Source organism: Arthrobacter sp. DNA4 (assembly GCF_024362385.1).
Classification (GTDB): Bacteria; Actinomycetota; Actinomycetes; order Actinomycetales; family Micrococcaceae; genus Arthrobacter.
Map to the genome: position 1 here is coordinate 3,703,105 of NZ_CP101466.1, position 114,915 is coordinate 3,818,019.

General features: G+C 66.8%; 96 protein-coding genes and 4 pseudogenes (2 of these 100 cut by a window edge). 38 read left to right on the forward strand and 62 right to left on the reverse strand.

The window, feature by feature from the left end:
• The 5 genes from NMQ03_RS17155 to NMQ03_RS17175 all read left to right on the forward strand — a co-directional run.
• Nucleotides 1-710: the 3' portion of a CPBP family intramembrane glutamic endopeptidase gene (locus NMQ03_RS17155; protein WP_255173189.1), read on the forward strand. It extends 52 nt beyond the left edge of the window; the window shows 710 of its 762 coding nt (coding positions 53-762); its start codon lies off the left edge, out of view; its stop codon occupies nt 708-710.
• Nucleotides 711-761: 51 nt separating this feature from the next.
• Nucleotides 762-1,202 carry a VOC family protein gene (locus NMQ03_RS17160; protein WP_255173190.1) on the forward strand — a complete coding sequence of 147 codons (441 nt, stop codon included), beginning with the start codon at nt 762-764 and terminating at the stop codon, nt 1,200-1,202.
• A gap of 22 nt (nt 1,203-1,224) precedes the next feature.
• A complete protein-coding gene (locus NMQ03_RS17165; RefSeq protein ID WP_255173191.1) occupies nt 1,225-2,178 on the forward strand; it encodes a 1,4-dihydroxy-2-naphthoyl-CoA synthase in 954 nt (317 codons plus the stop codon).
• A 12-nt stretch (nt 2,179-2,190) separates the two neighbouring features.
• Nucleotides 2,191-3,414 carry an AMP-binding protein gene (locus NMQ03_RS17170; RefSeq protein ID WP_255173192.1) on the forward strand — a complete coding sequence of 408 codons (1,224 nt, stop codon included), beginning with the start codon at nt 2,191-2,193 and terminating at the stop codon, nt 3,412-3,414.
• Between the two features lie 75 nt (nt 3,415-3,489).
• Nucleotides 3,490-4,371, forward strand: coding sequence for a 1,4-dihydroxy-2-naphthoate polyprenyltransferase (locus NMQ03_RS17175; RefSeq protein ID WP_255173193.1), 882 nt, complete (start codon nt 3,490-3,492; stop codon nt 4,369-4,371).
• Here NMQ03_RS17175 and NMQ03_RS17180 read toward each other — a convergent pair.
• A complete protein-coding gene (locus tag NMQ03_RS17180; protein WP_224026972.1) occupies nt 4,368-4,679 on the reverse strand; it encodes a DUF4229 domain-containing protein in 312 nt (103 codons plus the stop codon). The two genes, NMQ03_RS17175 and NMQ03_RS17180, sit on opposite strands and share 4 nt — an antisense overlap.
• A gap of 61 nt (nt 4,680-4,740) precedes the next feature.
• On the opposite strand from NMQ03_RS17180, the gene NMQ03_RS17185 reads away from it, so the two are divergent.
• Together NMQ03_RS17185 and NMQ03_RS17190 are read left to right on the forward strand one after the other, a co-directional pair.
• Nucleotides 4,741-5,130 (forward strand): PLD nuclease N-terminal domain-containing protein, encoded by a 390-nt coding sequence (locus NMQ03_RS17185; protein ID WP_255173194.1) that lies wholly within the window; start codon nt 4,741-4,743, stop codon nt 5,128-5,130.
• Between the two features lie 5 nt (nt 5,131-5,135).
• On the forward strand, nt 5,136-5,720 hold the full coding sequence (locus NMQ03_RS17190; protein ID WP_255173195.1) for a hypothetical protein: 585 nt from the start codon (nt 5,136-5,138) through the stop codon (nt 5,718-5,720).
• A 14-nt stretch (nt 5,721-5,734) separates the two neighbouring features.
• Here NMQ03_RS17190 and NMQ03_RS17195 read toward each other — a convergent pair.
• From NMQ03_RS17195 to NMQ03_RS17240, 10 genes and pseudogenes are all read right to left on the reverse strand, one after another.
• A pseudogene (locus tag NMQ03_RS17195) lies at nt 5,735-7,226 on the reverse strand (dynamin family protein).
• Nucleotides 7,223-9,103: a dynamin family protein gene (locus NMQ03_RS17200; RefSeq protein WP_255175649.1), complete on the reverse strand. Its 1,881-nt coding sequence runs from the start codon at nt 9,101-9,103 to the stop codon at nt 7,223-7,225. Before NMQ03_RS17200 ends, NMQ03_RS17195 begins: the two are co-directional and overlap by 4 nt.
• Nucleotides 9,104-9,220: 117 nt before the next feature.
• On the reverse strand, nt 9,221-10,321 hold the full coding sequence (locus NMQ03_RS17205; protein WP_255173196.1) for an IniB N-terminal domain-containing protein: 1,101 nt from the start codon (nt 10,319-10,321) through the stop codon (nt 9,221-9,223).
• Nucleotides 10,322-10,485: 164 nt separating this feature from the next.
• Entirely contained in the window at nt 10,486-12,567 is a 2,082-nt protein-coding gene (locus NMQ03_RS17210; protein ID WP_255173197.1) for a LuxR C-terminal-related transcriptional regulator, read from the reverse strand.
• A 507-nt stretch (nt 12,568-13,074) separates the two neighbouring features.
• Complete coding sequence (locus NMQ03_RS17215; protein WP_369693190.1) at nt 13,075-14,583, reverse strand: Hsp70 family protein; 1,509 nt, start codon at nt 14,581-14,583, stop codon at nt 13,075-13,077.
• 302 nt (nt 14,584-14,885) lie between these two features.
• Nucleotides 14,886-15,974: a c-type cytochrome biogenesis protein CcsB gene (ccsB, locus tag NMQ03_RS17220; RefSeq protein ID WP_255173198.1), complete on the reverse strand. Its 1,089-nt coding sequence runs from the start codon at nt 15,972-15,974 to the stop codon at nt 14,886-14,888.
• A complete protein-coding gene (locus NMQ03_RS17225; RefSeq protein ID WP_255173199.1) occupies nt 15,974-17,752 on the reverse strand; it encodes a cytochrome c biogenesis protein ResB in 1,779 nt (592 codons plus the stop codon). Before NMQ03_RS17225 ends, ccsB begins: the two co-directional genes overlap by 1 nt.
• Nucleotides 17,752-18,507: a cytochrome c biogenesis CcdA family protein gene (locus NMQ03_RS17230; protein ID WP_159630838.1), complete on the reverse strand. Its 756-nt coding sequence runs from the start codon at nt 18,505-18,507 to the stop codon at nt 17,752-17,754. Before NMQ03_RS17230 ends, NMQ03_RS17225 begins: the two co-directional genes overlap by 1 nt.
• 15 nt (nt 18,508-18,522) lie before the next feature.
• Entirely contained in the window at nt 18,523-19,101 is a 579-nt protein-coding gene (locus tag NMQ03_RS17235) for a TlpA disulfide reductase family protein (RefSeq protein WP_255175650.1), read from the reverse strand.
• 35 nt (nt 19,102-19,136) lie between these two features.
• Entirely contained in the window at nt 19,137-19,817 is a 681-nt protein-coding gene (locus NMQ03_RS17240; RefSeq protein WP_255173200.1) for a histidine phosphatase family protein, read from the reverse strand.
• Between the two features lie 214 nt (nt 19,818-20,031).
• Here NMQ03_RS17240 and NMQ03_RS17245 point away from each other — a divergent pair, with 214 nt between their 5' ends.
• On the forward strand, nt 20,032-20,580 hold the full coding sequence (locus NMQ03_RS17245) for a YceI family protein (RefSeq protein ID WP_255173201.1): 549 nt from the start codon (nt 20,032-20,034) through the stop codon (nt 20,578-20,580).
• A 233-nt stretch (nt 20,581-20,813) separates the two neighbouring features.
• The gene (locus NMQ03_RS17250; protein ID WP_255173202.1) at nt 20,814-21,641 is read left to right on the forward strand and encodes a hypothetical protein; all 828 of its coding nucleotides are present in this window, start codon (nt 20,814-20,816) and stop codon (nt 21,639-21,641) included.
• Nucleotides 21,642-21,711: 70 nt separating this feature from the next.
• Here NMQ03_RS17250 and NMQ03_RS17255 read toward each other — a convergent pair whose 3' ends face one another.
• Together NMQ03_RS17255 and NMQ03_RS17260 are read right to left on the reverse strand one after the other, a co-directional pair.
• The gene (locus NMQ03_RS17255) at nt 21,712-22,416 is read right to left on the reverse strand and encodes a redox-sensing transcriptional repressor Rex (RefSeq protein WP_159630830.1); all 705 of its coding nucleotides are present in this window, start codon (nt 22,414-22,416) and stop codon (nt 21,712-21,714) included.
• A 10-nt stretch (nt 22,417-22,426) separates the two neighbouring features.
• Nucleotides 22,427-22,681 carry a glutaredoxin family protein gene (locus NMQ03_RS17260; protein WP_255173203.1) on the reverse strand — a complete coding sequence of 85 codons (255 nt, stop codon included), beginning with the start codon at nt 22,679-22,681 and terminating at the stop codon, nt 22,427-22,429.
• A gap of 78 nt (nt 22,682-22,759) precedes the next feature.
• On the opposite strand from NMQ03_RS17260, the gene NMQ03_RS17265 reads away from it, so the two are divergent.
• Nucleotides 22,760-23,578 (forward strand): HAD family phosphatase, encoded by an 819-nt coding sequence (locus tag NMQ03_RS17265; RefSeq protein ID WP_255173204.1) that lies wholly within the window; start codon nt 22,760-22,762, stop codon nt 23,576-23,578.
• A 106-nt stretch (nt 23,579-23,684) separates the two neighbouring features.
• Here the strand turns inward: NMQ03_RS17265 and NMQ03_RS17270 are convergent, their stop codons facing one another.
• The 8 genes from NMQ03_RS17270 to NMQ03_RS17305 form a co-directional block, all read right to left on the reverse strand.
• Nucleotides 23,685-23,783 carry a 30S ribosomal protein bS22 gene (locus NMQ03_RS17270; RefSeq protein WP_003792170.1) on the reverse strand — a complete coding sequence of 33 codons (99 nt, stop codon included), beginning with the start codon at nt 23,781-23,783 and terminating at the stop codon, nt 23,685-23,687.
• Between the two features lie 150 nt (nt 23,784-23,933).
• Complete coding sequence (locus tag NMQ03_RS17275; protein ID WP_043452394.1) at nt 23,934-24,146, reverse strand: helix-turn-helix domain-containing protein; 213 nt, start codon at nt 24,144-24,146, stop codon at nt 23,934-23,936.
• A gap of 155 nt (nt 24,147-24,301) precedes the next feature.
• Nucleotides 24,302-25,417 carry a 3-deoxy-7-phosphoheptulonate synthase gene (locus NMQ03_RS17280; protein WP_255173205.1) on the reverse strand — a complete coding sequence of 372 codons (1,116 nt, stop codon included), beginning with the start codon at nt 25,415-25,417 and terminating at the stop codon, nt 24,302-24,304.
• A 302-nt stretch (nt 25,418-25,719) separates the two neighbouring features.
• The gene (locus tag NMQ03_RS17285) at nt 25,720-26,739 is read right to left on the reverse strand and encodes an acetylxylan esterase (protein WP_255173206.1); all 1,020 of its coding nucleotides are present in this window, start codon (nt 26,737-26,739) and stop codon (nt 25,720-25,722) included.
• Between the two features lie 55 nt (nt 26,740-26,794).
• Entirely contained in the window at nt 26,795-28,273 is a 1,479-nt protein-coding gene (locus NMQ03_RS17290; RefSeq protein ID WP_255173207.1) for a rhamnulokinase family protein, read from the reverse strand.
• Nucleotides 28,270-30,306, reverse strand: a complete 2,037-nt coding sequence (locus NMQ03_RS17295; protein WP_255173208.1) for a bifunctional aldolase/short-chain dehydrogenase — start codon at nt 30,304-30,306, stop codon at nt 28,270-28,272. The genes NMQ03_RS17290 and NMQ03_RS17295 overlap by 4 nt, the downstream gene beginning before the upstream one ends.
• 7 nt (nt 30,307-30,313) lie before the next feature.
• Nucleotides 30,314-31,480 (reverse strand): L-rhamnose isomerase, encoded by a 1,167-nt coding sequence (gene rhaI, locus NMQ03_RS17300; RefSeq protein WP_255173209.1) that lies wholly within the window; start codon nt 31,478-31,480, stop codon nt 30,314-30,316.
• Between the two features lie 132 nt (nt 31,481-31,612).
• A complete protein-coding gene (locus NMQ03_RS17305; RefSeq protein WP_255173210.1) occupies nt 31,613-31,957 on the reverse strand; it encodes an L-rhamnose mutarotase in 345 nt (114 codons plus the stop codon).
• A 152-nt stretch (nt 31,958-32,109) separates the two neighbouring features.
• Between NMQ03_RS17305 and NMQ03_RS17310 the strand changes: the two genes are divergently transcribed.
• Nucleotides 32,110-33,132 carry a LacI family DNA-binding transcriptional regulator gene (locus NMQ03_RS17310; protein ID WP_255173211.1) on the forward strand — a complete coding sequence of 341 codons (1,023 nt, stop codon included), beginning with the start codon at nt 32,110-32,112 and terminating at the stop codon, nt 33,130-33,132.
• 13 nt (nt 33,133-33,145) lie between these two features.
• Here NMQ03_RS17310 and NMQ03_RS17315 read toward each other — a convergent pair whose 3' ends face one another.
• Nucleotides 33,146-33,523 (reverse strand): STAS/SEC14 domain-containing protein, encoded by a 378-nt coding sequence (locus tag NMQ03_RS17315; protein ID WP_159630810.1) that lies wholly within the window; start codon nt 33,521-33,523, stop codon nt 33,146-33,148.
• A gap of 316 nt (nt 33,524-33,839) precedes the next feature.
• Between NMQ03_RS17315 and NMQ03_RS17320 the strand changes: the two genes are divergently transcribed.
• Nucleotides 33,840-34,406, forward strand: a complete 567-nt coding sequence (locus NMQ03_RS17320) for an ABC transporter substrate-binding protein (protein ID WP_255173212.1) — start codon at nt 33,840-33,842, stop codon at nt 34,404-34,406.
• Between the two features lie 12 nt (nt 34,407-34,418).
• On the opposite strand, the gene NMQ03_RS21245 is transcribed toward NMQ03_RS17320, so the two are convergent.
• The 5 genes from NMQ03_RS21245 to NMQ03_RS17350 all read right to left on the reverse strand — a co-directional run bounded on the left by NMQ03_RS21245 (nt 34,419) and on the right by NMQ03_RS17350 (nt 40,087).
• Nucleotides 34,419-35,882, reverse strand: a complete 1,464-nt coding sequence (locus NMQ03_RS21245; RefSeq protein ID WP_369693191.1) for a DUF1961 family protein — start codon at nt 35,880-35,882, stop codon at nt 34,419-34,421.
• Nucleotides 35,883-35,916: 34 nt separating this feature from the next.
• Nucleotides 35,917-36,789, reverse strand: a complete 873-nt coding sequence (locus tag NMQ03_RS17335; RefSeq protein WP_224026988.1) for a carbohydrate ABC transporter permease — start codon at nt 36,787-36,789, stop codon at nt 35,917-35,919.
• Nucleotides 36,790-36,791: 2 nt separating this feature from the next.
• The gene (locus tag NMQ03_RS17340; protein ID WP_255173213.1) at nt 36,792-37,766 is read right to left on the reverse strand and encodes a sugar ABC transporter permease; all 975 of its coding nucleotides are present in this window, start codon (nt 37,764-37,766) and stop codon (nt 36,792-36,794) included.
• The gene (locus NMQ03_RS17345; protein ID WP_255173214.1) at nt 37,767-39,296 is read right to left on the reverse strand and encodes an extracellular solute-binding protein; all 1,530 of its coding nucleotides are present in this window, start codon (nt 39,294-39,296) and stop codon (nt 37,767-37,769) included.
• A 122-nt stretch (nt 39,297-39,418) separates the two neighbouring features.
• Entirely contained in the window at nt 39,419-40,087 is a 669-nt protein-coding gene (locus NMQ03_RS17350; protein WP_255173215.1) for a YesL family protein, read from the reverse strand.
• A gap of 255 nt (nt 40,088-40,342) precedes the next feature.
• On the opposite strand from NMQ03_RS17350, the gene NMQ03_RS17355 reads away from it, so the two are divergent.
• Complete coding sequence (locus tag NMQ03_RS17355; protein WP_255173216.1) at nt 40,343-41,548, forward strand: Gfo/Idh/MocA family protein; 1,206 nt, start codon at nt 40,343-40,345, stop codon at nt 41,546-41,548.
• 41 nt (nt 41,549-41,589) lie between these two features.
• Here the strand turns inward: NMQ03_RS17355 and NMQ03_RS17360 are convergent, their stop codons facing one another.
• From NMQ03_RS17360 to NMQ03_RS17380, 5 genes are read right to left on the reverse strand one after another with little or no spacing between them, the layout of a single operon-like run.
• Nucleotides 41,590-42,861: an MFS transporter gene (locus NMQ03_RS17360; protein ID WP_255173217.1), complete on the reverse strand. Its 1,272-nt coding sequence runs from the start codon at nt 42,859-42,861 to the stop codon at nt 41,590-41,592.
• Nucleotides 42,862-42,863: 2 nt separating this feature from the next.
• The gene (locus NMQ03_RS17365; RefSeq protein WP_255173218.1) at nt 42,864-43,496 is read right to left on the reverse strand and encodes a Poxvirus protein I5; all 633 of its coding nucleotides are present in this window, start codon (nt 43,494-43,496) and stop codon (nt 42,864-42,866) included.
• Nucleotides 43,497-43,506: 10 nt separating this feature from the next.
• Nucleotides 43,507-44,424 carry a carbohydrate ABC transporter permease gene (locus NMQ03_RS17370; protein ID WP_255173219.1) on the reverse strand — a complete coding sequence of 306 codons (918 nt, stop codon included), beginning with the start codon at nt 44,422-44,424 and terminating at the stop codon, nt 43,507-43,509.
• Nucleotides 44,421-45,374 carry a carbohydrate ABC transporter permease gene (locus NMQ03_RS17375; protein WP_159630789.1) on the reverse strand — a complete coding sequence of 318 codons (954 nt, stop codon included), beginning with the start codon at nt 45,372-45,374 and terminating at the stop codon, nt 44,421-44,423. Before NMQ03_RS17375 ends, NMQ03_RS17370 begins: the two co-directional genes overlap by 4 nt.
• A 50-nt stretch (nt 45,375-45,424) precedes the next feature.
• Nucleotides 45,425-46,714, reverse strand: a complete 1,290-nt coding sequence (locus tag NMQ03_RS17380; RefSeq protein WP_255173220.1) for an ABC transporter substrate-binding protein — start codon at nt 46,712-46,714, stop codon at nt 45,425-45,427.
• Between the two features lie 176 nt (nt 46,715-46,890).
• On the opposite strand from NMQ03_RS17380, the gene NMQ03_RS17385 reads away from it, so the two are divergent.
• Both NMQ03_RS17385 and NMQ03_RS17390 read left to right on the forward strand, forming a co-directional pair.
• Nucleotides 46,891-48,906: a beta-galactosidase gene (locus tag NMQ03_RS17385; protein ID WP_255173221.1), complete on the forward strand. Its 2,016-nt coding sequence runs from the start codon at nt 46,891-46,893 to the stop codon at nt 48,904-48,906.
• Nucleotides 48,907-49,112: 206 nt separating this feature from the next.
• On the forward strand, nt 49,113-50,486 hold the full coding sequence (locus NMQ03_RS17390; RefSeq protein ID WP_255175652.1) for an HNH endonuclease signature motif containing protein: 1,374 nt from the start codon (nt 49,113-49,115) through the stop codon (nt 50,484-50,486).
• Nucleotides 50,487-50,676: 190 nt separating this feature from the next.
• Here the strand turns inward: NMQ03_RS17390 and NMQ03_RS17395 are convergent, their stop codons facing one another.
• The 3 genes from NMQ03_RS17395 to NMQ03_RS17405 all read right to left on the reverse strand — a co-directional run bounded on the left by NMQ03_RS17395 (nt 50,677) and on the right by NMQ03_RS17405 (nt 54,196).
• On the reverse strand, nt 50,677-51,918 hold the full coding sequence (locus NMQ03_RS17395; RefSeq protein ID WP_255175653.1) for an ABC transporter substrate-binding protein: 1,242 nt from the start codon (nt 51,916-51,918) through the stop codon (nt 50,677-50,679).
• A 399-nt stretch (nt 51,919-52,317) separates the two neighbouring features.
• The gene (locus tag NMQ03_RS17400; RefSeq protein ID WP_255173222.1) at nt 52,318-53,262 is read right to left on the reverse strand and encodes a carbohydrate ABC transporter permease; all 945 of its coding nucleotides are present in this window, start codon (nt 53,260-53,262) and stop codon (nt 52,318-52,320) included.
• Nucleotides 53,252-54,196, reverse strand: a complete 945-nt coding sequence (locus NMQ03_RS17405) for a carbohydrate ABC transporter permease (protein WP_255173223.1) — start codon at nt 54,194-54,196, stop codon at nt 53,252-53,254. Before NMQ03_RS17405 ends, NMQ03_RS17400 begins: the two co-directional genes overlap by 11 nt.
• Before the next feature lie 365 nt (nt 54,197-54,561).
• Between NMQ03_RS17405 and NMQ03_RS17410 the strand changes: the two genes are divergently transcribed.
• The 4 genes and pseudogenes from NMQ03_RS17410 to NMQ03_RS17425 all read left to right on the forward strand — a co-directional run bounded on the left by NMQ03_RS17410 (nt 54,562) and on the right by NMQ03_RS17425 (nt 60,190).
• A complete protein-coding gene (locus NMQ03_RS17410) occupies nt 54,562-55,830 on the forward strand; it encodes an ABC transporter substrate-binding protein (RefSeq protein WP_255173224.1) in 1,269 nt (422 codons plus the stop codon).
• 109 nt (nt 55,831-55,939) lie between these two features.
• Entirely contained in the window at nt 55,940-57,037 is a 1,098-nt protein-coding gene (locus NMQ03_RS17415; RefSeq protein WP_255173225.1) for an acetylxylan esterase, read from the forward strand.
• Nucleotides 57,034-59,078: pseudogene (locus tag NMQ03_RS17420) on the forward strand (DUF6807 family protein). The gene NMQ03_RS17415 and the pseudogene NMQ03_RS17420 overlap by 4 nt, the downstream one beginning before the upstream one ends.
• Nucleotides 59,075-60,190 (forward strand): Xaa-Pro peptidase family protein, encoded by a 1,116-nt coding sequence (locus NMQ03_RS17425; protein ID WP_255173226.1) that lies wholly within the window; start codon nt 59,075-59,077, stop codon nt 60,188-60,190. Before NMQ03_RS17420 ends, NMQ03_RS17425 begins: the two are co-directional and overlap by 4 nt.
• A 64-nt stretch (nt 60,191-60,254) precedes the next feature.
• Here the strand turns inward: NMQ03_RS17425 and NMQ03_RS17430 are convergent, their stop codons facing one another.
• Genes NMQ03_RS17430 through NMQ03_RS17450 form a run of 5 tightly spaced genes read right to left on the reverse strand, consistent with a single transcriptional unit; the run spans nt 60,255 to nt 66,173 of the window.
• A complete protein-coding gene (locus tag NMQ03_RS17430) occupies nt 60,255-61,706 on the reverse strand; it encodes an aldehyde dehydrogenase (NADP(+)) (protein ID WP_255173227.1) in 1,452 nt (483 codons plus the stop codon).
• A gap of 37 nt (nt 61,707-61,743) precedes the next feature.
• The gene (locus NMQ03_RS17435) at nt 61,744-62,847 is read right to left on the reverse strand and encodes a mandelate racemase/muconate lactonizing enzyme family protein (protein ID WP_255173228.1); all 1,104 of its coding nucleotides are present in this window, start codon (nt 62,845-62,847) and stop codon (nt 61,744-61,746) included.
• Entirely contained in the window at nt 62,847-63,752 is a 906-nt protein-coding gene (locus NMQ03_RS17440; RefSeq protein WP_255173229.1) for a 5-dehydro-4-deoxyglucarate dehydratase, read from the reverse strand. Before NMQ03_RS17440 ends, NMQ03_RS17435 begins: the two co-directional genes overlap by 1 nt.
• Nucleotides 63,749-64,705 carry an NAD(P)-dependent oxidoreductase gene (locus NMQ03_RS17445; protein WP_255173230.1) on the reverse strand — a complete coding sequence of 319 codons (957 nt, stop codon included), beginning with the start codon at nt 64,703-64,705 and terminating at the stop codon, nt 63,749-63,751. The genes NMQ03_RS17440 and NMQ03_RS17445 overlap by 4 nt, the downstream gene beginning before the upstream one ends.
• Nucleotides 64,706-64,715: 10 nt before the next feature.
• Entirely contained in the window at nt 64,716-66,173 is a 1,458-nt protein-coding gene (locus NMQ03_RS17450; protein WP_255173231.1) for a Gfo/Idh/MocA family protein, read from the reverse strand.
• A 354-nt stretch (nt 66,174-66,527) separates the two neighbouring features.
• Here NMQ03_RS17450 and NMQ03_RS17455 point away from each other — a divergent pair, with 354 nt between their 5' ends.
• Complete coding sequence (locus NMQ03_RS17455; protein WP_255173232.1) at nt 66,528-67,562, forward strand: LacI family DNA-binding transcriptional regulator; 1,035 nt, start codon at nt 66,528-66,530, stop codon at nt 67,560-67,562.
• A 3-nt stretch (nt 67,563-67,565) separates the two neighbouring features.
• Here NMQ03_RS17455 and NMQ03_RS17460 read toward each other — a convergent pair whose 3' ends face one another.
• Entirely contained in the window at nt 67,566-68,156 is a 591-nt protein-coding gene (locus tag NMQ03_RS17460) for a TetR/AcrR family transcriptional regulator (protein WP_255173233.1), read from the reverse strand.
• A gap of 109 nt (nt 68,157-68,265) precedes the next feature.
• On the opposite strand from NMQ03_RS17460, the gene NMQ03_RS17465 reads away from it, so the two are divergent.
• Together NMQ03_RS17465 and NMQ03_RS17470 are read left to right on the forward strand one after the other, a co-directional pair.
• Complete coding sequence (locus tag NMQ03_RS17465; RefSeq protein ID WP_255173234.1) at nt 68,266-69,567, forward strand: MFS transporter; 1,302 nt, start codon at nt 68,266-68,268, stop codon at nt 69,565-69,567.
• Complete coding sequence (locus tag NMQ03_RS17470) at nt 69,568-72,066, forward strand: beta-glucosidase (RefSeq protein ID WP_255173235.1); 2,499 nt, start codon at nt 69,568-69,570, stop codon at nt 72,064-72,066.
• Here NMQ03_RS17470 and NMQ03_RS17475 read toward each other — a convergent pair.
• Nucleotides 72,063-72,782 carry a FadR/GntR family transcriptional regulator gene (locus tag NMQ03_RS17475; protein WP_255173236.1) on the reverse strand — a complete coding sequence of 240 codons (720 nt, stop codon included), beginning with the start codon at nt 72,780-72,782 and terminating at the stop codon, nt 72,063-72,065. The two genes, NMQ03_RS17470 and NMQ03_RS17475, sit on opposite strands and share 4 nt — an antisense overlap.
• 66 nt (nt 72,783-72,848) lie before the next feature.
• Between NMQ03_RS17475 and NMQ03_RS17480 the strand changes: the two genes are divergently transcribed.
• Nucleotides 72,849-74,186, forward strand: coding sequence for an alpha-hydroxy acid oxidase (locus NMQ03_RS17480; protein WP_303693901.1), 1,338 nt, complete (start codon nt 72,849-72,851; stop codon nt 74,184-74,186).
• Nucleotides 74,187-74,209: 23 nt separating this feature from the next.
• On the opposite strand, the gene NMQ03_RS17485 is transcribed toward NMQ03_RS17480, so the two are convergent.
• Together NMQ03_RS17485 and NMQ03_RS17490 are read right to left on the reverse strand one after the other, a co-directional pair.
• On the reverse strand, nt 74,210-74,872 hold the full coding sequence (locus tag NMQ03_RS17485) for a helix-turn-helix transcriptional regulator (RefSeq protein ID WP_255173237.1): 663 nt from the start codon (nt 74,870-74,872) through the stop codon (nt 74,210-74,212).
• Nucleotides 74,873-74,940: 68 nt separating this feature from the next.
• On the reverse strand, nt 74,941-76,152 hold the full coding sequence (locus tag NMQ03_RS17490; RefSeq protein ID WP_255173238.1) for an acetoin utilization protein AcuC: 1,212 nt from the start codon (nt 76,150-76,152) through the stop codon (nt 74,941-74,943).
• Nucleotides 76,153-76,256: 104 nt separating this feature from the next.
• On the opposite strand from NMQ03_RS17490, the gene NMQ03_RS17495 reads away from it, so the two are divergent.
• Together NMQ03_RS17495 and NMQ03_RS17500 are read left to right on the forward strand one after the other, a co-directional pair.
• Nucleotides 76,257-77,690, forward strand: a complete 1,434-nt coding sequence (locus NMQ03_RS17495) for a TrkH family potassium uptake protein (protein WP_255173239.1) — start codon at nt 76,257-76,259, stop codon at nt 77,688-77,690.
• Complete coding sequence (locus NMQ03_RS17500) at nt 77,683-78,369, forward strand: TrkA family potassium uptake protein (RefSeq protein WP_026265713.1); 687 nt, start codon at nt 77,683-77,685, stop codon at nt 78,367-78,369. Before NMQ03_RS17495 ends, NMQ03_RS17500 begins: the two co-directional genes overlap by 8 nt.
• A 72-nt stretch (nt 78,370-78,441) precedes the next feature.
• Here NMQ03_RS17500 and proC read toward each other — a convergent pair whose 3' ends face one another.
• The 5 genes from proC to NMQ03_RS17525 form a co-directional block, all read right to left on the reverse strand.
• On the reverse strand, nt 78,442-79,275 hold the full coding sequence (gene proC, locus NMQ03_RS17505) for a pyrroline-5-carboxylate reductase (protein ID WP_255173240.1): 834 nt from the start codon (nt 79,273-79,275) through the stop codon (nt 78,442-78,444).
• Between the two features lie 242 nt (nt 79,276-79,517).
• Nucleotides 79,518-80,507, reverse strand: a complete 990-nt coding sequence (locus tag NMQ03_RS17510) for a Ppx/GppA phosphatase family protein (protein WP_255173241.1) — start codon at nt 80,505-80,507, stop codon at nt 79,518-79,520.
• Nucleotides 80,508-80,514: 7 nt separating this feature from the next.
• Nucleotides 80,515-80,934: an SseB family protein gene (locus NMQ03_RS17515; protein ID WP_255173242.1), complete on the reverse strand. Its 420-nt coding sequence runs from the start codon at nt 80,932-80,934 to the stop codon at nt 80,515-80,517.
• A 48-nt stretch (nt 80,935-80,982) separates the two neighbouring features.
• A complete protein-coding gene (gene topA, locus NMQ03_RS17520; RefSeq protein WP_255173243.1) occupies nt 80,983-83,709 on the reverse strand; it encodes a type I DNA topoisomerase in 2,727 nt (908 codons plus the stop codon).
• 123 nt (nt 83,710-83,832) lie between these two features.
• A complete protein-coding gene (locus tag NMQ03_RS17525) occupies nt 83,833-85,482 on the reverse strand; it encodes a methyltransferase (protein ID WP_255173244.1) in 1,650 nt (549 codons plus the stop codon).
• 561 nt (nt 85,483-86,043) lie between these two features.
• Between NMQ03_RS17525 and NMQ03_RS17535 the strand changes: the two genes are divergently transcribed.
• Entirely contained in the window at nt 86,044-86,607 is a 564-nt protein-coding gene (locus NMQ03_RS17535) for a hypothetical protein (RefSeq protein ID WP_255173245.1), read from the forward strand.
• 55 nt (nt 86,608-86,662) lie between these two features.
• Here the strand turns inward: NMQ03_RS17535 and NMQ03_RS17540 are convergent, their stop codons facing one another.
• On the reverse strand, nt 86,663-87,559 hold the full coding sequence (locus NMQ03_RS17540; RefSeq protein ID WP_255173246.1) for a rhodanese-related sulfurtransferase: 897 nt from the start codon (nt 87,557-87,559) through the stop codon (nt 86,663-86,665).
• Between the two features lie 169 nt (nt 87,560-87,728).
• On the opposite strand from NMQ03_RS17540, the gene NMQ03_RS17545 reads away from it, so the two are divergent.
• Both NMQ03_RS17545 and NMQ03_RS17550 read left to right on the forward strand, forming a co-directional pair.
• Nucleotides 87,729-88,421 (forward strand): GNAT family N-acetyltransferase, encoded by a 693-nt coding sequence (locus tag NMQ03_RS17545; protein ID WP_255173247.1) that lies wholly within the window; start codon nt 87,729-87,731, stop codon nt 88,419-88,421.
• Between the two features lie 83 nt (nt 88,422-88,504).
• The gene (locus NMQ03_RS17550) at nt 88,505-90,880 is read left to right on the forward strand and encodes a DEAD/DEAH box helicase (protein WP_255173248.1); all 2,376 of its coding nucleotides are present in this window, start codon (nt 88,505-88,507) and stop codon (nt 90,878-90,880) included.
• 54 nt (nt 90,881-90,934) lie between these two features.
• Here NMQ03_RS17550 and NMQ03_RS17555 read toward each other — a convergent pair whose 3' ends face one another.
• From NMQ03_RS17555 to ssd, 7 genes are all read right to left on the reverse strand, one after another.
• Complete coding sequence (locus tag NMQ03_RS17555; RefSeq protein WP_255173249.1) at nt 90,935-91,219, reverse strand: Rv3654c family TadE-like protein; 285 nt, start codon at nt 91,217-91,219, stop codon at nt 90,935-90,937.
• 278 nt (nt 91,220-91,497) lie between these two features.
• On the reverse strand, nt 91,498-91,989 hold the full coding sequence (locus tag NMQ03_RS17560; RefSeq protein ID WP_255173250.1) for a TadE family type IV pilus minor pilin: 492 nt from the start codon (nt 91,987-91,989) through the stop codon (nt 91,498-91,500).
• Nucleotides 91,986-92,444: a DUF4244 domain-containing protein gene (locus NMQ03_RS17565; RefSeq protein WP_255173251.1), complete on the reverse strand. Its 459-nt coding sequence runs from the start codon at nt 92,442-92,444 to the stop codon at nt 91,986-91,988. Before NMQ03_RS17565 ends, NMQ03_RS17560 begins: the two co-directional genes overlap by 4 nt.
• Nucleotides 92,445-92,687: 243 nt before the next feature.
• The gene (locus NMQ03_RS17570) at nt 92,688-93,296 is read right to left on the reverse strand and encodes a type II secretion system F family protein (RefSeq protein WP_255175655.1); all 609 of its coding nucleotides are present in this window, start codon (nt 93,294-93,296) and stop codon (nt 92,688-92,690) included.
• A 5-nt stretch (nt 93,297-93,301) separates the two neighbouring features.
• Entirely contained in the window at nt 93,302-94,090 is a 789-nt protein-coding gene (locus NMQ03_RS17575; protein ID WP_255173252.1) for a type II secretion system F family protein, read from the reverse strand.
• A 44-nt stretch (nt 94,091-94,134) separates the two neighbouring features.
• A complete protein-coding gene (locus tag NMQ03_RS17580; protein WP_255173253.1) occupies nt 94,135-95,322 on the reverse strand; it encodes a TadA family conjugal transfer-associated ATPase in 1,188 nt (395 codons plus the stop codon).
• Nucleotides 95,323-95,393: 71 nt separating this feature from the next.
• Nucleotides 95,394-96,434, reverse strand: a complete 1,041-nt coding sequence (ssd, locus tag NMQ03_RS17585; RefSeq protein ID WP_255175656.1) for a septum site-determining protein Ssd — start codon at nt 96,432-96,434, stop codon at nt 95,394-95,396.
• A gap of 334 nt (nt 96,435-96,768) precedes the next feature.
• Between ssd and NMQ03_RS17590 the strand changes: the two are divergent.
• Nucleotides 96,769-98,500: pseudogene (locus tag NMQ03_RS17590) on the forward strand (bifunctional 3'-5' exonuclease/DNA polymerase).
• 160 nt (nt 98,501-98,660) lie between these two features.
• Entirely contained in the window at nt 98,661-98,849 is a 189-nt protein-coding gene (locus NMQ03_RS17595) for a DUF1508 domain-containing protein (RefSeq protein ID WP_255173254.1), read from the forward strand.
• A 3-nt stretch (nt 98,850-98,852) separates the two neighbouring features.
• On the opposite strand, the gene NMQ03_RS17600 is transcribed toward NMQ03_RS17595, so the two are convergent.
• The 3 genes from NMQ03_RS17600 to NMQ03_RS17610 form a co-directional block, all read right to left on the reverse strand.
• Entirely contained in the window at nt 98,853-99,530 is a 678-nt protein-coding gene (locus NMQ03_RS17600; protein ID WP_255173255.1) for a CoA pyrophosphatase, read from the reverse strand.
• A complete protein-coding gene (gene nth, locus NMQ03_RS17605; protein WP_255175657.1) occupies nt 99,527-100,321 on the reverse strand; it encodes an endonuclease III in 795 nt (264 codons plus the stop codon). The genes NMQ03_RS17600 and nth overlap by 4 nt, the downstream gene beginning before the upstream one ends.
• A gap of 160 nt (nt 100,322-100,481) precedes the next feature.
• On the reverse strand, nt 100,482-101,831 hold the full coding sequence (locus NMQ03_RS17610; RefSeq protein ID WP_255173256.1) for an NADH-quinone oxidoreductase subunit J: 1,350 nt from the start codon (nt 101,829-101,831) through the stop codon (nt 100,482-100,484).
• A 504-nt stretch (nt 101,832-102,335) separates the two neighbouring features.
• Between NMQ03_RS17610 and acs the strand changes: the two genes are divergently transcribed.
• Entirely contained in the window at nt 102,336-104,273 is a 1,938-nt protein-coding gene (gene acs / locus NMQ03_RS17615; RefSeq protein ID WP_255175658.1) for an acetate--CoA ligase, read from the forward strand.
• 94 nt (nt 104,274-104,367) lie between these two features.
• Nucleotides 104,368-105,129, forward strand: a complete 762-nt coding sequence (locus tag NMQ03_RS17620; protein WP_255173257.1) for a DeoR/GlpR family DNA-binding transcription regulator — start codon at nt 104,368-104,370, stop codon at nt 105,127-105,129.
• Nucleotides 105,130-105,135: 6 nt separating this feature from the next.
• On the opposite strand, the gene NMQ03_RS17625 is transcribed toward NMQ03_RS17620, so the two are convergent.
• Nucleotides 105,136-106,152 (reverse strand): LacI family DNA-binding transcriptional regulator, encoded by a 1,017-nt coding sequence (locus NMQ03_RS17625; protein WP_255173258.1) that lies wholly within the window; start codon nt 106,150-106,152, stop codon nt 105,136-105,138.
• Nucleotides 106,153-106,364: 212 nt separating this feature from the next.
• On the opposite strand from NMQ03_RS17625, the gene NMQ03_RS17630 reads away from it, so the two are divergent.
• The 6 genes and pseudogenes from NMQ03_RS17630 to aroQ all read left to right on the forward strand — a co-directional run bounded on the left by NMQ03_RS17630 (nt 106,365) and on the right by aroQ (nt 114,523).
• On the forward strand, nt 106,365-108,428 hold the full coding sequence (locus tag NMQ03_RS17630) for a beta-galactosidase (protein ID WP_255173259.1): 2,064 nt from the start codon (nt 106,365-106,367) through the stop codon (nt 108,426-108,428).
• 19 nt (nt 108,429-108,447) lie between these two features.
• Complete coding sequence (locus NMQ03_RS17635) at nt 108,448-109,350, forward strand: carbohydrate ABC transporter permease (protein WP_236560973.1); 903 nt, start codon at nt 108,448-108,450, stop codon at nt 109,348-109,350.
• Between the two features lie 77 nt (nt 109,351-109,427).
• Nucleotides 109,428-110,261, forward strand: a complete 834-nt coding sequence (locus NMQ03_RS17640; RefSeq protein WP_255175659.1) for a carbohydrate ABC transporter permease — start codon at nt 109,428-109,430, stop codon at nt 110,259-110,261.
• 76 nt (nt 110,262-110,337) lie between these two features.
• Nucleotides 110,338-111,666: an ABC transporter substrate-binding protein gene (locus tag NMQ03_RS17645; protein WP_255173260.1), complete on the forward strand. Its 1,329-nt coding sequence runs from the start codon at nt 110,338-110,340 to the stop codon at nt 111,664-111,666.
• A gap of 122 nt (nt 111,667-111,788) precedes the next feature.
• Nucleotides 111,789-114,018: pseudogene (locus NMQ03_RS17650) on the forward strand (alpha-galactosidase).
• Between the two features lie 40 nt (nt 114,019-114,058).
• The gene (gene aroQ / locus NMQ03_RS17655; protein WP_255173261.1) at nt 114,059-114,523 is read left to right on the forward strand and encodes a type II 3-dehydroquinate dehydratase; all 465 of its coding nucleotides are present in this window, start codon (nt 114,059-114,061) and stop codon (nt 114,521-114,523) included.
• Nucleotides 114,524-114,562: 39 nt separating this feature from the next.
• Here the strand turns inward: aroQ and NMQ03_RS17660 are convergent, their stop codons facing one another.
• Nucleotides 114,563-114,915, reverse strand: partial view of a MarP family serine protease gene (locus tag NMQ03_RS17660; protein ID WP_255173262.1) — the 3' end only. The gene runs 832 nt beyond the window's last position; the window shows 353 of its 1,185 coding nt (coding positions 833-1,185); its start codon lies beyond the right edge, outside the window; the stop codon is at nt 114,563-114,565.

The window sequence follows — 114,915 nt, forward strand, 5'->3', positions numbered from 1 at the left end:
TCTCCCCCCTGGACCTGGCGACGCTGTGCCTCTACGTTGCCATTGCGGGGTTCTTCGCGGTGGCCGGAAATGTGCTGGCCCCGCTGCTCCGGCTGGTGGCCCCGTCCCCGGCAGCAGCCTCCTATGCCGTGAACCTGCTGTTCTATGCCTCGGTCGGAATACTCGCCCTCCTGGCCGCCCGCCGGGTGGTGGCGCGGGATCTCAAAGTGCTGGCGACCCGGCCCTGGTTCACCCTGCTGATGGTGCCGGCAGCCGTGATCGCGATGATGATCCTGACCGCCGTCGTGGTGGCCGCGAACGGGCAGGTTGAAACCTCCGCCAACCAGGCCGGACTGCAGGCGCTGATGCAGCAGGTCCCGGCGTGGCTCATGGTGCCTTTGCTGGTGGTGGTGGGTCCGTTCGTGGAGGAGTACATCTTCCGCCACCTGCTCATCGGCAAGATGTCCAGGCGCGTGAACGTCTGGATCTGCTGCGCCCTGTCCGTGGTGCTGTTCGCCGCGCTGCACATCGTGGGGCAGGAGGCGCTGACCCTGACTGCCCTGCTCCCCTACCTGGCCATGGGTGCCACCCTGGTGTCCGTCTACATGTGGACCGGGAAGAACCTCATGTTTTCCTACTTCGTGCACGCCGCCAAGAACCTGCTGGCCGTGATCCTTGTTTACGCCATCCCGCCGGAACTGTTTGACCAGATGCAGAACGTCCAGGCCTAGGCGCGCGCACAGGACCTTCCGCAACGCCCCGGCCGCCCTTACCGTGGACGGATGGGACTGAACATCCAGATTGTTGTCGATTCCGCCCGCCCGCATGAGCTTGCCGATTGGTGGGCCGAAACCCTCCAGTGGGCGGTCGAACCCCAGGACGCCGGGTTCATCCGCTCCATGATCGAGCAGGGCTATGCCACCGAAAACCAGTCCATGACCCACCGCGGCAACCTGGTGTGGAAGGACGGCGCCGCCATCCGCCCGCCGGAGGAGATTGGCTCGCCGGATCCCGAACGGCGCATCCTGTTCCAGACGGCGCCCGAGGGAAAAACGGTGAAGAACCGGGTGCACTGGGACGTCCGGCTGGACGGCAGGGACAAGGATGAGGTGCGGCGCGAACTAGAGGCACGCGGGGCTTCCTTCCTCTGGTCCGCTCGGCAGGGACCGCATTCCTGGCACACCATGGCGGACCCCGAGGGCAACGAGTTCTGCATCGGCTAAGCACGATTACTAGACTTGGACGGTGAGCAACCAGATCCCCGCCCCGGTGTCCGACGTCTTCGATCCCACGCGCTGGCGGGTGGTCTCCGGCTTCGAGGACTTCCAGGACATGACCTACCACCGGCAGGTCGAGCGGGATTCCAGTGGCGTGTGGGTACGTGACCTGCCCACGGTCCGGATCGCGTTCAACCGCCCGGAGGTCCGCAACGCGTTCCGGCCCGGCACCGTGGACGAGCTCTACCGCGCCATGGACCACGCCCGGATGACGCCAGACGTCGCCACCGTCCTGCTGACCGGCAACGGTCCCTCCCCCAAGGACGGCGGCCACTCTTTCTGCTCCGGCGGCGACCAGCGGATCCGGGGCCGGGACGGTTACCGGTACGCCGACGGCGAGACCCAGGAAACCATCGACCCCGCCCGGGCCGGCAGGCTGCACATCCTGGAAGTCCAGCGCCTCATGCGCACCATGCCCAAGGTGGTCATCGCCGTCGTCAACGGCTGGGCGGCCGGCGGCGGACACTCGCTGCACGTGGTCTCAGACCTCACCATCGCGTCCCGGCAGCACGGAAAGTTCAAGCAGACGGACGCCACGGTGGGAAGCTTCGACGCCGGCTACGGCTCGGCGCTCCTGGCCCGGCAGGTGGGCCAAAAGACCGCCCGCGAGATTTTCTTCCTGGCCCGCGAATATTCCGCAGAAGACATGGTTCGCATGGGCGCGGTCAACGAGGCCGTGGACCACGAACGCCTGGAGGAGGTGGCGCTCGAGTACGCCGCCGACATCGCCCGGCAGTCCCCGCAGGCCATCCGCATGCTGAAGTTCGCGTTCAACCTGGCCGACGACGGCCTGGCCGGTCAGCAGGTGTTCGCCGGTGAAGCCACCCGGCTGGCCTACATGACGGATGAGGCTGTGGAGGGCAAGGAGGCCTTCCTGCAAAAACGCGACCCCGACTGGTCACGCTTCCCGCACTACTTCTAAGGCAGGACGGCAATGAACAGCGAAGCCTCACCCAGCACTGCCCACGGCGGCCCGCTCAACATCGAACCGGCCCTGAAGGCCCTCGCGGCCGCCCTCCACGGCGAGGGTCCCGCCGTCGAACTGTCCGTTGGACCGGACGGCGGACTGGTGGTGGGCCACGTGGAGACCCCCGGCTGCGACGACGCCGTGGCCGTGGTCCGCACCTCCGGTTCCACTGGCACGCCCAAGGCGACCCTGCTGACCGTGGAGTCCCTGGCGGCGTCCTCGATGGCCACCGCACTGCGGCTCAAGGGCGAGGGCCAGTGGCTGCTGGCGCTGCCCGTGCAGTTCGTGGCCGGCATCCAGGTGCTGGTGCGGTCCCTCTTTGCCGGCACCCGGCCGTGGGTCATGGACATGTCCGGCGGCTTCACCCCGGAGGCCTTCACGTCGGCCGCGCTGGAACTCACGGACAAGATCCGCTTCACTTCCCTGGTTCCCACGCAGCTCCAGCGGCTCCTGGACGATCCTTCGCCGGACACGCTCGCCGTGCTCCGCCGTTTCAACGCCATCCTGCTGGGCGGCGCCCCTGCGTCCCCGGCCCTGCTGGATGCCGCCCGCGACGCAGGAGTACGGGTGGTCACCACGTACGGTTCCGCGGAAACCTCCGGCGGCTGCGTGTACGACGGCTACCCCCTGGAGGGCGTCTCGGTCCGGGTGGGGGAGGACGGCCGGATCCTGCTGGGCGGGGACACCGTGGCTGCCGGGTACATCGAGGCCCCGGATGAGGAAACCCGAACATTCTTCGAGGAGGACGGGGTTCGCTGGTACCGCACCAGCGACCTCGGCACGATTGACGACGACGGCCGTCTCACCGTGCTGGGCCGGGCGGACGACGTCATCATCACCGGCGGCGTCAAGGTCTCGGCCGGTCACGTGCAGGAGCAGCTGGAAAAGTCCGACGCCGTCGCAGCGGCTTTCGTGGCCGGCGTCCCTTCCGCGGAATGGGGCCAGGCCGTGGCGGCCTACGTGGCGCTGGCACCTGAAGGTGCCGCCGGCAACAGTACGGCCGGTGAAGGCGGACCCGGGCAGGAAGCCGGTGACCCCGGCGTCGTGCTTCAACAGCACTGGCAACGGCAGCTGGGCGTGCTGGCACCCAAAACGGTCCTCACCGCACCTGCCCTGCGGATGCTGCCCAACGGAAAACCGGACCGGCTCGCCATGGCCGCCGAACTCAGCACCCGGCACGGGGGAAAGTAGAGTGGACCTGCACCACCGCGGCCGGTGCACACGTTCCATCCAGCCGTCTTACCGAAACAACACGAGGTACTAACCGTGGCAACAGCCGCCCAATGGATCCAAGGCGCCCGACTCCGGACGCTGCCGGCAGCGATCGCGCCGGTGCTGATCGGCACTGCCGCCGCCTACGAAATGGACTCGTTCCTCCTGCCCAATGCGATCCTCGCGGCGCTGGTGGCGCTCCTGCTCCAGGTGGGCGTGAACTTCGCCAACGACTACTCGGACGGCATCCGCGGGACGGACGATGACCGGGTGGGTCCGCTGCGGCTGGTGGGCTCCGGTGCCGCCAAGCCAGAACACGTCAAATGGGCGGCGTTCGGCGCCTTCGCCCTGGCCATGGTGTTCGGCCTGGTCCTGGTGGTCCTCACCCAGGCATGGTGGCTGATCCTGGTGGGCCTGGGCTGCGTCATGGCCGCGTGGGGTTATACCGGCGGCAAGAACCCCTACGGCTACATGGGCCTGGGCGACCTGTTCGTGTTCGTCTTCTTCGGCCTGGTGGCCACCCTGGGCACCACCTACACGCAGGCCGGACACATCAGCCTGTCCTCTGTCATCGGCGCCATCGGCACCGGGCTGATCGCCACCGCGCTGCTCATGGCCAACAACGTCCGGGATATTCCCACCGACATGCAGGCCGGCAAGAAAACCCTGGCCGTGCGGCTTGGTGACAAGCATGCGCGCGAAAGCTACGTCCTGATGCTTGCCGTGGCCATCCTGCTGGTGGTGATCCTGGCGCCGGGACGGCCGTGGATCCTGATCGTGCTGCTGCTCATTCCGGCCTGCCTGATGCCGGCCTGGCTGATGATCAACGGCCGCAAGCGCAAGAGCCTGATCCCGGTCCTGAAGCAGACCGGCCTGATCAACCTCGGCTACAGCGTGCTGTTCTCACTGGGGCTGGTCCTCAGCCACGGGTTCTAGCTCTTCTTGCCGCTGCCCTTGGCGTTGTTGATGGTGATGTCCGGGTTGGCGTCCAGCAGGGCGTCCTCGGCGTTGGCGTCCTGGACCTCACCGGCCGAACGCATCGGCTTGGCCTTCCCGGAGAAGCGGTGCTGCAGGGCTGCCGAAGCGGCGTCGCGTTGCTTCTGGAAGAACAGGTAGCTGATGGCAAACGCAATGAGTGCGGCGCAGATCACCGCCATCAGCGCCCCGACCTGCAGGAGCGCGAACAGGACAAACAGGGGCACGAAGATTGCCAGGCGGATCAGGGAATATTTCAAAAAGGCCACTATTCAAGTTTAGCCGCCCCGGCCAGCGGCCCCTGCGCGTCCTGACGATAGACTTAATGGCATGCTCTTCCGTGTGGCTTTGGCCGTCGCAGTCCTCGTCATCTTTGTGTATGGCCTGGTGGACGTGATCCGCACTGAAGGCCGCCTGACCCGGGGCATTTCGAAACCCGCGTGGATAATCGTGCAGATCGTCCTCCCCGTCCTCGGTGCCGTCCTGTGGCTGCTGATCGGCCGGTCGCGCGGCACTGCGCAGCCGCGGCCCAGCTACCCGCACCCCACCGCCCCGGATGACGACCCGGACTTCCTCCGCAACCTGGAGGCGCGCCGCCGCAGCCAGGCCGAGGCCGAGCGGCTCAAGAAGCTGCGTGACGAGCTGGAGTCCAAGGCCAAGGAGGACGGCGGGAAGCACCCGCGCGGCACGGACGAACACGATACCGACGGACTGAAATAAGGCCCATGGCGTCCCCGTTTGGAGGAGAAGAGCGGCGGTTGTCCGCTCCCCCACCGAGGCCCGGTCTGTCCTACTCAGCGCCACCGCCCATCCCAGTCACTCTCCCTGCGCCGCGGACCGTCCGCACTGCCCGCTCGCTGTGGCTGTTCAGCTTCGCCGCCGGGCTGGCAGTCCTGCTGGGCTCCTTCGTGGCCCGTGACTCCAATCTGCAGCGGCTTCGCGGGGTGGTGGCGGACATGGCCTCGGGAAGCGATGCGGGATCGGTGGGAACCGCAGCGAACATCGTGTTCTGGGGCAGCATCGGCGCCCTGCTCCTGGTCACCGTGCTGGAGGCCGCTGTGCTTTCCGCAGTAATGGGCCGCCGGACCTGGGGCCGCTGGGCCCTGGTGCTGCTGCTGGCCGGTCATCTGCCCATCATGGTCCTTGCGTCCGCGTTCTTGGTCCCCAGTGGCGCCGCGGGCAGTTACGTGGTGATGCTGTGGGGCGCCGAATTTCTCCTGGCCTTCGCCGGGCTGGTGCTCCTGTTCCTGCCGCCCGCGGGAGCATGGCTGAAGCGTCAGCGTCCGCGGATTGAGCCGCGCGCGTCCTGACCTTGCCGGCCGCACTATGCCGATAGCGGCTGCCGCGTCCTGCCCGTGCAATCGGCCAGCACGCCCTCGCAGCTGCGGATCACCACCCGGCAGGCTTCCACGGCTGACCGTGCAGTCAGCGGGCTTTCAGCGACCGCGCGCCAGCGGCCCAGCACCTGGCGGGCCTGGGCCGCCAGCACCTCGGGAGCCGAACCGGCCGCCACCCCCAGCCGCTGGGATGCCGTGGCGCCCTGGCCGCCGATGAGCCGTTCAGCTTCGGCCGCCAGTTCCGGGGTCAGTTCCACCCCCGTGGTCCGCAACGCCGCCAGCAGCCGGAGCTCACGGAAATCGTGCGCGCCGGCCTGCAGGCGCTCCAGGGATGCCGCCACCCGCTCCGTTCCCGGCCGGGGCCGGCTGGCCAGGAGGTCTTCCACCGCGGCCAGCGCGGTCCTGGCCTTCAGCGCCCCGGCCCTCGCCTGGAACTGCCGGTCCAGCAGCTCCAGCAGTGGGTCCAGGCCGCTGCGCCGGGCGAGTTCATGGGCCAGGGCTGTTGGCTCCCCGAATCCGTTGCGGACCAGGACCATGGCGAGCCGGATGCCGAAGAGCCCATAGCGCTCCAGCAGTGATGCCCGGGCCTCTTCCGTCAGTCCCTCCGGTTCGGCGGAGCGGCGGAACCTGTCGGCCGAAAGCAGCATCCGTTCGCGTGCGGCGCGGTCCAGGGTGGCAAGCAACTGGAGGGCCTCGAAGTCCGCCTGGCGCAGGGTGCGGGCGCTTTGGGCCAGGAGCCCTGCCACCGGGACAACGCCCAGCGCCAGCTTCCGAAGGTTGGGGTCCCGGCTGTACCGTTCCGCGATGGTGCCGCGGACAGCAGGGAATCGATGCGGTAGCTCCCACCTCGTCGGCCCGGGACAGCACGGCGATGGCGTTGACGGTGCCCGAGCGTCCCGCCCTGATGTCACGGAAGGACTCCAGGAACCGGATATCGGATTCGTGCAGGTGCCGCATCAGGTAGATCACGGCATCAGCCTCCGACGGCGTATCCTCCGGGGTCAGGAACCGGAGGGACCGTGCCGACACATCCTGGGAAAGGGAAGCGATGCCGGGGGTGTCGATCAGCGTCATGGCCTTCAGCGCCGGCGACGGCCATTCGACGTCGAGGCGCTCCACGTCCTCCGCCCGCACGCCGTCCAGGACGAAGACCAGGCGCCCGTCCACGCGCTTCAGCGGGAGGTTCCGGGGCACGCCGTCCGTGGGGTGCACGGTAATGCGGGGTGTGCGTCCGTGCCGGTACCACGTCACAATCCGGGTGCATTCGCCGGTGTCCGTGGGCGCGATCTCCTCGCCGATGATGGCGTTCAGGAGGGTGGATTTCCCTGCTTTCACCATGCCGGCAACGGCAATCCTCAGGGGCTCGGCCAACCGCTGCGCGTAGCCCTGCAGCGCCTGGACGGCATCCGGGTCATCCGCATAGGCCTCCAGCGCTTCGCGGATCAGTGCCGGGGCTCCGGCTGTGGTGGACGCCGTCATCCCACCCCTGCCGCGGTACGGGTCCCGGCCGCGGCAACCTCCGCTGCCACCGCTTCAGCCGCGCGGTGCAGCGCGTCCACCCGCTTGAGCTCGGCCCTGATGTCCCGGATGCGGCCTTCCTTCTCCTGGGCATACGAGTTGGCTGCCTTTTGGGCTGCTGCCACCGAGTCCGACAACGACCGGTGGTATTCATCGGCGATATCGGTGAAGTGGTCCCTGATGGTCCGCTGAACCAGGCGCAGCCTGTCCTTCAGCTGCTTGCCCACCTGGAAGGTGACATCGTCCAGCTGGCGCCTGACCAGCGCTTTCGCTTCGCCCTGGCGGCGCTTCAGCCGCGTTTCCTTGTCCTCCCGGTAGGCCTTGCGTCCCAGCAGCAGCCCTGCACCCACGGAGAGCGGATTGATCAGGGCCATCCCGAAAATCCCCGTCAGGAGTCCAAACATCAGGACGCCGCCATAGGATCCCCGCATGCCGATGAGGACTTTTTGGATCGGGTTCACGCGGCCGGGATCCAGCCCGGGCATCTGGTCTACCGGGTCCAGGGCGTCCCCGGAGTCGGACACGTGCAGGACGGGCAGTGACACCTCCTCTGCGGCGAAGTGCTCAGCCACCTGCGCGGCCAGCCATTGCGACCGCTCGCTGGTCCAGACAAAGGTGTCCGAGACCGCCGCGGCGACACACTCTTCGAGCCACGCGGAAAATTGCGTCCAGACAGGACCGGGATCGCCCTGGTCGATGGCGTTCTCGGCTTCCCGTTGGATCCGGCGCAGGCGGTCGCGGAGGTCGTATTCCATGTCGGCGATGAGATCGTTGATGCCGTCGCTGAGCGTCAACTGCCAGCGCGCGGACCTCTTTCGCAACTCGTCCGCCTCCGTTTTGGCCTGCTCCAGGGCTGCGAGCATCTGCGGCGTGCCGTCGGGGTTTTCCAACGCGTCCAGCTCGGACTGCAGGGACAGGCGCAGGTTTTCGGTGACGGAGAGGAGGTCCTGGCTGACGGAGCGACGCTGGATGCGCTGCGCCTTGCCCACGATGTCGTTTCGCAGGTGTGACACCAGGGCTGGGAAGCCGGATTCGGCGTTGAGCTCGGCGTCCTGGAGGCGTGAGGCCTCGAGGCGGAGGTCTGCGGACAACGGGAACAACGGGATGTCCGGCGCCACCTGGTCCAGGTGGTTCCTGTCCAGCTCTTCAACCCGGCGCCAGTCCGGGTACAGGTCCGTCTTGGAGAGGACGGCGGCAACGCTGGGGGTGATCCGCATGGCCTGGCGCAGGAACCGCAGTTCCGGTTCCGTGTATTCCTGGGAGGCATCCGAGACCAGCAGCATGGCGTCCGCGGTGGGAAGGGCGGTGAGGGTGGTCAGCGTGTGGGTGGAGCCCATGCCGCCCACCCCCGGGGAGTCGATGATGGTCAGTCCCCCGGTGAGGACGCGGCGGGGCAGGCAAACTTCCGCGGCCGCGAGCTTCCGGCTGTTTCCAGGGTTGCCCTGCTCGGAGACGAGTGCCGGCAGCTCTGACAGCTCGATGGGCCGGCGCTCGATGCTGCCGTCCCCGCCGTCGCCCGCAGAGTCGGCCGCCTGGTTGCCGGACTGGTTGTCCGCCGTGGGGACCAGGACGGCGGCCGAGGCCGGTTCGCCGTAGCGGACGATGGTGGGCAGCGAGGTGGCAATATCGTCATCCACCGGGCACACCGGGGCGTTCACCAGGGCGTTGATGAGCTTGCTCTTCCCCTGTTTGAACTCCCCCACCACAATGACCCTGATGCTGGGGTCCTGCAGCCGGACCATGGCCTGGCCCAGCCTCCTGCGCAGGTCCTCGCGGTCCCCGGCACCCACCAGCTGCAGGCCCTGCTCCACGAGCTTGGCCAGCTGTCCGGCCGTCATGGGCCCCGCCGGCCGTGCCGGTCCTGCATCTGCCACAGCCTGTCCCCCTGCCCCAGTGCCAAAAAGATCTGTTCCCGTGAGGCGGATCCGGGTGGTTCGCCTCACGGGAATAGCGTGTTACAGCACGGTGGAGTCGTCAACCACCGAATCGTCGATGGTGGTGTGGTTGTCGAGGTCAACATCCGTGTGCGTGGAGTTGTCCTCAGTGAAATCGAGCTGGTTGTCCGCCACCACCAGGTTGTCTTCAACGATGCTGGTGGCTGGGTTTTCCTGGAACGAGTCGTCCACGTGGACATCCACCGCGGCAGTGGTGGAGCTGTCCTGGTTGAAGGAATCCTCAACCAGGGTGGAGCTGTCCTGGTTGTAGGAGTCGTCAACCGCCACGGAGTTGTGGGTGGAGTTGTCGGACTTGTCGTTGAATGAGTCCCGGACATCCACGTCCACGTCGGTGCTGGTGGAATGGTCCGAGTAATCCGCGTGGTGGGAATTGTCGGAGTTGTCGTTAAAGGAATCGTCCACGTCCAGGCCGAGATCGGTGTTGAAGGAGTCGGAGATGTCCGTCTGCTCGTTGCCGATGCTGACGTCACTGCCGGCATGGATGGAGTTGTCCGTGGAGTTATCGGTCGAATGGTCGGTGTTGTAGGAGTCCCTGACGTTGTTGGAGTCCCGGACGGCGGCGTCGTGACCTGCGGCCACGGCCTGGTCGCCGGAGGCCACCACGGCATCGTTGTCGAACCACTGCTCCACGTCCCCGTGCGCCCAAATGTTTTGGTTGACGGACTGGTCGGTAATGGTGACGCGGTCATCCAGCATGGTGGTGTTGGTGGTGTAGGAGAAGTGGTTCACCACGTGGTGGAGCTGCTGGACCGCATGGGCGTGGTCGTCCTGGTCGTAGCCGGCGCCCCCCTGCCCGGCAACGGCCCCTCCGCCATGGAGGGCGGAGGGGCCTGCGCCGTGACCGGCCGGCGTCCCTGTCTGTCCGGCCCACACACTGTTGCCGCCGGTTGTGTGCTCCCGGGCGAAGGAGGTGGCGTTGACGGTGATGGGAGCGTAGTCGAGGACCACCGGCATGGCGGCGTCAACGTCAGCCGAGCACACGTTGGCCAGGCCGTGTTCCTGCAGTGCCCGCTCGGGGTCATCCAGGAACTCCTGGATTGCCTCCCGGTTGCCGAAGAGCTGCATCAGGAACTGAACAAGGTCGTTTGCGAGTGTTGGCATATGCGTGGTCCTCACATCTTCGTGGAGTTGTGGATCATCCGGTGTACGTATCCGGTTGCTCCAAACCTAAATTCGCCGCCGGGGACGGTGCATCGGGCGCTTTCCCCCTACCCCCGGACGCTGTTCCGGGGCACTGGCACCCCCGTGTCTAGGGGGATTAGGGGTTATTCCTGCTGCGGATTCAGCGGCTGGGAATGTTCCACGCCAAGGGCCAGGCGCAGACGGGCCAGCAGGTCGGAACGGTTTTCCGCTCCCAGCCGGCGCCGGATCCTGGCAATGTGGTGCTCGGCGGTCCTGGGCGAAATGTAGATTGCCTCGCCGATCTCCCGGTAGGTCTTGCCCTCAAGCACCAGCCTGGCCACTTCCTTTTCGCGCTCGCTCAAGCCGGAGGCGTCGGGCTGCCCCGCCTTGGCGTCGGTACCGGTTCCTGCCTGTACCTCCGCCGCCCCTGATGCTCCGGCGGCAGGACTGCCTTGGGGGTGTAGGTCCCGTGCACAGGAGAGCAGGCGCATCATGTCCCGGCGCTCGTCGGCCCGGGCGGCGGCGTGCCCGGCCAGCCGTGCACCCTCCCAGGGCATTCCCACCGCACCCAGGAGCCGGGCAGCACTCTCCACATCGGCGGTTCGGAACCGGCCGGCGAGCACCGAGACCCAGGCTTTGCCCGCCGTGGCGAGCACTGCGGCAAGCTGGCTGTGGGTGGAGGCCCGCGCCAGCGCCGTTGCGTGGGGAGCAAGATCGGCAGGGCTTTCATTCAGCAGCGCAGCCTGGACGGCCGACCAGTGCAGGGGAACGGACCACAGCGCAGGACCACCCAGGCGGCCCAGCAGCTTCCAGGCGTCCTCCAGGTATTGCGCCACCCGGCGCGTCTCGCGCAGCCGGGCCGCGGCGATCAGCAGTTCGCCCCACGGCAGCAGGTTGTAGAGGTCCACCGAGGTGTGGAGCATGGCTTCGCGTGCCCGTTCCCATGCCCGGAGCAGCTCCGGTACGTCGCCGTTCCGGCGTGCAAGCCCCACCTCCAGGGCAGCGCACATGAACTCGTCGCGCGGGACCAGAGGCCAATGGTTGGCTTTGGCCGCTTCCGTGGCTGCCAGGCGGGCGTCCTCGAGTTTGTCCTGCATCATCGCCGCCCAAGCCTGGAGCAGCAGGAGCCTTGGCTGGGCGGCATTGCCTCCCTGTCCGGCTGCGGCTGCCGCCTTGCAGACCGTCTCCGCCAGGTGCGGCTCACCGCTGTGCAGGGCCAGCAGGGCTGCCAGCGCGGCCGGTGTTTCCGGCAGCGGAAGGGCCGTGCCCGCGGAGTTCAGCATGTCCGAGGCATGGATCAGGATGGAGATGCCCTGTTGCGGCTTGTCCCCCAGGGAGGCCAGGATTCCCTGGCCGGTCTGAACCAGGGCGGCCGCAAGCAGCGTTGGGGAGGCCGCCGGAGCATCGGGCCGGAAGAAGGCCTCCGCGGCCGCCCGGTCACCGGCGCCGATCATGGCTACCGCGGCGAGGGGCGCGGAGGGGCCCACCCGTCCGGGACCAAGCCAGCTGTACACGTCGGCTCCCCGGGCCAGCATTCCCCGCTGCGCCCAGACGGAGGCGGCGACATCGGCTCCGCGGCGTACGTCCGGCGGGTCCGGGCTGACCAGGAGCGCGTCGATGATGCGGGCCGCGGCGTCCAGTTCCCCGTCACCGGCTGCGGCCTGGGCGCGCCTGGCTGCGGTGGCCAGCGGGTCGGCGCCGGTCAGGAGTGCTTCCTCGTAGAGTTGGGACGCCAGCCTGGGGTCGTTCTCCAGCACGGCGTTCGCAGCCTGCTCCAGTTCCGCGGCCACACGTGGATCGGCAAGGCCTCCCCTGGCCAGCTCGCGGGCGAGGTTCCCCAGCGGCTGTCCTGCGGAGGCGAAGACCGTCACGAGCTCACGCTGGAGCGCGTGCACCTTGGCCGTGGGGGTGGCGGTCAGCAGGGCGTGTTGGGCTGTGCCCACCACCGTTCCGTCCGGCCGCAGCAGGCCTGCGGCTTCGGCACGGTCCACCAGGGCATCAAGGTCCTCCACCGTTCCGCTGACGAACTTGTTCTGGAGGTCCGCCGGAAGCGGTCCCGGCAGGGCGAAGCCCACCGAAAGTGCCAGCAGCAGCTCCCGGACGGCAGCGTTTGCACCCTTCAACTGCTTGGCCATCAGCTCCGCGGCGTGGGGCGGATGGCCCTGGTGGTCGGGTGCGGTGAGCAGGGGTACGGGCCGTTCCGCCCGCTGGATGTGTCCGTCCATGTCAGGCCCCCGGAGAGGTGGTCGTGGCCGTTGCGACGGCGGTGTCCGTTGGAGTCACGGTGGACTCCTCCGGCGTGGGTGAAGGTGCAACGGTGGGGGTGGGGGTTAGGTCGGCCGTGGGGGACACGAGCGGGGCACCCGTGGGGGCCGGAGCCGCCATGGTGGTGGGCAGGATGGTGGGGGTCGCTCCCCCGGTGGTGGGGGAAGACGTCCCGGGGTCAGCGGGAGCGGTTCCGGAGCCAAGCGTCGGGTCAATCGTCGTGCCGGGCGACGACGTGCCCGGCGGCGTGGGTGTTGGCGGGGCAGTGGTCGTTGGCGGGGCAGTGGTCGTTGGTGGGGCGGTTGTTGGGGCCGGGGTGCCGGTGGGGGCAGGCCCGGTGGGGACCGGCTGCGTGGTGGCCGTTGGCGTTGCGGGGCCCAGGGTGGCTGAATCGGGAACGATGGCTGTCCCCGGCGTGTTGCCCCCCGTTACTGAGGGCGGATTCGCTGCAGGGGCTTCGCCGGCGGCTACAGGGGCACCCTCAGTGGGGCCGCCGGCCGGGGATTGGCTGCCGGTGGGTGAGGCGGACGAATCGAGTCCGGGCTGCTGGGCGTTTGGCTTCTTGGCGCTGGCCTCGACGCCCGCGAGGGGCTGGGGCGCCGCAACGGCTGCTGCTCCCCTCCACCTGGTGCTTCCGCCCCGCCGGCGCCTGCGGATCCGCCGCCGGTGCTCGCTCCGGCCTGCGGCACGAACATGGCTGTCAGGCTTCCGAAGCCGTCGGGACTCTGGGCGGCAGTGGCGGTGAGGACCGTCAGGAGGGCTGCGGCAGCGGCAACAGCCGTGACGCGGACCGTGGGTTTCGGGGCGTGTGCTCCCCTTTCCCCCCGCCGTGCAGTCTGGACGGTGCCGTGCCCCGCGCCGGCTCCAGCCGTCGTCGTATATTTGCGTGACCAGCTGGGCAGGCCTGGTCCGGAGGGTGCGGGTGGCACCGCGGAGGGCACGACGGCGGGCGGCGCCCCAGCGGCGGACGTTTCAATTCCTGCCGCTTCAGTTTCGAGCGCTGCCGTTTCTGCGTGGGCTGCAGCGTGGGCGAGGAGCGCGGCCACGGCCGCGCCGAGGCAAATGGAGGACTTGGGATCCGCGTCCACGGCAATGGGCCGGTCCAGCTCTTCCGACACCACCTGCGCTACCAGCGGGATCCGGGACGAGCCGCCGATCAGCAGCACCGCGGACAGGTCTGCCGGTTCCAGGTGGAGCTGGGCCAGGGAGCGCTCCAGCGCGTCCACCGTCTCCCGCACGGGCTCTTCGATCAGGGCCTCGAACTCGGAGCGGACCAGGCGGATTTGCTGCTGGACACCGGGCAGGAGCACGGGAATGCTCGCCTCACTGTCCGAGGACAGGGCTTCCTTGGCCTCCACGCATTCGCGCCGGAGGCGGGCCAGCGCCCCGATGGCCGCGGGGTCGGTGGGGTCGAGGTCTGCCAGGGCGGTGCCGCTGTGCCCGGCAACATAGCTGAACACAGCTGCGTCGAAGTCGGCCCCGCCCAGGTCTTCGATGCCCTCCGGACGGCCCAGCAGTTCGAAGCGGCTGCTGCCGGACTTCCGCAGGACCGCGGTATCAAAGGTGCCGCCGCCGAGGTCGTACACCGCGATGGTGCTGCCCTCCTCCACCCGTACCTGCGATGCGTAGTGCAGTGCCGCGGCTTCGGGTTCGGGAAGGAGGGTGACGTTTTCCAGGCCGTGGGAGGCGAGGGCGGCGCGGATGACGGATAAGCGGTGGATGCCCCACGCAGCGGGGTGGGTGAGGTAGACGGCCGACGGCGGGCCCCCCTCGCGTTCAGCAGCGCGGTCTGCCACCCAACGGGCCATGGTGGCGAAGACGTCCTCCGGCTGCAGCGCCAGGGTGCCCAGGATGATGGGAACGTCGTCGCCGATGCGGCGTTTGAATTCCCGCACCACGCGTTCCGGCGAGTCCAGACCGCGGCGTTCCGCGACCTCGCCCACCAGGACAGTGCCTTCCTCCGGGAAGTACACCACGGAGGGAACCGATGCTCCACGCGCGCCCAAAGGCAGGCACTCAGGCACAGCGGAGGGACCATGGTGAAAACGAACAACGGCGGCTGCCGTGAAACTGGTCCCGACGTCTACGGCGAGAGCGTAGCTCATGGTTACCTCGGAAGGCTGGCGGTCCACATGCAAGCTTCATCACAGTGAACGTCACCAACGTAGCATTTCCGACGGACCATCGGACAGCCCTGTTGCTACATCGAATGGTTATTCAGCGGCCAGTTGCCGCGTTGCGGGTGGATTCCCCGCCCAAGACCCGAACGGACCCTTTTCTAGAGGCCGGAGTAGGAGTGGAGCCCGTTGAAGAACTGGTTCACGATGGTGAAGTTGAAGATCACGCACAGGTAGCCCACGATCGACAGCCACGCGGCGCGTGTCCCGGTCCAGCCGCGGGTGGCACGGGCGTGCAGGTATCCGGCGTAGACAACCCAGATCACGAACGTCCACACCTCTTTGGTGTCCCAGCCCCAGAACCGGCCCCATGCTTTTTCCGCCCAGATGGCACCGAACATGAGGGTGAAGGTCCAGCCGATGAAGGCGATGGCGTTGATCCGGTAGGAGAGGTTCTCCAGGCTCAGCGCGGAGGGCACCAGGCGCATGAAACCGAGCTTGTCGGCGCCGCCGGCTGCAACGGTCTTCTGCCGGTGGGACTGCACCAGCTGCAGGGCGGACATCGCGAACGTCAGGGTGAACAGGGCCGAGGAAAGCACGGCAATGGATACGTGGATGACCAGCCAGTAGCTCTGGAGGGCGGGGACCAGGTGGCCCACGGGGGTCCAGAAGGCCACGGAGGCAGCCACCAGCATGATGATTACCAGGCCCACCACGAAGGTGCCCAGGAAGCGCAGGTCGCGCCGGATAAGGGAGAGCAGGAAGACGGCCGCCACCAGGAACGCGCCGGTGGTGAGGAACTCGTACATGTTGCCCCACGGCACGCGGCCCGCGCCCAGGGCCCTGGTGACCACGCCGGCGCCGTGGATGAGGACGGCGAGGGTGGTCAGGGCCACGGCGACCCGCGCCGGAACCCGGCGCTCCGTGGCGTACTTCATGTCGCCGTCGGCCGTGACGACACCGCCGGCCCCTGCGCCGCCGGCCTTGGCAGCGGACGACGACGGACGCTCGGCCCGGTCAGCGGGGCCGTCCAGGCGCGCCCCTGCGGAGGCGGCGCCGACACCGGCCGCAACCGGAACCTTGGTGGCAGCCCCGGCCTGCGCGGCCTTGAGGTCAACTGCGCGCAGGGCCTTGCTGCTCTTGGCCAGGTCCCAGGCGAAGGCAATGAAGGCCACTGTGTAGGTGCCCGCCGCCAGCAGCATGAAGAGTTCGCTGTACTGGCCCATGGTTTCGTTGATTCCAAATGGCATTACTGGTCCTTTTCGGGCCCTGTGGGGCCTGCTGGGGTGGTGACGGAGCCTTCGGCCTTTTCGGCGGAGCCTGCGACATTATCGCCTGTCCGGCTGGGAGTTTGCTGGGACGGGGCAGTATTTTCGGGGGCAGCAGCTTCAGGCGCAGCCTCGTCGGGCAGCTGCCACTCGGCAGCGAACAGTTTCCGCAGCGCGGCCGCCTCGCCCGCCAGCCGGTGGTCCTCGCCGCGGGCGAGCAGCCCGTATTCCACCATGGTGCGGCCGTCGTCAGCGGTGCCGGTGCGTACCCAGACGCGCCGGCGGTTGACGTAGAGCGAAAGGATCAGGCCGGCCACGGCCAGCAAGGCGAAGATCAGGGCGTACAGCTGCCCGGGGTTGTGGTGGATGTCCACGCCGATGTACCGCTTCACGCCGTCGAAGCTGATGCTGCCCTTGCCGTCCGGCAGGGTGTAGGTGGAGCCGGGTGCCAGCGTGATGCCCCCGGCCGCCAGGTTCCTGGCGTTCAGCGGGGTCAGGTTCTTGACGTCCAGTTCGAAGACGTTCTGCGGAGCACCCTTGTTCAGGCCCAGGTCGCCGTAGTAGGAGTTCAGTGTCAGCTGCGGGTTGAACAGCTCAGGGTCGGCGCTGAAGGAGACGTTCTTATCCGTCACGAACGCGGTGGGGAGGAAGAAGCCCACGAAGCCCAGCTGGTCCGGCTGGGCGTCGGGGACCTTGATCACCACGGAGGAGTAGTAGTTCTCGCCCTGCAGCTTGGCCACCACCGGACCCTGCATGGCCACGTTGCCCGCCCCGTCCCGGATGGTCACCACCGGCGCGTAGCCGTTGCCGGTGAGGTAGATGCTGGTGCCGCCCAGGCTCACGGGGTCGTTGACCTTCAGGATCTCCTGCTTGGGCGGAGCGTCCGGGTTTTCCTTGGTGGTCACAGTGGCGGCGAAATCGATGGGCTGGCCGAACTTGCCCCGGGATTCGCGGTCGAAGGTGATGTTGAACTTGTCCAGCTGGAGCGAGTACGGCTGGAGCTGGCTGGACTGGAAGTTGGTGCCCGGGTTGAACTGGTCATAGCCCACCAGGGTGTTCACAAATGTGTCGCCTTCCACCAGGATGCGCTGGCCGCTGTATCCGAACAGGCCACCGGCAGCCACGGACACCAGCACGCCGATAAGCGACGTGTGGAAGACCAGGTTGCCCACTTCCTTCATGAAGCCGCGTTCGGCACCCAGGGACGGAAGGGCGCCGTCGGCATCCCTGACCTCCACCCGGTAGCCGCGCTTCCGCAGCAGTCCGGCCGCACCGTTGATGGCGTCCGACGCCGGGACGGCGCCACTGGCGGGGATCACCAGGGTGCCGTATTCGGGCAGCCGGGACAGACGCTGCGGGGTCCGTGGCGGCTGTGAGCGCATGGCCTTGTAATGGGCGATGGCGCGCGGCACCACGCAACCGATCAGGGAGATGAACAGCAGAAGGTAGATCGCCGAGAACCACGCCGAGGAGTAGACGTCGTAGAGCTGCAGGGAGTCCAGCAGCTTGCCGTAGTCCGGGTGGTCCTTGATGTACTGGGTCACCACGGCCGGGTTGGCGGGCCGCTGCGGGAACAGTGATCCGGGGACGGCGGCGACGGCGAGGAGCAGCAGCAGGAACAGCGCGGTGCGCATGCTGGTCAGCTGGGTCCAGGCCCACCGGAGCATGCCCTTGGGACCCAGGGCCGGGAGGGCGGCCTGGGCCTTCGCCTCTGCGACAGGGGCGGATTGCTTCTTCTTTACGTTCACACGCTCGCTCATCAGATCGGCAACTTCACATCGGTTTGGAACCAGTACTGCAGCCCGGTCACCCAGGCACCCCACACGCCGGTGGCCATCAGCAGCCCGAGCACCACCAGGATCCCGCCGCCGGTCCGCTGGATGGCCAGGCGGTGTTTGCGGAAGAACGCCATGACGCCCATGCCCCGGCGCAGGGCCAGCGCGATCAGCAGGAACGGGATGCCCAGTCCCAGGCTGTACACAAAGGCAAGGAAGGCGCCCTTGGCGGCCGAGGATCCGCCGGAAAGGCTTAACAGCTGCACGGCGGAGTACGTGGGGCCGATGCACGGGGCCCAGCCCAGGCCGAAGGTCAGGCCCAGCAGGGGCGCTCCCCAGAGCCCGGCGGGCGGCTTGGCATGGATCTTCGCGTCGCGCTGCAGCCAGCTGAAGCCGCCCATGAAGACGATGCCCATGATGATGACCAGGATCCCCAGGAGCTGGGTGATCCAGGCGTTCTGGCTGCCCGTGATCAGGGTACCCAGCTGGCCGAACGCGCCGCCCAGCAGGACGAAGATCACGGAGAAGCCGAGGACGAACAGCCCGATGCCTGCCAGCATGCGGCCGCGTTTCTGCTTTTGCAGGTCCACGCCGCTCAGGCCGGTGACATATCCCAGGTAACCGGGCACCAGGGGAAGGACACAGGGGGAAAGGAAGGACACCAGTCCGGCGAGCAGGGCCACCGGAATGGCCAGCAGGAGGGAGCCACTGAGGATGGCTTCGGCGAAGGGGCTGTTCACGGTCCCGGCCTGTCCCTATTCCGCCACGGCGGCGGTGATGAGGGCTTTCAGGGTGCCCTTCTCGATTTCGCCGAGGACGCGGGAGGCCACCCGTCCCTGCTTGTCCAGCACCAGGGTGGTGGGCACGGCGCCAGGCGGTACCAGGCCGGACACGGACAGCAGGACGCCGCCGTCCTTGTCGTCGAAGCTGGGGTAGGTCAGGTTGAAGGTTTTTTCGAAAGCCTCTGCCGTGGGCTTCTCGTCCCGGAGGTTGACGCCGAAGAACTGCACGCCCTGGTCCTTGAACTCCTGGTGCAGTTCCTCAAGGAGCGGCGCTTCCACGCGGCAGGGGGCGCAGGCGGCAAACCAGAAGTTCAGGACGCTGACCTTGCCCTGGAAGTCGGCCGGGGTGACTGCGGCGCCGCTGAAGAGCACACCCTGGATCTGTACGGCTTCCTTGCGGTCCCCGGCAGCGAACTCGGTCACGGAGCCGTCGCCGGCAACGTAGTTCTTGTTGTCTCCCGCCTTGGCCTGCTTGGCCAGCGCATCCTCCTGGGCACAGCCGGAGAGGCCAAGGGTCAGCGCGGTCAAGGCCATGCCGCCTGCTGCAAGCATGCTGCGGCGCGAGGGAAGGTTGTTGTTGCTCACTGCTAGGCTCCAGGGGTGCTGGCGGCACCGGGAAGAAGGGACGCCGCAGGTTCGCTGTACTCGACCCGCACCAGCGAGCCGTCGTCGTCGAACACCAGGGACGTGACGGATGTCAGGGTGCACTCGCGCTTGCGGGGGTCATGCCACAGCGGCCGGCCCTCCGCGCTCAGCCGTGCCGCCCAGATGGGCAGCTGGTGGCTGACCAGGATGGCCTCGGGGCCCGCGGCGCCGAAGTCGCCGGCAGCCAGTTCGATGGCCTTCAGCCGGGCGTCCTGGACGGCAGCCGCCACCCTCGCGGCCTGCTGCTTGTACGGCTCGCCCCATGACGGGCGCAGCGGGTTGACCAAGCGGGGCCAGTGCCGCGGCCGGCGGAGTTCGGCCTTGGTGACCTTCATGCCCTCGAAGTAGTTTTCCGCTTCGATGATGCGCCCGTCGGTGTGGATCTGCAGGTGCAGCGCTTCCGACGTCGGCCGCGCGGTTTCCTGCGCACGGTCCAGCGGCGAGGCGGCCAGGTAGGTGATCCGGGCGCCACGCTCGGCGCGCTCGCGGAAGTGTTCGGCAAGCATCCGGGCCATCTCCTGCCCCAGTTCGGAGAGGTGGAATTCCGGGAGCCGTCCGTAGAGAACGCCGTCGGGATTGTGGACCTCGCCGTGGCGGAGCAGATGGACAGTGGCTTGGGGCATGTTTACCAGTTTCTCAAAGATGGCGTGCGATCCGAAATCTTCCGCACGCACTTTCTACAAAGAGTAGAACTCAAGTTTCTGAAGAAATGTTCCGAAACCGGGAACAAAAGATGCAAACGCATGTTTATACTGGATGCAGCAAGTTAGTTGAGACTTCAACCGATGAAGTCTCAACCTCACGACCACGGCAGCATTCACACCAAGGAGCAACATCATGGCACTTCCCGCAGACGTCACCACCGGCACCTGGACCCTGGACAACTCCCACAGCGAGATCGGCTTCACCGTCCGCCACGCGGGCATCAGCAAGGTCCGCGGCCAGTTCAAGGAAGCCGAGGCCACCCTCGACCTCGCCGAAAACGTGGCCGACTCCAAGGTCAACGCCACCATCAAGACCGCCAGCTTTGACTCCGGCGACGTCAACCGCGACGGCCACGTCCGCGGCGAAGACTTCTTCGACGTCGAGAAGTTCCCGGAAATCTCCTTCGTTTCCAACGCGATCGTCCCCAAGGGCGACGCCTACGAGCTCCAGGGCGACCTCACCATCAAGGGCGTCACCCGTCCCGTGGCCCTCGAGACCGAGCTCCACGGTGTGGCCGTCGATCCGTTCGGCAACACCCGCGCCGACCTCACCGCCGAGACCACCATCAGCCGCAAGGACTTCGGCCTGACCTGGAACGCCGTCCTCGAGGCCGGCGGCGTGCTGGTCAGCGACAAGGTTGCCATCAACCTGGAACTGGCCTTCATCGCCCCCGCAGCATAAGTTTCGCGTTTCACGGCACCCCGGTACCAGGCCATCCCGGCCCGGCACCGGGGTGCCGTGTTTAACAACGGCCCTTGCCCACGGGTTCACCTGCCGGCCGCGGGCGTGGATCCCACCTGAATCACCCACAACTCCACCCGCCGGGGGTACGGTGGACTTAAGCCACGCTGGGGGGAAGGCTGAGGACCGGTTCCCGGCAGCCTACCTGGATCCCGACCTGCAGAAGGAACGCCATGAGTACTCCTCCCGTCCCGCCTCCCGCGCCCCAAGACCCCCACTCCGGCAATGGCCAGCCAGGGAACGGCCAGTCCGGCAGCCAGCAGCCCGGACCGCAGCAGCCCCGCTACGGCCAGAACGCGCCGCAGTATGGCCAGAACGCTCCCCAGTACGGGCAGAACCAGCCCCAGTACGGTTCCCAGCCGCCGGCAGCGCCGCAGTACGGGCAGAACGCACCGCAGTACGGTTCCCCGTACGGGCAGAATGCTCCGCAGTCCCCGGGCTACGGCCAGAATGCACCCCAGTACGGCCAGTCGCCGTATGGCCAGTCCCCTTACGGCCAGTATCCCTCTGAGCAGCCGCAGCCGGCGGGCAGCAACGGCATCCCCCAGCTGGTGAACATCGCGTTCTGGCTGCTGATCGCGGCCACCGCGATCTATGTCATCTCCATCCTCATCAACCTCACCCAGCTGGACGCCCCGCAGTTCCGGCAGGAGTTTGAACAGCAGGTCCGGGCCAGCGGGGCGGGCATCACCTACGACGACATCAAGCCCTTCATCGCCGGCTCCCTGGTGGTCTTCGGCATCATCGGTGCCGCCCTCTACCTGCTGGTGGCCTTCTTCATCCGCAAGGGCAAGAACTGGGCACGCATACTCGGAACCGTGTTCGCAGCGCTGTCCGTCCTTGGCCTGTTCGGAATCCCCTCCCTCGCAACGATCGGGACCGTCCTGGGAATCGCCGCCATCGTCCTGCTCTACCTCCCTGCCGCTGCCCCCTACTTCCGGAAGCAGCAGCCCTTCGCCAACCCGTATTCGGGCGGCTTCGGCAACCCTTACGGGCGCTGACCTCCAACACAGAACGCAGCGGCGGCCCGGGATGTCCAGCATCCCGGGCCGCCGCCTTTAAACCGTGCCCCTAGGCTGTCTGCCCCGGCGCCTGCGCCCGCTGGGCGTGGTAGGCCAGGATTTGCAGCTCCGTGGCCATGTCCACCTTGCGGAGGTTGACCCCTTCCGGAACCTGGAGCATCACCGGTGCGAAGCTGAGCACGCTGTGCACGCCCGCCGCAACGACCCGGTCGCAGATGCCCTGCGCCACCGCCGCAGGAAGCGCCAGTACCACCATGTTGGCCCCGGTGCGGTGTAGGACGGTCTCAAGGTCCGCCACGTCGCTGACCCGCAGCCATCCCACCTCGTTGCCCACCACCATCTGGTCCGCGTCGAAGATGGCCACCACATCGAAGCCTCGCGATTCGAAGCCGCCGTAGCGCGCCAGCGCCTTGCCCAGGTTTCCGGCTCCGACGATCGCAACTTTCCAGTCATGCGTCAGCCCCAGTGCCGCGGCAATGTGGCGGCTGAGGTACTGGACCTCGTACCCCACTCCCCTGGTGCCGTAGGACCCCACGTGGGACAGGTCCTTGCGCAGCGTTGAGGAACTGACGCCGGAGGCTTCCGCCAAAGAGTCGGAGGAGACGCGCTCAACACCCTCGGCCAGCAGGGTGTTCAAGGCCCGGAGGTACAGGGTCAACCGCGCCACGGCAGCAGGGGGAATCTGCTTTGCCGGTGCACCCGCGGCATCAGGGATGCCCGGGACAGGCTGGGACGTTGAATCCAAGGACGTCACTCGCATCCCCCTAATTGGCCATGGCGCGCTGCAGGACGCGTTCCAGCCGGGCTTCGTCGATCTTCCAGAAGTCGCGCTGCACCCCGTCAACCAGGACCACGGGGATCTCTTCGGCGTAACGCTCCCGCAGTTCGGGCTGGTTGTCCACCAGCTCTTCGCTCCAGCTGAGGCCCAACGAGGCAGTGACCCGGCCGACGGCGTCGCGCGCCTCCTCGCAAAGGTGGCAGTCAGCTTTGGTGACCAGGACGACGCGGGGGGTAGCCATGGCTTAACGGTATCGCCGTTCGCGCCGTGCGGGTGACGCCGACGTCGCCCAGCGAGTGGATTGACTAGACTCAAGTCCATGCCCCAGGAGAAATACGTCGCCGTCGTCACGCGGCCGGTTGCTGCGCCGCAGCCCGGTGAAGCGGCGTTTTTCGATGTGGACAATACCCTGATGCGCGGGGCCAGCCTCTTCCACGTTGCGCGGAAGATGCACCAGCGCGGCGCGTTCACCCTTGTGCAGGCGGCCGGATTCGCGTGGAAGCAGTTCAAGTTCGTGGCGCGCGGTGAGAATATCGACGACGTCCATGCGGTACGTGATTCGGCCCTGACGCTCGCCGCCGGCATCACGGTTGACGACATCAAGGCCCTCGGCGAAGAAGTCTACGACGAGATGATCGCGTCCCGGATCTGGCCGGGCGCCAAGGCCTTGGCGGAACAGCACCTCCGGGTGGGCCGGCGCGTCTGGCTGGTGACGGCAACCCCTATTGAAGTGGCAACAGTCATCTCCACCCGCCTGGGGCTGACCGGAGCGCTCGGGACAGTGGGTGAGGTGTCGGACGGGATGTACACCGGCCGCCTGGTGGGGGACATCCTGCACGGCTCGGCCAAAGCCGTAGCGGTCCAGGGCATCGCGGACCAGGAGGGCCTGGACCTCAAGCGCTGCTGGGCGTACAGCGACTCCTACAACGACGTGCCGCTGCTGTCACTGGTGGGACACCCCGTGGCCATCAACCCGGACGCCAAGCTCCGCCGGCACGCCCGTGACCGGAACTGGCCCGTTTATGATTTCCGCGCGGGCCGCCGCGCCGCCACCCTGGGCCTGAAGGCGGCAACCTTCGGCGGCGCTGTCTACGGCCTCTGGAAGGGCTTCGCCCGCATCCGCGGCCCCCGGGCATAACCCACCCCACCGCAGGCAGGCAAAAGCCTCCAGCCACTACCCTGAGACAAAAAAATGCCCGCCGCCTTGGAAGGCGGCGGGCATTTCCACGCTGTTCGAAGTATCTCTACTTCTTGTTGCGGCGCTGGTGACGGGTCTTGCGAAGCAACTTGCGGTGCTTCTTCTTGGCCATACGCTTGCGACGCTTCTTGATAACTGAACCCACGAAAGTTCCTTACAAACTAGATGCAGTACCTGCCTGATGGGGAATGTCCGCGGACAAAGCTACGAACTGAACAACTGACAGATTCTTACAATGACGTAAAACGTTCCTTAACAGGGTACCGCTTATCGGGAGCGGCTCAGGACAGGCCCCTTAGGCGGTCTCGGTGTGGCCGTCCACAACAGCACCCTTGAGGTACTGTTCGACGGCGTTTTCGGGGACCCGGTAGGAGCGGCCGAAGCGCACCGCGGGCATTTCGCCGGAGTGAACCAGGCGGTAAACAGTCATTTTGGAGACGCGCATGACCTCAGCTACTTCAGCCACGGTCAGGAACTTCGCGTTGGAGAAGTTCTGTTCTGCCGACATTTCCCTATTTTCCTTTGCTGACGGATGGACAACAGTGACCCCAGGTACGTGCCAATGCGGTGTTCCGATGCTGAGCCATCCACCAACCACCTTAAATAGATACTGTAGATGTTCATGTGGCAGATGTGAAAGTAGTGGCCTCCCCTATTTCACCCCTAATTCTGCTGCCGCCGCTTCCGCCCTGATGCCGCCAGTTGCTCCAGGACAGAAGCGGAGACATCCCAGTCCATGCAGGCGTCGGTGACGCTCTGGCCGTAGACCAGTTCCGCCCGTCCCGCGGCGTACTCATCAACGTCAAGGTTCTGGGCGCCGCCCACCAGGAAGCTTTCCAGCATCACACCGGCCACGGCCCGGGCCGCCGCGCCGCCTTCCTCAAGCTGGGCACCGATTTCCAGCGCCACCTCAGCCTGCCGGTGATGGCTCTTGCCACTGTTGGCGTGGCTCGCGTCAACGATCAGGCGGGGGTTGAGCCCCTTGCCCGCCAGTTCGGTGGAGGCGCGTTCAACGTCGGCCGCTGAGTAGTTGGGTCCCTTCCGGCCGCCCCGGAGGATCACGTGGGTGTCGGGGTTTCCGGCCGTTGCCACCAGCGCGGCCCGGCCTTCGCCGTCGATCCCCAGGAAGGCCTGGGCTGCCGCGGCGGCACCGCAGGCATCGATGGCAACCTGCAGGCCGCCGTCGGTCCCGTTCTTGAAGCCAATGGGCATGGAGAGCCCGGAAGCCAGCTGGCGGTGGATCTGGCTCTCGGTGGTGCGGGCACCGATGGCTCCCCAGGAGATCAGGTCCGCCATGTACTGGGGGCTGATCGGCTCCAGGAATTCAGTGGCGGTGGGCAGGCCCAGCGCGGTGACCTGCTGCAGGAACTGCCTTGCGGTGCGCAGGCCGGTGACCATGTCGTGGCTGCCGTCCAGCCGGGGATCGTTGATCAGGCCCTTCCAGCCCACCGTGGTGCGCGGCTTCTCGAAGTAGGTCCGCATGACGATCAGCAGGTCTTCCTTGTGCTTCTCGGCCTGGCTGACCAGCCGGCGGGCGTACTCCAGCCCTGCCTTGGGGTCGTGGATGGAGCAGGGTCCCACGATGACCAGCAGGCGGTCGTCCACCCCGTCCATGATGGCGCGCACCTCGTCGCGTCCGCGTTCGACGACGGCGGCCTCCCGGTCGCCGAGCGGCAGTTTGGTGAGAAGCGCCGAAGGTGCCGGCAGCGCAGTGAATTCGCTGACGCGCAGGTTGGATGTGGACTTGGTGGCGGGGGCTGCTGCTGTTGCGGTGCTCATGTTCAGGGTCCTGTTCCAGATGGGAAGCGGGCCCGGATTTCAGAACCCGCCGGAGAAACGGCGAAGGGCAGAGAATGATCTCTGCCCTGTTGGCTCTGAAGGAAGTTGGATGCGTGTCAGTTAGACGCGGGCCCCTCCAGAGCCAACGAAAAATACGCATACCAACGGTTAGTCATGGAAGAGACCATAAACCCGGCATATGGCGGCCGCAAAATCGGTTGCGTCACATTCCGTCCCAGGCCTGTTCGCGGCTCCGAACGCACAAGGCAAGGATCCGCGAACAACCCTGGGTTTGCCGCCGCCTACCCCAGGAGCTTGCGCAGGAACTGCAGCTGGCGGATCCAGTGGTGTTCCTGGCCGCCCTCATGGTTGTTGAACCGGTACACCTCAATGTCCTTCACGGCACCGGTGGCCGATGAGGCGTCGGTGCCAGTCGCGTAGGCGTTGTAGCTGGCGAACACCGTGGACGGCGGGCAGATGTCGTCCATTTGCGCAGCCGAGTACAGCGCCGGCACCGTGGCCCAGCGGGCCAGGTTGACGCCGTCGAAATAGTTCAGGACGCTAAGTGCGGCGTCGTAGCGGTCCCGGTGCCGCGCCAGGAACTGGGCGATCTCCGGGTAGGGCCCGCGGGGAGTGATGTCGATGGCGCGGGGAAAGTCCTGCAGGAAGGGGACGTCGGGCAGCGCGGCGATGACGCCGTCGAGCCGTCCCGCAGTGAGCCCCGCCGTGGCCACCACCAGCCCGCCGCCCTGGCTGACACCGGCCAGCACCACTTTTGCAGGATCGACGGCGGGGTGGGCCTGGGCGGCCTCCACCGCGCGGAAGGCGTCCACGTAGACGCGGCGGTAGTAGTAGTCCTCCCGGCTGGTGATGCCCCTGGTCATGAGGCCCGCGTGCGCCACATCCCCGGCGGACGGGTGGGGATCCGCGGTGTCCCCCAGCGTGCCGCCGTACCCCTGGCCCCGGGTGTCCATGATGAAGTGTGCGTACCCGGCCTGCGCCCACCGGGTGTCCTGGTTGGCCAGGCCGCGGCCGCCGGAATAGCCAATGTAGTTCACCACCACCGGCAGCCGGACGCCTGCCTCCCGGTTGGCGGGAAGGTGCAGCCAGCCTTTGACGGGCGCGCCGCCAAAGCCGGAGAAGGTGACGTCGAAGGTATCGATCACCGTGAGGTAGTTATCCACCGGTTCGAAGGTCGCGTCGAGTGGAAAGGTCCGCGCTTCGTCCAGGGTGGCGTCCCAGAAGGCAGCCAGGTCCCCGGGCGGTGTGACATCGGAGGTGTAGCTGCGGAGCGCGGCCAGGGGCAGGTCGAAGAGGGGCATCGTTGTCCTGTTCTGTGTCGGTTGGTCCGCAGGCCCGCGGTGGAGTTCTCTATTTCTACTGCATGGATCGGTGGCGCACGCTGATGAGTGGTTCAAAGCGCCGAAGGCTGGTTCCGGCGGCGATGATTCCGCGCAGGTGCGGCAGCCCGCCGGTGGCGGCCCCGGCAGCACGGGCCTGGACCAGGATGTTGCCCAGGGCGGTGGCTTCGACGGGTCCGGCCACCACCGGGCGCCCGGTGGCGTTGGCTGTGAGCTGGCACAGCAGGGTGTTCTGGGAACCCCCTCCCACCACGTGCACCACGTCCACTTCACGGTTGGCGAGGCGTTCCGCGGCGGTGATGGTCCTGGCGTATCCGGCGGCGAGGCTGTCCATGATGCAGCGGGTGATGGCCGCGGGATCATCGGCCAGGACCTCGCCGGTACGGCGGACCGCCGCGCGGATGCGCCCGGGCATGTTGTCCGGGGCAATGAAGTACGGGTCATCGGCATTGATCTGCGGCCCGCCGGCGGGGAGGGCCGCGGCGGCGGCGAGCAGGGCGGCCAGGTCGGGCTGGTAGCCTTCACCGGCCCAGGTGCGCTGGCATTCGCTCAGCAGCCAGAGGCCGCCGACGTTCCGCAGGTAGCGGATGGTGCCGTCCACGCCGCGCTCGTTGGTGAAGTTCGCCTCGCGGCTGGCCTCGGTGAGGACCGGGTGCTTGAGTTCCAGGCCCACCAGGGACCAGGTGCCGGAGGAGATGTACGCGAAGTTCTCCCCGCTGTCCCCGTCTGCCACAGCGGGGACGGCGGCGACGGCGGAGGCAGTGTCATGCGAGCCGACGGCCACCACGGGGGTTTCGGCAGGAAGCCCCACGGCCGCGGCTATGTCCGGCAGGAGCGTGCCCACCGTGTCGCCGGGCTGGATCAGCGGCGGGAACAGGTCCTTCCGCAGTCCCAGCGCCGCGAAGAATTCGGTGGCCCATTCCCCGGCCACGGCGTCAAACAGGCCCGTGGTGGAGGCGTTGGTGGCCTCGGTCCGCCGCACTCCGGTGAGCAGGAACGCGATCAGGTCCGGGATCAGGAGGGCCTGCAGCCCGACCAAGTTCTTCTCGGTGGCCAGTTGGTAGATCGTGTTGAACTGCAGGAACTGCAGCCCCGTGGTTTGGTACAGCCGCGCCGGGTCCAGCTTGGCGTGGACGGGCGCGACGGCGGTCCTGCTGCGGTCGTCGCGGTAGCTGTACGGCTGCGCCACGAGTTTGCCCGCGCTGTCCACCAGGCCATAGTCCACCGCCCAGGTGTCGATGCCAATGCTGCCGATCTTTTCGCCACGGGCTGCCGCCGCCGCAGCGGCCGCCCGCAGTCCCGCGAGCACCTCCGCGAACAAGGCGTCGAAGTCCCAGCGGAGGCCGCCGTCGCGCTCCACCACGCCGTTGGGGAAGCGGTGGACGGTTTCCAGCGCCACCCCGTCCCGGGACACGCGGCCCAGGATCACGCGTCCCGAGGAAGCACCAATATCGACGGCGGCGAAAACGCCGCCGGTCGGCACGCCCGTGCTCATCGCAGGAAGGCTGCGGCCACTCCGGCGTCCACGGGGATGTGCAGGCCGGTGGTGTGGGACAGTTCGTTGCTGGTGAGGACGGCGGCGGCATTGGCCACGTGCTCGGGCAGGACTTCGCGCTTGAGCAGCGTGCGCTGGGCGTAGTACTCGCCCAGCTTCTCCTCGTCCACGCCGTAGACCGCGGCACGTTTGGCGCCCCAGCCGCCGGCGAAGATCCCGGAGCCGCGGACCACGCCGTCGGGGTTGATGCCGTTGACGCGGATGCCGTGCTCGCCCAGTTCGGCCGCGAGCAGGCGCACCTGGTGGGCCTGGTCTGCCTTGGTGGCGGAGTAGGCGATGTTGTTGGGGCCGGCGAACACGGAGTTCTTGGAGGAGATGTAGATGATGTCCCCGCCCATGCCCTGGGCGATCATGACCTTCGCCGCGGCCTTCGCCACCAGGAAGGAGCCTTTGGCCATGACGTTGTGCTGCAGGTCCCAGTCCTTTTCGGTGGTTTCCAGCAGCGGCTTGGAGATGGACAGGCCGGCGTTGTTGACCACCAGGTCCACGCCGCCGAATGCCAGGACTGCCGCGTCGATGGCTGCGGACACCTGCGCCTCGTCGGTCACGTCCGCCTGGACACCGATGGCGACGTCGGCACCGCCCAGTTCCTCGGCGACCTTTTGTGCGTTCTCCAGGTTCAGGTCGGCAATGACGACGCACGCGCCGTCGGACGCCAACCGGGTGGCGATGGCCTTGCCGATGCCGGACGCCGCACCGGTGACCAGCGCGATGCGGGTGGCGTGGGACTTGGGCTTGGGCATCCGGGCCAGTTTGGCTTCCTCCAGTGCCCAGTACTCGATGCGGAATTTCTCGGATTCCTCGATCGGGGCGTAGGTGGAGATGGCCTCCGCGCCGCGCATGACGTTGATGGCGTTGATGTAGAACTCGCCGGCAACGCGGGCGGTCTGCTTGTTGGCGCCGAAGGAGAACATGCCCACGCCGGGGACCAGCACGATCGCCGGGTCCGCGCCGCGCAGCGCCGGGCTGCCGGCGTCGGCATGGCGGTCGTAGTACGCCTGGTAGTCCTCGCGGTAATCGGCATGCAGCTCGTGCAGCCGTGAGATCGAGTCCTCGATGGAGGCGTCCGCCGGCAGGTCCAGGATCAGCGGCTTGACCTTGGTGCGCAGGAAGTGGTCCGGGCAGGAGGTCCCCAGGCCGCCCAGCCGTGGGTGCTCCGCGGACTCCAGGAAGTCAAGGACGACGGCGTCATCGCTGAAGTGCCCCAGCTGCGGCCTGTCCGTGGAGGCCAGGCCCCGGATCACCGGCGCCAGGGCTGCGGCCTTGGCGCGGCGTTCGGCCTCGGGCAGGGCAGCGTAACCGGGAAGCTTGTGCCCGAAGGGCTCGGCCTTCCCGTTCTCCGCGATGTATTTTTCGGCCTGGTCGATGATCCACAGCGAATTCTGCTCCGCTTCTTCGCTGGTGGTACCCCAGGCGGTGATGCCGTGGCCGCCCAGGATGGTGCCGATGGCCTGCGGGTTGGCGTCCTTGATCGCGGCGATGTCCAGGCCCAGCTGGAACCCGGGACGGCGCCAGGGCACCCAGACCACCTTGTCACCGAAGATCTTGGTGGTCAGCGCCTCGCCGTCCACCGCCGTCGCGATGGCGATGCCGGAGTCCGGGTGCAGGTGGTCAACGTGTGCGGCGTCCACCAGGCCGTGCATCGCCGTATCGATCGATGGCGCAGCCCCGCCTTTGCCGTGCAGGCAGTAATCGAACGCGGCCACCATCTCGTCCTCGCGCTCCACGCCCGGGTAGACATTCTTCAAAGCACTCAAACGGTCCAGCCGCAGCACCGCAAGGTTCCCGGCCTTCAGGGTGCCCAGATCACCGCCGGAACCCTTGACCCACAACAGCTGGACGTCCTCGCCCGTGACGGGGTCCTTTTCGGTGCCCTTGGCGGAGGTGTTGCCGCCGGCGAAGTTGGTGTTCCGCTTGTCCGCCCCAAGGCGGTTGGAACGGGCAATCAGGTCTTCCACAGTCTTGTTCGTCATAGCTGAATCAGGCGCCCCATCCGGCTTGCTGGCCGCCCACGCGGTCCTCGTTGATCTGTTTCTGGTAACCGCTGGCCTTGAAGGCGGCCATCGGGTCCGCGGGCAGGCCGCGGGATTCACGCCACCCGGCCAGGATGGGCCGGACGTCCGTGTAGAAGGCATCGTTGAAGATGCCGTTGGCGGCCAGGACATCGCCGGCTCGCTGCGCTTCACCCAGCGCCGCGGTGTCCACCAGCAGGGCACGCAGCGTCATTTCCTGGACATTGAGTACGGAGCGGATCTGGCCGGGGATCTTCTCTTCCAGGTTGTGGCACTGGTCCAGCATCAGCGCCACGCCGGAGTCCTTGCCGTACCCGCCGCCCCGGATCACTTCGTGCATGATGCGGAACAGCTGGAACGGGTCGGCGGCACCCACGATCAGGTCGTCGTCGGCGTAGAAGCGGGAGTTGAAGTCGAAGGAACCCAGCTTGCCCAGGCGCAGCAGCTGCATGACGATGAACTCGATGTTGGTGCCAGGGGCATGGTGGCCGGTGTCCAGGCAGACGAATGCCTTCTCCCCCAGGGCCAGGGTCTGGGCGTAGGAAGTGCCCCAGTCCGGCACATCGGTGTGATAGAACGCCGGCTCAAAGAACTTGTACTCCAGCACCAGGCGCTGCCCATCCCCCAGGGCCGCATAGATCTCCTGCAGCGACTCGGACAGCCGGTCCTGGCGGCCGCGGATGTCATCCTGGCCCGGGTAGTTGGTGCCGTCCGCCAGCCAGATCTTGAGGTCCTGCGAACCCGTGGCGTGCATGATGTCGATGCACTCGAGGTGGTGGTCGATGGCCCGGCGCCGGACGGCCAGGTTGGAAGAGGTGAGTGACCCGAACTTGTACTCGTCGTCCTGGAAGGTGTTGGAGTTGATGGTGCCCAGCCCCACGCCCAGGCCGGCCGCGTACTCCTTCAGGGCGGAGTAGTCGTCCACCTTGTCCCACGGGATGTGCAGTGCCACGGTGGGGGCCAGGCCGGTCAGCTCGTGGACCTTGGCGGCATCCGCCAGCTTTTCCTGGACTGTTCGCGGCGTGCCGGGAGTGCCGAACACCTTGAACCGCGTACCTGAATTTCCATAAGCCCACGAAGGGACCTCGATGGCAAGCTCCCCGAGCCTGCCCAGCGCCGTTGCTACGTCGTTCATGTTGGTTCTTTCCGGTGTTGAGCGTCTGTCTGATGCGTTTGGTTGGTGCCCCGCTGCTGGAGCCTGCGTGCCGGCTGTTGCCTGCTGTTCCGGTGCCCCGGTGGTCCTGCGTCCTGCGTCCGGTCCTGCCCGTCAGCCTTCGGGGTGCTGCGCCGCCAGCTGGCTGTCCAGGTTGAAGACTTCCTCCAGCACCTGGAACCCTTCGTCGGGAGCCTGGCCGGAGTCCTCGAAAAGGGTTGCCATCTCAGCCTGCCAGCGGGCGTTCACGTCCGTCAGGGCCATGCGGGCACGGACGGCGTCAAAGTCGTCGCACTCCACGTACCCCACCAGGAGTCCGTCTCCACCCAGGAACAGGGAGTAGTTGTGCCAGCCCGCCTCCTTGAGTGCGTTCAGCATTTCCGGCCACACTGCGGCATGCCGGCGCCGGTATTCATCAATCAGCGCCGGCTGGACCGAGGAACGGAAACACACCCTCATGTGGACACCCTTTCAAACTTCCCGAAGTTTTGAATCGTTTCATTGGTACGATTCAAAGTACTCTTGGATTTGAGCAGGTGTCAAGCAATGGCAAAAACTTTTGATTTCCCGCGCGGAAGCTCCCGCGGCGGGAATGTCGGCACGGAGAATCGATGAACCGCACAGCCAGTATCAAGGACGTGGCCACCCACGCGGGCGTGGCCGTGGGGACGGTATCCAATGTCCTCAACTATCCCGACCGGGTGTCCGACCGGACCAGGGAACGAGTCCTGCGCTCCATCGACGAACTGGGATTTGTCCGCAACGATGCCGCCCGCCAACTCCGCGTTGGCCACAGCCGCACCATCGGACTCATTGTCCTGGACGTCGGCAACCCGTTCTTCACCTCCGTGGTCCGCGCGGCGGAGGACGCCGCAGCGCTGCAGGGAAGCGCCGTCCTGCTGGGCGACAGCGGCCACAACGCCGGCCGGGAGGCGAACTACATCGACCTCTTCCAGGAGCAGCGCGTGCAGGGCCTGCTCATCTCGCCGGTAGGCGATGTAACGGAAAGGCTGGACCTCCTCCGCGAGCGCGGCGTGCCAACGGTCCTGGTGGACCGGCTGGCTGACGAGTCCAAGTTCAGCTCGGTTGCCGTGGATGACGACGCCGGCGGGTACCTGGCTGCCCGGCACCTGCTGGACACTGGCCGCCGTCGGCTGGCTTTCGTTGGCGGCCCTACGTCCATCCGGCAGGTCGCGGACCGGCTCCAGGGGGCCCAGCGGGCCGTGAAGGAGGAGCCGGATGCCAGCCTCGAGGTGCTGGATTCGGAAGGGCAGACCGTCCTGGCTGGGCGCAGCGTGGGCGACATGCTGGTGGAGCGTGGGCGGGCTGAACTGCCCGAGGGGATTTTCTGCGCCAACGACCTCCTGGCCTTGGGCGTCATGCAGTCGCTCACCATGACGCATACGTTCCGGATCCCCGAGGACGTGGCGTTGATTGGCTATGACGACATCGACTTTGCCGTCTCCGCGGTGGTTCCCCTGTCCTCCATCCGCCAGCCCACCCAGCTGCTGGGCCGGACGGCCATCGAACTGCTGTCCGAAGAGGTGGAGTCCCAGAATCCCGTCCACCGGTCTGTTGTGTTCACGCCGGAGCTGGTGGTCCGCCAGAGCACGGCCGCGCCGGCCGCCGGCTGATCAGCCGGGCGCTCTATTTTCCCGTCTGCTGGAGCCACTTCATGGATTCGTCCCGGGACGTGAAGAAGCGGGTGGGGCAGGGCGGATTGTGGACGCCGAGGAAGAAGTTGGCGATGATCCGGTCCACGGGGCTCGACCCAAGCAGGGCAATGCGGTTGGCGGCGCACGGGATGGAGAACACTGAGCGCGCCTGGATGCTGACGTTTTCCGTGGTGGCCATGTCCACCAGCATCGGATAATTGCCGTCCCCTGCTATGCGGTTCACCGCAGCCATCGCCGCCTGCGCATCCTCGACTTCTATCCGGACTTTGGGCTCCCACATAAGGTGGATGACGCCGTCCGCGCTCAGTTCCACGGTTCCCTTGCCGCCGTCGACCATTACGGGCTCCATACCCCGCCTCCCTCCAGTGGGCAGTTCCTCAACCCCTCTATCTTGCACCAGCACCGGAGCGCCCAGCCCCCGGCCGGCCGCTCTTCCACCTCACGTCCCGCCCACGGCCAGCTTGACTCATCAGCATACTTACTAATACGTTGGTCGATGTGCCCGTGGCCTGGATCACGTTCCAACGCCGCGCGTCGCGGCCCGCGAGGGCTGCATCTGAAATGCACTGCATTTGAAATAAACAGTTCCGCCGGGGTTCTCCATGGGGGCGGAATCCCGGGGGATTCATTGCGCCGCAACCCGGCGCTGAAAGGATTTACCGAAAATGCGAACCAAGGTCTCAGCCTCAGTCACCGCCATTGCCCTCTCCGGCGCCATGCTCTTCGGCATGGCAGGCCCGGCGACGGCAGCAGCACCCGCGGCTCCTTCTGCCGCGTCCCAGTCACCACAAGCAGCCAACGTCACTGGAACCATCAACCAGACCATTGACGGCGTGGGCACCTTCGTCGGCTCGTTTACGCCGTCCAATTTCAGCGTCCAGGACGGCCAACTGACCGTCACCGGTTTGGTGCAGGGCACCCTCACCGATCTTGCCGGCGTGGCCACTCCGGTGAGCCAGACCGTGACCACCACGGCCGCTGCGGCCCCAACCACCAACGCCGCGACGGCCGCAGGAGGCGGTTGCGACGTCGTGAACCTGGTCCTCGGGCCGCTGCACCTGGACGTCCTGGGGCTCAATGTCGACCTGAACCAGGTTGTCCTGGACATTGTTGCGCAGTCGAGGGCGGGCAAACTTGTCGGCAACCTTCTGTGCGCGGTCACCGGGCTCCTTGACGGCGGCAATGGCCTCAGCGGCCTGGCGAACCTGCTCAACCGGCTGCTGGGGCTCTAGTTTCCCGGTAGTTCAACAAGCGGCTATTGCAGCGACACGATGGGCGGCCCTCCGGGGCCGCCCATCTTCTCTTTGGTGCTGCAGCTTCGTGACCACCAGGTTGCGGTAGGCCGCCCGGAGCGGGGCCATCTGCCGGAAACCAATCCGGCCGCCACCGAGCACCTTCGACGACGGATCCTGCCATTCGAAGAGCAGCAGCCCATTGATGGAAAACGCTGCCAGGGGCCCGTCCTTCACCAGTTCCAGGCGGTAGTAGTCCGTGGCGTCCTCCGCGGGCGGCAACGGGTCCGCGCCCTGCGCCACCAGCTCGAAGCCCGCACTCTTGCGCAGGTTGCAGGTGCGGAACGCCCGCTCAGACGGGTATTTGTGCCGGAAGTAGGAGACGTGCAGGGCGTCGATGTCGCCCGAGTGGTACTGCGGGTAGTGGCCAGTCCTGGGCGCGAGCGCCGGGCTGAAGAGATCCTGCCCGCCGTGCCCGGTGGCTGCGAAGAACACCATGGCCAGGCCCGGCTCCGCGAGCGGCATGAACTCCCAGCTGATCCGGATGCCGTCCGGGAATTCCACCGGGCACCACAACGTCCAGTGCGCGTGGTCGCCGAACTCCTGGTCGTCCAGCGCGCCGGACAGCTCCAGGGCACCCTCGTGGCTGCCGTGGCGCAACGGTCCTTCCGCTACCCATCCAGCCACATCCCCGGGCCCAGCCAGCGGGTTGCTGTAGAGGACCCGCTCCTTGACCGCTGCGGCCCCCATTAGGCGCGTCCCGCCGTCGTACTCATTGCCTTGGTACTGGTAGCTCCGCGATGCCAGTAGCCCGTACCCCAGCCCGCGCAGCTGCCGGGCCACCTCCCCGGCCACCAGCGAGGCACCGTGCTGCGAGAAATGCGTATCGTCGGCCAGGCCATCGGGCCAATATGCGTGCTCGCCCGGCGCGAAGTGGCAGAAGAGCTCCCTGGATCCTTCCCGGCCCAGCCGGAGATAAAGGTGCCGGGTCCACGCGTTGAGGTCCACCACGGGGACCCCGAGCTCCTGGCCCAGTTCGCGGACCACCTCCGGATAGTCGTCCAGGCTCTCTTCGAGGACGTACGACGACGGCCCCTCCCCCGGGTGCCCGCCGCCCAGGAAGTGCCGGCGCTCCACGGAGGTGCACAGCACCGCCGCCGCGCCCCGGGCGCGCACCTCCCCCACCATGGCTCGCAGGTTGGCCGCGTAGCCGGTGCGGGCGGCCAGGTGCGGCCTCTTCTGGTCGTTGTGGCCGAACTGGATGAGCACGGCGTCGCCCGGGCCTGCTGCGGTGAGCAGCTCCTCCCAGAGCCCCTCCGTGCGGAACGATTCGGTGTCGGCGCCGCCCTTGGCGAAGTTGTGCACCGTTCCCCACGTGAAGGTGAGGGGTGCCAGCTGCGCTCCCCAACCGCTCATGGGGAACTCGTGCGTGGGACAGTTGGCAACGGTGGAGTCTCCGGCCAGCAGGATTTTCATAGTGGTTCTTTTCCTTTGATGCCCGCGGGCAGAGTCAGCCTTTGACGGAGCCGATGAGCATGCCCTTGGCGAAGTGCTTCTGCAGGAACGGGTAGAAGATGAGGATGGGCAGGGTGGCCACCACGATCACCGCGAACTTGATCCCCTGTTCGGGCGGGATGTAGTTGGGGTCAACGTTGCCCGTGCCCAGCAGGTCCGAGGCCGCCGTGACCTGGCGCAGGTACATCTGGAGGGTCCACTTGGAGTTGTCGCTCAGGTAGAGCAGGGGCGACATGAAGTCGTTCCAGATTCCCACGGCGTAGAACAGCGCGAAAGTGGCCAGGACCGGCTTGGACAGGGGCAGCAGGATCCGCCACAGGATCCCGATCTCGGTGGCGCCGTCCATCTTGGCCGATTCCTCCAGTTCGGCAGGGAGTTCCTGGAAGAAGTTCTTGATGATGATCAGGCTGAACGGGTTGATGGCCGCGGGCAGGATCAGGGCCCAGTAGGAGTTGAGCAGGCCCAGGTCCTTGACCAGCAGGAAGGTGGGGATCATGCCGCCGGAGAAGACCATGGCAAAGACCACCAGGGACAGGATGGCGTTCCTGCCCCGCAGGGTTTTCTTGGCCAGCGGGTAGGCCATGGTCACGGTGAAGGCCAACTGGACCAGCGTGCCCACCGCGGTGACCAGGATGGTGGTCACCAGGGCGCGCACGAATGCCGGGGTCGCGAAGATGTATTCGTAGGAGCCCAGGGTGAACTGTTCGGGCCAGACGAAGAATGCCCGGCGCGTGATTTCTGCTTCGGTGGCAAACGATCCGGCGAAGACGTACACGAACGGCAACAGGGTAATGAGGCCGATCAGGGACAGGAAGACGTAGTTGGCGGCGTCAAAGATCCGGCCGCCGCGGGTGTTGTGGATTTTCATGGCTAGAACAGTCCGCTCTGGTTGAATCGCTTGGCCAGCCAGTTGGTGCCGAAGATCAGCACGATGCCCACCAGGGATTTGAACAGGCCCACTGCGGTGGAGTAGCTGTAGGCGCCTTGGGTGATGCCCACGAAGTAGACGTACGTGTCAAAGACGTCCGCCACCTCACGGTTGAGCGCGTTGGTCATCAGGTAGATCTGTTCGAACCCGGTGTTGAGCATCTGCCCGATGGCCAGGATCAGCATCACGATGATCGTGGAACGGATCGCCGGAAGCGTGATGTGCCAGACGCGCCGGAAGCGGCCGTCGCCGTCGATGATCGCGGCCTCGTACTGGTCCTGGTCCACGGTTGAAAGGGCGGCCAGGAAGATGATGGTGCCCCACCCGGTGTTCTTCCAGATCTCCTGCAGCACGATCAATGGCCGGAACCAGGCAGGATCTGACAGGAAGTCGATGTGCGTGCCCATGGCGTTGTTCAGGAACTGGAACAGCGGCCCGATGTCCAGGGCAAACAGCAGGAAGCTCAGCGACGCCACGATCGTCCAGGACAGGAAGTGCGGGATGTACACCAGCGTCTGGACCGTGCGCTTGAGGATGGACAGCCGGACCTCGTTCAGCAGCAGCGCCAGGATGATGGTCAGCGGGAAGGCCACCCCGAGGTTCAGGAAGGCAAGGATCAGGGTGTTGCCCAGCAGCCGGGGGAAGTCCGGGTTGGCGAAGAAGTCCTCAAAGTTGCGGAACCCCACCCAGGGGCTGCCGTTCACGCCCAGGAACGGCACGTAGTCCTTGAAGGCGATGGTGACCCCGTACATGGGGGCATAGCGGAACACCGCGAAATACACCACGCCGGGCAGCAGCAACAGGTACAGCCATTTGTAGTGCGCGAAATGGACGGAGAACCTGCCCCCGTTCCGGGGAGCGGGCGCGGTCCTGCGCGTCCGCTCCCCGGCGAGGGTGTCAATGACAGGGGCTGCCATTTACTTGTTGTCCTGCCAGAGCTTGTTGATTTCTTCCTTGACCTTGTTGCCGCCGCTGGTGTCCCACAGCTTGATGGCATCCTTGAGGCCCTGTTCGTCGATCTGTCCGGCCAGGTACTTGATCCGCGCGTCGGCCACGATGTTGTCCAACTGGGCACCCTTGGCCACGTAGGTGGCTGAAACGTAGGGCGCTGCCGGGTTGTAGACGGCGCTCTTGAGGTCTTCGGCCATGACGTCGGTGCGCTTGTCGAAGACCTGCTGTTCGTAGTCGGAGGCCTGCTTCACGGGGTAGAACTGGTTGCCGGCAACGTTCATGCCCAGCTGGGCGTAGCTCTTAATGTCGGTGCTGACGGCCTTGCCCTCCGGCGTCTCCGGCTTGATGGTGGCCGCCTTGCCGGCCTCCACCGTGAAGTTCACGCCCTCGATGCCGTTGTTCAGCAGGACCGCAACATCCTTGCCGTTCATGGTGTTGAGGAAGGCCAGGACCTTGTCCAGTTCAGCCTCGCTCTTGACGCTGGCCTTGGGGATGGCAAGGAAGCCTGAGTAGCCGTCGGTGGGGTGGGCGCGCAGTTTGCCGTCCGGGCCTTCGAGGTTGCCCACGAAGCCCACCTTGTTCTGGAAGTTGGTGGGGTCTGCCTGCTTGAAGAGGTTGATGAGCACGCTCACGCGGGAATCGACGTCGACGATGATGCCGCCCTTGCCATTGAAGAACGGCTCGTTCCACTTCGTGCTGTCAAAGGTGGCGAAGTCCGGGTTGATGAGCTTTTCGTCCACCATCTTCTTGATGAACCGGTCTGCCTCGAGGAACTCGTCGGTCTCGAAGCTGGGAATGAGCTTCCCGTCCCGCTCCGTCCAGCGGTTCCCGGCGCCGTACCATTCCTCGATCAGGTCGTAAGGGCTGTTCGTGCCCAGCGCACCCCACTTGGGGATGGTGATGCCGTAGGTGTCATTGACGCCGTTGCCGTCCGGATCCTGCTCGGTGAAGGCCTTTGCCACCTTGTACAGGTCCTCCGTGGTCTTAGGCGGCTGCAGGCCCAGCTTGTCCAGCCAGTCCTGCCGGAACATGACAGCCGCGCGCATCGGGGAGCGGCCGCGGAAAACGCCGTAAACCTTGCCGTTGACGCTGGCGTTCTTCTGGATATCCGGAAAGGTGGTCTTGAGGTTGGGGTACTTGTCCAGTTTGTCGGTGAGGTCCCAGAACGCGCCCGCCTGGGCGTTCTTGACGAAGCCGGGTGTTTTGCCCTGGATCACCATGACCTGCGGGATGTCGGATCCCGCCAGCGTGATGTTGGTCTTGTCCTCGTAGGAGGCGTTCGGCGCCCAGTTGATCTTGACCTGCTTGCCCGTGAGCTCCTCCAGCTTCTTCTGGACTGCACCGTCCGCTGCGGGCGGCTGGGCCTCCAGGAACGGGGCCATGATGGACACCGACGTGAGGTCCGCTGCCGGGGCGTCCCCGCCACTGCAGGCCGTGAGGGACAGCGCCGTGGCAGTTACGACGGCGGCGGCCAGGGAGAGTTTGCGATGGATCATATTTCGTCCTTTTCCACTTCTTTGAGGTTTGTTGGGCTGGCTGGCCCACGGTTTTGATACGTTTCATTCCTACGCCGGCACAAGGTTGCACCCACCGGAAGCAACCAGGGCGGCGAAGGATGTCAGGCGGCGGGAGCCCCTTGGAGGGCGGTGCGCGCGGCAGGCTCCCCCGCCGCGGCCACCGACTCGTCATTGGCCGCGAAGAAGCGGTCACACAACCAGCCGGTGAGGTAGAGCCAGGCCCCGATGCTGAAGAATGGAACCAGGCCCGGAAGGCAACTGCTGGCATAAAGTACCGCGGCGGAGACAAAGAGCAGGATGACCGTTCCCGCCAGGTGCCGCACAGCGAACCGGGATGACATCAGCAGGTACTGGGGCAAGGTCAGCTCGTACCGGGCATACATCGGGAACACGTAGCAAACGGCCCCCGCCAGGAAGATTGCGGCAACAAGGATGCCGCTTACCATGAACTGCGCCAGGACTCCCCTGCCTCCGGAAAAATAGTTCCAGTTCAGGACAAGGGCCGCCGCAATGGCCATGACCGGGAAAGCCAGGGCGTTGGCCCGGACAAAGTTGCGGAAGTATGCGGAGGCAAACTCCCGCAGCAGCGGAACAGCATTGCCTGCAGCCCGCTTGCGCACCGCAATCTGTGCCGCGGCGGTGGCCGGGCCCGCACCAAAGATGCCAAAACCCAGCAGGGTAAAGGCAATCCACAGCAGGTTCAGGCCGGCAATCCATACGAGCGTGTCAAAAAATGAGTAGGCGCGCGCACTGAAGGTCCCGGACAGCATGGCACGGCTCCCTTCTGTTCTCCATCGTTGCAGAGGCGAAGCGGAAAGTGTCCCGCATCACGCTGGTAATCGGTTTCTCGAAAATGTAGACCCGCTGCCCGTCCTCGGTCAAGCGGAAATTTGAATCGTTACATTGCTGGACTGCGGCCGCCTCTTTGCCGCACACTAAAAGCTGGAAAGCGCTTGCTGCCTCGACGCTCGCGCACATGATGCAGGTGCCCGCAAGGCAGGTGCCAGTGGCCAGAACGGAGATCCATGAAAACGGCAACGGAAGCCGCCGGCAGCGCCGCCGCAGCTTCAGCAACAGCCCCGGCACGGGTTGCACTGGTGGGAGTGCACGGCTTCGGCACCCACCATCTGCGGAACCTCCAGCGCCTGCAGGCGGCAGGCAGTGTCAGCCTGGTCGCCGTGGCGGACCCGCAGCCGCAGGCACCCGGCACCCTCCCGCCGTCGGCCGCCGTCTACCCGGGGCTCGGGGAGCTCCTCACCGCTACCCGGGACCTGGACCTGGTCATCGTGGCCACCCCCATCCAGACGCATGCCCCGCTGGCCTTGGCCGCCCTGGCCACTGACGCTGAGCTGTACCTTGAAAAGCCACCTGTCGCCTCCCTGGCCGACTTCAACCGGATGCGCACGGCAGCCGCCGGGTCAGGCCGCGGGGTGCAGATCGGCTTCCAGAGCCTCGGCTCGCACGCGCTTGGAGCCATCGAAGAACTGCTCGCCGCCGGGACCATCGGAACACTGGAGGGCATCTCCGCCACCGGCCGGTGGGTCCGGGACAGGGCCTACTACACGCGCTCCCGCTGGGCAGGAAAACGCAGCATTAACGGCGTGGATGTGGTGGATGGCGTGGCCACCAACCCGTTGGCGCACGCGGTGGCAACCGCCCTCCGGATTGCCGGGGCGCGCACCACAGCAGACCTCGCGTCCGTGGAAACCGAGCTGTACCGGGCCAATGACATCGAGTCCGATGACACCTCCGTGATCCGGATCCGCACCGCAGCGGGCCTGCCCATCACCTGCGCCCTGACCATCTGTGCCCCGGAATCCGTTGAACCGTACGTCACCCTGCAGGGTTCGGTAAGCACGGCTGTGTTCCACTACACCGAGGACCGCCTGACGGTGGAGTCGGCGGCCGGTCGCACGGAGGAAACCTTCGCCCGGGACGACCTGACGGAGAATCTCCTGGCCCACCGCGGCCACGGCGTTCCGCTTACCAGCAGCCTGGCGGACAGCGGAGCCTTCATGCTGGTGCTGGAAGCCATCCGGACCGCACCGCCGCCCGCCCCCATCGATCCCGCCTGCGTCCACTGGGAAGGCGAAGGAGACGCTGCGCATGCCGTGGTGGTGGGCATCGAGGAAGCCCTGGAGCGCGCGGGCCGGCAGCATGCCACGTTCAGCGAGATTGGGCTCCCCTGGGCTGTGGCCGCGCCGGTGGTCTTCGACATCCCTGCGTCCTGATGCGCTTCAGGACCCGGCGGCGCAGCCAGCCGCCGGGTCTTTCACTCCCGCGCAGCAACCCTCCGGCGCCGTCCATGGCGCCACAGGAGCAGGCCCACCACGGCCGCGGAGAGCATGCCCAGTCCACCGGTGGCCACCAGCCCGGTCCGGACGCCGAATTGTTCGGTCAACCAGCCCGCCAGGAGGCCGCCGCAGGCGTGGCCGCCCAGCAGGAGCGGAAGGTACAGGGCCATCACCCGGCCGCGGATGGCAGGCCCGGCCTCGAGCTGGACGGCCGTGGCTGCGCTGGTGAGGAACAGCAACGTCATGATGCCCACCACCGCCAGCATCGCCACAAACAACGCCAGGGTGGGCATCAGGGCGGCCACCAGCTGGGACAGGCCAAAAAGGCCCGCGGCGGCCACAATGCCCCTGCGCCCCATGGTCCCCAGCCGGGCTGCCAGGAGGGCACCGGCCAGGGCGCCGCCGGCGCTGACCATGTTGAAGAGGCCAAAGCCCTCCACGCCGTTGTGCCACACTTCCTGGGCGAAGGCCGCGAGGACCACCGGCCCGTTCATGCCGAAGGCGCCCAGCAGGCCGGCCAGCAGGATGAGGAGCAGCAGGCGCGGGCGTTCACGGACGTAGCGGAAGCCGGCAAGCACCTGCCCGCGGCCCCGCTCGGCGGGTGTACCGGGATGCAGTTCGTGCGGCCGGATGCCGGCGATCAGGACCAGCACCACCAATCCAATCAGTGCGTTTGAGGCGAAGGCGGCGGCCGTCCCTGCCTGTGCGATCAGCACGCCGCCCGCCGCGGGGCCGGCCATGGCACCCAGCTGGGCGAGGGCGTTATTCAGTCCGATGGCGGGACGCAGGGCGGCGTCGCCCACCACTTCATTGACGAAGACCTGGCGGGTGGGCTGGTCCACCGCCGCGGTGATGCCCAGCGCCATGCAGCTGGCGTAAACAACCCAGACAGTAATGGTGCCGCTTGCAGCCCAGGCCGCCAGTCCAAGGCCGAGCAGCACAATGACGGACTGGCACACCATCATGATCCTGCGCTTGGGGAAGATATCCACCACCAGTCCGGCAAGCGGCCCCACCACGAGCATGGGCAGGAACTGAAGGGCGACGGCGGCCCCCACCGCGGCCGGGCTCCCCGTCAGTTGCAGCACCAGCCAGTCCTGCGCCAGCCGCTGCATCCAGACGCCAAGGCTGCCGGCGAGCTGCATGCCCAGAAAGAGCCGGTAGTTGTGCTGCTTAAGGGGGTGGTACCAGCGCGGCTGGCTGATATTCGGGCGTGCAGACGGTGCGGGACGGGTGCGGCGGGACGGCACGGTCAGCGTCGGGCGCGGCTGGAGCGCAGTTTCACTGCGGCGGCGGCAAGGATCAGGCTACCGGGGACCACGACGAACAGCGCGGCGAGCATCCAGACAAACACCACGGCGCAGAACAGGGCGGCCGCCAGCAGCAGCGACCCCGTCCAATCACGCAGGGAGATGTCCTTGCCCACCTGGAAGGCCTGGTGCCAGGTGTCCTTGCCCATGGCGCCTGAAGCCGTGGCGTCGGACCAGGCGGACGCGCTGCGCAGCAGCAGGACGGCGCCGCAGCCGGCGAGTATCAGCGTGGCCGGGAGGACCACTTCGCGGCCCGGCAGCTGCCCCACCCATGCGAGCAGGAGGTTGAGGACAATCACGACGCCGGCTCCCGTCGTCGTGATTCCCAGCTTCCAGCTGCCCGGCAGGGCAGCCCTGAACAGGCCCCACAACCCCCTGACGGAATCGTCCCTGCCATTGAGGTGACGTTCAAGGTGGGCGGTCCCGGCCGCGTAGGCGGCCGGGATGGTGGCCAGCGGTATGGACAGCACCAGCACCAGCACCCCCGTCAGGAGGGTTTCGGAGAACAGTGCAAACCGGTTCACCGGGATTGGCTCGTGGCCTGGGGCGGATGTGGTGCTGTCCATGACGCTCATCTTCCTTTTCCTAGCCCTTCAGTCCCTGGGTGGAGACGCCTTCGACGATGTAGCGCTGGAAGATCAGGAAGAAGATCAGCACGGGCAGCAGGGCCAGGACGGACATGGCGATCATGGCGCCGTAGTCGGAGGACTGGGTCTGGTCCACGAACAGCCGCAGGGCCAGCGGCAGCGGGTACTTGTCCGGGGTGTTCAGGTACAGCAGCGGGCCCAGGAAATCGTTCCAGCTCCAGATGAAGGAGAAGATGGAGGTGGAGATGAGGGCCGGCTTCATCAGCGGCAGCATGATGGATCCGAAGATCCGCGCATGCCCCGCACCGTCGATCCTGGCGGCTTCATCCAGTTCCGCGGGCAGGCCGCGCATGAACTGGACCATCAGGAAGACGAAGAACGCGTCCCCGGCCAGGAACTTGCCGATCAGCAGCGGGACGTAGGTATCCACCAGGCCCAGCTGCTGGAAGATGATGTACTGCGGGATGATCACCACGTGGAAGGGCAGCAGCAGGGTGGCGATCATCATGCCGAAGAACAGGCTGCGGCCGGGGAAGTTGATCCGGGCGAACGCGTACGCCGACACGCTCGCGGACAGGATGGTCCCGACGACGGCGCCGAGGGCCAGGATCAGCGAGTTGGTGAAGAACTGCAGGGTGGACACCCCGCCGATCCCCTCCATGGCGGTCACGAAGTTATCAAAGCTGAAGTTGTTTGACCACAGCGACGTGTTCTGGCCGCCGATCTCCGAGTTGGGCTTGAAGGAGGAGGCGATCATCCACAGGCCGGGATAGAGCACGATGGCAGTGAGGACAAGGGCCACCAGGTGGAAGATGGCGCTCTTGGCCCGTTTGGCCCCCATCGACTCGGATTTCGGATTGTAGGCCGGGGCGGCGGCGTCCGGTGTGGACTGTGTTGGCGTTGCCGTGGTTGTCATTTTGAATCACCGCTGTAGTGGACCCAGGACTTGGACGTGCGGAAGAAGATCAGCGTGATGATGCCCACCACGATCACCAGCAGCCACGCCATGGCAGAGGCGTAGCCCATCCGGAAATCGCTGAAGCCCCGCAGGTACAGGTAGAGGGTGTAGAAGAGGGTGGATCCGGCGGGGCCGCCGTCACCGTTGGAGATGATGTAGGCCGACGCGAAGATCTGGAACGCGTGGATGGTTTCCATGAGGAGGTTGAAGAAGATCACCGGGGAGAGCATGGGCCAGGTGATGTTGAAGAACTTGCGCACCGGGCCGGCACCGTCCATCGACGCTGCCTCGTACAGCTCACCGGGGATCTGCTTGAGGCCGGCCAGGAAGATCACCATCGGGGCGCCGAACTGCCACACGGTCAGGAGAATGAACATCGGCATGGTCATCGAGGGGTTGCCCACCCAGCCGCCAAGGTTGATCCCGAAGAAGGACAGGCCCTGGTCCACCGGGCCGGAATCGCCGAACATGGCCTTCCAGACGATGGCGATGGAGACGGACGCACCGATCAGGGACGGGGCGTAGAAGGCAGAGCGGTAGAAGCCCTGGCCGCGGCGCTTGCTGTTCAGCAGCATGGCCACCGCCAGCGCCGCCGCGAGCTTCAAGGGCGTACCGAACACCACGTAGCCCACGGTCACGCCCACGGACTGCAGGAAGCGTTCGTCCTGGAACAGGGTGGTGTAGTTGTCCAGTCCGATCCACTTGGGCGGCTCGAACAGGTTGTAATTGGTGAAGGACAGGTACAGCGAGGAAATCATCGGCCCCACCGTGAGGGCAATGAATCCCAGCAGCCAGGGCAGCAGGAAGGTATAGCCGGCGCGGGCATCCGAGCCCCGCTGCCGCGACTTGCGCGGCAGCGGGGAACCGGACGACGCCGGGCGCCTGCTCAGGGTTGGGGTTTGAGTCACGAGATCATTCCGTCAGTGGTAAAACCAGGGTGGAAGGGCATGGCGCCGGATCAGGCGTTCTGCTTGATGAGGTCTTCGGCTTCCTTGAACCACGCGTCGACGGCCCCGTCAACCGTGACCTTGCCGTAGTTGAGGTCGGAGGCGATCCGGCCGAACGACGCTTCCAGCGTGCCGAAGCCAACGATGGGCGGCTCCGGAGCGTCCTTGAGGTACTGCGCAATTGATTTCTCGTAGTCCACCACGAGCTTGTCGGCGCCTTCGAACGTGGTGCCATCCCGCTGGGTCTTGGAAGCCGGAACGCCGCGGGAGGTCTTGAAGATCTGGCCTACTTCGGGGTCGTTGACCATGAAGTCGATGAAGCGGGCGGCGGCGTCCTTGAACTTGGTCTTGGCACTGGCCACCATCAGCATGGAGGGCTTCAGGAACAGGCCCAGGTTGTTCGGGTCGTCCGACGGCACCGGAACAAGCTTGAGTGATTTGGCCCCGCTGTCGGCCAGGTAGCCCGCCATGAAATTGTCCCAGGTAACCTCAGAGGCTGTGACGTTGGAACCGAAAGGGGACTTGGGCTTGAGCTGGGTTACCCTGTCTTCCGGGACGAGGGCCTGCGTGCCGCGAAGCTTCGAGTTGAGGTTCCACCAGGTCTTCAGGTCGTCCTTGCTGAAACCAAGCTTCCCATCGCCGTTGAAGGCCTGGATGTTCTTCTGGCGGAGCCAGATGTTGAACTGCCACCACACGCCCGTGAAATCCGTGGAGCCGAACAGGGTCCCGTTGCCCTTGTCCCCGACTTCCTTCAGGAATGCCTGGTATTCCGACCAGGTCCAGCTGCCGTCCGGCTCGGCAATACCCAGGGATGCCAGCTTGGCGGGGTCGTAGTAGACCGCGAAGGCGTTGGTGCTGGTGGGGATACCGTAAGTCTTGCCCTTGATCTGGCCCGAAGGCAGGAGCGATTTTTCGAAGGCGTCAGTGTTGATCTTGACCGTGCCCAGGTCCAGGAGCTGGTTGCGCTGGCCGTAGTCCCGCAGGTAGGACAGGTCCCACTGCATGACGTCGGGAAGACCGCCGCCGGCGGCCTCGGTGGCGCGCTTCTGCCAGTAGCCGGCGAAGTCCGTGAAGTTGCCGTTGACCTTGATGTCCGGGTTCTTCGACTCGAAGAGGGCAATGGCCTTGCGGGTGCGCTCGGCGCGGTCGTCGTTGCCCCACCAGGTGTAGTTGATGGTGACGGGTTTGTCGGCGGATCCGGTCTGTCCGGAAGAGCTGGATCCGTTCCCACAGGCCGACAGGGCTGCGGCAGATGCGGTGCCGATGGCCACGGTTGTGAGGAAATGCCTTCTATTGATCACGGGAGCCTCCTTGCTCGATGTGTGTTGCCCTTCCGCTCTGCCTACAACGCGAGTAGTGAGCTGGCTTACACGGCTTCTGAAACGATACAATATCGGCATTCCCGGAATTGGGCAAGCGTTTTCCAAACGTCTGACCAATGGCCCCGTTCCGCCTTGCGAGCAGACAAAGGAGTCACATGACACAGCAGGAAACCAGCTCCCCTTCGAGCGTTTGGAACAGGGTTGAGGGCCTGGCCTTCGGTGGTGACTACAACCCCGAGCAGTGGCCGGTGAGCGTCCGGCTGGAAGATCTGGACCTCATGCGGGAAGCGGGCGTGAACTTCCTCAGCGTGGGGATTTTCTCCTGGGCGCTGCTGGAACCCTCCGAGGGACGGTATGACTTCGGGTGGCTGGACGAAGTGATGGACAACCTCGCAGGGATCGGCGTGAAGGTGGCCCTGGCCACCGCCACCGCTGCTCCCCCCGCCTGGCTGGTCCGCAAGCACCCGGAGATCCTGCCCGTCACGGCTGACGGGACCGTGCTGGGACCGGGCTCGCGGCGGCACTACACGCCGTCGTCGTCCGTGTACCGCCGCTACGCCGCGGGCATCACGCGCGTTTTGGCCGAACGGTACAAGGACCACCCCGCGCTGGCTTTATGGCACGTGGACAACGAACTGGGCTGCCACGTCTCGGAGTTCTACGGGGAGGAGGACGCCGCCGCCTTCCGTGCCTGGCTGGAGCGCCGGTACGGGAGTGTCGATGCTCTCAACGCCTCCTGGGGCACGGCGTTCTGGTCCCAGAACTACGGTTCGTTCGATGAAATCCTGCCGCCGTCGGTGGCGCCGTCCACGCTGAATCCGGGCCAGCAGCTGGACTTCCAGCGCTTCAATTCCTGGGCGCTGATGGACTACTACCGCGAACTCGTGGCGGTGCTGCGGGAAGTGACACCCGGCATTCCGTGCACCACCAACCTAATGGCCTCCAGCGCCACCAAGTCCATGGACTACTTCGACTGGGCCAAGGACCTGGACGTCATCGCCAATGACCACTACCTGGTGGCGGCGGACCCCGAACGGCACGTGGAACTCGCGTTCAGCGCGGACCTTACCCGCGGCATTGCGGGCGGCGACCCGTGGATCCTGATGGAACATTCGACGTCGGCCGTGAACTGGCAGCCCCGCAACCAGCCCAAGATGCCCGGTGAGATGCTGCGCAACTCCCTGGCGCACGTGGCCCGCGGGGCCGACGCCGTGATGTTCTTCCAGTGGCGCCAAAGCTTCGCGGGCTCGGAGAAGTTCCACTCCGCCATGGTGCCGCACGGCGGACGGGACACCCGCGTGTGGCGCGAGGTGGTGGACCTCGGCGCCGCGCTGAAGCGGCTGGAACCGGTGCGCGGTTCCAGGGTGCAGGCCCGCGCCGCCATTGTTTTCGACTACGAGGCGTGGTGGGCCGGCGAGATCGATTCGAAGCCCAGTATCGACGTGAAGTACCTGGACCTGCTGCGGGCGTTCCACCGCGCCCTGTTCCTCCGCGGGATTTCCGTGGACATGGTGCATCCGTCTGCTTCGCTGGATGGGTATGACCTGGTGCTGGTGTGCACGCTGTATGCGGTTTCGGATGGGAACGCCGCCAACATCGCTGCTGCCGCCGCTGCCGGTGCCACGGTGCTGGCGAGCTACTTCAGCGGGATCGTGGACATGCAGGACCACGTACGGCTGGGCGGTTATCCCGGGGCGTTCCGCGACCTTTTGGGGGTGCGCGTGGAGGAGTTCCACCCCCTGCTTGCCGGGTCGCAGCTGAAGCTCAGCGACGGGACGGTCTCCTCGGTATGGAGCGAGCAGGTCCGTCTGGCCGGCGCGGAGGCGGTGCAGACCTTTACCGGGTATCCGCTGGAAGGCGTTCCTTCCCTCACCCGCCGGGCCGTGGGTTCCGGGGCAGCCTGGTACCTGGCCACCTTCCCCGACCCCGACGGCATCGAGGCCGTCCTCGACCGGCTGCTCGCCGAGTCAGGCGTGACGCCGGCTACCGACGCCGATCCCGGGGTGGAGCTGGTCCGCCGGATGTCCGCCGACGGACAAAGCTTCCTGTTCGCCATCAACCACACGCGTTCGGCTGCCTCGGTTTCCGCCACGGGCACCAACCTGCTGACTGGTGAGCCGTTTGCGGGCACGGTTCCGGCAGGCGGCGTGGCGGTGGTTGCGGAGGGCTAGATACACGCGTTCCGGAACGTTCGACGGCGGGACCAGGGCGGCCAGTGGTGACGTTTTCCACATAGCGGTTTTGGGCGGCCTGAATTGTCGGAGGGTGCTGGAAGACTCTGGCTATGGAAGCGGTTGTGGGGGCGGCAACAGTAATGGAGGCGGAGCCTCGGGTGCCTTCCATCACTGATGTCCTGAGGCTCTTGGAGTCTGTTCCCATGGCGGGCGATGACGCCGGGAAGATCGATCAGATCCGTGGGTTGGAGGACCTGAAGTCGCTGGCGGGTTCCCGGCAGGCTGATACCGCTGTTGCGTTTGATTTATCCCAGCGGCGGGAGCAGGACGATGCCGGGGTCCCGGCCGACGGGCAGGGCGCCGGGGTCGCGGCGCAGATCGCGTTGGCCCGGCGTGAACCACCGGCGAGGGGTTCCCGGCTGCTGGGCCTGGCCAAGGCCCTGACCGGCATGCCGCACACGTTCGAGGCGTTCCGGGCCGGCCTCTTGAATGAGTGGCGGGCCACCCTGATCGTGAAGGACACCATCTGCCTGTCGGCCCAGGACCGGGCCGCGGTGGATGAAGAACTCGCCGCCGACACCGGAGCCCTGGACGGCCTGGGAGACAAGGCCATTACCGCCGCGGTCCGCGCCGCCGCGTACCGGCGGGACCCCGCCTCGGTCGCGAAGCTCACCAGCCGGGCCGTGGCCGAGCGGTGCGTGAGCCTGCGCCCGGCCCCGGACACCATGACCTACCTGACCGCGCTGCTCCCCGCCGCCCAGGGCGTCGCCGCCTACGCCGCATTATGCCGGGACGCCGACACCGCCCGAAGCGGCGGGGATGATCGGTCCCGGGGGCAGGTCATGGCGGACACCCTCGTCGAACGCGTCACCGGCACCCCCGGCGGAATCAGCGGGGTTCAGATCCAGCTCGTCATGACCGACCGCACCCTCCTCCACGCCGACACCGAACCCGCACGGCTGCCCGGCTACGGCACCATCCCCGCCGAACAGGCACGAAACATCGCCCTCACAGCTCCCGGTGACAACGACCTCAACCTCTGGGTGCGCCGGCTCTACACCGCCCCCGGCGCCGGTGAGCTGGTGGCGATGGACTCCACAGCCCGGCTCTTCCCGGCAGCACTGAAACGCTTCCTTCAAATCCGGGATGACACCTGCCGGACCCCCTACTGCGACGCCCCCATCAGGCACCACGACCATGTCACCGCCTGGCACCACCGCGGACCCACCACCGCCGGAAACGGCCAAGGCCTCTGCGAAGCCTGCAACCACACCAAAGAAACCCCAGGATGGGCCGCACAAACCATCCCCGGCCCACGCCACACCGTGGCAACCACCACCCCAACCGGCCACACCTACCACTCCACAGCACCACCACTCCCCGGAACCGGCATGGGTAAGCGGCTCAAGGAACAGCTTCTGCACGGGGAGTCCTCCCCACCCTGCCCTCCGGCACGAATCCTCTCCGTCCAGGTCCTGGGGCGGGTCCTGCCCTCCGAACCGGTCCGGCGGCCGGTTGAACCGGAACGACGGCATAACGAGCTTCGGACCAGGCGAAGGGAACGCGCCGCCCCATAGAAGCTGCGCCGTGGAACGCGGCTGCTCAATTCCACCACCCCGCCCGGGCAGCCTGACACCTGCGCTTTAAACAGCTCCACCCCGGAAGGAACCATGGGTTCCTTCCGGGGCAGAGCTGCCACCCGCCGTCGGACGTCTGTGATGAGGAGGCACCATACAGACGGTCCGGAGCCGTGTGGCGGCGTGAGGACTAGCTGCTGATGGCGGACTTCATCTCATCTGTCGCCTTCTTGCCGGCATCCTCCGGGGACAGCCGCTCGAAGAGGACTTCGGAGGTGTAGCGCTTGATGATTTCCTGGATGGCGCCCGCACCCTTCGGCGGGGGCGCCGGAGCCTCGCCGAGTTCGTCCTTGATCTGGTCGATGAAGTTGACCACCTTGACGTCGGCCGGGGTCAGTTTCGGCTGGATGGCTGCCCGGACCTCGGAGTTGGGGTAGACGCCGCGGTCTGCAAGCAGGGCTTCGCCGGCCTTGACGTTATTGGTGAGGAAGTTGATGAACTTGGCGGTTTCCTGCGGGTGCTTGGTGCGCGATGATGCTGACCAGAACTGTGAGGCCTTGTACCAAAGCTCGGTATCCGCGGACGATCCGGTCTTGGTGGGGAACCGCAGGATCTTCAAGTCCCCGCCGCTCGCCTTTTCCAGGGCCGGGGCCTGGTTGGACCACCAGAAGGCCATGCCGTTCTTGCCTGTTGCCAGTCCGCTCTGGTCAAGCGGGGCAGCCTCGGCCTCCACCACCTCGGATGCGGACGGCACTGCCTTGTCCCTGCTGAGCTTCTTCAGGAAGGCCCACCACTCGGCGATGTCACCGGGCTCGAAGCCCAGCTTGCCGTCGGACGTATACAGCGACTTGCCGTCCTGCCGGAGCCAGACTCCCAGGGAGGCCTCGTCCGTTCCGTAGGCCGCCGCGCCATAAGTACCCTTCGGCGACTTTGCAGTGATCTCGGCTGCGATGCGGCCAAAGTCCTCCCAGGTCCACTTTGTGTCGTCCGGAAGCGGCACTCCGGCAGCCTGGAAGACGGCGGGGTTGGCCAGGATGGTGGCAGCATTGATGCCGGCGGCGATGCCGGTCAGCCCCTTTTCGCCCTTGCCTGCGTTCAGTGCTGCCTCATCCAGCTTGGACGTGTCGATGTCGTACTTGGACAGGTCCAGAAGGGCACCCCGGCTTGAGTACTCCGTGATGTACTTTTCGTCCATCTGGATGATGTCGGGGGCATCATTGGCCGCCACCTGCGTGGCCAGTTTGTCCCAGTAGCCGCTCCAGTCCCCAAACTCCGGCTTGATCTTGATCTTGGGGTTTTCGGCCTCGAACTGCTTGATTGCTTCCTGCGTCAGCTGCGCGCGCTTATCGCCGCCCCACCACGAGAAGCGGAGCTCTACGGTGCCGTCCGCACTCTGCGGGGCGGCTCCTCCACCGCAGGCACTGAGGGCCATAACGGCGGCGACGACGGCGGCAATCGCGCCGGCCTTGCGGGTCCGGACACTGCGGGCTTGGACACTGCGGCGTTGGGGGTTTGGGCCTGAAGCTGGTGCCCCTGCTGTCTGCTTCGCAGCAGACGCAGGACGGGGAAAAAGCGGCACTGTGTACTCCGATCTTCGTTGATCCAGGTGCGGGTGATGGGTCTCAGCTGTGTGGTTGAGGAGGGGAACTCGGCGGCGGGACAGAGGCCTACCGGCTGTGCGCAAGTCCCTGAAAGCGCTTTCTGCTACAGATACTATAAGTTTGCTACTTGTAATACAAGATGTTTCTTTGCTGAGGCCGGGAATGTTGCGGCCAATGGCAAACGGCCCGCCACCAGGGCGGGCCGTTCGGACCTGCATTGTCTCTGAGGGTTACTTGATGCCCGTGGTGGCGATGCCCTTGATGAGGAACCGCTGACCAAAGAGGAAGACCAGGAAGACCGGCAGCAGCGACACAATGGACATGGCGAACAGGGAACCCCAGCTCGTGGCCGACTGGGAATCCACGAAAGCCCGGAGGGCCACCGGAACGGTGAACATGTCCGGATCCGTGAGGTAGATCAGGGCACCAAAGAAGTCGTTCCACGTCCAGATGAAGGTGAAGATGGTGGTGGTGGCCAGCGCCGGCACCATCAGCGGCAGGATGACCCGCAGGAAGATGCGCGGATGGCCGGCACCGTCGATTCGTGCAGCTTCATCGAGTTCACGCGGAATACCGCGGATGAACTGGACCATGAGGAAGACGAAGAACGCGTCCGTGGCCAGCAGTTTGGGCACCAGCAGGGGCCAGAAGGTGTTCACCCAGCCGATCTGCGAGAACAGGATGTACTGCGGGACGATCACCACGTGGAACGGCAGCATGATGGTGAGAAGCATGATGCCAAAGAACAGTTTCTTCCCCGTGAACTGGAGCCGGGCAAAGGCGTAGGCGGCCATGGAGCAGGAAACGAGGTTTCCCAGGATGGAGCCGATCACCACGATGGCCGAGTTCAGCATGTAGTGGCCAAAGGGGTGGGTCAGGGCTGACCAGCCGGACGTGTAGTTGCTCATTTCCAGGCTGTTGAGCCAGAGGCCCGGCTCCCGGAAGATCATCTCGTTCGGCCGCAGCGACGACACCACCATCCACAGGAGTGGATAGATCATCAGCGCGCCGGTCAGGATCAGGATGCCGTGCTTCATGAGGGATTTGCCCCGCTGGGCCCGGCTGAAGGCCAGGGTTCCCCGGGACTCGCGGGCCCGCGGCTTGCGGTTGTTAGGCTTGCCGGCGCCGGCGGTCTTCTTGTCCGCGGCGGGCAGCGTCTCCAGGTTAGTCGTCATAGAAAACCCAATACTTAGAAGCGATGAAGTTGATGGCGGTAAAGACGCCGATGATGAGCAGCAGCACCCACGCCATGGCGGACGCGTAGCCCATGTCGAACTGGCCGAAGCCCTTTTGGTACAGGTACAGGGTGAAGAACATGGTGGAGTCTGAGGGCCCGCCGTTGCCGCCGGAGACGATGAACGCCTGGGTGAAGGACTGGAAGGAACCGATGATCTGCAGCACCAGGTTGAAGAAGATGATCGGGCTCAGCATCGGCATGGTGATCCGCCAGAACTGCTGGAGCGTGCTGGCGCCGTCCACCTTGGCGGCTTCGTAGTACATGGCGGGGATCTGCCGCAGGCCCGCCAGGAAGATAATCATGGGTGCACCAAACGTCCAGACGTGCAGCAGGATGATCGATCCCAAAGCGGTGCTGGGATCCGAGATCCAGCCCGGCCCCTGGATCCCGAACATGGCCAGGACCTGGTTGACCAGGCCCGTGGTGCCAAAGATCTGCTTCCACAGGATGGCCACGGCAACGGATCCGCCCAGGAGGGATGGCAAGTAGAACACCGAACGGTAGAACGGGAGGCCGCGGAGGCCCTTGTCCAGCACGAGGGCAATGAGCAGTGCAACGGCGAGCTGCAGGGGGACGCCGACGAAGACATAGGTGAAGGTGACCCGCAGCGAGTTGTGCAGCCGTGCGTCGCTGAGCATCCGGGTGAAGTTGTCCAGCCCAGTCCATTCCGGCGGCTGGAGCAGGTTGTAGTCGGTGAAGGACAGGTAGAGCGACATCAGCATCGGGCCGATGGTGATGGCCACCAGGCCCACCAGCCATGGCAGCAGGAAGATGTAGGCGGCCTTGTTGTCCCGCCTGTTGGCCTTCTTCTCCTCGGCGGTGGCTTTGCCCTTGCGCCGGGTAAAGGAGCTGAGCTCGCTGATGGCGCTCACAGGAGCTGCTCCGTCGGGGACGCCGGGAACACTGCGTACGGCACCAGGGCCGGACGCAGCGTCCCGGGGATGTGTTTTGCGGCCATGTGGTCTCCTTTGGTCATCGTGGCCTCCACGTTGCGGTCATCGCCAGGCGATGGGAGTGCGGCACCTCCGGCACGGTCGGCTGCTGCCGCAAAAGGCTGCAGGATTCCGCGCCGCGGGTGCCTTCGAAAATGCGGCTCCGTACCAAAGTAAACGGTTTCTTGACTCCTGCATAGCCCTTTGTTAGTTTTTCAGAAAACGTTTTCTGCTGGATCCATCACTCCACCCTAAATAAGAAGCCGAGGGGCACAACAATGAAGTTTGGTCTCAGAAAATCCGCCATGGGAGTCACCGGCGCCATTGCCGCCCTTGCCATTGCCCTGACCGGCTGCGGCAACAGTCCCCAGGCCGGAAAGGTGGGGACGGCGGAAGATCCCGTCACCATCCGGTTCGCCTGGTGGGGAAATGACTCCAGGGCTAAAACCACCATGGAGGTCATCAAAGCCTTCGAAGCCGCCAACCCCACCATCAAGGTCCAGGGCGAAAACACGGAATACAGCTCCTATTGGGACAAAATGGCGACACAGATCGCAGGTGGAACTACGCCGGATGTCATCGCCATGAGCGGCGCTTATCCCAGCGAATACGCCAGCCGCGGCGTCCTGCTGGACCTGGACAAGGTCAAAGGCCAGATCGATACGTCGAAGTTCGCGGAAGGCACCGTGGACCTGGGCAAGATCGATGGCAGGCAGTACACCATCACGGCAGGCGTCAATTCCATGTCAATGGTCCTGGACCCCAAGGTGTTTGAAGCGGCAGGTGTCCCCATGCCCGATGACGAGAAGTGGACCTGGGACGACTACGCAAGGATCGCCGCCGGGATCACCCGGAAATCGCCCGCCGGCACCTTTGGCACCACCCCCATGGCGAACGACTCTTTCCTTGCGGTCTGGGCCCGCCAAAACGGCGAGGACCTCTACACCGACGATGGGAAGAAAATGGGCATCAGCGAGGACACTCTTGCCCGCTGGTTCGAGCTCAACAAGAAGCTGATGGATACCGGCGGTGCCCCTTCCCCATCACAGACGGTGGAGGACGGGTCCGCGCAGCCGGAGATGACCCTGATGGGACAGGGAAAGCAGGGCATGAAAATCTCCTGGAGCAACCAGATGACGTCCTACTCCGGCGCGCCCCTGGTCATGGCAAAGCTGCCGGGCGAGAGCAGCAGGCCGGGTGCCTGGCTCCGCTCCTCCATGGAGTACGCCATCTCGTCCAAGTCGTCGCAGCCCAAGGAAGCCGCCCTCTTCATCAACTACCTGGTCAACAACATGGACGCAGCGTCCAAGATCAAAAGCGACCGCGGCATGCTTACCAACACCGAACTCAAGGCCGGCATCACTCCCCTGCTGAAGGAAACCCAGCAAAAGGAAGCCGCCTACCTGGACCGCATTGCCGCCCTTAAAGTCCAGGCCCCCAAGCCGTTCCCGGCGGGATCATCGGCAACCATGGAAGTTTTGAACCGTTACAACACGGATGTACTCTTCGGGAAGATCTCTCCGCGCGACGCGGCCAAGGGCATGATCTCCGAGGTAAACCAGAACCTCGCCTGACCGTAACGCCCACGGCGGCAGCAGGCAGGACCATTACCGAAAGGAGCCGGGCCACATGACTCCAGCACGGCCCAGCGCCATCGCCGGCTACGACGACTGGTAAGCCTACGTGAGAAGCAACCCCCGCCACCAGGCCTCAACCGCCGCGGCGCAGGAGCTTTCGGACGCGCTGGGCGTACCCGGTGCGGGTGCACTGCCGGAGGTCAGGGTGCATTGGGAGGAAACGTACGACGGCGCCACCACCTCCCAGCTCAGCTGGCAGTTGGGTTTCGGGCCGCGGACTACGGGCTGGCTGGTGCGGCCGGCTGGACGTCCCGGTCCCCTGCCGGGCGTCCTGGCACTGCACTGCCATGGCGGCAACAAGTTCGGCGGCGCGGACCGGCTGGTGGACCTCCCGGAAAGCCACCCGTCTGCGGCCGCAGCCCGTGCCGGGCTTTATGACGGGCGCGCCCTGGCCACGGACATCGCCCGCCGCGGTTTCGCTGTGCTGGCCCACGACTCCTTCGCCTGGGGCAGCCGCAGGTTTGACCTCTCAACGCCGCCGTGGCGCACCGCCTCCGCAGCGGCGGCGAGGCACGCGCAGTGGCGGGAGGACGGCGTCGTACCCACTGACGCGGACCAATACAATGCCGCCGCCGGCTTCCATGAGGACACCGTGGCCAAGGCCGCAGGCCTGCTGGGCACCAGCCTGGCCGGCATGGTGGCGTACGACGACCTCGCCGCCATGGAGGTCCTGGCAGCCCTGCCCGGGGTCGACCCGGAGAACCTGGGCTGCATCGGGTTCTCCGGCGGAGGTGGCAGGTCGCTGGCCCTGGCAGCCCTCAGTCCCCGTATCCGGGCCGCAGTGGTGACCTGCATGATGACCACCTTCGAGTCCCTCTTCCCCGCCTACCTGGACGCACACTCCTGGCTGCTGCAGACTCCGGGTCTGTGGAAGCTTGGTGACTGGCCGGAACTCACCGGCAGATCACCGGCCGCCCGGTTCCTGGTGCAATACGCCCTGGCGGATGAACTCTTCCCGGAGGACGGGATGCGCCAGGCGCACCACCTGCTGGAATCCCTGCACGCCGGTACAGACAAGTACACGGGCACCCTCTGGCCCGGAGGGCATGTCTTCACCGGGCCCATGCAGGACGAAGCACTCGATTTCCTGGCCCACACCCTGGCCGTCCGGCCCGTCCACAACCCATCCCAAGGACCCTCATGACCACACAGCACTCCGCCGCCGCGGACCAGCCGCACCAGCAGGCCGCTTCCACAGCCGTCCCGCGGGTGGCCCTGGTGGGCGTGCACGGCTTCGGCGAGCGCCACCTTGCCAACCTGTCCCGGCTCGAACAGGCCGGCGCCCTGGAACTGGTGGCCGTCGCCGATCCCAACCCGCCGCAGGCGGGCACCCTGGCCGCCCCGGTGGCTGTGTTCCCCGACCTGGATGGACTGCTTGCCGCCGAGCCGGGTGTCGACGTCGTCATCATTGCCACGCCCATCCAGACCCACGCCCCGCTGGCTTGTGCCGCGCTGGAAGCCGGGATGGACGTCTACATCGAGAAGCCGCCGGTGGCGTCCCTGGCACAGTTTGAAGAGGTCCTTGCCGTCGCCGGGGAGAATGGGCGGCTGGTCCAGGTGGGCTTCCAGAGCCTGGGGTCCCACGCGTTGCCTGCCATCACGGAGATGGTGGCTGCCGGGGATATCGGCACCGTCCTGGGCATCAGCGCCACCGGCCAGTGGCTGCGGACCAAGGCCTATTTCAAGCGCTCGCGCTGGGCCGGGAAGCGCAGCCTGGACGGCACCGATGTGGTGGACGGTGTGGCAACCAATGCGCTGGCCCACGCCGTTGCCACTGCACTCCATGTCGCCGGCGCCCACACCCTTGCAGATGTGGCCTCCGTGGAAACCGACCTCTACCGGGCCAACGACACCGAGAGCGACGACACCTCGGTGCTCCGGGTCCGCACGGCCGGTGGGAACACCCTGCTGTGCGCGCTGACGCTGTGCGCCCCCGAACAGCAGGATCCCACCGTCACTGTGCATGGAACCCTGGGCGACATCACCCTGTTCTATACGCGGGACGAGGTGGTCATCACCACCGCCGACGGCGAGCGCCGGGAAACATATGGCCGCACCGACCTGCTGGAGAACCTGCTGGACGCCCGTGCCACCGGGACGCCCCTGCTGTGCGCCCTGCAGGACACCGGCGCCTTCACCGCAGTGCTGGAAGCCATCCGCACTCTCCCCGCGCTACTCCGATTGATGCTGCATCCATCTTCTGGGAGGGCGACGGCGACGACGCCCACCCCGTGATCCAGGGCATCAGCGACCTGATCGGGCGCGCCATCAAGTCACAGGCAACGTTCGCCGAACTTGGCGTCCCGTGGGCCGGGGCCCTCCCGCCGGTCCGGGCGCTGGCCTTGGATGGCCGGCCGGTGGCGGACTACCAGGACGGCAGCCACATCCGCGCCGTATCCTCCCCGCGCCCCTACCTGCACCCTGTCCGGACCCTCGGCGGCACTGTGGTCACGGACCACATGCCGCTGGACCACGTGTGGCATCTGGGTGTTGGGGTGGCACTGCAGGACGTGGACGGCGTCAATTTCTGGGGCGGACGCACCTATACGCGGGAGGCCGGGCAGTACATCTGGCGCCCGGACCACGGCAGCATCACGGCCACCGCTTCACAGCAGACCGACGACAGCGACGGGCAAAAGGGCAGGCTCCAGGAGACCCTGGAGTGGAACGGCCCCGACGGCTCCCCCGTCCTGGTGGAGGAACGCACCTGGGCGTGGTCCGCCGTCGCGCCTTCCATCTGGCGGTTGTCCGTGGACTTTGCCCTGTCCCCCGCGGGGGACAAGCCCGTCAGCCTGGGCAGCCCGGGCTCCAACGGCCGCTTCGAGGGCGGCTACGGCGGCTTCTTCTGGCGCCTCCCGGCGTGCGGGGAAGCGGCGGTGTGGACGCAGGCCGGCAGCGGCGAGTCAAAGACCCACGGCAGCGTCACGCGCTGGCTCGCTTGGTCCGGAAGGTTCGACGGCGGGCCGGTCACCTTGGTGTTCGTCGCCCCGGAAGGCTGCACGGACCCGTGGTTTGTCCGTGTGGAGGGCTACCCCGGCGTGGGACAGTCGCTCGCCTGGGACAGTCCCGTCTTGGCCCGGCCGGGAAACCCGGTACGGCGGCACATCACCGTTTTCGTGGCCGACGGAATCCTGGCCACCGCCGACGTAGAAGCGCTAATTAACCAACAGGGGGACCCGTCATGACGCAAACAACAACCACAGCCGCTCCCCCGAAGGAGGCACGGCGGCCGCCGGGCTCAAGGACGGACCGCACCATCAAGCGCCGCCGCGTCCTGGACATCCTGGACGCGGCCGGGCGGGACTCCCTGCTCCTGACCTCCAACACTGCCCTGACGTGGTACCTGGACGGCAGCCGCGTGCACGTCAGCCTGGCCGTCGACCCCATCGCAGCCCTCCTGGTGGACCGCGACGGCGACCACCTGGTGACGTTCAACAATGAGGCCGGGCGGATCGCGGCCGAAGAGCTTCCAGCCCAGGTCAACCTGCACACCGTGCCCTGGTACGGCAACCTGCACCAGACCGCCGCGGCCCTCGGAAGCAGTTCCCGGCCGCCGCTCGCGGAAGCGGACGTCACAGCGCAACTGCGCGCTGCCCGCCAGCAGCTCCTCCCGGCCGAGAGCGCGCGGTACTCCCAGCTCAGCGCCGAGCTGGCTGCCATGATGACGGACGTTCTTTCCGCAGCGCGCCCGGAGACCACCGAGTTCGAACTCGTCTCGGCGCTGGCCGCCCGCGTGGTGGCGGCCGGCGCGGAGCCGCTGGTACTCCTGTGCAACGGCAGCTCCCGCAGCGATTTCCGGCACCCTTTGGCCACCCACGCCCCGCTGGGCCGTCGTGCCATGGCCGTGGTGTGCGCCCGCCGGGACGGCCTGGTGGCCAACATCACCCGCTGGATCAGGTTCGACGCCGGCACCCCGAAAGAGCGCGACGCCGAGGCCCGTATCGCGGCCGTGGAAGCGGACATCTTCGATGCCACGGTCCCCGGGGCGCGCCTGGACAGAATCTTTGCCGAAATCCAGGCAGCGTACGCCCGGCACGGCTTCGGGGCGGACCAGTGGGAGCAGCATCACCAGGGCGGACCGGCCGGGTACGCGGGGCGTGATCCCAGGGTGACGTCTGCGGTGACCGACACTGTGGTGCTGGACCAGGCCTTCACCTGGAACCCGTCAGGCCCCGGCGTCAAGATCGAAGACACCGTCCAGCTGACAGAGTCCGGCCTCCGCGTCCTGACGGTGGACCCGCGCTGGCCCGTAAGCACCGTCAACGGGCTGGAGCGGCCGGTGACGCTGCAGCTGTAGTAAACGAGTTTCCCGGGCAGCAGAAAACCCCGGAGCCGAAAGGCTCCGGGGTTTTCTTCGTTAGCTAAGGAAGCTGCAGTTCCCCGTCCACCCGGCGCGGGATGCGCAGCGGGTTGTCCTCGCGCAGTGCCGGGTGCAGCACGCTTTCCGGGGCGTCCTGGTAGGCCACGGGGCGCTGGAACCTGCGGACCGCCGTCGCACCCACCGAGGTGAACAGCGACGTGGTGGCGGGGTAGGGGCCGCCGTGCTGCTGGGCCCAGTTCACGGCCACGCCCGTGGGCCAGCCTTCGAACAGCACGCGTCCGGCCAGCCCGGAGAGCTGCTCCACCAAGGCCTTTATATCCTCGCCCTGCTCGCTGTGGAGCGTTGCCGTGAGGCTTCCGGGGACCTTGGCCAGAACGGCAGCCAGCTCCTCCCGGTCCTTGTACTCGATGAGGATGGTGGTGGGTCCGAAGCATTCCTCCAGCAGCTGCTCCGGGTTTTCCAGGACTTTGGCGGCACTGGTGCAAAAGGCCACCGGAGCGGCGCCGTTGGCCACGGCGTCCTGGTCCACGCTGCCGCTGACCACGTCCACGCCCTCCACCGATGCGAAGCTGCGCAGCCCCTCGGGGTAGGCTTCCGCGATCCTGCTGGTCAGCATGCCGTGCGCCGGTTTGTCCTTGGCGGCCTCCGCCACTTGTGCCGCGAACCCCGTCCCGGCGGGTATGAACACGAGGCCGGGCTTGGTGCAGAACTGGCCCGCTCCGAGGGTGAAGGAGCCGGTCAGCCCCGCGGCAAGTTCCGCGGAGCGCGCCTGAAGTGCCGCCGCCGTGATGACCACGGGGTTCAGGCTGCCCAGCTCGCCGTAGAACGGGATGGGGTCCGGGCGTGAGGTGGCAAGGTCGAACAGGGCACGGCCGCCGGGAATGGACCCGGTGAAGCCCACGGCCTTGATGGCAGGGTCCTGAACCAGGGCGCTGCCCACCTCGCGGCCGCTGACCAGCGCGAACAGGCCCTCGGGTGCGCCCGCGCCGCGCAGGGCCCCGGCCACGATTTCAGCGGTGCGCTCCGACAGGCGCAGGTGGCCGGAGTGCGCCTTGACGATCACGGAGCAGCCGACGGCGAGGGCTGAGGCGGTGTCTCCGCCGGCCACGGAGAAGGCGAACGGGAAGTTTGATGCAGAGAAGACGGCAACCGGGCCGATGGGCTTGAGGATCCGGCGGAGGTCCGGCTTTGGCGGGGTGGCTGACGGATCCGCGTGGTCGATGATGGCCTCCAGGTAGGAGCCCTCGGTAATCACGCGGGCGAACAGGCGCAGCTGCCCCGTGGTCCGGGCCACCTCCCCCGTGAGGCGCGGCGCCCCCAGGCTGGTCTCGGCGTCAGCGATGTCCACCAGCTCGGCGGCGTTGGCATCCAGGGCGTCCGCTACCGCCTTCAGCCAGCCGGCGCGTTCGGCGTCGGTCGCCGCGGCGGAGGTCCTGGCGGCTTCCGTGGCGGCAGCGGTGAGCTCGGACAGGGAAAGGGTTGCAGTTGTCACGTCAGGTACCTGTTCGTCGTCGTACGGAAAATAGTGGTTACAGAGCGTCCCGGAAGCGGAGCCCCAGCCCCTGCCGGTCCACCGTCGCCAGCCTGCTGTTGGTGAACCGGACCGGTGACGGGCCAGCCAGGAGGCCAAGCTGCTCGAAGGATGCCTCCTCGACGTCCTCCACCATGGTGGGCTCCGCCAGGGTCAGGGCCAGCTGCCCGGACAGTTCCGGCAGCAGGTGCGGCATGACCTTGATGCTGTGGGTCCGTGCCAGCTCCACGATCCGCCGGAACGGGGTGATGCCACCCACCCTGATGATGTTGGGCTGGATAATGTCCACCGCCTCGGCCTCAATGAAATCGCGGAACCGGTAAATGGTGTGCAGGTTTTCGCCCAAGGCTATGGGCACCGGCGAGTGTTTCCGCAGCCTCCGGTAGGCCCAGAGGTCGTCCGCGCGGAGGGGTTCCTCCAGCCAGTCCAGCCCGTACCCGGCGAGGACCTCCAGGGCGCGGAGCGTGGTGGGCAGGTCCCACCTCTGGTTCGCATCTATCATGAGCCGGCGGTCAGGGCCCAGCACGGTGCGGACGGCGGCGACCCGTTCTGCGTCCTCGCGGAGGTCCGGCTTGCCCACCTTGATTTTCACGGCGCGGTGGCCTGCGGCGACCCAGCGTTCGGTCTGCGCCACGAGCTCCTCCAGGGTGTAGTGCAGGTTCACCCCGGAGCCGTACACCTCCACCGAGTCCTGCCGCTGGCCGATGAAGCCGGTCACCGAGGTGCCGGCACTGCGGGCCTGCACATCCCAGAGGGCAAGATCCACGCCCGCCATGGCGATCGTGGTGAGACCGCCCCCGCCGGCCTCGTGCAGCCGCTTCCACAACGCGTCCCACACCGTCTCCGGATTCGCCGGAAGGCCGGTTACAAAGGGGGCGATGTCGCAGTCCAGCAGCGCCTTGACCGCCTGGGGGCCGATGGTAGGTGTCCAGGAGAAGCCAAAGCCCGTGCCGCCGTCGTCCGTGTAAAGCTCGGTGGCGATCACGTGGTTTTCCGGCGCCTCGACGCCCCAGCTGCGGCGCAGCGGAACGGTGAGGAGCCGGGTGGTCAGCCCGGTGATGCGGGGAACGGTGCGGACGGTTTCCGCCGCCGGGGCGCTCATCAGCGGCCGGCCAGCTCGTGGCCCCTGGCGAGGATAGCTTTCAGTTCAACCAGTTGCTCCTCGCTGGGATCCACCAGCGGCGGCCGGACGGATCCAACCGGCAGTCCGGCCAGGCGCAGGCCGGCCTTGATCAGGGAAACGCCGAACCCGGGGGTCTGGTCGCGGAGGCGTACGAGGGGTGCGTAAAAGCCCTCGAGCAGGGCGTTGCGGCGGTCCTCGTCCCCGGATACGTAGGCGTCGTAGTAGGCCTTGGCGATTTCCGGGGCCATGGCGAACGCTGCCGAGGAGTAGAGCGGGATGCCCAGTCCCCGGTAGGCGCCCTGCGTCAGCTCGGCGGTGAGCAGGCCGTTGAAGAACGCGAAGTCTTCCCGACCGGAGGCCCTTACCGCGGAGACGATCTCCTGGGCCAGGCCCACATCGCCCAGGCCGTCCTTGAAGCCGATGACCTTCGGATTGGCAGCGAGCTTGGCCATGGATGCGGCCGTGAATTTGGCGTTGCCGCGGTGGTAGACGATGACCGGGAGGCTGCTGGCATTGGCCACGGCCTCGATGTAGGCCACCAGCCCGTCAGTGGGTCCGGTCACCAGGTACGGCGGGAGTACCAGGAGGGCGTCCGCGCCGGCCTCCTCGGCGGCGCGGGCAGCGGCGAGCGCGTGGCCCAAGGGTCCGCCGGCACCGGCCACTACGGGAACTTTTCCGGCGACAACCTCCACGGCGGCCGCCACCACGGTGCGGAGCTCTTCGATGCTGAGGGCATGGAATTCGCCAGTTCCGCAGGCGGGGAACACGCCGCCGGGGCCGAAGGGCAGCCGGGAGCCGATGTGTTCCTTGAGCAGTTCCACGTCAACGGCGCCTTCGGCCGTGAACGGGGTGACAGGGAAGAACAGTACGCCGTCGAATTTCATGGTGTCTCCTTGCCTCCGCCGCCGGCGGTAACCAGGGCAGTGGCCTCGTCGTTGAGGGTGGACTTCAGTTCGGTGCGCCAGCTGCGCCTGGGTTGCCAGCCCAGCAGTTCCTGGGCCTTGGCTATGGAAAAAGCGGGGCTGGTGCCGGTCAGGCCGGAGCTCAACGCCTCACTTCCCGGGAGGAAGGTGGGCATCAGCTCCGCGAGCGGCGCCGTTGCGAGCGCGTCGGCTGCCCCCACGAAGAAGGTTTCCCCGTTGGGAATGTCTTCCATCTTCTGCAGCAGCACGTCCAGGAAGTCCGCCACGTCCCGCGCATCCACATAGTTGAACAGGGCCGGCGCGGAGAGGGCGGGGTCGGCGAGGCGTTCGGCCAGGGTGTGCCCCTGCTGCGTCGGGGCCCCTTCCCATTCTTCCGGCGAGATCACAAAGCAGGGCCGGAACGCTGCATAGCGGATCTTCTCCCCCTGGGCGGCGGCGAACATCTGCACGGTTTGTTCGGCAATGTGCTTGGACAGCGCGTACGCGTTCCAGGGCTTTGGCGGCGTGCGCTCGTCCAGCGGGAGTGACGGCGGCAGCCAACCGGCCGGGCAGCCGTAACCAAGGACGGTGGGGCTGCTGGCGGTAACCACCTTGGGGACGCCCAGCTCCGTCGCCGCACTGATGACGGCGAAGGCTAGCCGGGTGTTGGTGGCGAAGATGACGTCCTCGGGCGCACTGAACGGTACGGCGATCGCCGCAAGGTGGATGACGGCGTCGGGCGTTGAGGCCCCTATCAGCCGCAACGCCTCACCCGGGGCAAGCAGGTCGGCGGTTTCCTGCACGACGCCGGACGGCAGCAGTTCCGCGGGCACGGCCTCGCGGTCCACCGAGATGACGTGATGGCCGGCCTGGGCCAGCCCGGCCACCACGCTGCGGCCCAGGCGGCCGGAACCGCCGGTGACTAAAATCCTCATGGTCTTTCCCTTACTTGCCGCGGCGGAGGTCGACGCCGAGGTCCAGGTCCTCGACCCGGACGGGCAGGGACGTTTCAAGCGAGCGGTTGCCGGCGATCCCCACCGACACCGAACGCAGCCCGTCCAGGTAGCCGGACGGACGGCCCAGGGGGTCCTCGCCCGGTCCGTTGAAGAGATCCGACAGGAGCAGCTCGTCACCGCCGCCATGGCCGCCCTCACCGTTGATGATCGGGACCTCGTAAGCGGCCTCCCAGTGGCGCTGGACCACCAGGCGCTCGCCGTTGCGGCGGACGGCGTCCTCTTCCTCAACCGGGGTTGCGGACGGGTCCACCACGGTTTTCTTGTCCGTGCTGTGCAGGACGGCGGCACGTTCCACCACTTCAAGTTCTGCGCGGCCTTCGGTGCCGTTGACCGCCACCCGGTAGCCTTCCCACGGGCTGTGGGCATTCAGTGAGTAGCTCAGGCGCGGTCCGCCCTGGTATTCCACCACCAGGGCCAGGTTGTCCTCGATGGTGATGCCGCCGGTGAAGACATCCTGGTCGCGGCGGTAGCCGTCGTAGTGTTCGTTATCCAGGAACAGGGCCTTGAGCCGCTCGTCCTCCCTCAGGTCAAGCGCGAAGGGGTCCTTGGCGCCGGCGGGGGCATCGGCGTCGGGCGTTCCACGTTCCGGGCGTGGGCCAAGGCCGCGCTCGGCGGCGTTCTTGTCGCCGTAAAACTTAAGGCCGCCGGAGGCGAAGACCCGCTCGGGCACGTCGTCGATCCACCAGTTGACCAGGTCGAAGTGGTGGGACGCCTTGTGGATGAGGAGGCCGCCGGAGTTCTTCTTTTCGCGGTGCCAGCGGCGGAAGTAGTCCGCGCCGTGCACGGTGTCCAGGACCCAGCTGAAGTCGATGGAGGTGATCTTGCCGATCACGCCGCTCTGGATGATTTCCTTGAGCGCGCTGTTGCGTGGCGAGTAGCGGTAGTTGAAGGTGACCACCACGTTGCGGCCGGTCTCGTGGACGGCCTGGACGATGCGGCGGCAGCTTTCGGCGTCGATGGTCAGGGGCTTTTCGACGACGACGTCCGCGCCGGCCCGGAGCCCCTCCACGATGTAGTCGGCGTGCGTGTAGTCCGGCGTGGTGACGATGATGCGGTCGATGTTGTTCGCCTGGACGAAACCGGTGAGCTGGGCGGGATCGAACGACGCCACTGGCCCGGGCGCGCCCAGTTCCTGGATGAGCTTCTGGTAGAACTCCACGCGTCCCGGGTTCACGTCCGAGAAGGCCACCAGCTCAGCGGTGTCAGCGTGCTTGCCGTAGATGGCACGGATGTACATCTCGGAACGGCCGCCGGTGCCGATCAGGGCAATCCGGGCTTTCCCGCCTTTCCGGGTGGCGGTGCCTGCAGCGGTAGCGGTCTCAGCGCCGGCGGCACTGCCGGCCTCTGAAGCAGCGGCGGCCGGCGTGGTCTCGGCTGTGTTGACCATTGGGGTCCCTTTCGAAAAAGCTCATGTCCCGCGGTGGGGCGGCGGTGTTCCGGCGGCGGTACTGTGCTGCACCGTGGCGGAGGGCTGAGAAAGCGTTTTCTCATTGCTCTATTAGAGTTTTATCAACCTGTCGGCAGATCCGTCAACCACTTCCAGAAAAGGAAGAAAGCGGTTTCCAGGCCTGCCGCCTGCGGCTCCGGTGCCTCCGCCGGGAAAACGGTCGGGAAAAGGATAGAAAGCGGTTTCCCACTCCCGTATATGCTGTCTTTCAAAGCACCTGCCATGAAGGCCGGGCCCATCGGACGTCAAGCGTTCCCGGGGGCGCCGGCCGACGGCGCAAATGAAGGGTTCCCTATGGCCAGGAAATCGGCAAGCGGCCGGATCGGCATCGCGGATGTCGCCGTCAAGGCGGGGGTTTCCCATGCCACCGTTTCGCGTGTCATGAACGGCAACTTCACCGTGGACCCGGACATCGCGGCCAGGGTCCGGGCGGCAGCCGCAGAGCTGAAGTACCAGCCCAACCCGGTGGGCCGCAGCCTGGCACTGGGCAAGACGGACACCATCGGCATCGTGGTCCCCGACCTGGCCAACCCCACCTTCCAGGCGATCCTCCGCGGCCTGAGCCGGGCCGCGGCGCAGGACGGCTACCGGGTCCTCATTGCGGACTCATTCGAAGTGTCCAGCGAGGAATCCATCCTGGCGGGTGAAGCGCGGCGGCGCTGCGACGGACTGGTCCTCTGCGCCCCGCGCATGACTGACGCGGAACTCGAAGAGATTGCACCCTCGCTCCACCCGCTGGTGCTGATCAACCGCACCACCACGGCACCGGACGTCCCCAGCCTGGTGGTGGACTACGGCCAGGGCGTCCAGGACATCGCCGAACACCTGGTGGAACTCGGCCACACCCGTCTGGCCTTCCTGGCCGGGCCGCCCCGCAGCGCCTCCAATGAGATGCGGCTCAAAGGCCTGGAGAAATTCAAGGCAGCCCATCCCGAAGTGGACGTCACCATGCTGGAGGGCGGATCGGACTTCGACACCGGGCATGGGGCCGTGGATGCCGTGCTGGCCAGCGGGGCCACCGGAATCCTGGCGTTTAATGACCTGGTGGCCATGGGCCTGATGAGCGGCCTCCATGAGCGGGGCCTGGACGTCCCCGGCGATATTTCGGTGACGGGCTTCGATGACATCCCCTTTGCCAGATATACGACGCCGGCACTGACCACCGGCGCCGTCCCCATCACCGAGCTGGGCGAGCAGGCATGGCACCAGCTCCGGGCGCTGATCCGCAAGGAAGGGAACGACACCCCCGGCGGCCGCTACCAGCCGCGCCTGGAAGTCCGGGCCAGCACGGGCCCGGCAAAGGCGCCGCGCAGCACGGTCCACGGCTGATACCTAGGCAGGCGGCGGCTTCAGGAGCACATCGATGAACTCGCGCAGCCCGTCGGCCACATCCACATTCTTGTCGTAGAGCCACTGCAGCTGCAGGCCGTCGGAGACTGCCACCACCAGCTTGGCCAGGTCGCCGGCGGGCAGGTCCGAGCGCGCCTGCCCGGCAGACTGGCGGCGTTCAATGTCTGCCGCCAGCACGTCAACCACCTCGGCGTAGCGCTCCTTGAAGTAGGCATGCGAATCGTGCCCGGGGTCATTGGCGGTGGCTGATGCCACGGCATACAGGGTGGTAAGCCCGGGCTCACGGCGGTTCCGCTCCGCGGAGCGCACCATCAGCGCCAGCCCCGCCTCCTCGGCATCCATTGCCGCGAGGCTACGGCGGTCCCGCTCGGCCAGGACCGCCGTCAGCAGTTCCTGCTTGCCGCGGAAATAGTGGAAGAGGGTCGCTTCCCTGACCCCCACCAGCTCTGCCACGCGCTTCAGGGCGGTTCCTTCAAAACCTTCAGTAGCAAAAACGTCCGTGGCCGTCTGGATGATCTGTTCGCGGCGTTCCGCTCCCTTGGCGTACTGGCCGCGCGGCTTTGATGAAGGCATCAGGCCAGTGTATTTCACCAACTTTCCAGAAAATCTAGTCAGACTCGGTTTTTATCGCTACGATCATTCCCACGGCCCAACGGAGGGTCGCTTTTTGTCAGGAGGCACCGTGGCCATCAAGACCATCACCGAGGATTCCGCAGGACTGCCTGCCGGCGGAACCTCATCCAGCACCGTTACAACCGCTCCTGCTGGAGCGCCGACCCGCACACCCCGCGCCTACGTCATCGGCATGCCGATCGCCAGCGCCGGGCTTTGGATGGCCGTCCTGGCCCCGGCCCTGGTGGTGCTGGCCATCAAAGTTTCAGAAATCACCACGCCGGAAACGCGTGCAGGTGCGCTCAGCCTGGTGGCCGTCGTCGGAGCCCTCATTGCGCTCCTGGCCAACCCCTTCTTCGGCCGGTTGAGTGACCGCACAACGTCCCGCTTCGGCATGCGCAAGCCATGGATCGTGGGCGGCTCCCTGATCGGCCTGGCATCCCTGGTCCTGCTGGGGTCCGCCACCAACGTCACCGGCGTCATGGTTGCCTGGGTCATCGCGCAGCTCAGCTTCAACGCAGCGCTGGCGGCCCTGGTGGCCACCCTTCCGGACCAGACGGCACCCGCCGAGCGCGGCCGCCTCTCAGGACTGATCGGGATGACCCTGCCGGTGGGCCTGGTCGCCGCCGCGTACTTCGCCCAACTGTTCGACAACGCCTTCCAGATGGCGGTAGTCCCCGGCGTGGTAGGGACCGCCGTGACCCTCGCCTTCGCCTTCACCTTCAAGGACCGCGTGCTGACGGAGAAGCCCGCCCCGCTCAACCTGAAGGAAATTGCCGGTTCCTTCTACTTCAACCCGCGCACCTACCCCGGCCTCGGTTGGGCCTGGTTCACCAAGTTCCTGGTGTACGTCGGCTACTGCGCCGGGCTGCTGTACCTGCCGTACTTTTTCGCCGACCACCTCCACGTTGCAGAAACCGCAGTTCCAGGGCTCGTTTTCCAGGCGACCCTGGTCAGTTCCGCGGGCACCGTGGTCACCAGCCTCGCCGGCGGTTGGATCAGCGACCGGATCGGCAAGCGCAAGGCCATGGTCATCGCCTCCGCCATCATCATGATGGTAAGCCTGATTGTCATCGCCACCAGCAGCACCACGGACCAGGTCCTGGTGGGACAGGCCCTGGCCGGCCTGGGCCTTGGCTGCTTCGGAGCGGTCGATGTGGCCCTCATCGCGGACCTCCTGCCCGGGAGCCAAAGCGAGAACGCCAAGACCTTCGGCGTCTTCAACATCGCCCAGGCCCTGCCCCAGTCCCTGGTACCCGCCATCGCCTTCCCCGTCATCACCCTTGGCGGCTACCCCGCCCTCTTCATCGGCGGAGCCGTCGTCGGCATCATCGGCGCCGTCCTCGTCACCCGCATCAAAGGAGTCAAGTAAATGAATCCCACACTCTCCCCCGCCGTCACGGCTCCCGCCGCCGATTCGCCGGATGCAGAAGCACGCATCCTTGAACTGGCCGAAAGCCTCTCCCTCGAAGAACAGATCCAGCTGCTGACCGGCGCTGATGTCTGGGCAACACACGCCCTGCCCTCCATCGGCCTGTCCCGTGTTGTCATGTCCGACGGCCCCTCCGGCGTCCGGGGTGAGGACTTCGACGAGCGCCACGACTCTGTTTCCCTGCCGTCGTCGTCCGCACTGTCCGCAACCTGGAGCGTGGAAACAGCGCGCCGCTATGGCCAGGTCCTGGGCCAGGAGGCCCGCCGCAAGGGCGTCCACGCAGTCCTGGGCCCCACCATTAACCTGCACCGTTCGCCGTTGGGCGGCCGGCACTTTGAATGCATGAGCGAGGACCCGCGCCTGACCGCCACGATGGCGGCCGGGTACGTTGCCGGCGTCCAGTCCATGGGCGTAGGGGCAACACCCAAGCACTACATTGCCAATGAGGCTGAAACCGAGCGTTTCACGTCCAATTCTGTGGTGGACGAGCGCCCCCTGCGCGAGCTCTACCTTGCAGCCTTCGAGGACGCCATCACCGAGGCGCGCGCCTGGCTGGTGATGAGCTCCTACAACTCCATTAATGGCACCACGGCCAGCGAAAACGAGCTCCTGAAGACGCCGCTGTCCACCGAATGGGGCTTTGACGGCGTCGTCGTCTCCGACTGGACCGGCGTCCGCTCGGTGGAAGCCGCCAACGCCAACCAGGACCTGGAGATGCCGGGACCGGCAGGCCACTGGGGCCCCAAGCTGCTGGCGGCCGTGAATGACGGCCGCGTGAGCAGGTCCGCCATCCTTGAAAAGGTGGTCCGCATCCTGCGGCTCGCCGCCCGCGTCGGGTCGCTTGACGGAGTCTCCCCCGCCGCCACGGAACAGCCGGCACCCTTGAATGCCGCCGCCGTCGCCCGCGAAGTGGCAGTGCGTGGTGCTGTCCTGGTGCGCAACAGGGACGGCCTGCTGCCGCTGGATCCGCAGGCACTGGCAAGCGTCGCCATCAGTGGCCACAACGCGGAGGAGGCCCGCACCCAGGGCGGCGGCAGCGCCACCGTCATGCCCAAGCAGAACATCTCACCGCTTGAGGGCCTGCGTGCGGCGCTTCCGGAAGGTGTCCGCGTCAGTTATGCGCGCGGCGCCAAGGTGGCGGAGGGCCTGCAGGCTTTCCCCCGCACCTCGCTGCATAATCCGGTGTCCGGTGTGCCCGGCCTGCGGGTGACCTTCCTGGCCGGCGACGGGTCCGTCATCTCGGGGGAGGACCGGCTGGCGTCGCACCTGATCTGGTTTGGCATCGGCATCCCCGAGGGCGCAGCGGCCATCCGGATGGAAACGGAGTGGACCGCGCCGTCGGCCGGCATCCACCACCTGGGCATCGGCACCGTGGGCCGGGTCCGGCTGTCCCTGAATGGTGACGAGGTGTTCAATGGCGAGCTTGAGGACGACACCGACGTGCTCGGCGCGGCCCTGTTCGACCCGCCCAAGACCGTCCACCCCATCACCACCGCCGCCGGGGACACGGTCCGCGTCGAGGCCGTGTACGACCTCCCCGCGGACCAGGCCATCCCCTTCACGGCCATCCTCCTGGGCGAGGAAACGGTGGTGGATGACCCGCAGGCAGAGATCGACGCCGCAGTCGAGGCCGCCCGGACCGCCGATGTGGCGGTGGTGGTGGTGGGAACCAGCGCGGCCATCGAATCCGAGGGCTTTGACCGCAAGGACCTGGACCTTCCGGGCCGGCAGAACCAGCTGGTGGAAGCGGTGGCGGCGGTGAACCCGCGCACCGTGGTGGTGGTGAACTCCGGCTCACCCGTCCTCATGCCCTGGCTGGACAAGGTGGGCGCCGTCCTGCTGGGCTGGTTTGGCGGCCAGGAATTCGGCCGTGCCATCGCCGACATCCTGCTGGGTGCAGAAGAACCGGGCGGCCGCCTTCCCACCACCTGGCCTGCAGCCCTGGCTGACGTCCCGGTCCTGGACACCACCCCGGTGGACGGCAAGGTGGTGTACTCCGAGGGCATTCACATCGGCTACCGTGCGTGGCTCAGGCAACAGGCTGCCGGGGGTGCCGCACCGGCTCTTCCCTTCGGCTACGGCCTGGGCTACACCACGTTCGAGCTCGGCGCCCCGCATGCACGGGAGTCGGTCCCGGCCGGCTCCGACGTCGTCGTCCACGTTCCGGTCCGCAACACCGGCAGCCGGTCCGGCCGTGAAGTAGTGCAGGTGTACCTGGACCGGACCGAATCCGCTGTGGAACGGCCCGTCCGCTGGCTGGCGGGCTACGCGGGCACGCACCTGGCGCCCGGCGGCACCGAGAGCGTCGAGGTCCGGATTCCGGCCCGCTCCTTCGCGCATTACGACGGCGGCTGGCAGTTTGAGCGCGGCACCTTCCGGATCCTCGTGGGCCGTCACGCGGAGGACGACTTCCAGGAACTGGAAATCGAGGTCCGCTAGCCCACTGCGCCGGGCTGGGCGGGGTTATCCCTGCCCAGCCCGGCTTCTTTGTAGAACCCTTTGATATGGCCTGCCACCAGCTCCGCCGCCCGGCCGCCGTCGCCGTTCCTGACCGCAGCCAGGATGGCGTGGTGCTCGGCATGCAGGCGCGAGGCAGTTGCCTTCCAGTCCGGCAGGTTCCCCGTCAGTTCCGCGGCGTACCCCTGGATGGATTCGCGGAGCGAGCCCATCATGGCGCTGACCACTGCATTGCCTGCGGCGTTGGCCAGGGCCAGATGGAACTGGACATCGAGGGCCAGGAATTCCCCCACGGGCAGGCCTTCCGGAGCATCCATCGCCGCCAGGAGCGTGGCCGCATCGTCAAGCTGCGGCGCGTCCCGGCGGGCCCTCGCAGCGGCCCAGGACTCCAGCAGGACCCGCGTTTCCACAATGTCCGCCACGGGCAGGTGCTGGGTGGCCACGTGCAGCCGAAGGGCTGAGCCGAGGGCGGCGGTGGGATCCGAAATCACCACTGTCCCGGCATCCGGGCCGGAGCCAACGCCGGACCGCACCACGCCCATGGCTTCAAGAATCCGGATGGCCTCGCGCACGGAGGTCCGGGAGACCTGGAGCTGTTCTGCCAGCGCGCGCTCCGCCGGGAGCCTACCGCCTACGGCCAGGTCGCCGGCTGACAGACGATCCTCGATCCAGTGCAGAACCAGCTGGTGGGTGCGCATAGCAAAATAGTAGTTGATGTGGTTGGACCACATCACCTAGAGTGTGGCTGGACCATAGGAGGAGCCATGACCCACACCATCCAGCCCAACAACCCGGAGGCTACCCCGGCTCCGGACGCCACGGACGTCCCCGCAGCCCCGGCACCTGCCAAGGCTCCGTCGTCGGCCGCCCTTCCCGCAGCATTGAAGCGCCGCATTCCCAAATACTCTGACCTTGCTCCGCTGATGCAGTTCAAGAAACCGGAGTTCAGCAGGGAGGCCCGGCTCAAGCGGGCCAGCACCATTTGGGAACTCCGCGACATCGCCAAACGCCGCACCCCGAAGGCGCCCTTCGACTACACGGACGGCGCCGCCGAAGAGGAAATCACCCTCCGGCGCGCCCGCCAGGCTTTCCTGGACATCGAGTTCCGTCCGGGCATCCTGCGGAACGTTTCCAGCATCGACCTCAGCACCGGGATCCTCGGCAAGCCGTCGCGGCTGCCGGTCGGCATCGCCCCCACCGGCTTCACCCGGATGATGCAGTCCGAGGGCGAGTACGCCGGCTCCCAGGCCGCGGAAGCCGCCGGCATCCCCTACACGCTGTCCACCATGGGCACCGCCTCCATCGAGGACGTGGCCGCCGCCGCCCCGAACGGGCGCAACTGGTTCCAGCTGTACCTGTGGACGGACCGGGACCGCTCCCTGGAACTGATCGAACGCGCCGCCAGGGCAGGCAACGACACCCTCATGGTCACGGTTGACACCGCCGTGGCCGGCGCCCGGCTCCGGGACGTCCGCAACGGCATGACCATCCCGCCGGCGCTGACGCTCAAGACCGTCCTGGATGCCTCCTACCGGCCGACCTGGTGGTTCAACTTCCTCACCCATGAGCCGCTGACGTTCGCCTCGCTCTCCCGCTACACCGGCACCGTGGCGGATCTGATCAACTCAATGTTCGATCCCACCCTGACGTTCGGGGACCTGGATTGGCTGCGGGAAACCTGGAAGGGCAAGCTGGTGGTCAAGGGCATCCAGACCGTGGAGGACGCCCGCCGCGTGGTGGACCACGGCGCAGACGGCGTGGTCCTGTCCAACCACGGCGGCCGCCAGCTGGACCGGGCCCCTATCCCGTTCCACCTGCTCCCCGAGGTCAAGCAGGCCTTCGCCGCTGACAACAGCAAGGCCGCCATCATGCTGGACACCGGGATCATGAGCGGCGCGGACATCGTGGCGGCGCTGGCCCTGGGCGCCGACTTCACGCTGATCGGCCGCGCCTACCTTTACGGACTGATGGCCGGAGGCCGCGCAGGCGTGGACCGGACCCTGCAGATCCTGGAAAAGGACATGGCCCGGACCATGGCCCTGCTGGGTGTCAGCAGGGTTTCCGAGCTGACCCCGGACCACGTGCGGCTGCTGGCCAAATAGGTCCTGCCTCTTCCGGCCGAACCCTACTTCTTGCGTCCGAACTTGGGCAGGTTGGGGAGGCTCGCCAGCAGGTCGGCCGCCTTGGTGGCCGCCCGGCCAACGGTGCGTCCGATCTGCTGCGGAACGGTATCGTCGCTCAGCGGGGCGGCCGTCCCGCCGGGAATCACGACGGCGGGGCTCAGCTCGGCGCCTTCCCGCACCAGCAGGGGCGCCGGGACCTCTTCCCGGGGTTCCTGCGACGCCGCCGGTTGCACCGTCCTGGGGGCCGGCGGCAGCGAAGCGGCCGCAGCGGCAACCCCCTCCTGCAGGTGGGCGGGGACCTCCGGGGCGGTTTCTGCCTGGGCCGTTGCTGACTGGGCGGTTGGTGACTGGGCCGCTGCTGACTGATCCGCGCCGGCAGGTGCGGCGGCGGCATTGCCGCCGGTGCCGACGTCGAACGTTTCCAGCCAGCTGGCGATGCCTTCCAGCGGGCCCCGGTTCAAGGCGTAGTAGCGCTTCTGGCCCTGCGCCCGCATGCTGACCAGCTGCGCCTCACGGAGGACTTTCAGGTGCTTGGAAATGGTGGGCTGGCTCGCCGCCAGTTCCTCCACCAGTTCCCCCACGGCTTTGTCTCCTGCCCGAAGGGCCACCAGGATGTCCCGCCGGGTGGATTCCGCTATGACGGCAAATACGTCGTCTGTCACCATGCCTCCCACCCTAGCGACATATACGTCTAAAGGCATCAACTATTTCGGCGGCGCGAAGTTCCGGCTAACTAGTCGAACCAGGGATCCAGCCCGTGCAGCGGGAATACTGCCTTGCGGGTGGCCATGACGGTGCGGTCCACGGCGTCATTGGGGTCGAAGCCCACTTCCCAGGAGCGCCACCAGAGCTCCACGTCGTCCCCCATGAGGGCGGGCGCCTCCCTGCCGAACTTCTCCATTACGTACTGCCGCCAGTCCGCCGGCACGGGCGTCCGCAGCGGTACCGGGCGTCCCGCGGCGATGGCCACCAGGTGGCTCCAGGCCCGTGGCACCACATCCAGCACGTTGTAGCCTCCGCCGCCGGTGGCGATCCAGCGGCCGCCGCAATACCTTTCGGCAAGGTGCCCGACGGCGTTCGCTGCCTCGCGCTGTCCGTCCACGCTGAGGTTGAGGTGCGTGAGGGGGTCGCTGCGGTGCGAGTCACAGCCGTGCTGGCTCACGATCACCCCGGGTTCGAAGGCACCCACCAGTTGCGGCACCACGGCGTAGAAGGCGCGCAGCCAGCCGGCGTCGGAAGTGCCCGCAGGCAGGGCGACGTTCACGGCCGTCCCCTCCGCCGCGGGCCCACCCACCTCGTTGGCGAAGCCCGTGCCGGGAAAGAGAGTCAGCCCCGTCTCGTGCAGCGAGAGCGTGAGGACCCGGGGATCGTCCCAGAAGATGTTCTGCGTGCCGTCGCCGTGGTGCGCGTCGACGTCGATATAGGCCACCTTGCCCACGCCGCCGTCGAGCAGTTTCTGCACGGCAAGGGCGGCGTCGTTGTAGATGCAGAATCCGCTGGCGCGCTCCCGGGCGGCGTGGTGCATGCCGCCGCCGAAATTCACCGCGTGGACGGCCGAACCATCCAGCACGCGCTGGGCCGCCAGCAGCGAGCCGCCGGCCAGGCGCGCCGCGGCCTCGTGCATGCCCGCGAAGGCCGGATCATCTTCGGTTCCCAGCCCGCGCGACTCGTCCGGCCGGGAAGGGTCCGCACTGACCCGGCGGACTGCCGCAACATAATCAGCAGAGTGGACGGACTCCAGTTCCGCGTCCGACGCGACCTCCGGGGCCGCCAGGTCAACGTGGTCCAGGTCGAAGAGCCCCAGGCTGCGGGACAGGCGCGCGGTCAGGTCCATACGCTCCGGCGCCATGGGGTGGCCCGGCCCAAAGTTGTAAGCTGTCATGTCAGGACTCCACGCCACCATCGTTGGCGGCGCGGGCTGGCTGAGTCCGGGCAGGTATGTCATCAATCACAGGCTACCCGAGCCCACGCTGCCGCCGGCCCGGCCATGACGCGGGCTTTAGTGGTTTACTACTGAAGGAAGCCGTTTCAACCGAGGAAAACCCACACATGACGCAAAGCCAGTCGAGGCCCCGGACTCCGGCCCCCTGGCACCCCCCGGCGCAGGAGCGGGAGGGCCTCTGGATCTTCACGCGGCTGCGCGACTTCATCGACGACATCGCCAACACCTCCCCCGCACGGCTGGCGCTGACCGCGTTCGCCGCCGTGTGCACGGTATTCACCTTCCTGCTGTCCCTGCCCGTATCGTCGGCTGACGGAACACCCACCCCCGTCCACCAGGCCCTGTTCACGGCTGTCTCCGCGGTGTGCGTCACGGGACTCACGGTGGTTTCGACGGCGGTCCACTGGTCCTTCTTTGGCCAGTTGGTGATCCTGGTGGGCATCTTCATCGGCGGTTTGGGCACGTTGACGCTGGCGTCGCTGCTGGCGCTCATGGTGAGCAAGCGGCTGGGTGTCCGGGGCAAGATCATTGCTGCGGAGTCCATGAACAACGCCGGCCGCCTGGGCGAAGTGGGCACGCTGCTGCGGATCGTCATCACCACTTCCGTGGTCATCGAGGGCATCCTGGCGCTCGCCCTGGTCCCGCGGTTCCTCACCCTGGGCGAACCGTTCTGGCAGTCTGTCTGGCACGGCGTCTTCTATTCCATTTCGTCGTTCAACAACGCTGGCTTCACGCCGCACTCGGACGGCATCGTGCCCTACGAGACGGACCTGTGGATTCTGATCCCACTCATGGTGGGGGTCTTCCTGGGCAGCCTCGGGTTCCCGGTGGTGATGGTCCTGCAGCAGAACGGCCTGAACTGGAAGAAATGGAACCTCCACACGAAGCTCACCATCCAGGTGTCGCTCATCCTGCTCGCCGCGGGCACGTTCCTGTGGGCCCTGATGGAGTGGGACAACGCCCGGACAATCGGGCCCATGGCCATCGGCGACAAGATCACCCATTCCCTTTTTGCCTCGGTCATGACGCGTTCGGGTGGATTCAACCTGGTGGACCAGAATCACATGGAATCCACCACCAAGCTGCTGACTGACGCGCTGATGTTCGCAGGTGGTGGGTCGGCGTCGACGGCGGGCGGCATCAAGGTGACCACCATCGCCGTGATGTTCCTGGCCATCGTTGCCGAAGCCCGCGGCGACGCCGACGTGAAGGTGTACGGCCGGACCATCCCGCAGGGCACCATGCGGGTGGCCATCTCCGTCATCGTTGCCGGCGCCACGCTTGTTTCCGTCTCCGCATTCCTGCTCCTGCAGTTCAGCGGCGCATCACTGGACCGGGTACTGTTTGAGACGATTTCGGCCTTCGCCACCGTGGGCCTGAGCACCGGCCTCAGCGCGGAGGTGCCACCCGAGGGCGTCTACGTACTGACAGCCCTCATGTTCGCCGGCCGTGTGGGCACCGTGACCCTCGCCGCTGCACTGGCCCTGCGCCAGCGCAGCCAGCTGTACCACTACCCCGAAGAGAGGCCGATCATTGGCTAGTTCCACAGATGCCCCCCGGCGCCCCGCCCACAATGCTCCGGTACTGGTGATCGGGCTGGGCCGCTTCGGATCATCCACCGCCGAGCAGCTGGTCAAGCAGGGCCGGGAAGTACTCGCCATTGAACGGGACCGGAACCTGGTGCAGAAATGGGCGCCCCTCCTGACCCACGTCGTGGAGGCCGACGCCACCAATATCGACGCACTCCGCCAGCTGGGTGCCCAGGAGTTCAGCTCCGCCGTCGTGGGCGTGGGCACCTCCATTGAGTCCTCGGTACTGATCACCGTGAACCTGGTGGACCTGGGCATCGAGCACCTCTGGGTCAAGGCCATCACCCCGTCGCACGGCAAGATCCTGACCCGTATCGGCGCGAACCACGTCATCTACCCCGAGGCCGACGCCGGTGTCCGCGCCGCACACCTGGTCTCCGGCCGCATGCTGGACTTCATCGAGTTCGACGACGACTTTGCCATCGTGAAGATGTACCCGCCGCGCGAAACCGTGGGCTTCACCCTGGACGAGTCAAAGGTCCGCTCCAAGTACGGCGTGACCATCGTGGGCGTGAAGTCCCCGGGTGAGGACTTTACCTACGCCCGGCCCGAGACCAAGGTGTCATCCCGGGACATGCTCATCGTCTCCGGCCACGTGGACCTGCTGGAGAGGTTCGCGGCCCGGCCGTAGCCGGAGCCACGCCCGCGGGACTACGCCTCGCAGGCCCCTGCCCGGGCCTGAGAGGGCAGAAAGCGGTGCGCCTCAGCCGAGCTGCCTGGTGATCTCCGCTGCCCGGTCAGCGGCCGCGCGGGCGCCGGCGGCGATGATGGCGGGGATGCCTTGTTCGTCAAAGGTGGCAATGGCGCGTTCGGTGGTGCCGTTGGGGCTGGTGACGGCCTTGCGCAGCGCTGCGGGATCTGCCCCGGGCTCGGCCAGCATGAGGCCGGCGCCGGCCACGGTTTCGCGCGCCAGCAGCAGGGACAGCTCCCGGTCCAGGCCCAGCTCTTCCCCTGCCGACGCCATGGCCTCGGCAAGGTAGAACGCGTAGGCGGGGCCGGAGCCGCTAATGGCCGAGAGCGCATCCACCTGCTCCTCGGGGACCTCAACCACAGTTCCTGCGCCCTGCAGCATGTCTTTGACCATCTGGAGCTGCTCCGGGGTGCAGTGCGTGCCGGGCGAGACCGAGACGACGCCTCGGCCCAGCTTTGCGGGGGTGTTGGGCATGGTCCGGATTACCGGCTGCCGCGCGGGGAGTGCAGCCTCCAGCTGGGCGATGGACACGGCCGCAGCCACACTGACCACCACGGTGTCGGGCGAAAGGGCCGGGCTGATTTCCCTTGCCAGGTCCGCGATGCCCACCGGCTTGACGCCAAGGATGACCACGGCGGATCCCTTGGCGGCCTGCCTGTTGTTGTCAGGCTCTTCCTCGCCGGCGATGGCGGTGATCCCGTGGTACCGCTCGGCCAGTTCCGCGGCGCGCCCAGCGCGGCGGACGGTGGCCACCACATCCCCCGGGTCCTTCCCGGCCTCCAGCAGGCCGCCAAGAATGGCTTCGTTCATGGATCCACAGCCAAGGAATGCGATTCGGTTGCTCATGCCTCCATCATTGCAGTTGGGAGGCATTCACAGGCAACTCCCATCTTCAGCGCAGGCAGCACACAACTTCGGGTCCTAACGTAGTTATTACCTCATTGAGGGTGCGAGTGATGCGGCAGGCATGGGGATGCCTGCCAAGGGCACCGGTGGCACGGCAGCAGGTTTTCCCCCATTTTCCTGTTGCCGTCCCCGGTGCTTCCGCATTTAAAGAAGGCGCTGCGAAGCAGGCAAGGCGCCTGTGGCTAGACCGCCGCGTTCACCGGCCGGGCGGCCGCAACATGGGGCGCGGGCTCCAGGGGCCCGGCAAACACCAGCTGGTCCAGTCGGCGGAGGATGAGTCCCTCACGCAGCGCCCACGGGCAGATGCGAAGCTTCTTGAACTTGAACATCTCCAAAGCCGCCTCGGCCACCAAAGCGCCGGCAAGGAGCTGATGGGCGCGCGCCTCGGAGACACCGGGAAGGTGCAGCCTGTCCTCCGAACTCATGGCCGAGATCCGCTGGGTCCAAATGCCCAGGTCCGAGGCGTGCAGCTCCCTCTTGACGTACGGCCCTTCGGCACTGGGGGCAGCACCGGCGATGCGGGCCAGGGAGCGGAAGGTCTTGGAGGTTCCGGCCACCACGTTTGCCCGGCCCAGGCCGTCGAATTCGCGGACGGCAGGTTTGAGCGTGGCCCTGATGTACCGTCGCAGTTCCTTGACGCTTTTGGCCGACGGCGGATCCTCGGCGAGCCAGTCCCTGGTGAGCCGTCTGGCGCCCAGGGGCACCGAGGTGGCTACTTCCGGAAGTTCATCCTGGCCGAAGGCCATTTCAAAGGAGCCGCCGCCGATGTCCAGGTTCAGGATGGGACCCGCTCCCCACCCATGCCAGCGCCGTACAGCGAAGAAGGTCATGGACGCCTCTTCGCTGCCGGTGAGTTCCTGGAGGGTCACTGTGGTTTCGTGCTTGACCCGGGCCAGGACGGCTGGGCCGTTGGTGGCCTCGCGGATGGCCGAGGTACAGAATGCCAGCAGGTCCTCGGCCTTGTGCCGCGCCGCGAACTCCCAGGCTTCCAGAACAAACTCGGTCAGCTCGTGCTGGCCCTCGTCGCTGATGCTGCCATCCGGTTCAAGGTACTGCACCAGGGACAGCGGCCGTTTATGGGACGCGAACGGGACCGGCTGCGCACCCGGGTGGGCATCCACCAGGAGCAGATGGACAGTATTGGAACCAATGTCGAGGACGCCTAGACGCATGGGGACATTATTGCTCGTCGGCGCGCTTGAAGTCGCGCCTGATGTTGGCAACGCCCTCGGGATTGATCTCGAAACCGTAGGCTGCACCGGGGTTGATCACCATGCCCAGCTCATCGCCGATGTTGGCGATGATGGCAGCACCCTGCGTGCCCAGCACGTTGGGCGCGGCTTCCAGGTACTGCTGGTCCACCCTGCTGGGGTGCGAAAAGACGGCAAGGACGGGGTCGCCGTCGGCGTTGGCAAGGACCAGGGGCTCCACCTGGGAGTCGATGCCCTCAACCGTGTCCGAGCTGATGATGTAGACCTCGCTGTTGAGGAAGGACAGGAGGACGTCCACCGGGTCGGCGTCAGGCTGCCCGCCGGTGGCGAGCTTCTCCTCGAGGTCGTTGAGCGGCTGGAGATCCGTGTGCGCGGGCTGTTCAGTCATTCCCCTAGCCGATCACGATACGGTGGTAGCGCAAACGCGTACCAACGCCTACTTCTTGGCCGTTGCCTTCTTCTTGGCGGGCGCCTTGCGGGTGGCGGTCCGCTTGACCGGGCCCTTGGCGCGCTTCTCCGCCAGCAACTCCACGGCCTGTTCCCGGGTGAGTTCCTCCAGCGAGGTGGCACGGGGAACCGTGATGTTGGTGATGCCGTCCGTGATGTAGGGCCCGAACCGGCCCTCCTTCACCACGATGTTCTTCTCGGATACCGGGTCCGGTCCGAACTCCGCCAGCGGGGGCACCGCGGCACGGGCGCCGCGCTGCTTGGGCTGCGAGTAGATCTCCAGGGCCTGCTCCAGGGTGATGGTGAAGATTTCTTCTTCGGAACCGATGGAGCGGGAGTCAGTCCCCTTCTTCAGGTAGGGCCCGAACCGGCCGTTCTGCACCGTGATGAGGTTGCCTTCGGCGTCCTCCCCCAGTGCCCGGGGCAGGCTCATGAGCTGGAGTGCCTCGTCCAGGGTGACGGACTCAACGGTCATCGACTTGAAGAGCGATCCCGTGCGCGGCTTTGCCTTGACGGGCTTCTTCGGCGGCTTGGGCTTGCCGTTCTTGTAGTACTCCACCGGCTGGTTGGCCAGTTCCTCGTCGGTCATCTCAGGAATGATCTCGGTGACGTAGGCGCCGTAACGGCCGTTCTTGGCCACCACGGTGTGTCCCGTGTGCGGATCGGTGCCGAGCACGCGTTCCTCCGGGGCCGCCGTCTCCATCAGTTCGATGGCCTTGGCCGCGGTCAGCTCATCGGGAGCCAGGTCCTCGGGCACGTTGGCGCGCGCCGATTCCACGATCTCGCCCGTCTTCGGGTCCACCACGGCGGCGGAGCTTTCCAGGTAGGGGCCGAACTTGCCCACCCGGAGCGTGATCTCGTCGGTGATCGGGATCGAGTTGATTTCCCGGGCATCGATCTCGCCCAGGTTGTTGACGATGCTCAGCAGGCCCGGATCGGAATCCTCGCCGAAGTAGAAGTGCCGCAGCCACGAGGCACCGGCTTCCTGGCCGTTGGCGATCTTGTCCAGGTCGCCTTCCATGTCGGCGGTGAACTCGTAGTCCACGTAGTCGGAGAAATGCTGCTCCAGGAGCCGGATGACGGAGAAGGCGATCCAGCTGGGCACGAGGGCCGAGCCCTGCTTCCGGACGTAGCCGCGGTCCTGGATGGTGGAGATGGTGGAGGCGTAGGTGGACGGACGGCCGATGCCCTTCTTCTCCAGCTCCGCGGTCAGCGAGGCTTCCGTGTAGCGCGGCGGCGGGGAGGTCTCGTGGCCCACAGCCTGGATGTCCGCAGCCGTCAGGGAGTCATCCTTGGCCACATTGGGCAGCCGGCGTGCTTCGTCGGAGTCGTCGTCGCCGCGGGTCTCGTCCTTGCCTTCCTCGTAGGCGGCAAGGAAGCCGGGGAAGGTGATCACGGTGCCGGAGGCGGAGAACTCGGCGTCGCGCCCGTCACTGGACTCCGCACCCAGGCGGATAGTGGCCGTTGACCCCTTGGCGTCGCCCATCTGGGAGGCGACCGTGCGCTTCCAGATGAGCTCGTACAGGCGGAACTCGTCCCCGGAGAGCTGCTTGGCGACCTGGGCAGGCGTGCGGAAGGAGTCACCGGCGGGGCGGATGGCCTCGTGTGCTTCCTGGGCGTTGGCGGCCTTGTTGGAGTAGACGCGCGGCGACTGCGGAATGTATTCGGGGCCGTACAGTTCGGAGGCCTGGCGGCGGGCTGCCGTGATGGCCTCATCGCTCAACGCGGAGGAGTCCGTACGCATATAGGTGATGTAGCCGTTTTCGTACAGCCGCTGGGCGATCTGCATGGTGCTCTTGGAGGAGAAGCGCAGCTTGCGGCCGGCCTCCTGCTGCAGCGTGGAGGTGGTGAACGGCGCGGCGGGACGGCGGGTGTACGGCTTGGTGTCCACCGAGCGGACGCGGAAGTCAGCGTTCTGCAGGCCTGCCGCCAGGGACGTTGCCAGTTCCTCGTTGAGGTGGGCAACGTTCCGGGACGTGAGCTCGCCGTTGTCGTTGAAGTCGCGGCCCGTGGCTACCTTGGCACCGTCAACGGCGGCCAGCTTGGCCTTGAACGAGCCCGATTCGGCGCCGAACTGGCCGGTCAGGTCCCAGTATGAGGCAGCCTTGAAGGCCATGCGTTCGCGTTCGCGGTCCACCACCATGCGGGTGACCACGGACTGCACGCGTCCGGCGGACAGGCCGCGGGCTACCTTGCGCCACAGCACGGGTGAGATTTCGTAGCCGTAGAGGCGGTCCAGGACGCGGCGGGTTTCCTGGGCGTCCACCAGGTCCTGGTCCACGTCGCGCAGGTTGCCCATGGCGCGCTGGATGGCTTCCTTGGTGATTTCGCCGAACGTCATCCGGTACACCGGGACCTTGGGCTTGAGTACTTCCAGCAGGTGCCACGCGATGGCCTCGCCCTCGCGGTCCCCATCGGTTGCGAGATAGAGTTCGTCGGCGTCCTTCAGCGCGGCTTTGAGCTCGGTGACCTTTTTCTTCTTGTCCGGAGACACCACGTAGTAGGGCTTGAAGTCGTGTTCAATGTCGACGGCGAACTTGCCGACGGAGGTTTTCTTCAGCTCGGCAGGGAGTTCGGACGGCTGCGGCAGGTCCCGGATGTGACCAATGGAGGCCTCTACGATGAAGCCCTCGCCGAGGTACTTGGCGATGGTCTTGCTCTTGGCCGGAGACTCCACAATCACGAGTTTCTTGCCGGTTTTGGCCTTGCTTGGCACGGTGCTCCTACAGAAAAAGGTTGCTGGGGCAGATGAGCCCATGTTCGCCTAGTTCACCATATTTTGGGGAATCGTGCGCATTCATGTGGAAAAGACGGGGCTCTGTTGAGGGCTTGAGGGGGCTTACTCGACGGCGGGATTTCCGGCCGGGACCAGGAAGCCGTCACGGACCAGGTTGGCCACGTCGGCGAGCAGCGCACCCTGGAAAGCCCCGGCGTCGAACCCCTCCCCGCCGCCCAGGAGGGCCTCCAAAGCCCCGGCGATCTGCCCGGCGGTGAGGTCGCCGTCGCACGCGGACACGAAGCCGGCCAGCTCCGTGCTCATCAAATTGGTACGGCGCAGCCCGGCACCCTGCCGGAGCAGGATCACGCCGGGGTGTTCGGCGCCCGGGCGCTGGTGGCGCTCCTCGGTGACGTCCTCCGCCACGAGCAGGTGCGTGGCCGCAAGGTCATGAACAGCAAGCCAGTCGGCGCGTTCGACGGCGGCACCCAGGTGGGGGCCCACGGGCTGCTCGATGGGGTACGTGATTTCCTCGAAGCGGCTGATGGCGGCAGCGCGGCCGTCAGCGGGGCGGCGCAGCCAGACCATGCCGAAGCCGATGCCGGCCACATCCCGCGACCCGAAATCGGCGAGGTACTGGGCATACGCCTCCCGGTAGTGCTGCCGGTCCCGGGACTCCGAGGCGTCACGAAGCCAGGTTTCGGCGTATTGTTCCGGGCTGACCTCTTCACGCTGGATGAACCAGGCGTCCGTGCCCTGCCGCACCCAGGACTTTGGCCGCTCATCCCAGCTGCTGCCGGCGGCGACCTCCCAGTTGCCCAGCATCTGGGCCCAACCGCCGGGGGCCAAAACGCCGGGCAGGCCTGCCACCAGGGACGCCACGATCCCGTCGCCCGGGAGGCCGCCGTCGCGGTAGGTGAACTGGTCCGCCGCGTCCTCGCCGGGACTGCGCGGGGTGATGACGAACGGCGGGTTGGACACCACCAGGCCGAACTCTTCCCCGGCCACCGGCTCCAGGAGCGACCCCAGACGGAGGCTGACCCGGTCTTCGAGGCGGTCCGGGTCGACGGACAGCGCCTCCGCATTGAGCAGGATGTTGAACCGCGCGTAGGCCAGCGCTCGTTCGGAGATGTCGGTGGCGGTCACGTGCTGGCAGTGGTGCAGCAGGTGGAAGGCCTGGATGCCGCACCCTGTCCCCAGGTCCAGCGCGCGCTCGGTGTGGCGGCGGATGGTGGTCTGCACCAGGGTGGTGGATGCCTGCCCGATGCCCAGGACGTGGTCGTGCCGGAGCACCCCAGCCTGCTGGTGGGCGGCGAGGTCGCTGGCCACCCACAGCTCCGCGCCGCCGCTGCCGTCCTCATTCTTGTCCCAGCCGTACGGCCGCAGGTCAGCCTTCGCCGTAAGGAGCCCGGAGCCGGGGACAGGCTGCACCAGCCCCAGTTCAAGGAGTCCGTCGGCGCCGGTGCCCGGCAGTGCGGCGTCGAGGGTTTGGCGTTCCTGCGGCTCGGCGAGCAGCCACAAGCGGACGACGGCGGCGAGCGGCGCCGTGGCGCTGTCGGCCCGCACAGCATGCTCGACGGCGAGCAGCGCGGGGATGATCTGGTCCCGGTTCAGTGCGGCCGAGGCCGCCGGGCCCAGCAGCCGCGCCACGCCGTCAAGCGTGTAGTCCAGCCCGCGCAGGTCCGCGGCGAGGGTTGATAGCAGGGCGGGGACATCGCTGCGGGGTGCGTCGGGGGTATTTCCGGCGGTGAACTCATAAGGGGATCCAGGCATCGCTCAAGTTTAGTCCGGCGTGGCTGCGGGGTACGGTGGTCACATGCCTTCCCGCCTTCCCCTCCTTCCGCGCGCCCGCACGGCAGCCGCTGTGGTCCGCCGTTCGCTGCCGGGGAGGGTAGTGGCCGCGGCTCTCTGCCTGGCAGTGGCGGGGTGTTCACCTGTGAATTCAGTGGAGAACGCGGATGTTCCCAAGTGGCGGGCCACCGCCCTGCCCTCGAAGCCGGCGGGTGTTGTGCTCCAGGATTCGGGGAAGATCCTCAACCGGGACCGCATTGTGCAGGAGGCCGCCAGGGGTCAGCTATGTGCTCACGGCGGTGTGCGAAGGGACCGGCAAGGCCTTCTTCGCCGTGTCCCTGGACGGCAAAGCCGTTACGGAAGCAGGAGCAGCCTGCAACGGTAAGCAGGAAACCACCAAAATCACGCTGCCCGCCACCGGGCGGGTCGAAATCAGCAGCTCCAGCGTGGACGCACCGCTGCTCTACGCCTACCAGCTGGCGCCGCGAAATAAGCCCTCTTCCGGCTCTGGCCCGCCGCCCGCTGCGGGCTTAGAGTCTGACTATGCCCAGCGTGCGGGGAATCTCCGCGCCCCCTCCCGAAGGGACAGCACGGGCGCCCCTGGCACCGAAGCCGGGAGCCTTCGTCGCCCTTGGACTGGTGCTTGCGGCAGGTGCACTGGCTGGCTGTGAATATACGTACGACGACGGCAGGGCCGGCAGTGCGCAGGGCACCGCGACCGTTGCGCCGGCACCGGCATTCACCCGCGACCCGCTGCAACAGGATCCGGTGAGCGAGGCCGAGCTGGGTGACTGGGTGTCCCGGGCCCTTCCGGGCACCACCGGCCCCGTGGTCCAGGCCGACGCCGGGCTTCTGGCTTCCGGGGAGGACCGGCTGGTCTCGTCGCCGGTGCTGGACACCGGGACCTATATCTTGTCCATCGCCTGCCGCAGCCAGCGCCGTGTGACCTTCACGGTCCGCACCGAGACCCTCACCTTGGTGGACCTGGCCCTCCGGTGCGGCATCAACCGCGAGAACGTCATCTACATGTCAACGGACAGCGTCCTCACGGTCCGGGTGGAGGCCAGGACCGCGGCGAACTACGCGTTCCGGGTGCACAGGCTCTAAACCGGGATGACGGGCGGGCATCACACTCCTCCGCCCGGTTGCCTTGCGATGGGGTTCAGGCCGCCGCGCAGCCTTCAGGGCAGCGGAGCGTCTCCGGGCTGGCGGCGCAATCGGCGCAGTACAGCGTGAGGGTGCGGCAGCTCGGGTTGGAGCAGTTCTCGAATTTACTGGTGGGCGCCGAGCAGCGGGCGCACTGGCCGATGGTCTTGGCGTCCTCGCTGAACTCCAGGTGCATGCGCTTGTCAAAGACGTACAGCGATCCCTCCCAGAGCCCCTGGTCCTTGAAGGCTTCGCCGTACCGGACGATCCCGCCGTCGAGCTGGTACACCTCCTTGAAGCCACGGTTCACCATCAGGCTGGAGAGCACCTCGCAGCGGATGCCTCCGGTGCAGTAGGTCACCACCGGCTTGTCCTTCAAAGAGTCGTACTTGCCGGACTCCAGCTCCTTGATGAAGTCATGGGTCGTGGCGACATCCGGCACCACCGCGTCCTTGAACCGGCCAATCTGCGCTTCGAAGGCGTTCCGGCCGTCGAAGAAAACCACGTCCCCGCCCTCCTGCTTCCTGGCCTCCACAAGCTCGTGGAGCTCCTCCGGCTTGAGGTGCTTCCCGCCGCCAACCACACCACCGGCGTCGACCTTGAGTTCTCCGGGCGCGCCGAAGGAAACAATCTCGTCCCGCACCTTCACGCTGAGCCGCGGGAAGTCCTCCGCGCCGCCGTCGGACCACTTGACGTCAATTCCCCGGAACCCGGAGTACTCGCGGGTGGTCTTAACGTATTGTTTGACGGCGCCGATTTCCCCGCCCACCGTGGCATTGATCCCGTCCTTGGAAATGAGGATGCGGCCGGTCAGTCCCAGCTTTTCGCACAGGGCACGCTGCCAGAGGCGGACGGCGTCCGGGTCAGCAATGGGGGTAAAGCCGTAAAAGAGCACAATCTTGTTCAAAGCCACGTATTTAAGGGTACCGGCTGCTTTAAGGGCAGCGGATGCGGCAGCCCGGCCCCGGTCCACAGCGGCAGGCGCGGGTCCGCACGGCAGGCCAGGGCGGGGCGTATCACAATTGCATAAGCACTTCCGCACCCCCTGTTGCTTGCGATCGGGCTGGAATAGTGTTCTTGCCATGAGCCCGGAAACCCTGGTTGAAGACATCACTGGCCTGCTCGAAGTGTGGGTTGCCGGCTGGGCCGGATGTCGCGGCTACCGGACCTCCACGGAGGGCCGTTTTCCCGCTGCTCTCCGCTCTGACACCAGCGGTGAGTGGGAAGTTTTCGCATCCGAACCCACCGATGACGAGTTCGCCGCCCTCGCGGCCAGGACTGCGGAATCCCCGGCGCGGGTACTGACCATTCTCACCAACGACCCCTCACGGTACGCCGCCCTGGCAGCCCGTCAGGGGCTGAACGTCACGTCTGATTCACAGACGATGATGATCGTGGACATGGAGACGCAGGACGCGGAGGACCCTTGGCTGTCCGACGACGAGCTGAGCCTGTCCACATACGAGCAGGACGGCGTGCACTATGCGGAGGTCCGCTCCGGAGACGCCCTCGCGGCCAGTGGCAGGGTGTTCGTGGTGGGTGATACCGCAGTGTTCGACAAGATCATCACCGAGCCGGCGTTCCAGCGCAGGGGCCTGGGCAGTTTCATCATGCGTGCGCTGGCGGCCCAGGCCTTCGGGCACGATGTCCGCGCCGGTTTGCTGCTGGCTTCCCTGGACGGGCAGAAGCTCTACTCCCATCTTGGCTGGACCACGGTAGCCCGGGTCCTGATGCTCTCGGCGTCCCATGACGGGGCGGACCTCTCCCTGAGCTGAACGGGTCCAGCAGGGCCTGCCGTTTGTTTTCCCCGTGGCGAACCACGGGCGGGCGGCACAGTTACGGGTGGAAGAATGGTGGGGTGAACCCCCATGACTCCCTGATTCCTTTGCTGGGCCGCGGCCCGGAGCCGGAACAGCTGCGTCATGTCCGCACCATACCGGCGCGGGAGGCAGTCCACGCGCCCTGGCCTGAATGGGTTCACCCGGACATTGCGGCGGCGTACGGGATGCTGGGCATCCGCGAGCCATACCGGCACCAGGTTGACGCGGCCGATGCAGCGCACTCGGGCCAGCACGTTGTGGTGGCCACCGGCACTGCGTCCGGAAAGTCCCTGGCGTACCAGTTGCCGGCGCTGGATGCGATCCACCGGTCCGAGCTCCGCGTGCTCGCGGACCCGGGCAAGATTCACGACGACGGCGCCGTCACCCTTTACCTCTCCCCCACCAAGGCGTTGGCGGCGGACCAGCTGAACGCCATCCGCGCCCTGAAGCTGCCCACGGTGCGGGCGGAAACCTACGACGGCGATACCGACCCCTCCGCCCGCCGGTGGATCAGGGACCATGCCAACTTCATCCTGGCAAATCCCGATATGCTGCACTTTGGCATCCTTCCCAACCACGCGTGGTGGGCCGGTTTCTTCCGCCGGCTCCGCTACGTCATCGTGGACGAAGCGCACAGCTACCGGGGCGTATTTGGATCACACGTGGCCAACTTGATGCGGCGGCTGCGCCGGATCTGCGCCTATTACGGTGCGGGAACCGCGTTCCCCGAGCCCGTGTTCATCGCTGCCTCCGCCACCGCGTCCGAGCCCGATGTCTCGTTCTCCCGCCTCATCGGGGCGCCCGTCAAGGCGGTGTCCCGCGACTGCTCGCCGCACGGGGCCACCACCGTGGCACTGTGGGAACCGGCGCTGACCGAGGTCAGGGGCGAGAACGGCGCGAAGGAGCGGCGGACCGCTGTGGCCGAAACCTCCGACCTGCTGGCCAACCTGGTATCCGCCCGGGTCCGCACCATCGCCTTCATCAAATCCCGCCGCGGCGCCGAGACCATCTCCGCAATTACCAAGCGGCTCCTCGATGAGGTGGATCCCAGCCTCCCGCAGCGGGTTGCCGCCTACCGCTCGGGGTACCTGCCCGAGGAACGCCGGGCGGTGGAGAAAGCCCTGCGTTCGGGCCAGCTGCTGGGTGTTTCCAGCACGTCTGCGTTGGAACTCGGGATTGACATCTCGGGCCTGGATGCCGTGCTGGTGGCAGGCTGGCCCGGTACGCGGGCATCGTTGTTCCAGCAGATCGGCAGGGCTTACCGGGCGGGCCAGGATGCCATCGCGGCCTTTGTGGCCAGCGATGACCCGCTGGACACTTTCCTGGTAAACCATCCCGAGGCCATCTTCGACGTGTCGGTGGAAGCGACGGTCTTCGACCCTTCCAACCCCTATGTTCTGGGACCGCACCTGTGTGCGGCAGCCGCTGAGCTTCCCCTGGGGCCGGCCGAGCTGGACCTCTTTGGGCCCACCGCCGAAATGCTCCTGGACCGGCTGGTTGCCCAGGGCTACCTCCGGCGGCGGCCCGCGGGCTGGTTCTGGACCCACTCGCAGAGCGCGGCGGCGATGGTCAACCTGCGGGCAGACGGTGGGGGCCCGGTCAGCATCGTCGACGCGGAGACAGGTTCCCTCCTGGGGACCATGGACTCGCCGCAGACGCACTACCAGGCACACACCGGAGCCGTATATGTCCACCAGGGTGACACCTATGTGGTGGAGGACCTGAATGAAGACGACCACTGCGTCATGGTCCGCCGGGCCAACCCCGACTACTACACGACAGCACGCGACGTAACCCAGATCGAGGTCCTGGATACCCTGCGGACCATGCAGTGGGGTGACGTTACCGTCCACTTCGGTGACGTGAAGGTCACCACCCAGGTTGTCTCCTTCCAGCGCAAGGCCCTGATCTCCAATGAGGTCCTGGGCGAGGAGCCGCTGGAACTCGGTGCGCGGGAGCTCTTCACCAAGGCGGTGTGGTTCGTGGTGGACAACCGTTCGTTGACCGGGGCCGGCCTCATCGAAGCGCAGTTCCCGGGCGCCCTGCATGCCGCGGAGCACGCCGCGATAGGACTTCTGCCGCTGGTGGCTTCCAGCGACCGGTGGGACATCGGCGGGGTCTCCACTGCCCTGCATGCCGATACCGGGGTGCCCACCATTTTCGTGTACGACGGGCACCCCGGCGGAGCCGGCTTTGCCGAACGCGGATTCGACAAAGCCATGGTCTGGCTGGCAGCGACCCGCGATGCCATCAAGGCCTGCGAATGCGATGCCGGGTGCCCGTCCTGCGTGCAGTCCCCCAAATGCGGGAATAAGAACAACCCGCTGGACAAGGGCGCCGCCGTAACCCTCCTGGACGTGCTGCTCAAGGACGCCACGGAAGCCACGCCGGTGGATCTGGAAGCCAGGAGCTGATACCCCGCGCGGAGCCGTGCCCTTCGATGGCCCCTCTCCCCCGATGCCCTGGCCCTACGGTGGAGGACCTGCCCGGGCGCGTCCCGTCGCGGCACCCAGCAGTGCGCGCTCACCGAGCTCAGTGCGCACCTCAATCGTCTGTCCCGGGCCCGCTGAGCAGCTAAGGACCGTGGCCGCATGCCGCGCCGCCACTTCAGCGGCCACCGCGCAGGGCTCCCCCGTGGTGATGCCGCGGAGGGCATCCGCCGCGGCGAGAGCTGCCAGGTCCGCTGCTGCCGCCGCCCTGCTCGCGAGCACTGCTGACTGGGCCAGCAGCAGCATGACGGCCATGGCCGTCATGACCGCCAGCGCCAGCCCCGCGGCAAGGACCGTTCCCGACCCGCGTTCGCGGCCATCTGCGGCGCCTTGTGGACTCTGACCGGGACCAGGATTACGCCGCCCTCCCCGGGCGTGCCAGCGCCCGGCGGCAGCATGACCGGACCCAGCACCCGAACGGCCGCTCCCAATCGTTGAGTGCCAGCGTCTTGTGGGGTGCCGGCGCCCCGCGGCAGCACGCCCGGGCCCAGCACCGGGATGGCCGCTCCCAATTGTGGGGTGCCAGCGCCCGTGATCACCCATCACCTGACGCCCCCGGCATCGCCCGATCCGTCGCCGCTGCCGGCGCCGGATCCCGCAGTCTCGCTGCGCGTTGAGGCGCGGGCGGTGAGAGTCCAGGGGATGGAGCTGCCCAGGGGTCCGGGCACCCGGTCAGTGACCGTGACCCTGAACCAGCCGCCGTCGACGGTAACGGACGCGGACGCCGACGTGCCGGCGAGCATCCTGACGGTCCGTTCCACGGCTGCGGGGTCATCGCCCCTGGCCAGGGCCCTGGCGCCAGCCCGGGCTCCCTCTTCAATACGCAGCTGCGTCATGCCGGCGGCGGCTCCGGCGAGCAACATGGCCAGCAGTGCCAGCACGGCCGGCAATGCCACGGCGAACTCTGCCGTTACAGTGCCACGGGCATCCGCAGTCTTGCCCGCCGGTTCCGGGTGACCGTAGCTGGAGGCCACACCGCCGGTCACCGATTCAAGAGGTTTCCAGAACGTCAGCAGTCCTGCCGGACGCGTCACGGCAGCGCCAGGGCGGTGCGGATGAGGTTCAGCAGGAAACCACGCACTTCATCGCTGCGGAGGATGAACACGAGCAGGCCGGCAAAACCCACCGCGGCCAGGGTGGCAATGGCGTATTCGGCCGTTGCCATGCCGGCTTCCGAGCCCAGCAAACCTACGCTGCGCCGGGTCCTGGGGGTGCGGACCGCGTCCGGGTACAGCTCCACCACGTTGCCGGGCGGCGGGAAGGATGCCCCTGGAAAGGACGCACCTGAGGCCGGTGTCTGCGGAACGAATGCGCGGTTGACTGGTGTGTTCGCGGCGACGGCAGGGGATGTGTACTGCGTCCCGCCCGCGTTGCCACGGCTGCCGGCTGGGCCAATGGCCATCGGCCGGGACGCGGTGACCATCTGCCTGGAAGCAGCGGGCGCGGACATCCCGGCGGAGTGATTGCGGCGGTAGTGGTTGGTGGACATCTGGTTTCCTTTCCATGGGTGCCGGTGGTTTTCCCGGCTGTCTTGACTCTTCCCGGCGGAGTTGTTGCCGGTAAGGGAGGGTGTGGGCTAAGTGGAAAAGCTGCGCCGCTCCAGCGCTGTGGAGGAGGGGACGGACGGCGGGGCCCGCGGAGCGCGACAGGCTGGCAACCGGGAGCCGGAAACGCCGGGCCAAGCTGGCAACCGGGAGTGCCGGGGCGCCGGGACAAGCTGGCCGCCGGATTACTAGGAACCGGATGGCACCAGGGCCAACAGCACCGGGACGACGCCAAGGCAGATGAAGGCCGGGAGTGAGCACAGGCCCAGGGGAACCACAAGCTTCACGCCGAGCGAAGCGGCCCGCTTCTCCGCAGCCCGAAACCGCTCCCGGCGGAGCCTTGCAGCCTGGGCGTACAGGATCGCTGACGACGGCGCGCCCGTGAGTGCGGCGAAACCCAGCGCGTCCCGCAGCTCCAGGACTTCGGGCAGCCGTATAGCGGAGCTCCGCCATGCTGTTTCCCAGTCGGCGCCGATGGCCAGCGCCGAGACCACGGGCCGCAGGGAGTCCCGGTACTGTGGCGCAGCCGAAGCAGCCACCAGGTCAAGCGCCCGGCCAATGCCGGCGCAGGCATCCAGCATGGCCGCCACCAGTTCCAGCATCATGGCCGGATCCTTCAGGCCGCTGCCGGAACTCGCTGACGCCCCTTTGGTGGCTGCCGTCGGTTGTGCCCCTGCAGCGGGAGCCAGCAGGTGGCGCAGCCGTTGGCGCGGCCTGGCGTGGCTGGAACAGGCAAGCCAGGTGCTGGCCGCGAGCAGCAGGAACAATGTCAGGCCGGGAGCCAAACCCTGGGTCATGGCACTCATGCCCCTGCCGCCGCCGAAACCAGCCGGGCAGACCATGCCCTTCCCGTCACAGTGAGGACCACCCCGCCGAACAAGGCGGCCAGTCCCAAGGGTGTTCCCAAGAGGGTAGCGAGGGGATCCACGCCGAGGGCGGCACCGAGTCCAAGACCCATCAAGGGAAGCCAGGTGAGGAGCCGGACGGTGGCTTTGGGGCCTGCGAGAGCCGTCTGCCGGGCCGCGTCTGCGTCATCCTCCGCTTCCAGCTGGGCCGCGAACCGGGTCAGCATGTCGGCGAGCGCACACCCGCTGGCTTCCGCAATGTCAAAGCAGGCGGCCAGCTCCAGCCAGGTCCTGGCCTCCCTGTCCCGGGGCTGGAACGCTGTGGAAACCGCGCGCCGGATGGATTCCGAAACGGGAGCTCCGGTCGCGGCGGCGGCACGCGCGGATGACAGGACTGCAGCTGACCCCTCTGACAGCATCGCCCCGGACACGGGTGCACGCTCTTGAAACCGCCCGTTTCCGCCATCCCCGTAAACCGTCCACAGCTCGTCCCACAACCGCCCCGGAGTCCGTCCGCCCCGAAGCAGTGCCGCAAGTTGCTGCACCACCAGGGTCAGGCCCGGTCCCCGCGTCAGTGCCGCGCTCCTGCCGGCCGCCTTGCCCCACGGCAGTACCAGGCCTCGCCTGACACCCGGCGCGTTCTTCCTCTTCCCGGTTGCCGTGCGCAGCCGGGAAGCGGCGTCCAGGGGCGGTTTGAGGAGCAGCAGCATGGCGCTGCATAGAAGCACGGTGAAAAGGACCGTCACAGGGTTGCCCCGGGATCCATCCCCAACCGGGCCGCGAGCGCCGGTCACGCCGGACCCGGGACACCTGGCTCCTCAATGGTAAGCACCACGGTCAACCCTGCGGGACCATCGGCGATGAGTCCAACGCACAGGACTTCCCGGCCCTTCGGGGTCCTGCCGACATGGATGACAACGTCGAGGGCGCTGGCGGCCTGAAGCCGCACGGCCTCCGGGCCGAGCCCGGCGAGCGCGCCGAGGGCATTGAGCCTGGCCGGGACCGCGGCTGCCGTGTTCGCGTGGATGGTTCCGCCACCGCCGCTGTGCCCGGTATTCATCGCGGTCAGGAGCTCACGGACTTCAGCACCCCGGCACTCCCCCACCACCAGCCTGTCCGGCCGCATGCGCAGCGCCTGGCGGACCAGCTCCCCCAAGTCCACAGCGCCGCCACCTTCAAGGTTCCCGTGGCGTGATTCGAGGGCCACCACATGGGGGTGGACGGGGTTGAGTTCGGCTGCATCCTCGATCAGGACCAGCCGCTCTTCCGCGGAACAAAGGCCCAGCAGGGTGGACAGCAGCGTTGTCTTCCCGGAACCCGTGGCACCGCTGACCAGGAAACTCAACCTCCTGTCCACTATCCTCTCCAGCACCGTTTGCACCCGATGGTCGAACATGCCGCCCGTGCGCAGCTCCGCCATGCTGAAGACCCTCTCCCTGCGGATCCGGACGCTCAGCAGCGTCCCGGACGTGGAAACCGGCGGCAACACGGCATGAACACGGTAGCCGCCGGCTAGCCTGACATCGACACAGGGTGACCCGTCGTCCAGGCGCCGCCCGCCTGCGGCCACCAGCCGACAGGCCAGCGCGCGCAGTTGGGCCTCGCCATCAAACACGACGGGTACGCGCTCGATGCCCCGGCCACGGTCCACCCACACGGAATCGGGGGCGTTGACGAAAATGTCTGTGACGGCAGGATCCCTGGTGAGCTCCTGCAGCGGTCCCAGTCCATTGAGTTCGGCACTGATCCGTTCCACCGCGGCAAGCGCCCCGGCGGTGCCCAACAGCTTGCCCGTGGCCTGTACGGCTGCAGCGACGCGGGAAGGTGTTACCGCTCCAGCCTCGGCCATCATCGACTCACGGACGGATTCCAGCAGCCCGGAATCAACGGTCCGGCCAGTACCGGCGGCCTCACTGGCCCGCGCCCGGCGGACGGCCTGGCCAGCTTCGAGGATCCGGGCACTGCGCCGTGCACCCAAGCCCCCGGACCCTGCTGTCCTGGCCGTATCCGGAGCTGGAGGCGGAGCAGCGGGTGTACCGGACGGCCGCCTCATGCGATATCCCCCGCCTGCAGGTCCTCTCCAAGCCAATCGAGCACCGTGGCGCCGAAATGCCGGATGGTCCGCCGCTTCCCAAAGTCCAGCAGGCGGCCCGCTTCCATGGCCACTGGGACGGCCCGCAGTTCGGGGATGCGGCCCTGCACGGGCAGCCCTACGGCGTCAGCGATCAGGGAACTGTCCAGCGCAGCACCTGGCCGGCCCCGTACCAGCAAGGCAGCCTCCACGGGCGGAAGTTCCTGCAGCAGGCGCACCGCCGCGACCGCTGCTTTCAGCTGCGCCGGCACCACCACCATGATCCGGTCACAGTCCCAGGCCACAGTGTGCAGGGGCTCCGCACCCCTTCCCACATCCACAATGACAAGCTCAAAACCACGGCGGGCAGCATCGAGCACACCCGTTGCAGCGGCAGCAGGGACAGGGACCGGCTGCTCCCGGGTAGCAGGCCAGGACAGGAAGGAAAAACCTCCGGCCACGGGCAGGGAGTCGGAGAGCTGCAGGGGATCAATGCTGCCCCTTGCCTCCGCGAGGTCCGGCCAGCGCAGTCCGGGGTTGTCCTCGGCAGCGAGCGCCAGCTCCAGGCCACCACCCCAAGGGTCCCCGTCAACCAGCAGGACGCGTGCCCCCAGCCCTGCCGCGGCCTGGGCTATCCATATGGCGGCGGTGGTTGCACCCGCCCCGCCGCAACCGCCCGTGATGCCAAGGACCAGGCCGCCGGGGCCTGGCGAGCGTGACCGGCTCAGATGGTCCGCCAGCCAGGCAGCGGCATCGGGCAGCACGGCAACGCGTTCGGCGCCCAGGGCGGCTGCGAGGTGCCAGAGGCTGTCCCCTTCGCCGTCGAGGCCCACCATGACGGCAGGGGTGCGCCGCCGCGGTGGCAGCTCCCGCACATCGCTGCCCACCAGGACGGCCGATGCGGCGTCCCAGTACCGTCCGCCCTCCACTGCATCCGGAACGACGCGCAGCTGGGCTCCGGCGGCTGCCACGATGCGCTCCACTTCGGCGCGGAGGACCCCCGAGGAGGTAACCAGCAGCACCCCGCCCGAACCGTCCGGTGCTGAACTGTCCGGCACTGAACCGCCCGGCGGTAAACCGTCCGGCAGCCAGGCGTCGCCGGAAGCCGGGTTGTCCGGCAACGCAGCACGGGAGGGTGACCTCCGGTCTGGTGGCCCCCGGAAGGAATCCGTGGCCTGCCCCGGCGCGGGGTGCGGTGCATTCAGCTGGTGCCTGCTCATGGGGCCACTCTGCTGCGGCAGTAAGACACAAATAAGGGGGCCCTTTCCCTATGTGGATAAACAGGCCGCAGGTGGACAACCAGGCCCCATGTGCACAACCAGACCACCACCCCCGACAGGGCACAATGGGAACATGTACCTGCTGCTTGCCGCCCACCCCCGCGGTGCTGCACTGCAGGAACTGACACAGGCAGGCGACCCCCAACCGGCCAACCCCGGGCCCCGGCTGGTGGCACCCGGCGAGCTTGCCGCCGTCGTCCGTGAACTGGAAGCCCGGCGCCCCGGAGGACAGCCGCCCCGGTGGATCTGGCACCGGACACAGGACTGGTACCCCGCGCTGCTCGCCTCCGGCGTGGAGGTGGAGCGCTGCTACGACGTCACTCTTTGCGGCAACATCCTGGCCTTTTCGCAGTTCAGCGCCCATACCCATTACGCCAGGAATACCGACAGGGTCCCGGTGGAGGATCCCATGCTTCCGCCGAAGGCTCTGCTGCCGCCCCGTCCCCCGGCAGACCAGGGAGCACTGTTCGACGATCTGGGTGCCGGACCGGCCCCGGGGTGGGGCCTTGAGGACCTCCGCGCCGAGTACGCCGCCCAGCAGGCCGCCCTGGCCGGCGTGGAGATGGAGGAAAACCGCCGGCACCGCCTCCAGCTGCTGCTCGCGGCGGAGTCGGCAGCCGCCATGGTGGCTGCGGAGATGCAGCACGCGGGCGTTCCGTGGCGGGAGGACCTGCACGAACAAATCCTGGTTGACCACCTGGGGCCCCGCCCTCCCGCCGGACAGCGTCCGCAAAAACTCGAGGCCCTTGCTGCGGAACTGCGCACCCTGCTCAACTCCCCAGGGCTAAACCCGGACTCGCCGCAGGACCTGATGCGGGCCCTGCACCGCAACGGCATCGAGGTGAAGAGCACCCGGAAGTGGGAGCTCAGGGAGTCCAGCCATCCCGTCATCGAGCCGCTGCTGGAATACAAGAAGCTCTCCCGCCTCCACACCGCCAACGGCTGGTCATGGCTGGACGCCTGGGTGGACGGCGGCAGGTTCCGCCCCGAGTATGTGGTGGGTGGAGTGGTTTCCGGGCGCTGGGCGTCCCGGGGCGGTGGCGCACTGCAGATCCCGCGCCAGGTCCGCGGAGCGGTGCATGCAGACCCGGGCCACAAACTGATCGTGGCCGATGCCTCGCAGCTGGAACCGCGTGTCCTGGTGGCCCTCGCACAGGACTCCTCCTGAGGCCGCCCGGGACCAGGACCTGTATGCGGGCATCGCCGCCAGGGGTTTCGGCGGGGACCGGGCCAAAGCGAAGATGGCGTTGCTGGGCGCGATGTACGGCGCCACCTCCGGCGAAGCAGGGCGACTGATGCCGCAGTTGGCGCGTACCTATCCGCGCGCCGTCGACTTTGTGGAGCGTGCGGCGCGGGCGGGTGAAGCCGGCGGTACGGTGACCACCCGGCTGGGCCGCAGCAGCCCGCCGCCCTCGGAGCGGTGGTTCCTGAGCCAGCGTTCCACCACCGCCGAAGAGCAGCGGCGGGCAGAGTCCATAGCCCGGTCCCGGGGGCGTTTCACCCGGAACTTCGTGGTCCAGGGCTCCGCGGCGGACTGGGCAGCATGCTGGCTCGCGGAATTACGACGGCGGCTGCGCACCCTGCGTACAGCGGGCACCGGAGGCAGCGGCGGCGCGGTCCGGGCCGAGTTGGTCTTCTTCCTGCACGATGAGGTGATGGTGCATGCGCCCGCGGACGGGGTTGACGCCTGCATCGCCGCCATCGAGGAATCGGCCTTGGCGGCAAAGGAGCTGTTGTTCGGGCGGATCCCGGTGGAGTTCCCGGTCAGCCTCGCCGTCGTCGACTCCTACAACCTCGCCAAATAGCGGTGCTGGCGGGCGCCGGATAACTGCCCTTGAGATGCAAGGTAACCTACCCGGCAGTAGCTCGACGGGTACGGTGGCGGAGGTTACAGTCGGAGGCGGTGACTGAAACAGACCGGTCCACACGCTGATGCAACGACGCATACCAGGGAGGTCCCCGTCCATGGCGGGAAGATTTGAAATACACCGCACAGGCGACGAGTCATACCGGCTGCGGCTCACCGACTCCGAGGGCAACACCGTTGCGGTTTCGCCAACCTTCAAGTCCCTGACCATGCTCCGTGACGGCATCAAGGCCATGCGCGAGAACGCGGCCACCGGCATCGTGGTGGATTTGCGCCGGCAGGCCTGAAGCCTAGACTCCGATTGGATGCAGCCGGTTCCGGTCCCACGGAACCGACCAGCCGAGCTGGTCGAAGAGGCCACTGAGCACAATGCCGGTGAAGCCCCACACCACCACGCCGTTCACCGTGAACGCGGGGCTGTCGAAGGTCCGCCCTGCCCGATGTACGGTGGCCATCACCCGGTTGTCCGGGTCGAGCAGGTCCCGCACCGGGACGCGGAACACTTGGGCGGATTCACCATAGTCCACCACCCGGACCGGTGAAGGTGCCTGCCACCACCCGAGCACCGGCGTCACCAGGAAGTTGCTGTGCGCCAACCCCAGCTCCTGGAGCGTGCCCAGCACTTCCACGCCGCTGGAATCCAGTCCAGTTTCCTCTTCGGCTTCCCGGAGCGCGGCCGCCACCGGGGTTTCGTCCCTGTCGATGCCGCCGCCGGGAAAGGCCACCTGGCCCGGATGGGAGCCCAGGGTGTGGGCGCGTTCCAGGAGCAGGACGTCGAGGTCGGCCGGCGCAAGTGGCTTGCCGGACGCGGCCGGGACGTCGTCAAGGACGCCAAAGAGCATCAGCACTGCGGCCCTGCGGGCGCGTGCCGCATCGACGGTCAGGGCGGCCCAGCGCGGATCAGGAGGGCCGGCCGTTCCGGATTTGGCCCGCCGGACCAGCCCGGCGAGGTCTTCGCGTGCGCTCACGGGGTCCTCTTCTGGGAAGCCATCCGGATCTCTGCGGCCCGGTGCTGTTCTGCCAGGTACTGCTCCAGCAATGCCTCGCTGCCGGGGGCAAGTTCGTATTTGAGGAGCTTGGCCGCCTTGACGGGGTCGGTCTCGCCCAGCCCGTAGCTGGGGCACCAGTTTGCCACCGGACAGGCGCCGCAGGCGGGTTTCCTGGCGTGGCAGACCCGGCGGCCATGGAAGATCACCCGGTGGGACAGCATGGTCCAGTCCCTGCGCTCGAACAGCTCCGCCACGTCCTGCTCAATCTGGACGGGATCCTCTGACTGCGTCCAGCCGAACCGCTTGGCCAGCCGGGCGAAGTGCGTGTCAACGGAGATGCCCGGAACGCCGAAAGCGTTGGCGAGCACCACGTTGGCTGTTTTGCGGCCCACGCCGGGCAACGTGACCAGTTCCTCCATCCGGCCCGGAACCTCGCCATCAAAGTCGTCCACGAGGCGGGTGCACAGGGCGAGGACGTTCTTCGACTTGGCGCGGAAGAACCCGGTGGGCTTGAGGATGGCCTCGAGCTCCGTGGGGTCCGCCTCGGCCAGGGCCCGGGCATTGGGCCACCGCGCGAACAGCACTTTGGTGACCTGGTTGACCGTCACGTCGGTGGTCTGGGCGGACAGGACGGTGGCCACGAGCAGTTCGAACGGGTTGCGGAAATCCAGTTCCGCATGGGCGTACGGGTACTTCTCGGCCAGGGCCTTGTGGATGCGCCGCGCCCTCCGCTTCAACGCCAGGACGGATTCGGACGAGACCACGGGCATCCCTGCGGCCTGGCCGGTCTTGGTGCGGGCCCCGGCCACCGGCGTCAGCCGCGCTCGATGTTGCTGAGGTCGCGCAGCACGCCCAGCCGTCCATCGGTGTGCTGGACCAGGAATTCGTGGCCGCGGTCCTCAAGTGCCAGCACCCATCCGCCGGGTTCGATCACGAACGCGGGGGCACCGGTGCGGGGGTCGAAGGCGGTGCGGTGCTGGGCAACGGCAAACCAAAAGGCCTCGTGGATCGGCTGCCCGTCCATCTCGTCGTGGCGGCTTGCCGGGTCCACCGTTGCCCCGATGGGCTGGTCGGCGCGGACCTGCTGGTGAACGGCGGTGGCAGCCGGCGGCTCCCACGCCGCCTGGGGGGCGTGAGCTGCGGGGACATCCCCGTACTGGGTCTCCTCCGCAACGGGAGCAGAGGCAGGGCGGACGACGTCGGCTGCCTGGGTGGGCGGGCCGGCGTCGACGGCGGCGGGGGTACGGTCGGAAGCTTCGGGCGCGGTCGACACGGGCGCGGACGCCGCCGCCCGGCAGCACCGGTCCCGGCACCGGCAGCTGCGGCACCCGCGGATCCTTGGGTGTCGCCGGATCCTGCGGTGGCGGCTCCTGGGGTGGCGGCTGCCGCACTGCCGGTTCCTGCAGTCGCAGCTGCCGGGCTTGCGGCCCCTGCGTTCGAAACGCCTGCGTTCGAAGCCCCTGCAGGGGCAACGGGTACAGCAGCGGTAGCGGGCGGCTGCGCGGAACGGACTGGCTCAGGGCTGTGGCCGGCAGATCCCGGCTGGACGGCGGAGGAGCCGGCACCGGCACCCCCGAAGATGCCGGCGCCCTTGAAGCCGCCCTTTGACTGGTTGGAGCTGCTCTCCGGTTTGGGCGCTTTAGGGGCCCGCGGCTTCCGGGCCGGGACCGCGGCTTCGCGGGCCACGACATGCGCCGGCATCTCGGGCCGGTCCTTGAAGTCACCGGACAGATAGGGCAGGAAACGGCCCAGCACCGTGGCAGCGAACAGGACCAGGGAGCCGATCAGGCCCACCAGCAGTGTGGTCCCGTATCCGGAGGCCACTGACAGGAAGAAAAAGGCGACGGCAAAGGAAGCCACCACTGAGGCGAACTGGTCGATGGAGAGCGAGCCCACCCGGATCCGGGTGGCAGGGGCCAGCCGGCGGGCGGCGAACAAGGCACTGGCGATCAGCGGCAGGATGATTCCCAGTCCCAGGAAGAACAGGTTGTTCAGGTTCCACAGGTTGTACCGGGCACCGAAAAGGGGCAGCAGGGACGCGACGAACAGAATCAACGTACCGGCGAAAACTGCCAGGTCCCGCACAGTGAACGGACCGAGGACCGCATGGTTGGCGTTGGGGTCGATCTTTCCGGAGGCAGCGTTACGCCCTGCAGCCTGTCCCTTGGCGGCGTCGCCGGCGGCCGTCGGGTGTCCTGGTCCCACAGCGGCGGATCCTGAGCCTCCGGACCCCGCCTCGGTGTCCGGGGCCGTTCGCTGGCCGAAGCTCTGCTGGTTCATTCTGCTCTCCTTAGCGTGGCGGCACCGGGCCCGGTCCGGACCCGAAAACCGTGCCGTCTTGACATGCGGACCGCGCCCGTCCAGGCAATGTTTGCACCTGGCCGGAGCGGTCCGAAATGAAGTCACAATTCCATCTCAGCCTAGTCAACAGCCTGGCTGATCACTAGCTGGAGCAGGCCTCCGTGGCCCTGGGAGGAGTAATGAAGACACCATTCACCGCTTAAAAAATGCCGCTCATGGCCGCACGTGTGACGGGGAGCACAGAGGATGCGCGGCAAGCATTAGGCTAGGTTGCGGAACAGCTCTTTGCGGTACGCCCGCCCGGCTGGAGCCCAATGCCGTGCCAAACGGAGGGCCCTGCGGTGCGGGTGTCCCGCGCGGCAAAGATCGATGAATGATGAGGTTCACATGTCCCAGGACACTCCCAGCTCCACGGCCACCGTTCCCTCCGCTTCCGCCCAGTAAGCAGGTCAGCAAGGCCACCAGGGCGATGCCTTTGCGAACCTGCTGCATGAGACCCGGGCCTTCCCGCCTTCCCCGGAATTTGCGGCCGACGCCGTTGTCACCGCCGCCGAGTATGGGGAAGCGGATGCCGACCGGCCGGCGTTCTGGGCCAAGAAGGCCCGGGAACTGCTGACCTGGAGCAAGGACTTCACCCAGGCGCTGGACTGGTCCAATCCGCCCTTCGCCAAGTGGTTTGTGGGCGGTGAACTCAACGCCGCCTATAACGCCCTGGACCGGCACGTCGAGGCCGGCAACGGGGACCGCGTTGCCATCTACTTTGAGGGCGAACCCGGCGACACCCGTACCTACACCTACGCACAGCTGACCGAAGAGGTGAAAAAGGCGGCCAACGCCTTCGAGTCCCTGGGCGTGGCCAAGGGTGACCGCGTGGCCGTGTACCTGCCCATGATCCCGGAGGCCGTCATCACCATGCTGGCCTGTGCGCGGATCGGGGCCATCCACTCCGTGGTGTTCGGCGGCTTCTCCGCCGAAGCCCTGCGTTCCCGCATCGATGATGCGGAGGCCAAGCTGGTGGTCACTGCCGACGGCACCTACCGCCGCGGCAAGCCAAGCCCCCTGAAGCCGGCCGTCGACGACGCGCTGGCGCACAAGGGAGATGGAGACGGCCACACCGTGCAGAACGTGGTGGTGGTCAAGCGCAACGGCCAGGACGTGGACTGGCAGGAAGGCCGAGACCACTGGTGGGCGGACACGGTGGAAGCTGCCTCCGCCGAGCACACCGCCGTGGGCCACGATTCGGAACACCCGCTGTACATCCTCTACACCTCGGGCACCACCGGAAAGCCGAAAGGCATCCTGCACACCACCGGCGGCTACCTCACCCAGACGGCCTACACGCACCGGGCGGTCTTCGACCTCCATCCGGAAACGGACGTCTACTGGTGCACGGCCGACGTCGGCTGGGTCACCGGACACTCGTACGTCGCCTACGCGCCGCTCATCAACGGTGCCACCCAGGTGATGTACGAAGGCACCCCGGACTCCCCGCACCAGGGCCGCTGGTGGGAGATCGTGGAAAAGTACAAGGTCTCCATCCTCTACACCGCGCCCACCGCCATCCGGACCTTCATGAAGTGGGGTTCGGAGATCCCGGCGAAGTACGATCTCTCGTCGCTCCGCGTCCTGGGCTCAGTCGGTGAACCCATCAACCCCGAAGCCTGGATGTGGTACCGGAAGGTCATCGGCGGCGACAGGGCACCCATCGTCGACACCTGGTGGCAGACCGAGACCGGCGCGCAGATGATCGCCCCGCTGCCCGGGGTCACCGCCACGAAGCCCGGCTCCGCCCAGGTCCCGCTGCCCGGGATCGCCGTGGACGTGGTGGACGAAATGGGCGAATCGGTCCCCAACGGCCACGGCGGGTTCCTGGTCATCCGCGAGCCCTGGCCGTCCATGCTGCGCGGCATCTGGGGCGATCCCGAGCGGTTCAAGGACACCTACTGGTCGCGCTTCGAGAACATGTACTTCGCCGGGGACGGGGCCAAGAGGGACGAGGACGGCGACATCTGGCTGCTGGGCCGGGTGGATGACGTCATGAACGTCTCGGGGCACCGGCTCTCCACCACCGAGATCGAGTCCGCCCTGGTGAGCCATCCGGCCGTGGCGGAGGCCGCCGTCGTGGGTGCCACGGACGAAACCACCGGCCAGGCCGTGGTGGCGTTCGTCATCCTGCGCGGCGACGCCGCGAACAACGGTGACGCCACTGTCCAGGAACTGCGCAACCACGTGGGCAAGGAAATCGGGCCCATCGCCAAGCCCAAGAACATCCTGGTGGTGCCCGAACTGCCCAAGACCCGTTCCGGCAAGATCATGCGCCGGCTCCTCAAGGACGTGGCCGAGGGCCGCGATCCGGGCGACGCCACCACGCTCTCGGACCCCACCATCATGCAGCAGATCGCAGCGTCCCTGCGGAAGTAGGCATGGTTTGACGACGGCGCCGCCCGGCCTGGGTGGCGCCGTCGCCGTATGCTGGGAGCAAACCCCGCAACCCTCGATGAAGGAATCCGCTCACATGCTTGCAGCTGCCCGCCACCAGGCCATTGTGGATGCTGTCCAGCGGGAGCGGGTGGTGCGGGTTTCGGACCTGGCCGCGCAGCTGGGTGTGTCGCTGATGACGGTGCGGCGGGACATTGAGCAGCTTGAAGAGGGCGGGAAACTGGAGCGCATCCACGGCGGGGCGAAACTTCCCGGGGATACCAGTGCCCATGAGCCCGGTTTCGAGCTGAAATCCACACAGCTGACGGCGGAGAAGCGTGCCATTGCCGTGGCCGCTGCGGGGTTGGTGCAGGAAGGCATGGCGGTCGGCTTGAGCGCAGGCACCACCACGTGGGCGCTGGCCCGGGAATTAACCGGCGGCCCGCGCATCACCGTGGTGACCAATTCGATGCGGATTGCCGATCTCTTCCACCCCGGCGGGTCCACCGTGATCCTGATAGGCGGCGAACGCACGCCGTCGGACGCCCTGGTTGGCCCGATCGCCACCGGAGCCCTCAAGCAACTGCACCTGGACGTCCTGTTCCTGGGCGTCCACGGAATGGATGCAGACGCCGGGTTCACCACTCCAAACCTGCTCGAAGCCGAGACGGACCGTGCGTTCGTGGCAGCCGCACGGAAGACCGTGGTCCTTGCCGACCACACCAAGTGGGGCATGTTGGGCATCAGCTCCATCGCAGCACTCGATGACGTGGATGAGGTCATCAGTGATGCCGGGCTCAGCGCCGAGGCCCAGCGCGTCCTTGGCGAACGGGCCAAGCTGCGCGTAGTGCCCGTGTAAGCGCGGTCAGGCTGACCCGCGCCACATGATGGTGGTCTCGAGGACCCGCGGCGTACCCGGAAGCCCCTGAAGCTGCGCCAGGACGAGTTCAGCGGCGGTGCTCCCCAAAAGGTCAGCCGGCTGGCGGACGGTGGACAGCTGGGGCCTGCAGCGAAGGGCCCAGCTGCTGTCGTCGAAACCCACAATTCCCACATCCTCCGGGACCCGACGGTAAGCCTCCTGCAATGCCGTCATGGCCCCGGCCGCCACGGCATCCGAGGCCGCGAAAACTCCGTCCAGGTGGGGAGCGCGCAGGAGCAGTTCCTGCATTCCCTCCAGCCCGGCAGCGTAGGTGTACAAGGGGTACTCCACCACCAGGTTCGGGTCAAAGCGGTCGCCCATCGCGGCCCGGAAGCCGGCAAGCCGGTCCTTTCCCGAGTCGCGATCCAGGGCACTGGCGATCATGCCTACCTGTTCCCGCCCTGTTTCCAGCAGCCTTTTGGTGATGCTGCGGGCGGCCTCAACATTGTCAATGGCGGCGTACGGCAGCGCGGGGGTCCCTTCCGGGTGGCCTACAAAGGCCGCGGGCAAGCCAATGTCCGCTATGGCTGCCGCGATGGGGTCGGAGGCGCGCGCTGAGATGATGACGGCACCGTCAACCAGGCCGCCCCGGAGGTAGTCCGCCACCCTGCGGCTGTCGCGGTCCGAATCAATGATCAGCGAAACCAGTTGGTAGTCAGCCTTCGACAGCACCTCGTTGGCGCCCAGCAGGATGGAGCCAATATTGGGGTCTTCGAACAACAGCGAGTGGGGTTCGTGAATGATCAGCCCGATGGCCCGGGATTCCTGGGTGACCAGGTTGCGGGCAGCGTTGTTGCGGACGTATCCCACCCGGGCGATGGCTTCTTCCACGGCTTGTTTGGCCTCGTCGGAGACGTATTTTTCCCCGTTCATGACGCGTGAAACGGTCCCTCTGGAAAGCCCGGCAGCGTCCGCGACATCGTTGATGGTGGCGCGGCGGGCACGGGTGCGTGTCAGCGACATATTTGTACTGTAGCGGAGTCTGGACGGGGTACGTCTTCCCGCAGGCATTGACACGGCCCTCTCCGCCACCATACTCTGGGAACGTTCCCAGATGACCTGCATCACCATTCTCGATGCGTCTCTGGGAACGTTCACAGAGATCGTTGAGACAACTGCGTCCAAGAGTAGGGGCTTCCCCGTCTTGCACGTTGCCGCAAGCCGAAGGAGCAGGGTTGAGCCCCACCAAAACGTCAGTTGCCGAGCTTTCCGGGAACGGACAGCTCGTTTACGGCTGCGACTACAACCCGGAGCAGTGGGATCCCGCCGTCTGGCAGGAAGACGTCCGGCTCATGAAAGAGGCGGGGGTCAATCTCGTCGCGGTCAACATTTTTGGCTGGGCCGAACTGGAGTCCTCCCCGGGGACCTACTCCTTTGAACGTCTTGACCAGGTGTTGGATTTGCTGCACGCCAACGGCATCGGGGCAAACCTCGGCACCGGGACCTCATCCACCCCTGCATGGCTGACAACCCTGCATCCGGAAATCCTCCCGGAGTCCGCAGCAGGGGTCCGGGCATGGCCGGGCGGCCGTCAGGCATGGTGCCCGAGTTCCCCGCGCTACCGGGAGTATGCCCTTCGGCTGGTGGACGAAGTAGCACGACGGTACGGCACGCACCCTGGAGTGCGGCTGTGGCATGTTTCAAACGAGCTGGGATGCCACAACGCCCTCTGCTACTGCGATGTCTCCGCCGCCGCTTTCCGCACCTGGCTTGCCGCGCGTTACGGCACCCTGGAGGCACTCAACAGCGCCTGGGGCACCACGTTCTGGTCCCAGCGCTACTCGGCCTGGGAGCAAATCCTGCCCCCGCGAATCACGGTCTCCACCAACAACCCCACCCAGCTGCTCGACTTCCACCGCTTCAGCTCCGACGAACTGCTTGGCTACTACCAGGCGGAGGCGGACGTGCTGAGGAAGAACAGCAGCATCCCGGTCTCCACCAACTTCATGGTCGCCGCGCACATCCGCAACCAGGACTACTGGGCGTGGGCGCCCCACATGGACGTCATCGCCAACGACCATTACCTCGACCACCGGCTCGAGGACCCCACGGTGGAGCTGGCCTTCGCCGCAGACGCCACCCGCGGACTTGCCCAGGGCCAGCCCTGGCTGTTGATGGAACATTCCACCTCTGCTGTGAACTGGCAGCCCCGCAACATCGCCAAGGCCCCCGGCCAAATGCTCCGCAACTCGCTCACCCACCTGGCGCGCGGAGCGGACGGACTCTGCTTCTTCCAATGGCGGGCCTCCGTCCAGGGCAGCGAGAAATTCCATTCGGCCATGCTCCCCCACGCCGGGACAGACTCGCGGGTCTGGCGGGAAGTCAAAGAGCTCGGCCACATCCTCGAAATGCTCGCCGGGGTGGCCGTCACCACGGTGAAGGCCGAAGCTGCAATGGTTTTCAGCTGGGAAGCGTGGTGGGCCTACGACCAGGAGTCGCACCCTTCTTCGGACGTACGCTACCTGGACCAGGTGCACTCCCTCTACAAAGCGCTCTGGGAAAACGGCATCACGGTGGACATCGTGCCCCCCGGCTCCAATCTCTCAGGCTACAAGCTGGCACTGGTTCCCGGACTTTACCTCGTCCGGGAACAGGAATCGGCGGCCCTGGCAGACTTCGTCAGCAACGGAGGCCACGCTGTGGTTACCTATTTCAGCGGCATTGTCGACGAAAACGACACAGTACTGACCGGCGGCTACCCGGGCGCGTTCCGGGAACTCCTCGGCGTCCGCTCGGAGGAATTCCTGCCCATGCCGCCCGGACAGCTCCTGCCGCTGGATACCGGAGCCAAGGCCGCCCTGTGGGCCGAGGCCCTGCGCCTGGAGGGCGCGGAGGCAAAAGCATCCTTCACCGAGGGCCACCTCGCCGGCACCCCGGCAGTGACCCGCAACCGGTACGGCGCCGGGAACGCCTGGTACATCGGCACAGTGCTCGACTCCCAAGCCCTCCGCGAGGTTGTGGCCGGAGCCGCCGCCGAAGCCGGTGTCGCTGTGCAGGCAACCGCGGCAGGCCTGGAAGTCATTGCCAGGTCAGACGCGGAACACACGTACACCTTCCTTATCAACCACTCGGACGATGAGCACAAATACCCTGCACACGGATACGAACTGATCGCGGGGGAAGAAGTCTCCACGGCCGTCGTCATTCCTGCCGGCACCGTACGCGTCGTCCGCAGCAACAGCTCAGCACCCCCAACCACTGGCCGCATCACCGGCCTTAAGGATGATGAAAGTGACTAGACACCAAACTGCTCCGGCAATGGCCGCGGGGGCACCGCCAGCCCGGAAACCCAGGACGTCGGCCGCCCAGCGCCGCGCCGTCCTCCTGTTCGTTGCGCCGTTCGGCCTGCTCTTCCTGGCCTTCTATGCGGTGCCGATCGTCTTCGCCGTGGTGCAATCCCTCCTCACAGTGGAACGCAAGGGCACCTTCGGGCCTCCGCAACAGGTCTTCGGCGGACTCGTCCAGTACCAGCAGGTGTTCCAGAACACCGAATTCTGGGAATCCGTGGGCCGCGTCCTGCTCTTCGGAGTGGTCCAGGTGCCCATCATGCTTGGCCTTGCCCTCCTGTTTGCCTTGCTGCTCGATTCACCCCTGCTGAAGGGCAAGAAGTTCTTCCGGCTGGCGTTTTTCGCCCCCTACGCAGTACCGGGCGTTATCGCCGCGATCATGTGGGGCTTCCTCTACTCGCCCTCGCTTTCCCCCTTCGGCGCCGTTACGTCACAGGTGAACTTCCTCTCGGCAGACCTGGTCCTCTGGGCCATCGCAAACATCGTGACCTGGGTCTACGTCGGCTACAACATGCTGATCATCTACTCGTCGCTGCTGGCCATCCCCACGGAGATCTACGAGGCAGCAAAACTGGACGGCGCAAGCAACCTGCAGATCGCTTGGCGGATCAAGATACCGCTCGTGGTCCCGGCCATCATCCTTACCGGAGTGTTTTCCATCATCGGAACCCTCCAGCTCCTTGCCGAGCCGCAGACCCTTCGCAGCTTCAGTTCCGCCATCAGCAGCACGTTCACACCGAACCTCGCCGTCTACACAACAGCGTCGGTGCCGAACTACAGCCTGGCAGCAGCGTTCTCCGTGGTGCTGGCGCTGGCCACATTCGTTCTTTCCTTCGTCTTCCTCAAGGCGACCCAGCGGAAGGTTTCCCAGTGAGCGCAGCAACAGCCGTGACCACAACCAAGAAGACGGCCCCCGTATCCGGCAGCCCCCGGGGCCCACGGCACAGCATCATGTCCCGCGGTGCGGCGATGCTCATCATGGGTGTCTTCACGCTCTACTTCCTGACCCCCATCTGGTGGCTGCTGGTCTCCTCTTCGAAAACGGGAGGTGACATCACCGGAACGGCGCCGCTCTGGTTCACTGCGGACTCCATCTCCACGTTCTTTGCCAACCTTGGCAACCTCTTCACCTACAGCGACGGGGTCTTTGGCCGGTGGCTTTTGAACAGTGCGCTCTACGCCGGCCTCGGCGCCCTGCTGGGTACCGTCATCGCCGCCATGTGCGGCTATGCCTTGGCCAAGTACGAATTCCGCGGCCGGGAAGCCATCTTCAATGTCGTACTCAGCGGCGTGCTGGTGCCTGCCACAGCCCTGGCCCTCCCCCTGTTCCTGATCTTCAGCCAGGTGAAACTGACCAACACCCTCTGGGCCGTCTTCCTGCCCAGCCTCGTCAGCCCGTTCGGCGTCTATCTCGCGCGGATCTATGCCGCTGCCAGTGTTCCCACGGAACTGCTGGAGGCTGCACGCCTCGACGGTTCCTCGGAAGCCAGGACGTTCTTTACCGTGTCCACCCGCCTGATGGCGCCCGCCCTGGTCACCATCTTCCTGTTCCAGTTCGTCGCCATCTGGAACAACTTCTTCCTGCCCCTGATCATGCTGCGGGACCAGGCCCTGTTCCCGGTCACGCTGGGACTCTACGCATGGAACAGCCAAATCAGCCAGATTCCGGAGCTGCGGGTCCTGGTCATCGTGGGCGCCCTGGTGTCGATCCTTCCGCTCATCGCGACGTTCCTGGCGCTGCAGCGCTTCTGGAGCAGCGGCCTGGGCGCCGGAAGCGTCAAATAACCCCTGCAGATTCCCCCCATTACACGTCCCGCGGCGCCCCGCCCCGGGACACCCACCCCACTAATAAGGAATAGAAATGCGCGTGCGTTACGGAAAAGCCACTGCCGCCTTTGCCATAGTCTCGGCGCTGTCCCTTGCGGGCTGCTCCAGCGGCGGAAGCACCTCCGCGTCCCAGGACACGTCCTGCAAGCCCTCCTCCGGACCGGTCGAACTGTCATTCACCACCTGGGTACCCGGCATGGACAAGGTGGTGGACCTCTGGAACAAGGACCACCCGGACATCAAGGTAAAGGTCCAGACAGGCCCCAACGGCAACTCGGGCACATACCAGAACTTCTTCAACCAACTGCAGGCCGGTAACGCCCCGGACCTGGGCCAGATCGAATACGATGCGCTGCCCAACTTCCGGGTCCAGGACGGGCTGGAGAACATCGCGGCCTGTGAGGGAGTCGCAGGCGCAAAGGACAAGTTCGTCGACTGGACCTGGGGCCAGGTCACGTTCGGGGAGGACAAGGCCGTCTACGCGATCCCGCAGGACAGCGGTCCGATGGCGATGTTCTACCGGGCCGACCTCTTCAAGGAGGCGGGCATCAAGGTCCCCACCACATGGGACGAATACGCTGCAGCAGCTGAGCAGATCAAGGCCCGCGGCTCCTACATCACCAACTTCCCCCGCAGCGACGTCAACTGGTTCGCCGGCAATGTGTGGCAGGCAGGCGGGCAGTGGTTCTCCAACGCCAACGACAAGTGGGAGGTCAACCTGACCGGCAAGGAGTCCGAGAAGGTGGCCAACTACTGGCAGAAGCTCCTGGAGAAGGGCGAAGTATCCACCCTGCCCTCCTTCTCCGACGAGTGGAATGCCTCCTTCAACAAGGGCCAGCAGTGGACCTGGGTTTCTGCCGTATGGGGTGCCTCAACCCTGCAAAGCGGGGCGCCGGATACGGCCGGGAAGTGGGCGGTTGCCCCCATGCCGCAGTGGGAAGCCGGCGGAAAGGCCGCAGGCAACTGGGGAGGTTCCTCCACCGCAGTCCTGAAGGGCTCAAAGCACCCCTATGAAGCCTCCAAGTTCGCCCTGTGGTTGAACACCGATCCTGAAGCGCTGGCGCTGGCCAATAAGCTCGGCGGCCTCTACCCCGCCGCGAAGTCTGCCAAGGAACTCGGCGCCTTCTCCGGCGGCGTGGACTACTTCGGCGGCCAGAAGATCTACGACGTCTTCGCCGAAGCGTCCTCCAATGTGAACCCCAACTTCACCTGGGGGCCCACCATGACCAAGACGTACACTGACGTTTCCGACGGTTTCGGCAAGGCAACGGGCGGCAACGGTACCCTTCTGGATGCCCTCAAGAACGGTCAGGCGAAAACCATCGAAGCCCTGAAGTCGCAGTCCATCCCCGTCAAGGAGTAACTGCAAGGCTCTCCATGAGGGAAGATTCCCTCACAGTAAAGGTCACCATCCCCGCCGCCGCGGGATGGTGGCCTTGTTCCGGTAAACCGCCGAGCACATTCGACATCCCAGTAGGAGAAGTGATGGACCCCCTGTACCTCCGTTCCTACCAGCCTGCTGGTCAGCTTCGACAGCGGGGAGGCCGAGGTCATCCACTGGGGCGCCGACCTGGGAGCACACGTGCCGGACCTCGGCATCCTGGGCGCTCCCGTGGGGCATTCCTCCATTGACGCCCACGTCCCCGCCGGCCTCCTCCCCTCGGCCGCTTCCGCCTGGCGGGGCCTGCCGGCCCTGCGCGGCCATCGGATCACCGCCGACGCCGCCGGCTTCGATTTCTCGTCCCGCCTCCGCGTTACGTCCGTGAACACTGAGGGTGCCGCCGCCACCATCGTCCAGGCCGACGCCGACGCCGGGCTCAGCGTCTCGTCCTCCCTTAAGCTTCACGACGGCGGCCTGCTGGAACTGCGCCACACCGTCACCAATGATGGAACCACCCCGTTCCAGGTGGACGAGCTGGCCACCGTCCTCCCGGTGGCACCGGACGCCGTCGAGCTCCTGGACCTGACCGGGCGCTGGTGCCGGGAACGCCACCCGCAGCGGCACCGGATCCAGCAAGGCACCTGGGTCCGGACCGGCCGGCACGGCCGCACCGGCCACGATTCCTCCCTGCTGTTCGCCGCCGGCACCCAGGGCTTCGGCAACCGGCATGGCAAAGTCTGGGCGACGCACCTGGCCTGGAGCGGCAACCACGAACAGTTCGCGGACACCATCGGCGACGGCCGGACCATGATCGGCGGCTCGGAACTGCTGGGCCCGTCGGAAGCCACCCTGGAACCGGGTGGCAGCTACACCACCCCGGCACTGTTCGCCGCCTACTCGGACCGCGGCCTGGACGGCATCACCGAAGCCTTCTACAGCTGGTTCCGTTCCCGCCCCCACCACGTGCTGCCCGCAGCGTCCACCGGCCTGCCCGCAGGCAAACCGCGCCCCGTGGTGCTCAACACGTGGGAGGCGGTGTACTTTGACCACAACCTGGACACGCTGATTGAACTGGCGGAGTCCGCGGCCGACCTCGGCGTGGAGCGTTTCGTGCTTGATGACGGCTGGTTCCGTGGCCGCCGTGACGACCACGCCGGTCTGGGAGACTGGTATGTCGACGGGACCGTCTGGCCGGACGGGCTGGCCCCGCTGATCAACGCGGTCACCTCGCGCGGCATGGAGTTCGGGCTGTGGGTCGAGCCGGAAATGGTGAACCTGGACTCGGACGTCGCCAGGGCGCACCCGGACTGGATCGTGGGCCCCTCCGCCGCCGCGCACAAGGACGGCGGCCGGCTGCCCCTGGAGTGGCGCAACCAGCACGTCATCGACCTGGTGAACCCGGAGGCGTGGCAGTACGTCTTCGACCGGATCGATGCGCTCCTGGCCGGGAACAACATCAGCTACCTGAAGTGGGACCAGAACCGTGACCTGGCCGAACACGGCCACGCCGGCCGGTCGTCGGTCCACGCACAGACCCTGGCCGCGTACCGGTTGTTTGACGAACTCCGGAAGGCCCACCCCGGCGTCGAAATTGAGAGCTGCTCGTCCGGCGGCGGACGTGTCGACCTGGGCATCCTGGAGCGGACGGACCGCGTCTGGGCTTCCGACTGCAACGACGCGCTGGAGCGGCAGACCATCCAGCGCTGGACCGGCGCGGTGGTTCCGCCCGAACTGATGGGCAGCCACATCGGCCCCACCACCTCGCACACCACGGCCCGCACCCACGACCTGTCCTTCCGGGCCATCACGGCACTGTTCGGACATTTCGGCATGGAATGGGACATCCGGGGCGTCCAGGGCAAGGATCGCGAAGAGCTGCGGCGCATCGTGGGACTGTACAAGGAGCACCGGGACCTGATCCACAGCGGCCGCCGGGTCCACGCCGACCTCTCCGACGACTCATTGCTCCTGCACGGCGTGGCAGCCGGCCCTGCCGGGGAAAGCATTGAAGTGCAGAAAGGAACGACGGCGGCGCTGTTCGCCCTGGTCAGCACGCGCACCTCGGCCGCCGAGGCCCCCGGCAGGATCGGCATCCCGGGGCTCGACGCCGGCCGCAGCTACCGGGTGGAAGTGCTCTTCCCCACCCAGGATGACGCCGACTACGCCCACACGTACACGCAGGCCGAGCCGCCCGCCTGGGTGGCCGGCGGCGCAGAAGCCAGCGGCAGGTTCCTGGCAGAAGTGGGGCTGCCCATGCCCATCCTCAACCCGGAGCACGCAGTACTGCTGAAGGTCACAGCGCTCCAGCCGGTTCCCGGCGCGCATTCTTCGTAAGAATGCGCGGCGGGGAGGGCCAACCGATAGATTTGCAGTCATGACTGAAGCCTCCTCCACTGTCGAAGCCGGCCGCGGCACCATCCTCGTCATCAATGGCCCCAACCTGAACATGCTGGGTACGCGGGAGCCGGAAAAGTACGGCACCTCCACCCTTGCCGACGTCGAACAGCTGGCTGCGGCCGCCGGGAAGAACCACGGATTCGCCGTGGAGTGCGTCCAGTCCAACCATGAAGGCGTCCTGCTGGACGCCATCCACTCAGCGCGGGGCGCCGCCGTGGGAATCGTCCTCAACGCGGGCGCCTTCACGCACACCTCCGTGGCACTTCGGGACGCCCTGGCAGCCGTGCAGCTTCCCGCCGTCGAGGTTCACATCACCAACGTGCACCAGCGGGAGGAATTCCGGCACCACTCCTACCTGTCGCCGGTCTGCGCGGCAGTAATCGTGGGCGCTGGAGTGTTCGGCTACAAGCTCGCCATCGACTACCTGGCCGAGGTCCTGTAGCCGGAGCGACGCGGTGCCCTCACGTCTGGATGCAGTGCCCTATTTTTGGATGCACTGCCCGGAGGAGACGGGCGAGGACAGCGACGTCGCCTGCTCCGCGACGGGGTCCAGGTCATTCATGGTGATGGCGAACCCCACCTCGGCGTCCGAGGTTGCCTTGGCGAAGATTACGCCTGCCACCTGGCCGTCGGTGGTGAGCAGCGGGCCGCCGGAATTGCCCGGCTGGACGTCCCCGGCAAGGCGGTAGATGTCCTCCGGCGCGGGATTGTTGCCGTAGATGTCCGGGACGAGGACGGTGGCGATGTCCTGGACGGTGGCGGGCTTGGACTGGAACGGGCCGCCGTGCGGGTACCCGGCGAACGCAGCCTGGCTGCCCCCGGGCAGGTCGCGGC

What these genes read in the sequence shown, in the direction of transcription:
- NMQ03_RS17160 (WP_255173190.1), top strand. Translation starts at nt 762, where the DNA reads ATGGGACTGAACATCCAGATTGTTGTCGATTCCGCCCGCCCGCATGAG.
- NMQ03_RS17170 (WP_255173192.1), top strand. Translation starts at nt 2,191, where the DNA reads ATGAACAGCGAAGCCTCACCCAGCACTGCCCACGGCGGCCCGCTCAAC.
- NMQ03_RS17185 (WP_255173194.1), top strand. Translation starts at nt 4,741, where the DNA reads ATGCTCTTCCGTGTGGCTTTGGCCGTCGCAGTCCTCGTCATCTTTGTG.
- NMQ03_RS17190 (WP_255173195.1), top strand. Translation starts at nt 5,136, where the DNA reads ATGGCGTCCCCGTTTGGAGGAGAAGAGCGGCGGTTGTCCGCTCCCCCA.
- NMQ03_RS17200 (WP_255175649.1), bottom strand. Translation starts at nt 9,103, where the DNA reads ATGACGGCCGGACAGCTGGCCAAGCTCGTGGAGCAGGGCCTGCAGCTG.
- NMQ03_RS17205 (WP_255173196.1), bottom strand. Translation starts at nt 10,321, where the DNA reads ATGCCAACACTCGCAAACGACCTTGTTCAGTTCCTGATGCAGCTCTTC.
- NMQ03_RS17210 (WP_255173197.1), bottom strand. Translation starts at nt 12,567, where the DNA reads ATGGACGGACACATCCAGCGGGCGGAACGGCCCGTACCCCTGCTCACC.
- ccsB (WP_255173198.1), bottom strand. Translation starts at nt 15,974, where the DNA reads ATGCCATTTGGAATCAACGAAACCATGGGCCAGTACAGCGAACTCTTC.
- NMQ03_RS17225 (WP_255173199.1), bottom strand. Translation starts at nt 17,752, where the DNA reads ATGAGCGAGCGTGTGAACGTAAAGAAGAAGCAATCCGCCCCTGTCGCA.
- NMQ03_RS17235 (WP_255175650.1), bottom strand. Translation starts at nt 19,101, where the DNA reads ATGCTTGCAGCAGGCGGCATGGCCTTGACCGCGCTGACCCTTGGCCTC.
- NMQ03_RS17240 (WP_255173200.1), bottom strand. Translation starts at nt 19,817, where the DNA reads ATGCCCCAAGCCACTGTCCATCTGCTCCGCCACGGCGAGGTCCACAAT.
- NMQ03_RS17245 (WP_255173201.1), top strand. Translation starts at nt 20,032, where the DNA reads ATGGCACTTCCCGCAGACGTCACCACCGGCACCTGGACCCTGGACAAC.
- NMQ03_RS17250 (WP_255173202.1), top strand. Translation starts at nt 20,814, where the DNA reads ATGAGTACTCCTCCCGTCCCGCCTCCCGCGCCCCAAGACCCCCACTCC.
- NMQ03_RS17260 (WP_255173203.1), bottom strand. Translation starts at nt 22,681, where the DNA reads ATGGCTACCCCCCGCGTCGTCCTGGTCACCAAAGCTGACTGCCACCTT.
- NMQ03_RS17265 (WP_255173204.1), top strand. Translation starts at nt 22,760, where the DNA reads ATGCCCCAGGAGAAATACGTCGCCGTCGTCACGCGGCCGGTTGCTGCG.
- NMQ03_RS17275 (WP_043452394.1), bottom strand. Translation starts at nt 24,146, where the DNA reads ATGTCGGCAGAACAGAACTTCTCCAACGCGAAGTTCCTGACCGTGGCT.
- NMQ03_RS17280 (WP_255173205.1), bottom strand. Translation starts at nt 25,417, where the DNA reads ATGAGCACCGCAACAGCAGCAGCCCCCGCCACCAAGTCCACATCCAAC.
- NMQ03_RS17285 (WP_255173206.1), bottom strand. Translation starts at nt 26,739, where the DNA reads ATGCCCCTCTTCGACCTGCCCCTGGCCGCGCTCCGCAGCTACACCTCC.
- NMQ03_RS17290 (WP_255173207.1), bottom strand. Translation starts at nt 28,273, where the DNA reads ATGAGCACGGGCGTGCCGACCGGCGGCGTTTTCGCCGCCGTCGATATT.
- NMQ03_RS17295 (WP_255173208.1), bottom strand. Translation starts at nt 30,306, where the DNA reads ATGACGAACAAGACTGTGGAAGACCTGATTGCCCGTTCCAACCGCCTT.
- rhaI (WP_255173209.1), bottom strand. Translation starts at nt 31,480, where the DNA reads ATGAACGACGTAGCAACGGCGCTGGGCAGGCTCGGGGAGCTTGCCATC.
- NMQ03_RS17305 (WP_255173210.1), bottom strand. Translation starts at nt 31,957, where the DNA reads ATGAGGGTGTGTTTCCGTTCCTCGGTCCAGCCGGCGCTGATTGATGAA.
- NMQ03_RS17310 (WP_255173211.1), top strand. Translation starts at nt 32,110, where the DNA reads ATGAACCGCACAGCCAGTATCAAGGACGTGGCCACCCACGCGGGCGTG.
- NMQ03_RS17315 (WP_159630810.1), bottom strand. Translation starts at nt 33,523, where the DNA reads ATGGAGCCCGTAATGGTCGACGGCGGCAAGGGAACCGTGGAACTGAGC.
- NMQ03_RS17320 (WP_255173212.1), top strand. Translation starts at nt 33,840, where the DNA reads ATGCGAACCAAGGTCTCAGCCTCAGTCACCGCCATTGCCCTCTCCGGC.
- NMQ03_RS21245 (WP_369693191.1), bottom strand. Translation starts at nt 35,882, where the DNA reads ATGAAAATCCTGCTGGCCGGAGACTCCACCGTTGCCAACTGTCCCACG.
- NMQ03_RS17335 (WP_224026988.1), bottom strand. Translation starts at nt 36,789, where the DNA reads ATGAAAATCCACAACACCCGCGGCGGCCGGATCTTTGACGCCGCCAAC.
- NMQ03_RS17340 (WP_255173213.1), bottom strand. Translation starts at nt 37,766, where the DNA reads ATGGCAGCCCCTGTCATTGACACCCTCGCCGGGGAGCGGACGCGCAGG.
- NMQ03_RS17345 (WP_255173214.1), bottom strand. Translation starts at nt 39,296, where the DNA reads ATGATCCATCGCAAACTCTCCCTGGCCGCCGCCGTCGTAACTGCCACG.
- NMQ03_RS17350 (WP_255173215.1), bottom strand. Translation starts at nt 40,087, where the DNA reads ATGCTGTCCGGGACCTTCAGTGCGCGCGCCTACTCATTTTTTGACACG.
- NMQ03_RS17355 (WP_255173216.1), top strand. Translation starts at nt 40,343, where the DNA reads ATGAAAACGGCAACGGAAGCCGCCGGCAGCGCCGCCGCAGCTTCAGCA.
- NMQ03_RS17365 (WP_255173218.1), bottom strand. Translation starts at nt 43,496, where the DNA reads ATGAGCGTCATGGACAGCACCACATCCGCCCCAGGCCACGAGCCAATC.
- NMQ03_RS17370 (WP_255173219.1), bottom strand. Translation starts at nt 44,424, where the DNA reads ATGACAACCACGGCAACGCCAACACAGTCCACACCGGACGCCGCCGCC.
- NMQ03_RS17385 (WP_255173221.1), top strand. Translation starts at nt 46,891, where the DNA reads ATGACACAGCAGGAAACCAGCTCCCCTTCGAGCGTTTGGAACAGGGTT.
- NMQ03_RS17390 (WP_255175652.1), top strand. Translation starts at nt 49,113, where the DNA reads ATGGCGGGCGATGACGCCGGGAAGATCGATCAGATCCGTGGGTTGGAG.
- NMQ03_RS17395 (WP_255175653.1), bottom strand. Translation starts at nt 51,918, where the DNA reads ATGGCCCTCAGTGCCTGCGGTGGAGGAGCCGCCCCGCAGAGTGCGGAC.
- NMQ03_RS17400 (WP_255173222.1), bottom strand. Translation starts at nt 53,262, where the DNA reads ATGACGACTAACCTGGAGACGCTGCCCGCCGCGGACAAGAAGACCGCC.
- NMQ03_RS17410 (WP_255173224.1), top strand. Translation starts at nt 54,562, where the DNA reads ATGGGAGTCACCGGCGCCATTGCCGCCCTTGCCATTGCCCTGACCGGC.
- NMQ03_RS17425 (WP_255173226.1), top strand. Translation starts at nt 59,075, where the DNA reads ATGACGCAAACAACAACCACAGCCGCTCCCCCGAAGGAGGCACGGCGG.
- NMQ03_RS17435 (WP_255173228.1), bottom strand. Translation starts at nt 62,847, where the DNA reads ATGAGCGCCCCGGCGGCGGAAACCGTCCGCACCGTTCCCCGCATCACC.
- NMQ03_RS17440 (WP_255173229.1), bottom strand. Translation starts at nt 63,752, where the DNA reads ATGAAATTCGACGGCGTACTGTTCTTCCCTGTCACCCCGTTCACGGCC.
- NMQ03_RS17445 (WP_255173230.1), bottom strand. Translation starts at nt 64,705, where the DNA reads ATGAGGATTTTAGTCACCGGCGGTTCCGGCCGCCTGGGCCGCAGCGTG.
- NMQ03_RS17450 (WP_255173231.1), bottom strand. Translation starts at nt 66,173, where the DNA reads ATGGTCAACACAGCCGAGACCACGCCGGCCGCCGCTGCTTCAGAGGCC.
- NMQ03_RS17455 (WP_255173232.1), top strand. Translation starts at nt 66,528, where the DNA reads ATGGCCAGGAAATCGGCAAGCGGCCGGATCGGCATCGCGGATGTCGCC.
- NMQ03_RS17460 (WP_255173233.1), bottom strand. Translation starts at nt 68,156, where the DNA reads ATGCCTTCATCAAAGCCGCGCGGCCAGTACGCCAAGGGAGCGGAACGC.
- NMQ03_RS17470 (WP_255173235.1), top strand. Translation starts at nt 69,568, where the DNA reads ATGAATCCCACACTCTCCCCCGCCGTCACGGCTCCCGCCGCCGATTCG.
- NMQ03_RS17475 (WP_255173236.1), bottom strand. Translation starts at nt 72,782, where the DNA reads ATGCGCACCCACCAGCTGGTTCTGCACTGGATCGAGGATCGTCTGTCA.
- NMQ03_RS17480 (WP_303693901.1), top strand. Translation starts at nt 72,849, where the DNA reads ATGACCCACACCATCCAGCCCAACAACCCGGAGGCTACCCCGGCTCCG.
- NMQ03_RS17485 (WP_255173237.1), bottom strand. Translation starts at nt 74,872, where the DNA reads ATGGTGACAGACGACGTATTTGCCGTCATAGCGGAATCCACCCGGCGG.
- NMQ03_RS17490 (WP_255173238.1), bottom strand. Translation starts at nt 76,152, where the DNA reads ATGACATACCTGCCCGGACTCAGCCAGCCCGCGCCGCCAACGATGGTG.
- NMQ03_RS17495 (WP_255173239.1), top strand. Translation starts at nt 76,257, where the DNA reads ATGACGCAAAGCCAGTCGAGGCCCCGGACTCCGGCCCCCTGGCACCCC.
- proC (WP_255173240.1), bottom strand. Translation starts at nt 79,275, where the DNA reads ATGAGCAACCGAATCGCATTCCTTGGCTGTGGATCCATGAACGAAGCC.
- NMQ03_RS17510 (WP_255173241.1), bottom strand. Translation starts at nt 80,507, where the DNA reads ATGCGTCTAGGCGTCCTCGACATTGGTTCCAATACTGTCCATCTGCTC.
- NMQ03_RS17515 (WP_255173242.1), bottom strand. Translation starts at nt 80,934, where the DNA reads ATGACTGAACAGCCCGCGCACACGGATCTCCAGCCGCTCAACGACCTC.
- NMQ03_RS17525 (WP_255173244.1), bottom strand. Translation starts at nt 85,482, where the DNA reads ATGCCTGGATCCCCTTATGAGTTCACCGCCGGAAATACCCCCGACGCA.
- NMQ03_RS17535 (WP_255173245.1), top strand. Translation starts at nt 86,044, where the DNA reads ATGCCCAGCGTGCGGGGAATCTCCGCGCCCCCTCCCGAAGGGACAGCA.
- NMQ03_RS17545 (WP_255173247.1), top strand. Translation starts at nt 87,729, where the DNA reads ATGAGCCCGGAAACCCTGGTTGAAGACATCACTGGCCTGCTCGAAGTG.
- NMQ03_RS17555 (WP_255173249.1), bottom strand. Translation starts at nt 91,219, where the DNA reads ATGACGGCCATGGCCGTCATGCTGCTGCTGGCCCAGTCAGCAGTGCTC.
- NMQ03_RS17565 (WP_255173251.1), bottom strand. Translation starts at nt 92,444, where the DNA reads ATGTCCACCAACCACTACCGCCGCAATCACTCCGCCGGGATGTCCGCG.
- NMQ03_RS17570 (WP_255175655.1), bottom strand. Translation starts at nt 93,296, where the DNA reads ATGACCCAGGGTTTGGCTCCCGGCCTGACATTGTTCCTGCTGCTCGCG.
- NMQ03_RS17595 (WP_255173254.1), top strand. Translation starts at nt 98,661, where the DNA reads ATGGCGGGAAGATTTGAAATACACCGCACAGGCGACGAGTCATACCGG.
- nth (WP_255175657.1), bottom strand. Translation starts at nt 100,321, where the DNA reads ATGCCCGTGGTCTCGTCCGAATCCGTCCTGGCGTTGAAGCGGAGGGCG.
- NMQ03_RS17610 (WP_255173256.1), bottom strand. Translation starts at nt 101,831, where the DNA reads ATGAACCAGCAGAGCTTCGGCCAGCGAACGGCCCCGGACACCGAGGCG.
- NMQ03_RS17620 (WP_255173257.1), top strand. Translation starts at nt 104,368, where the DNA reads ATGCTTGCAGCTGCCCGCCACCAGGCCATTGTGGATGCTGTCCAGCGG.
- NMQ03_RS17625 (WP_255173258.1), bottom strand. Translation starts at nt 106,152, where the DNA reads ATGTCGCTGACACGCACCCGTGCCCGCCGCGCCACCATCAACGATGTC.
- NMQ03_RS17635 (WP_236560973.1), top strand. Translation starts at nt 108,448, where the DNA reads ATGGCCGCGGGGGCACCGCCAGCCCGGAAACCCAGGACGTCGGCCGCC.
- NMQ03_RS17640 (WP_255175659.1), top strand. Translation starts at nt 109,428, where the DNA reads ATGTCCCGCGGTGCGGCGATGCTCATCATGGGTGTCTTCACGCTCTAC.
- NMQ03_RS17645 (WP_255173260.1), top strand. Translation starts at nt 110,338, where the DNA reads ATGCGCGTGCGTTACGGAAAAGCCACTGCCGCCTTTGCCATAGTCTCG.
- aroQ (WP_255173261.1), top strand. Translation starts at nt 114,059, where the DNA reads ATGACTGAAGCCTCCTCCACTGTCGAAGCCGGCCGCGGCACCATCCTC.